Annotated in this window: 102 protein-coding genes and 2 pseudogenes (2 of these 104 cut by a window edge); 66 read left to right on the plus strand and 38 right to left on the minus strand. The window is 60.7% G+C overall.

Annotation, left to right across the window (positions count from 1 at the left end; genetic code table 11):
• The 6 genes from hisB to ABIE16_RS20405 all read left to right on the plus strand — a co-directional run.
• Positions 1-108, plus strand: partial view of an imidazoleglycerol-phosphate dehydratase HisB gene (gene hisB / locus ABIE16_RS20380; RefSeq protein WP_003218037.1) — the final stretch only. 486 nt of this gene lie to the left of the window's left edge; the window shows 108 of its 594 coding nt (coding positions 487-594); its start codon lies beyond the left edge, outside the window; the stop codon is at positions 106-108.
• Positions 108-746, plus strand: coding sequence for an imidazole glycerol phosphate synthase subunit HisH (gene hisH, locus ABIE16_RS20385; protein WP_057712412.1), 639 nt, complete (start codon positions 108-110; stop codon positions 744-746). The genes hisB and hisH overlap by 1 nt, the downstream gene beginning before the upstream one ends.
• Positions 747-1,004 (plus strand): DUF2164 domain-containing protein, encoded by a 258-nt coding sequence (locus ABIE16_RS20390; protein ID WP_007989200.1) that lies wholly within the window; start codon positions 747-749, stop codon positions 1,002-1,004.
• 42 nt (positions 1,005-1,046) lie between these two features.
• Positions 1,047-1,784 (plus strand): 1-(5-phosphoribosyl)-5-[(5-phosphoribosylamino)methylideneamino]imidazole-4-carboxamide isomerase, encoded by a 738-nt coding sequence (gene hisA, locus ABIE16_RS20395; RefSeq protein WP_027617356.1) that lies wholly within the window; start codon positions 1,047-1,049, stop codon positions 1,782-1,784.
• A gap of 9 nt (positions 1,785-1,793) precedes the next feature.
• On the plus strand, positions 1,794-2,564 hold the full coding sequence (gene hisF / locus ABIE16_RS20400) for an imidazole glycerol phosphate synthase subunit HisF (protein ID WP_007972752.1): 771 nt from the start codon (positions 1,794-1,796) through the stop codon (positions 2,562-2,564).
• 78 nt (positions 2,565-2,642) lie between these two features.
• Positions 2,643-3,398: a substrate-binding periplasmic protein gene (locus tag ABIE16_RS20405; RefSeq protein WP_090452595.1), complete on the plus strand. Its 756-nt coding sequence runs from the start codon at positions 2,643-2,645 to the stop codon at positions 3,396-3,398.
• A 148-nt stretch (positions 3,399-3,546) separates the two neighbouring features.
• On the opposite strand, the gene ABIE16_RS20410 is transcribed toward ABIE16_RS20405, so the two are convergent.
• The 4 genes from ABIE16_RS20410 to gpmI all read right to left on the minus strand — a co-directional run bounded on the left by ABIE16_RS20410 (position 3,547) and on the right by gpmI (position 8,757).
• Positions 3,547-4,323, minus strand: coding sequence for a divergent polysaccharide deacetylase family protein (locus ABIE16_RS20410; RefSeq protein WP_429521808.1), 777 nt, complete (start codon positions 4,321-4,323; stop codon positions 3,547-3,549).
• Between the two features lies 1 nt (position 4,324).
• Positions 4,325-5,644, minus strand: coding sequence for a S41 family peptidase (locus ABIE16_RS20415; protein WP_429521809.1), 1,320 nt, complete (start codon positions 5,642-5,644; stop codon positions 4,325-4,327).
• 34 nt (positions 5,645-5,678) lie between these two features.
• Positions 5,679-6,974, minus strand: coding sequence for a murein hydrolase activator EnvC family protein (locus ABIE16_RS20420; RefSeq protein ID WP_429521810.1), 1,296 nt, complete (start codon positions 6,972-6,974; stop codon positions 5,679-5,681).
• A 253-nt stretch (positions 6,975-7,227) separates the two neighbouring features.
• Positions 7,228-8,757, minus strand: coding sequence for a 2,3-bisphosphoglycerate-independent phosphoglycerate mutase (gpmI, locus tag ABIE16_RS20425; protein ID WP_429521811.1), 1,530 nt, complete (start codon positions 8,755-8,757; stop codon positions 7,228-7,230).
• Between the two features lie 153 nt (positions 8,758-8,910).
• Between gpmI and ABIE16_RS20430 the strand changes: the two genes are divergently transcribed.
• From ABIE16_RS20430 to secB, 3 genes are read left to right on the plus strand one after another with little or no spacing between them, the layout of a single operon-like run.
• Entirely contained in the window at positions 8,911-9,324 is a 414-nt protein-coding gene (locus ABIE16_RS20430; RefSeq protein ID WP_008047735.1) for a rhodanese-like domain-containing protein, read from the plus strand.
• A 1-nt stretch (position 9,325) separates the two neighbouring features.
• Complete coding sequence (grxC, locus tag ABIE16_RS20435; protein WP_008047737.1) at positions 9,326-9,580, plus strand: glutaredoxin 3; 255 nt, start codon at positions 9,326-9,328, stop codon at positions 9,578-9,580.
• Between the two features lie 56 nt (positions 9,581-9,636).
• Positions 9,637-10,122 (plus strand): protein-export chaperone SecB, encoded by a 486-nt coding sequence (secB, locus tag ABIE16_RS20440; RefSeq protein WP_057397192.1) that lies wholly within the window; start codon positions 9,637-9,639, stop codon positions 10,120-10,122.
• A 116-nt stretch (positions 10,123-10,238) separates the two neighbouring features.
• Here secB and trmL read toward each other — a convergent pair whose 3' ends face one another.
• Positions 10,239-10,694, minus strand: coding sequence for a tRNA (uridine(34)/cytosine(34)/5-carboxymethylaminomethyluridine(34)-2'-O)-methyltransferase TrmL (gene trmL / locus ABIE16_RS20445; protein WP_090452600.1), 456 nt, complete (start codon positions 10,692-10,694; stop codon positions 10,239-10,241).
• Between trmL and ABIE16_RS20450 the strand changes: the two genes are divergently transcribed.
• On the plus strand, positions 10,693-11,133 hold the full coding sequence (locus tag ABIE16_RS20450) for a hypothetical protein (protein WP_429521812.1): 441 nt from the start codon (positions 10,693-10,695) through the stop codon (positions 11,131-11,133). The genes trmL and ABIE16_RS20450 overlap by 2 nt on opposite strands.
• Positions 11,134-11,689: 556 nt before the next feature.
• On the opposite strand, the gene ntrC is transcribed toward ABIE16_RS20450, so the two are convergent.
• From ntrC to glnA, 6 genes are all read right to left on the minus strand, one after another.
• On the minus strand, positions 11,690-13,126 hold the full coding sequence (ntrC, locus tag ABIE16_RS20455) for a nitrogen regulation protein NR(I) (protein WP_046040882.1): 1,437 nt from the start codon (positions 13,124-13,126) through the stop codon (positions 11,690-11,692).
• A complete protein-coding gene (gene glnL, locus ABIE16_RS20460) occupies positions 13,123-14,208 on the minus strand; it encodes a nitrogen regulation protein NR(II) (protein WP_057712404.1) in 1,086 nt (361 codons plus the stop codon). Before glnL ends, ntrC begins: the two co-directional genes overlap by 4 nt.
• 227 nt (positions 14,209-14,435) lie before the next feature.
• Positions 14,436-15,038 carry a DUF4124 domain-containing protein gene (locus ABIE16_RS20465; protein WP_429521813.1) on the minus strand — a complete coding sequence of 201 codons (603 nt, stop codon included), beginning with the start codon at positions 15,036-15,038 and terminating at the stop codon, positions 14,436-14,438.
• The gene (locus tag ABIE16_RS20470; protein ID WP_429521814.1) at positions 15,035-15,550 is read right to left on the minus strand and encodes a DUF4124 domain-containing protein; all 516 of its coding nucleotides are present in this window, start codon (positions 15,548-15,550) and stop codon (positions 15,035-15,037) included. Before ABIE16_RS20470 ends, ABIE16_RS20465 begins: the two co-directional genes overlap by 4 nt.
• A 25-nt stretch (positions 15,551-15,575) precedes the next feature.
• The gene (locus tag ABIE16_RS20475) at positions 15,576-15,998 is read right to left on the minus strand and encodes a cupin domain-containing protein (protein ID WP_429521815.1); all 423 of its coding nucleotides are present in this window, start codon (positions 15,996-15,998) and stop codon (positions 15,576-15,578) included.
• A 178-nt stretch (positions 15,999-16,176) separates the two neighbouring features.
• Positions 16,177-17,583 (minus strand): type I glutamate--ammonia ligase, encoded by a 1,407-nt coding sequence (glnA, locus tag ABIE16_RS20480; protein WP_008002929.1) that lies wholly within the window; start codon positions 17,581-17,583, stop codon positions 16,177-16,179.
• A 328-nt stretch (positions 17,584-17,911) separates the two neighbouring features.
• Here glnA and thiI point away from each other — a divergent pair, with 328 nt between their 5' ends.
• Both thiI and typA read left to right on the plus strand, forming a co-directional pair.
• Positions 17,912-19,366 carry a tRNA uracil 4-sulfurtransferase ThiI gene (gene thiI / locus ABIE16_RS20485; RefSeq protein ID WP_057712400.1) on the plus strand — a complete coding sequence of 485 codons (1,455 nt, stop codon included), beginning with the start codon at positions 17,912-17,914 and terminating at the stop codon, positions 19,364-19,366.
• A gap of 139 nt (positions 19,367-19,505) precedes the next feature.
• Positions 19,506-21,326 carry a translational GTPase TypA gene (typA, locus tag ABIE16_RS20490; protein ID WP_057712399.1) on the plus strand — a complete coding sequence of 607 codons (1,821 nt, stop codon included), beginning with the start codon at positions 19,506-19,508 and terminating at the stop codon, positions 21,324-21,326.
• A gap of 219 nt (positions 21,327-21,545) precedes the next feature.
• Here the strand turns inward: typA and ABIE16_RS20495 are convergent, their stop codons facing one another.
• The gene (locus tag ABIE16_RS20495; protein WP_090452613.1) at positions 21,546-21,983 is read right to left on the minus strand and encodes a YkgJ family cysteine cluster protein; all 438 of its coding nucleotides are present in this window, start codon (positions 21,981-21,983) and stop codon (positions 21,546-21,548) included.
• A 255-nt stretch (positions 21,984-22,238) separates the two neighbouring features.
• Between ABIE16_RS20495 and ABIE16_RS20500 the strand changes: the two genes are divergently transcribed.
• The 5 genes from ABIE16_RS20500 to ABIE16_RS20520 all read left to right on the plus strand — a co-directional run bounded on the left by ABIE16_RS20500 (position 22,239) and on the right by ABIE16_RS20520 (position 31,479).
• On the plus strand, positions 22,239-24,689 hold the full coding sequence (locus tag ABIE16_RS20500) for a glycogen/starch/alpha-glucan phosphorylase (RefSeq protein WP_429521816.1): 2,451 nt from the start codon (positions 22,239-22,241) through the stop codon (positions 24,687-24,689).
• A gap of 290 nt (positions 24,690-24,979) precedes the next feature.
• Positions 24,980-28,186: a DUF2339 domain-containing protein gene (locus tag ABIE16_RS20505; protein ID WP_429521817.1), complete on the plus strand. Its 3,207-nt coding sequence runs from the start codon at positions 24,980-24,982 to the stop codon at positions 28,184-28,186.
• A complete protein-coding gene (locus ABIE16_RS20510) occupies positions 28,183-29,556 on the plus strand; it encodes a DUF3999 domain-containing protein (protein ID WP_429521818.1) in 1,374 nt (457 codons plus the stop codon). The genes ABIE16_RS20505 and ABIE16_RS20510 overlap by 4 nt, the downstream gene beginning before the upstream one ends.
• A 306-nt stretch (positions 29,557-29,862) precedes the next feature.
• The gene (locus ABIE16_RS20515; RefSeq protein ID WP_150811990.1) at positions 29,863-30,873 is read left to right on the plus strand and encodes a class 1 fructose-bisphosphatase; all 1,011 of its coding nucleotides are present in this window, start codon (positions 29,863-29,865) and stop codon (positions 30,871-30,873) included.
• 3 nt (positions 30,874-30,876) lie between these two features.
• Positions 30,877-31,479 (plus strand): DUF924 family protein, encoded by a 603-nt coding sequence (locus ABIE16_RS20520; RefSeq protein ID WP_429521819.1) that lies wholly within the window; start codon positions 30,877-30,879, stop codon positions 31,477-31,479.
• 117 nt (positions 31,480-31,596) lie between these two features.
• Here the strand turns inward: ABIE16_RS20520 and ABIE16_RS20525 are convergent, their stop codons facing one another.
• A complete protein-coding gene (locus tag ABIE16_RS20525) occupies positions 31,597-32,361 on the minus strand; it encodes a methyl-accepting chemotaxis protein (RefSeq protein WP_371318464.1) in 765 nt (254 codons plus the stop codon).
• A gap of 93 nt (positions 32,362-32,454) precedes the next feature.
• Positions 32,455-33,489: pseudogene (locus ABIE16_RS20530) on the minus strand (HAMP domain-containing protein); the annotation flags it as partial.
• A gap of 281 nt (positions 33,490-33,770) precedes the next feature.
• On the opposite strand from ABIE16_RS20530, the gene ABIE16_RS20535 reads away from it, so the two are divergent.
• Together ABIE16_RS20535 and ABIE16_RS20540 are read left to right on the plus strand one after the other, a co-directional pair.
• Positions 33,771-34,025 carry a hypothetical protein gene (locus ABIE16_RS20535; RefSeq protein ID WP_007975531.1) on the plus strand — a complete coding sequence of 85 codons (255 nt, stop codon included), beginning with the start codon at positions 33,771-33,773 and terminating at the stop codon, positions 34,023-34,025.
• A 30-nt stretch (positions 34,026-34,055) separates the two neighbouring features.
• Positions 34,056-34,625 (plus strand): lipocalin family protein, encoded by a 570-nt coding sequence (locus tag ABIE16_RS20540; RefSeq protein WP_057712393.1) that lies wholly within the window; start codon positions 34,056-34,058, stop codon positions 34,623-34,625.
• 114 nt (positions 34,626-34,739) lie between these two features.
• Here the strand turns inward: ABIE16_RS20540 and ABIE16_RS20545 are convergent, their stop codons facing one another.
• A complete protein-coding gene (locus ABIE16_RS20545) occupies positions 34,740-36,104 on the minus strand; it encodes a formimidoylglutamate deiminase (RefSeq protein ID WP_429521820.1) in 1,365 nt (454 codons plus the stop codon).
• Between the two features lie 146 nt (positions 36,105-36,250).
• Here ABIE16_RS20545 and hutC point away from each other — a divergent pair, with 146 nt between their 5' ends.
• From hutC to mdoH, 18 genes are all read left to right on the plus strand, one after another.
• Entirely contained in the window at positions 36,251-36,961 is a 711-nt protein-coding gene (gene hutC / locus ABIE16_RS20550; protein ID WP_173677901.1) for a histidine utilization repressor, read from the plus strand.
• The gene (locus tag ABIE16_RS20555) at positions 36,958-37,527 is read left to right on the plus strand and encodes a HutD/Ves family protein (protein ID WP_349734696.1); all 570 of its coding nucleotides are present in this window, start codon (positions 36,958-36,960) and stop codon (positions 37,525-37,527) included. The genes hutC and ABIE16_RS20555 overlap by 4 nt, the downstream gene beginning before the upstream one ends.
• 496 nt (positions 37,528-38,023) lie before the next feature.
• Positions 38,024-39,706 (plus strand): urocanate hydratase, encoded by a 1,683-nt coding sequence (gene hutU, locus ABIE16_RS20560; RefSeq protein ID WP_349734694.1) that lies wholly within the window; start codon positions 38,024-38,026, stop codon positions 39,704-39,706.
• A gap of 157 nt (positions 39,707-39,863) precedes the next feature.
• Complete coding sequence (locus ABIE16_RS20565) at positions 39,864-41,333, plus strand: purine-cytosine permease family protein (RefSeq protein ID WP_429521821.1); 1,470 nt, start codon at positions 39,864-39,866, stop codon at positions 41,331-41,333.
• A 69-nt stretch (positions 41,334-41,402) separates the two neighbouring features.
• Positions 41,403-42,371, plus strand: coding sequence for an ABC transporter substrate-binding protein (locus ABIE16_RS20570; RefSeq protein WP_218495268.1), 969 nt, complete (start codon positions 41,403-41,405; stop codon positions 42,369-42,371).
• 70 nt (positions 42,372-42,441) lie between these two features.
• Positions 42,442-43,293: an ABC transporter permease gene (locus ABIE16_RS20575; protein ID WP_057712387.1), complete on the plus strand. Its 852-nt coding sequence runs from the start codon at positions 42,442-42,444 to the stop codon at positions 43,291-43,293.
• Positions 43,290-44,120 (plus strand): quaternary amine ABC transporter ATP-binding protein, encoded by an 831-nt coding sequence (locus ABIE16_RS20580; protein ID WP_052961897.1) that lies wholly within the window; start codon positions 43,290-43,292, stop codon positions 44,118-44,120. The genes ABIE16_RS20575 and ABIE16_RS20580 overlap by 4 nt, the downstream gene beginning before the upstream one ends.
• Positions 44,121-44,270: 150 nt before the next feature.
• Complete coding sequence (hutH, locus tag ABIE16_RS20585) at positions 44,271-45,794, plus strand: histidine ammonia-lyase (RefSeq protein WP_090452628.1); 1,524 nt, start codon at positions 44,271-44,273, stop codon at positions 45,792-45,794.
• Between the two features lie 119 nt (positions 45,795-45,913).
• Positions 45,914-47,446 carry a histidine ammonia-lyase gene (gene hutH / locus ABIE16_RS20590; RefSeq protein ID WP_429521822.1) on the plus strand — a complete coding sequence of 511 codons (1,533 nt, stop codon included), beginning with the start codon at positions 45,914-45,916 and terminating at the stop codon, positions 47,444-47,446.
• Between the two features lie 109 nt (positions 47,447-47,555).
• Complete coding sequence (locus ABIE16_RS20595; protein WP_057712384.1) at positions 47,556-48,962, plus strand: amino acid permease; 1,407 nt, start codon at positions 47,556-47,558, stop codon at positions 48,960-48,962.
• 17 nt (positions 48,963-48,979) lie between these two features.
• Positions 48,980-50,185: an imidazolonepropionase gene (gene hutI, locus ABIE16_RS20600; RefSeq protein ID WP_218495264.1), complete on the plus strand. Its 1,206-nt coding sequence runs from the start codon at positions 48,980-48,982 to the stop codon at positions 50,183-50,185.
• A 10-nt stretch (positions 50,186-50,195) separates the two neighbouring features.
• Complete coding sequence (hutG, locus tag ABIE16_RS20605) at positions 50,196-50,999, plus strand: N-formylglutamate deformylase (protein WP_429521823.1); 804 nt, start codon at positions 50,196-50,198, stop codon at positions 50,997-50,999.
• Between the two features lie 264 nt (positions 51,000-51,263).
• Entirely contained in the window at positions 51,264-52,220 is a 957-nt protein-coding gene (locus ABIE16_RS20610; RefSeq protein ID WP_218495262.1) for a choline ABC transporter substrate-binding protein, read from the plus strand.
• 161 nt (positions 52,221-52,381) lie between these two features.
• On the plus strand, positions 52,382-53,299 hold the full coding sequence (locus ABIE16_RS20615) for an alpha/beta hydrolase (protein WP_429521824.1): 918 nt from the start codon (positions 52,382-52,384) through the stop codon (positions 53,297-53,299).
• A gap of 104 nt (positions 53,300-53,403) precedes the next feature.
• The gene (gene pip, locus ABIE16_RS20620; protein WP_429521825.1) at positions 53,404-54,375 is read left to right on the plus strand and encodes a prolyl aminopeptidase; all 972 of its coding nucleotides are present in this window, start codon (positions 53,404-53,406) and stop codon (positions 54,373-54,375) included.
• Positions 54,372-54,809: a D-aminoacyl-tRNA deacylase gene (gene dtd / locus ABIE16_RS20625; protein WP_057712378.1), complete on the plus strand. Its 438-nt coding sequence runs from the start codon at positions 54,372-54,374 to the stop codon at positions 54,807-54,809. The genes pip and dtd overlap by 4 nt, the downstream gene beginning before the upstream one ends.
• A 321-nt stretch (positions 54,810-55,130) precedes the next feature.
• Positions 55,131-56,945: a glucan biosynthesis protein G gene (locus tag ABIE16_RS20630; protein WP_090452641.1), complete on the plus strand. Its 1,815-nt coding sequence runs from the start codon at positions 55,131-55,133 to the stop codon at positions 56,943-56,945.
• Complete coding sequence (mdoH, locus tag ABIE16_RS20635; RefSeq protein ID WP_150811978.1) at positions 56,938-59,508, plus strand: glucans biosynthesis glucosyltransferase MdoH; 2,571 nt, start codon at positions 56,938-56,940, stop codon at positions 59,506-59,508. Before ABIE16_RS20630 ends, mdoH begins: the two co-directional genes overlap by 8 nt.
• On the opposite strand, the gene ABIE16_RS20640 is transcribed toward mdoH, so the two are convergent.
• The 12 genes and pseudogenes from ABIE16_RS20640 to ubiE form a co-directional block, all read right to left on the minus strand.
• Positions 59,496-59,618, minus strand: coding sequence for a hypothetical protein (locus ABIE16_RS20640; RefSeq protein ID WP_429521826.1), 123 nt, complete (start codon positions 59,616-59,618; stop codon positions 59,496-59,498). The two genes, mdoH and ABIE16_RS20640, sit on opposite strands and share 13 nt — an antisense overlap.
• 93 nt (positions 59,619-59,711) lie before the next feature.
• A complete protein-coding gene (locus tag ABIE16_RS20645) occupies positions 59,712-60,584 on the minus strand; it encodes a methyl-accepting chemotaxis protein (RefSeq protein ID WP_371918066.1) in 873 nt (290 codons plus the stop codon).
• Positions 60,567-61,628: pseudogene (locus tag ABIE16_RS20650) on the minus strand (methyl-accepting chemotaxis protein); the annotation flags it as partial. The gene ABIE16_RS20645 and the pseudogene ABIE16_RS20650, both read right to left, overlap by 18 nt.
• 222 nt (positions 61,629-61,850) lie before the next feature.
• Positions 61,851-62,558 (minus strand): 16S rRNA (uracil(1498)-N(3))-methyltransferase, encoded by a 708-nt coding sequence (locus ABIE16_RS20655; RefSeq protein WP_429521827.1) that lies wholly within the window; start codon positions 62,556-62,558, stop codon positions 61,851-61,853.
• Positions 62,555-63,349, minus strand: coding sequence for a twin-arginine translocase subunit TatC (gene tatC, locus ABIE16_RS20660; protein WP_429521828.1), 795 nt, complete (start codon positions 63,347-63,349; stop codon positions 62,555-62,557). The genes ABIE16_RS20655 and tatC overlap by 4 nt, the downstream gene beginning before the upstream one ends.
• The gene (tatB, locus tag ABIE16_RS20665; RefSeq protein ID WP_150811974.1) at positions 63,346-63,789 is read right to left on the minus strand and encodes a Sec-independent protein translocase protein TatB; all 444 of its coding nucleotides are present in this window, start codon (positions 63,787-63,789) and stop codon (positions 63,346-63,348) included. Before tatB ends, tatC begins: the two co-directional genes overlap by 4 nt.
• Positions 63,790-63,799: 10 nt before the next feature.
• Complete coding sequence (locus ABIE16_RS20670) at positions 63,800-64,072, minus strand: twin-arginine translocase TatA/TatE family subunit (RefSeq protein WP_057712370.1); 273 nt, start codon at positions 64,070-64,072, stop codon at positions 63,800-63,802.
• 25 nt (positions 64,073-64,097) lie between these two features.
• On the minus strand, positions 64,098-64,430 hold the full coding sequence (locus tag ABIE16_RS20675) for a phosphoribosyl-ATP diphosphatase (RefSeq protein WP_007975564.1): 333 nt from the start codon (positions 64,428-64,430) through the stop codon (positions 64,098-64,100).
• The gene (hisI, locus tag ABIE16_RS20680; RefSeq protein WP_007989281.1) at positions 64,423-64,824 is read right to left on the minus strand and encodes a phosphoribosyl-AMP cyclohydrolase; all 402 of its coding nucleotides are present in this window, start codon (positions 64,822-64,824) and stop codon (positions 64,423-64,425) included. Before hisI ends, ABIE16_RS20675 begins: the two co-directional genes overlap by 8 nt.
• Before the next feature lie 81 nt (positions 64,825-64,905).
• Positions 64,906-66,510, minus strand: a complete 1,605-nt coding sequence (ubiB, locus tag ABIE16_RS20685) for a ubiquinone biosynthesis regulatory protein kinase UbiB (protein WP_057712369.1) — start codon at positions 66,508-66,510, stop codon at positions 64,906-64,908.
• On the minus strand, positions 66,507-67,130 hold the full coding sequence (locus ABIE16_RS20690; protein ID WP_057712368.1) for a ubiquinone biosynthesis accessory factor UbiJ: 624 nt from the start codon (positions 67,128-67,130) through the stop codon (positions 66,507-66,509). Before ABIE16_RS20690 ends, ubiB begins: the two co-directional genes overlap by 4 nt.
• On the minus strand, positions 67,130-67,900 hold the full coding sequence (ubiE, locus tag ABIE16_RS20695) for a bifunctional demethylmenaquinone methyltransferase/2-methoxy-6-polyprenyl-1,4-benzoquinol methylase UbiE (protein WP_007975568.1): 771 nt from the start codon (positions 67,898-67,900) through the stop codon (positions 67,130-67,132). The genes ABIE16_RS20690 and ubiE overlap by 1 nt, the downstream gene beginning before the upstream one ends.
• Before the next feature lie 155 nt (positions 67,901-68,055).
• On the opposite strand from ubiE, the gene ABIE16_RS20700 reads away from it, so the two are divergent.
• The 3 genes from ABIE16_RS20700 (at position 68,056) to ABIE16_RS20710 (ending at position 69,844) form a co-directional block, all read left to right on the plus strand.
• Entirely contained in the window at positions 68,056-68,331 is a 276-nt protein-coding gene (locus ABIE16_RS20700) for a polyhydroxyalkanoic acid system family protein (RefSeq protein WP_150811973.1), read from the plus strand.
• Positions 68,332-68,574: 243 nt separating this feature from the next.
• On the plus strand, positions 68,575-68,997 hold the full coding sequence (locus ABIE16_RS20705) for a phasin family protein (protein WP_057712367.1): 423 nt from the start codon (positions 68,575-68,577) through the stop codon (positions 68,995-68,997).
• Positions 68,998-69,007: 10 nt separating this feature from the next.
• On the plus strand, positions 69,008-69,844 hold the full coding sequence (locus ABIE16_RS20710) for a phasin family protein (protein WP_090452655.1): 837 nt from the start codon (positions 69,008-69,010) through the stop codon (positions 69,842-69,844).
• A 192-nt stretch (positions 69,845-70,036) separates the two neighbouring features.
• Here ABIE16_RS20710 and ABIE16_RS20715 read toward each other — a convergent pair whose 3' ends face one another.
• The 10 genes from ABIE16_RS20715 to ABIE16_RS20760 all read right to left on the minus strand — a co-directional run bounded on the left by ABIE16_RS20715 (position 70,037) and on the right by ABIE16_RS20760 (position 83,074).
• On the minus strand, positions 70,037-70,657 hold the full coding sequence (locus tag ABIE16_RS20715) for a TetR/AcrR family transcriptional regulator (protein ID WP_057712365.1): 621 nt from the start codon (positions 70,655-70,657) through the stop codon (positions 70,037-70,039).
• A gap of 59 nt (positions 70,658-70,716) precedes the next feature.
• Positions 70,717-72,399 carry a class II poly(R)-hydroxyalkanoic acid synthase gene (gene phaC, locus ABIE16_RS20720; RefSeq protein WP_057712364.1) on the minus strand — a complete coding sequence of 561 codons (1,683 nt, stop codon included), beginning with the start codon at positions 72,397-72,399 and terminating at the stop codon, positions 70,717-70,719.
• 115 nt (positions 72,400-72,514) lie between these two features.
• On the minus strand, positions 72,515-73,369 hold the full coding sequence (gene phaZ / locus ABIE16_RS20725; protein WP_057712363.1) for a poly(3-hydroxyalkanoate) depolymerase: 855 nt from the start codon (positions 73,367-73,369) through the stop codon (positions 72,515-72,517).
• Positions 73,370-73,526: 157 nt separating this feature from the next.
• Positions 73,527-75,206, minus strand: a complete 1,680-nt coding sequence (gene phaC, locus ABIE16_RS20730; RefSeq protein WP_057712362.1) for a class II poly(R)-hydroxyalkanoic acid synthase — start codon at positions 75,204-75,206, stop codon at positions 73,527-73,529.
• Between the two features lie 259 nt (positions 75,207-75,465).
• On the minus strand, positions 75,466-75,843 hold the full coding sequence (locus tag ABIE16_RS20735; RefSeq protein WP_150811969.1) for a gamma-butyrobetaine hydroxylase-like domain-containing protein: 378 nt from the start codon (positions 75,841-75,843) through the stop codon (positions 75,466-75,468).
• A gap of 120 nt (positions 75,844-75,963) precedes the next feature.
• Complete coding sequence (gene hslU / locus ABIE16_RS20740; protein ID WP_340312431.1) at positions 75,964-77,301, minus strand: HslU--HslV peptidase ATPase subunit; 1,338 nt, start codon at positions 77,299-77,301, stop codon at positions 75,964-75,966.
• A gap of 54 nt (positions 77,302-77,355) precedes the next feature.
• Positions 77,356-77,886, minus strand: coding sequence for an ATP-dependent protease subunit HslV (gene hslV / locus ABIE16_RS20745; RefSeq protein ID WP_007975582.1), 531 nt, complete (start codon positions 77,884-77,886; stop codon positions 77,356-77,358).
• A 286-nt stretch (positions 77,887-78,172) separates the two neighbouring features.
• Positions 78,173-78,880: an SPOR domain-containing protein gene (locus tag ABIE16_RS20750; protein WP_150726570.1), complete on the minus strand. Its 708-nt coding sequence runs from the start codon at positions 78,878-78,880 to the stop codon at positions 78,173-78,175.
• A gap of 1 nt (position 78,881) precedes the next feature.
• Positions 78,882-80,618, minus strand: coding sequence for an arginine--tRNA ligase (gene argS, locus ABIE16_RS20755; RefSeq protein WP_429521829.1), 1,737 nt, complete (start codon positions 80,616-80,618; stop codon positions 78,882-78,884).
• A 236-nt stretch (positions 80,619-80,854) separates the two neighbouring features.
• Complete coding sequence (locus tag ABIE16_RS20760) at positions 80,855-83,074, minus strand: primosomal protein N' (RefSeq protein WP_429521830.1); 2,220 nt, start codon at positions 83,072-83,074, stop codon at positions 80,855-80,857.
• A gap of 289 nt (positions 83,075-83,363) precedes the next feature.
• Here ABIE16_RS20760 and rpmE point away from each other — a divergent pair, with 289 nt between their 5' ends.
• The 3 genes from rpmE (at position 83,364) to ABIE16_RS20775 (ending at position 85,858) form a co-directional block, all read left to right on the plus strand.
• Complete coding sequence (gene rpmE / locus ABIE16_RS20765; RefSeq protein ID WP_008047849.1) at positions 83,364-83,582, plus strand: 50S ribosomal protein L31; 219 nt, start codon at positions 83,364-83,366, stop codon at positions 83,580-83,582.
• Positions 83,583-83,617: 35 nt separating this feature from the next.
• The gene (locus ABIE16_RS20770) at positions 83,618-84,406 is read left to right on the plus strand and encodes a thermonuclease family protein (RefSeq protein ID WP_057712357.1); all 789 of its coding nucleotides are present in this window, start codon (positions 83,618-83,620) and stop codon (positions 84,404-84,406) included.
• 183 nt (positions 84,407-84,589) lie between these two features.
• Positions 84,590-85,858, plus strand: a complete 1,269-nt coding sequence (locus ABIE16_RS20775) for a malic enzyme-like NAD(P)-binding protein (RefSeq protein ID WP_008047852.1) — start codon at positions 84,590-84,592, stop codon at positions 85,856-85,858.
• A gap of 230 nt (positions 85,859-86,088) precedes the next feature.
• On the opposite strand, the gene ABIE16_RS20780 is transcribed toward ABIE16_RS20775, so the two are convergent.
• A complete protein-coding gene (locus ABIE16_RS20780; RefSeq protein WP_373423039.1) occupies positions 86,089-88,527 on the minus strand; it encodes a penicillin-binding protein 1A in 2,439 nt (812 codons plus the stop codon).
• Between the two features lie 218 nt (positions 88,528-88,745).
• Here ABIE16_RS20780 and ABIE16_RS20785 point away from each other — a divergent pair, with 218 nt between their 5' ends.
• From ABIE16_RS20785 to gspL, 23 genes are all read left to right on the plus strand, one after another.
• Entirely contained in the window at positions 88,746-89,810 is a 1,065-nt protein-coding gene (locus tag ABIE16_RS20785; protein WP_429521831.1) for a pilus assembly protein PilM, read from the plus strand.
• Positions 89,810-90,376: a PilN domain-containing protein gene (locus tag ABIE16_RS20790; protein ID WP_429521832.1), complete on the plus strand. Its 567-nt coding sequence runs from the start codon at positions 89,810-89,812 to the stop codon at positions 90,374-90,376. The genes ABIE16_RS20785 and ABIE16_RS20790 overlap by 1 nt, the downstream gene beginning before the upstream one ends.
• Complete coding sequence (locus ABIE16_RS20795; RefSeq protein WP_429521833.1) at positions 90,373-90,996, plus strand: type 4a pilus biogenesis protein PilO; 624 nt, start codon at positions 90,373-90,375, stop codon at positions 90,994-90,996. The genes ABIE16_RS20790 and ABIE16_RS20795 overlap by 4 nt, the downstream gene beginning before the upstream one ends.
• A complete protein-coding gene (locus ABIE16_RS20800; protein WP_150811961.1) occupies positions 90,993-91,520 on the plus strand; it encodes a pilus assembly protein PilP in 528 nt (175 codons plus the stop codon). Before ABIE16_RS20795 ends, ABIE16_RS20800 begins: the two co-directional genes overlap by 4 nt.
• Before the next feature lie 13 nt (positions 91,521-91,533).
• Complete coding sequence (pilQ, locus tag ABIE16_RS20805) at positions 91,534-93,603, plus strand: type IV pilus secretin PilQ (RefSeq protein WP_429521834.1); 2,070 nt, start codon at positions 91,534-91,536, stop codon at positions 93,601-93,603.
• Positions 93,604-93,607: 4 nt separating this feature from the next.
• Positions 93,608-94,126, plus strand: coding sequence for a shikimate kinase AroK (gene aroK, locus ABIE16_RS20810; RefSeq protein ID WP_057712350.1), 519 nt, complete (start codon positions 93,608-93,610; stop codon positions 94,124-94,126).
• A 151-nt stretch (positions 94,127-94,277) separates the two neighbouring features.
• Positions 94,278-95,378 (plus strand): 3-dehydroquinate synthase, encoded by a 1,101-nt coding sequence (gene aroB / locus ABIE16_RS20815; RefSeq protein ID WP_007989324.1) that lies wholly within the window; start codon positions 94,278-94,280, stop codon positions 95,376-95,378.
• Positions 95,379-95,388: 10 nt separating this feature from the next.
• Complete coding sequence (locus tag ABIE16_RS20820; protein WP_429521835.1) at positions 95,389-96,990, plus strand: AAA family ATPase; 1,602 nt, start codon at positions 95,389-95,391, stop codon at positions 96,988-96,990.
• A gap of 349 nt (positions 96,991-97,339) precedes the next feature.
• Positions 97,340-101,785 carry a glutamate synthase large subunit gene (gene gltB / locus ABIE16_RS20825; RefSeq protein ID WP_223501820.1) on the plus strand — a complete coding sequence of 1,482 codons (4,446 nt, stop codon included), beginning with the start codon at positions 97,340-97,342 and terminating at the stop codon, positions 101,783-101,785.
• A 32-nt stretch (positions 101,786-101,817) separates the two neighbouring features.
• Positions 101,818-103,236 (plus strand): FAD-dependent oxidoreductase, encoded by a 1,419-nt coding sequence (locus ABIE16_RS20830; RefSeq protein ID WP_007997363.1) that lies wholly within the window; start codon positions 101,818-101,820, stop codon positions 103,234-103,236.
• 253 nt (positions 103,237-103,489) lie between these two features.
• Complete coding sequence (gene hemE / locus ABIE16_RS20835) at positions 103,490-104,557, plus strand: uroporphyrinogen decarboxylase (protein ID WP_057712346.1); 1,068 nt, start codon at positions 103,490-103,492, stop codon at positions 104,555-104,557.
• Between the two features lie 290 nt (positions 104,558-104,847).
• The gene (gbpA, locus tag ABIE16_RS20840; RefSeq protein WP_090452685.1) at positions 104,848-106,314 is read left to right on the plus strand and encodes an N-acetylglucosamine-binding protein GbpA; all 1,467 of its coding nucleotides are present in this window, start codon (positions 104,848-104,850) and stop codon (positions 106,312-106,314) included.
• A gap of 77 nt (positions 106,315-106,391) precedes the next feature.
• Entirely contained in the window at positions 106,392-106,940 is a 549-nt protein-coding gene (locus ABIE16_RS20845) for a cytochrome b (RefSeq protein ID WP_090452687.1), read from the plus strand.
• 4 nt (positions 106,941-106,944) lie between these two features.
• A complete protein-coding gene (locus ABIE16_RS20850; protein WP_429521836.1) occupies positions 106,945-107,487 on the plus strand; it encodes a hypothetical protein in 543 nt (180 codons plus the stop codon).
• Between the two features lie 8 nt (positions 107,488-107,495).
• A complete protein-coding gene (gene gspD / locus ABIE16_RS20855) occupies positions 107,496-109,415 on the plus strand; it encodes a type II secretion system secretin GspD (RefSeq protein WP_429521837.1) in 1,920 nt (639 codons plus the stop codon).
• A gap of 4 nt (positions 109,416-109,419) precedes the next feature.
• Positions 109,420-110,892 (plus strand): type II secretion system ATPase GspE, encoded by a 1,473-nt coding sequence (gene gspE / locus ABIE16_RS20860; protein WP_429521838.1) that lies wholly within the window; start codon positions 109,420-109,422, stop codon positions 110,890-110,892.
• Positions 110,893-110,895: 3 nt separating this feature from the next.
• Positions 110,896-112,101 (plus strand): type II secretion system inner membrane protein GspF, encoded by a 1,206-nt coding sequence (gene gspF / locus ABIE16_RS20865; RefSeq protein WP_429521839.1) that lies wholly within the window; start codon positions 110,896-110,898, stop codon positions 112,099-112,101.
• A gap of 3 nt (positions 112,102-112,104) precedes the next feature.
• Entirely contained in the window at positions 112,105-112,560 is a 456-nt protein-coding gene (gspG, locus tag ABIE16_RS20870; RefSeq protein WP_429521840.1) for a type II secretion system major pseudopilin GspG, read from the plus strand.
• A gap of 3 nt (positions 112,561-112,563) precedes the next feature.
• On the plus strand, positions 112,564-113,031 hold the full coding sequence (gene gspH / locus ABIE16_RS20875) for a type II secretion system minor pseudopilin GspH (protein WP_429521841.1): 468 nt from the start codon (positions 112,564-112,566) through the stop codon (positions 113,029-113,031).
• Entirely contained in the window at positions 113,024-113,407 is a 384-nt protein-coding gene (gspI, locus tag ABIE16_RS20880) for a type II secretion system minor pseudopilin GspI (protein WP_429521842.1), read from the plus strand. The genes gspH and gspI overlap by 8 nt, the downstream gene beginning before the upstream one ends.
• Positions 113,400-113,942 carry a type II secretion system protein GspJ gene (locus tag ABIE16_RS20885; RefSeq protein WP_429521843.1) on the plus strand — a complete coding sequence of 181 codons (543 nt, stop codon included), beginning with the start codon at positions 113,400-113,402 and terminating at the stop codon, positions 113,940-113,942. The genes gspI and ABIE16_RS20885 overlap by 8 nt, the downstream gene beginning before the upstream one ends.
• Positions 113,939-114,790, plus strand: coding sequence for a type II secretion system protein GspK (locus tag ABIE16_RS20890; protein WP_429521844.1), 852 nt, complete (start codon positions 113,939-113,941; stop codon positions 114,788-114,790). Before ABIE16_RS20885 ends, ABIE16_RS20890 begins: the two co-directional genes overlap by 4 nt.
• A protein-coding gene (gspL, locus tag ABIE16_RS20895) for a type II secretion system protein GspL (RefSeq protein ID WP_429521845.1) crosses the window boundary here: on the plus strand, positions 114,787-115,343 show its 5' portion. The gene runs 550 nt beyond the window's last position; 557 of the gene's 1,107 nt are visible here — the first part of the coding sequence; it begins with the start codon at positions 114,787-114,789; its stop codon lies off the right edge, out of view. The genes ABIE16_RS20890 and gspL overlap by 4 nt, the downstream gene beginning before the upstream one ends.

Consider the following 115,343-nt stretch of genomic DNA (forward strand, 5'->3'; position numbering starts at 1 on the left):
CACCAGATCGAAACCGTGTTCAAGGCTTTCGGCCGCGCTCTGCGCATGGCCGTCGAGCTCGATGACCGCATGGCCGGGCAAATGCCATCGACCAAGGGCGTCCTGTAATGCAGACAGTCGCGGTTATCGATTACGGCATGGGCAACCTGCACTCGGTGGCCAAGGCCCTCGAGCACGTCGGTGCCGGCAAGGTGCTGATCACCAGTGATGCCAACGTGATTCGCGAAGCCGACCGGGTGGTTTTCCCCGGCGTCGGCGCGATTCGCGATTGCATGGCGGAGATCCGTCGCCTCGGCTTCGATTCGCTGGTGCGTGAAGTCAGCCAGGACCGGCCGTTCCTTGGCATCTGCGTGGGCATGCAAGCCTTGCTCGACACCAGCGAAGAGAACGATGGTGTCGACTGCATCGGCCTGTTCCCGGGCGCGGTCAAGTTCTTCGGCAAAGACCTGCATGAAGACGGCGAACACCTGAAAGTCCCGCACATGGGCTGGAACGAAGTGAAGCAGAAGGTCAGTCACCCGCTGTGGCACGACATTCCGGACCTGGCGCGGTTCTACTTCGTGCACAGCTACTACATCGCTGCCGCCAACGCGCGGCAGGTGGTGGGTGGCGGTCACTACGGTGTCGATTTCGCCGCGGCGCTGGCCGAAGGTTCGCGTTTCGCCGTGCAGTTCCACCCGGAGAAAAGCCATACCCATGGCCTGCAGTTGCTGCAGAACTTCGCCGCGTGGGACGGTCGCTGGTAAATGGCCGTCAAGAAGAAGCCGCCGATTCTGACCCTCACTCCCGAACAGGAGAGCGAGGCCAATCGCAAGATCAAGCGTTTCATGGAAGACCGCTTCGAACTCGACCTCGGCTCGTTCGAGGCGGCGGAGATTCTTGAGCTGTTTACCCGTGAAATTGCTCCGCACTATTACAACAGGGCGATTTTCGATGTGCAGGCGCACCTCAAAGAGAGGTTCGAAAGCATCGAAAGCGACCTGTGGGCGCTCGAGAAAAACTGATTTCCGAGCCAAGCTGAACATTCGAATTTGAAGGTTTGCCAGATGCTGATTATTCCCGCTATCGATCTTAAAGACGGTGCCTGTGTTCGTCTGCGCCAGGGCCGCATGGAAGATTCCACAGTGTTCTCCGATGACCCGGTGAGCATGGCTGCCAAGTGGGTGGAGGGCGGTTGCCGTCGTCTGCATCTGGTCGACCTGAACGGCGCCTTCGAAGGCCAGCCGGTCAACGGCGAAGTGGTCACTGCCATCGCCAAGCGTTATCCGAACCTGCCGATCCAGATCGGCGGCGGTATCCGCTCCCTGGAAACCATCGAACACTACGTGAAAGCGGGCGTGAGCTACGTGATCATCGGCACCAAGGCCGTGAAAGATCCGGCCTTTGTTGCAGAAGCCTGCCGCGCGTTCCCGGGCAAAATCATCGTGGGTCTGGATGCCAAAGACGGTTTTGTCGCCACTGACGGCTGGGCTGAAATCAGCACCATCCAGGTGATCGACCTGGCCAAGCAGTTCGAAGCCGACGGCGTGTCTTCGATCGTTTATACCGACATCGCCAAAGACGGCATGATGCAGGGCTGCAACGTACCGTTCACCGCGGCACTGGCTGCTGCAACAAAGATCCCGGTGATCGCTTCCGGCGGTATCCACAACCTGGGTGACATCAAGACCCTGCTCGACGCCAAGGCGCCAGGCATCATCGGTGCGATCACAGGCCGTGCGATCTACGAAGGCACCCTCGATGTCGCTGAAGCGCAAGCTTTCTGCGATTCGTACAAAGGCTGAGGACTGATCATGGCGCTGGCCAAACGCATCATCCCTTGCCTGGACGTGGACAACGGCCGGGTGGTCAAGGGTGTGAAATTCGAAAACATCCGCGACGCCGGTGACCCGGTGGAAATTGCTCGTCGCTACGACGAGCAGGGCGCCGACGAGATTACCTTTCTCGACATCACCGCCAGCGTCGATGGCCGCGACACCACGCTGCACACCGTCGAGCGCATGGCCAGCCAGGTGTTCATCCCGCTGACCGTGGGCGGCGGCGTGCGCACCGTGCAGGACATCCGCAACCTGCTCAATGCCGGCGCGGACAAGGTCTCGATAAACACCGCCGCAGTGTTCAATCCGGAATTTGTCGGCGAAGCCGCGCAGCATTTCGGTTCGCAATGCATCGTGGTGGCTATCGACGCGAAGAAGGTTTCCGGACCGGGCGAAACCCCGCGCTGGGAAATCTTCACCCATGGCGGTCGCAAACCAACCGGTCTCGACGCCGTTGAATGGGCGAAGAAAATGGAAGGCCTGGGCGCCGGCGAAATCCTGCTGACCAGCATGGATCAGGACGGCATGAAAAACGGCTTTGACCTGGGCGTCACCCGCGCCATCAGTGATGCACTGGGCATTCCGGTGATCGCCTCTGGCGGTGTCGGTAACCTGCAACACCTGGCCGACGGCATTATCGAAGGCCACGCCAGCGCGGTACTGGCGGCGAGTATTTTCCACTTCGGCGAATACACCGTGCAGGAAGCCAAGGCCTATATGGCCCATCGCGGAATCGTGATGCGTTAAACAAACCGGTACAGGCCAGTGGACACCATGGCGTACCCAAGGCACTCTTGGGTACGCCATGGATTTCGGTAGCCAGACATGCTTAAACGCTTTCTTCTCGTCCTTGCCAGCGCTTCTCTGTTGTTGATCAATGGAGCAAACGCTAAAGACAGTCCCGATACCGACCTGGTGTTGCTGACGGAAAACTTCCCGCCGTACAACATGGCGAAGAACGGCAAGAACTTCGCTCAGGACGAGAACATCGATGGCATCGCCACCGATATCGTCCGCGAGATATTCAAGCGCGCCGACATCACCTACAGCCTGACGCTGCGTTTCCCTTGGGAGCGAATCTACAAACTCACCCTGGAAAAACCCGGTTACGGCGTATTCGTCATGGCGCGCTTGCCCGATCGCGAAAAACTCTTCAAATGGGTCGGCCCGATTGGCCCGGACGACTGGATCATGCTGGCCAAGGCTGACAGCAAGATCACCCTCGAAACCTTGAATGATGCGCGCAAATACAAGATCGGCGCCTACAAGGGCGACGCCATTGCCGAGACGCTGGCCAAGCAGGGACTCAATCCGATTGTTGTACTGCGCGACCAGGACAACGCGAAAAAACTGGTCAACGGGCAGATCGACCTGTGGGCCACTGGTGACCCGGCCGGGCGCTATTTGGCGCGCCAGGAAGGGGTTAACGGGTTGAAAACCGTATTGCGTTTCAACAGTGCCGAACTGTACCTGGCACTGAACAAGGACGTGCCGGACGAGACGGTTGCCAAGCTCCAGGCGGCGCTGGATCAGATGCGCAAGGAAGGTCGGGTGGACGAGATAATGGCGCAGTATCTGTAGGATTCAATACCAACCCTTTAGCCATGCCCGGACCACTGTGGGAGCGAGCTTGCTCGCGATGACGGCCTGCCAGTCGATAGAGATGTTGAATTTGATGGCGCCATCGCGAGCAAGCTCGCTCCCACAGTAGTTTTGTGGTGCCGCAGACTCAGCGGTACACCCCATCCTTGCCATGCGCCTCCGTCGCCCGGTTTCCGCGCACACTGATCATCTGCCGGATATCAATCCACTCGATCCCCTGAGCCTTGAGCTTGGGCAGTTCGCGTTCCAGTACCGCCAGCGTCTGTGGATACGGATGCCCGATCATCACCGCCGAACCCTGCTTGTGCGCGAGGCTGATCGCGGTCTGCAACTGGGTCAAAATCGCTGCTTCGGTACGCTCATCGTCGAGAAATACATCCCGTGAAACGCTCGCCAAACCGATCTTCTGCGCTTGGGCAGCGGCTACGGTCTGGGCGCTGGTGCGGCTGTCGACGAAGAACTTGTGCCGTCGCTGCAAGGTCGCCATCAGCCAGGCCATGGCCGTTGGTTGTGCGGTCATGCGGCTGCCCATGTGGTTGTTGATGCCGCTGGTGTACGGGACCATTTTGAACGCGGCGTTCAGGCGTTTTTCCAGCTCATCGACGGGCAGTTCGGGATGCCAGGCGAACGGTCCGGTGGCCGGATCCATGGGCATGTGCAGAATGACGATCTTGCCGGCGCGATGGGCTTCGCGGGCGAACTCGGTGGCGTGGGGTGTATCGGGCATGATCGCCGCAGTCATCGGGCCGGGCAGGGCCAGCACGCGGCGATCCCGGGGCAGGTTCTGCCCCAGGTCATCGATGATCAGGCTCAGGTAGGCTTTGTGGGGCGTCGATCCGGTGGGTTCTGCATGAACAACACCCGCCAGACAACACAGCAGACCGATCAGTAACCGCAGAAACATCTCAACGGCCGGACGTGATGCTCAGCCCTTTGAGCAGGCTCAGGGCCTGGGCCAGTTGGTAATCATCGTCCTGCGGCATCGGCTTGGCTTTGCCGCTGGAACTGGTCGGTTTGTCGACACCGCCGTTGCCGTTGCCCAGGTGACCCTGCAAGTCCGCTTCCTTGAAGTAATCGCTGTCCTGCTCGCTGGTGATCTTGGCCTTGCGCACTTCGATGTCCGGGACGATGCCCTGGGCCTGGATGGAGCGGCCGTTCGGCGTGTAATACAACGCTGTGGTGATCTTCAATGCGCGTTCATTGTTCAGCGGCAGCACGGTTTGCACCGAGCCCTTGCCGAAACTGGTGGTGCCCATCAGCACGGCGCGTTTCTGGTCCTGCAGGGCGCCGGCGACAATTTCCGAAGCCGAGGCGCTGCCGCCGTTGATCAACACGACCATTGGCACGGCTTCGCTTTCGTCCTTGCCGGTGGCAGAGAAACGCAGCTCGGAGTTGGCGATACGGCCCTTGGTGTAAACGATCAGGCCCTTGGTGATGAAGTGGTCGACCACTTCCACCGCCGCCTGCAACACCCCGCCCGGGTTGTTGCGCAGGTCGAGAATGATGCCCTTGAGCTTCTTGCCGTTGTCTTTGCGCAGCTTGGCCAGGGCTTTGGAAACCTCTTCACCGGTCTTGACCTGGAACTGGGTGATGCGGATGTAGCCGTAGCCCGATTCCAGCAACTGGCTCTTCACGCTCTTGACCTGGATGACGGCGCGGGTCAGGGTCACGTCGAACGGCGTGCCGCCATCGCGCACCAGAGTCAGGGTGATTTTCTGGCCGATCTTGCCGCGCATCTTGTCCACGGCTTCGGTCATGCTCTGGCCGCGAGTCGGCTGGCCGTCGATCTTGACGATGAAGTCGCCGGCCTGAATGCCGGCCTTGGAGGCCGGAGTGTCGTCAATCGGCGACACCACCTTGATGAAGCCGTCTTCGGCGCCGACTTCAATGCCCAGGCCACCGAATTCACCGCTGGTGCTTTCCTGCAGCTCGGCGAAATCTTCAGGGCCCAGGTAGGCGGAATGCGGATCGAGGTTGCTGAGCATGCCCTTGATGGCGTTTTCCAGCAGGGTCTTGTCGTCCACCGGTTCGACATAAGCGGCCTTGATCCGGTCCATCACCTCGGCAAAGGTGCGCAACTCATCCAGCGGCAGCGGCGCCTTGGTGGTCGCGGCAGTGCCCGCAGGCGCAACCACCGGCGCTGGTTGAGCGGCAAACGCCAGAGGCGCGCCGATCACCAGGGCGATCGTCAGGGCCAGCGAGGTAAGGCGGGACAAATGCAGCATGTCGAACGAACTCCTAATGTAGGTGACTCTACGCCTATCCTTGCGCGTGGCACCATTGCGCAGGGTCACTCGGGTGACCCTGCTGACGAATTGCGAAATACAGCGCTGGTGTGTCCTGCCCGCCACTGCTACCGACAGTGGAAATAGGCTCACCGGCTTTTACAACGTCACCGGCAGACTTGAGCAGCGTCTGGTTGTGACCGTACAGACTCAAATAACCATTGCCGTGGTCGAGGATCACCAGCAGCCCGGCGCCGCGCAACCAGTCGGCGAACACCACGCGACCACCGTGTACGGCACGCACCGCACTGCCGGCAGACGCGCCGATCATCACGCCATCCCACTTGGTCCGGGCATCGTCGCCTCGGCTTTCACCGTAGCGCGCCAGCAGTCGACCATCGACAGGCCAGGGAAGTTTGCCGCGGGTTGACGCAAACGGACCGCCAAAGGTTTCGCCGGAACTGGAAACCAGTGCGCCAGGTGTCGATCTGACCGGTTTGCGTGGGGCATCGTCGCTGGCATCTGCCTGCGCCTGGGCCTCACGTAAACGCTTTTTTTCGGCTTCCTGCTGGGCAATCAGCGCTTTTTGTCGCGCTTCTTCTGCCTCACGGGCCTGGCGTGCCAGAGTTTCTTCAATGGTTTTAAGGACTTTAGACAGGTCTGCCTGATCCTGCTCGCGCGCCGCCAGTTTCTGATCGCGGGCCTTTACGTCGTCATTGAGCTTGGCCAGGACTTGCTGGCGCTCCTTGCGGACTTTCTCGAGCTCATCACGCTGGGTGTCGAGGCTGCTTTGCTGCACCAGCAGTTGCGCCTGCTGCATGGCGATGTCTTTCTCGACATTGGACAGTTGGCGCAGGGTTTCGTTGAAATTCTTCAACTGCTCCAGGCGAGCCTGGCTCAGGTAATCGTAATAGGTGAGGGTACGGGCAAATCTTTCAGGATTCTGCTGGTTGAGCAGCAGCTTGAGGTATTCCTGGCGACCGTTCTGGTAGGCCGCCCGGGCCTGAATGGCGATCAGTCGTTGCTGTTCAATGCGCGCGCTCTGGAGTTTTTTTTTCTCTGCATCGAGTCGCTGCAGCTCGGCTTCGCTTTTCTTCAGCTCTTTTTGCAGGGCTTCGACCTGCTTCTCGAGCTTGCCAATTTCGGTTTCGGTGCCCTTGAGCTCTTTCTGCACACCGGACTTTTCTTCCTGCAGCTTGCCCAGCAGCTTCTTCAGCTCGGCAATGTCCTGACGCGTGGCGTCCAACTGTTGTTGGGTATCTGCGCGCTCGTCAGCAAAGGCCGGTTGGAGCAGGCATGTCAGAGCTAGGGCTATCAGGACGCGAAGCATAGGGGCGGGCGGCACCAGGGAAAGGGACGGCCTAGTATGCCCGCCATGGGCAGCAAAAAAAATGCCCATTTCTGACTGTGTGATGACTGGAGCGAGCGACAGACTGAATTCCATTTCGAAAACTCCATAAACCATTGTGGGAGCGAGCTTGCTCGCGATGGCGTCCGATCATTCAACATAGATGTTGGCTGTCAGATTGCTATCGCGAGCAAGCTCGCTCCCACAGGGTTTTTCAGTGTTCGGGATATCCCGGTTACACCAGAATCGAAGTCCCGGTCATTTCCGCCGGTTGCTCAAGGCCCAGCAACTTCAGCATGGTCGGCGCCACGTCCGCCAGCACGCCGCCTTCGCGCACCTTCAGGTCGCGCTTGCCGACATAGATGAACGGTACCGGCTCGGTGGTGTGCGCAGTGTGCGCCTGGCCGGTGGTTTCATCGGACATTTGCTCGACGTTGCCATGGTCAGCGGTGATCAAGGCTTCGCCGCCGACTTTTTCCAAGGCATCGACGATGCGACCCACGCACAGGTCCAGGCATTCAACGGCCTTGACCGCCGCTTCGAACACGCCGCTGTGGCCAACCATGTCGCCGTTGGCGTAGTTGACCACGATCACGTCGTAACGCTGGTTTTCGATGGCGTCGACGATGCGGTCGGTGACTTCCGGTGCGCTCATTTCCGGCTGCAAGTCATAGGTGGCGACTTTTGGCGACGGAATCAGGATGCGTTCTTCGCCCGGGAACGGTTCTTCGCGGCCGCCGGAGAAGAAGAAGGTCACGTGGGCATATTTTTCGGTTTCGGCGATGCGCAGTTGGGTCTTGCCGTTTTTCGCCAGGTAATCGCCCAGTACGTTTTCCAGGCTGCCGGCCGCGAAAGCCGACGGCGCAGGAATGCTGGCGGCGTATTGGGTCAGCATGACGAAACCGGCCAGTTTCGGCTGGCGGGCGCGCTCGAACTCACTGAAGTTGTCTTCGACGAACACGCGGGTCAGCTCGCGGGCACGGTCGGCGCGGAAGTTCATGAACACCACGGCATCACCGTCTTCGACTTTTACCGGCTCACCGATGGAGGTGGCCTTGACGAATTCGTCGCTCTCGCCACGTTCGTATGCCGCCTGCAGGCCTTCCTGGGCGGTGGCGGCGTTGAATTCGCCCTGGCCATCGACAATCAGGTTGTAGGCCTGGGACACGCGGTCCCAACGGTTGTCGCGGTCCATGGCGTAGTAGCGGCCGATGATGCTGGCGATCCGGCCTTTGCCCAGGGCCTGGAAGGTCGCGTCGAGCAGTTCGATCGACGACTGCGCGCTTTTCGGCGGAGTATCGCGGCCATCGAGGAAAGCGTGCAGGTAGATGTTTTGAGCGCCGCGCTTGAAGGCCAGTTCGGCCATGGCAACCAGGTGATCCTGGTGGCTGTGTACGCCGCCATCGGACAGCAGGCCCATGAAGTGCACGGCTTTGCCGGCGGCGACCGCTTTGTCCACGGCAGCGCAGATGGTCGGATTCTCGAAGAACTCGCCGTCGCGGATCGATTTGGTGACGCGAGTGAAGTCCTGATACACCACGCGGCCTGCACCCAGGTTCATGTGGCCGACTTCGGAGTTGCCCATCTGGCCGTCCGGCAGGCCGACGTCCATGCCGCTGCCCGAGATCAGGCCGTTCGGCACGGTGGCCCACAGGCGGTCCAGTACGGGCTTCTTCGCGGCGAAGATAGCGTTGGATTCAGGGCTGTCACTGTGACCGAAGCCGTCGAGAATCATCAGGACCAAAGGTTTAGGCGTGGTAGTCATGGAATCCACTCGTGGCTGAGATAAAAAGGAGCAATGGAAAAGGGAGTGGCAGTTTAAAGCGAAGTTCCGGCCGCGTCACCGCCGGACGGGGTTTGGCCCACCATAGTGGCTGTGTATACTGGCCGACATTTTAACGCCCTGGAACCTCCTTCGATGGTTGCTAACCTGATTCAATTTGCCACTAATCACTACATTCTCGTCGGTATCTTCGTCGTACTGCTGGCGTTGCTGATTGCCTATCAAATGCAGGGCGGCGGCCGTAGCCTGAGCACCGGCGAACTGACCGGGCTGGTCAACAAGGACGCAGGCGTAGTGATCGACATTCGTCCGACCAAGGATTTCGCCGCCGGTCACATTGTCGGCGCGCTGAACATCCCTCAGGACAAACTGACCGCTCGTGTAGGTGAGCTGGAAAAGCACAAGGCCAAGACCATCATCCTGGTCGACGCCATGGGCCAGACCGCCGGCACCCACGCCCGCGAATTGATGAAATCCGGCTTCACCGCCGCCAAGCTGTCCGGCGGTATCTCCAGCTGGAAAGCCGACAATCTGCCGCTGGTGAAGTGATATGAGTAGCGTCGTCGTCTATTCCAGCGATTACTGCCCTTACTGCTCGCGAGCCAAGTATCTGCTCGAGAACAAAGGTGTGGCCTTCGAAGAGATCAAGGTCGATGGCAAGCCGCAGGTGCGCGCTGCGATGGCCCAGAAGGCCGGGCGTACGTCCGTGCCGCAAATCTGGATCGGCAGCACCCACGTGGGCGGTTGTGATGATCTGTTCGCCCTGGAGCGTGCCGGCAAGCTCGACGCGCTGCTCAGGGCCTGACGGCAATACCCCAAACAAGCAAACCTAAAAGAACCCTGGATCAAGAAGGATCTGCGATGACTGACCAACAGAACACTGCTGCGAACGAAGAAGAAACTGCACCGCAATTCTCCTTGCAGCGCATTTATGTGCGTGACCTGTCCTTCGAAGCTCCGAAAAGCCCGGCGATCTTCCGCCAGCAGTGGGAGCCGAGCGTCGCTCTGGATCTGAACACCCGTCAGAAGACGCTGGAAGCCGACTTCCACGAAGTCGTGCTGACCCTGTCGGTTACCGTGAAAAACGGTGACGAAGTGGCGTTCATCGCTGAAGTGCAACAGGCCGGGATCTTCCTGATCAAGAACCTGGATGACGCTTCGATGAGCCACACCCTGGGTGCGTTCTGCCCGAACATCCTGTTCCCGTACGCTCGCGAAACCCTGGATAGCCTGGTGACCCGCGGTTCGTTCCCGGCACTGATGCTGGCTCCGGTGAACTTCGATGCGCTGTATGCGCAAGAGCTGCAACGCATGCAGGCTGCTGGCGAGACTCCGACCGTTCAGTAAAAGCGTTTCAATACTGTGGGAGCGAGCTTGCTCGCGATGAGGTCACCAGCTTCAACATCAATGTTGACTGATGCACCGCCATCGCGAGCAAGCTCGCTCCCACATTTTTTTGGGGGTTACTTGAAGTCGTTCTGACGCCAGGCTTCGTAAACGGCCACCGCCACGGTATTGGACAGATTCAGGCTGCGGCAGCCCTCGCGCATCGGCAGGCGCAGGCGTTGCTCGCCGGGCAGGGCATCCAGCACTTCGGCGGGCAAGCCACGGCTTTCCGGGCCGAACAGGAATGCGTCGCCCGGGGCGAAGCTGGCATCGTGGAACGGCCGCGAACCCTTGGTGGTGAAGGCGAACAGTCGTGGATGGCCGAGGCTCTCCAGGCAGCTGGCAAGGTCCGCGTGGCGTTGCAGGGTGGCATACTCGTGGTAATCGAGGCCGGCCCGGCGCAGGCGCTTGTCGTCCATCTCGAAGCCCAGCGGTTCGATCAAATGCAGGTGGCAGCCACTGTTGGCGCACAGCCTGATAACGTTGCCGGTATTCGGCGGAATTTCTGGTTGGAAAAGGATGACGTGAAACATGCACGGCTCCGAAGGCAAAGATGACGCGCATTCTACGCCGCCAGAAGGCGTGCGTTCGAAACTATTCCTGCGGGTAATGGGCTCGCTGGCGATTGTCGGGGTGATGGTCGGGATGATGATCGGTCGCCTGACCACGCCAGACCCCAGTCAGCTGCAGCAGGTGGAAGTGACGAACGACGGGCTGGTGGTGTGGTTCAACAATGAACCCAAGACCCACGGCGAAATTGTGGACGGCAGTGTCGCGCTGCTGTTTGGCGCCGAGGGCAAGGCGCAGAAAGGTCAGCTCAAGCTCGGCGGCAAGGACGTGAACTGGCGGGTACGTTTGAGCGATGGGGGGTTGTTGCTGACACTGGTAGCGGCCCGGCCCCTGCGGGGCGAATGGGTCGGTAGCGAGGTTGATGACCGCTGGCGGCTGGAGATCCGTCTCCGGGAGCAATAAAAGAGGGAATCCCCGGCCTGCCTGTACCAAGGTCCCCGAAACGGGAGGCTCGTCGCGAGTGCGGTGTGAGCCTGGTGTAAAGAAGGAACCCCTGACCTGCCTGTATCAAGGGCCCCAAAACGGCTGGGCTCGTCGCGGGTGCGGTGTGAGCCCGATGTAAAGAGGGGAATCCCCGGCCTGCCTGTACCAAGGTCCCCGAAACCGGGTAGGTGAACTGATTCACTTGAAAGGGTTATTGCAGGGGGCATGCCAGGTTTTAACAGCTTGGAACAAAAAATCGCTTTGAAGCGCTGAAAGCCCCGAGATCCGGGGCTTTTGTGTTTTTGGGTGGCGGGTAGTATCGGGTTTTATGGCGAGGTTTCAGGACAGTGGTTGTGCGCGATTGCGGTTCACGGTGCATTGCGGCGGTGCACTGATAACCCAAAAAGCATCGCGAGCAAGCTCGCTCCCACAGGGTTCGATGGTGTCTGCACGATCGTGAAAACACCGAAAATCCACTGTAGGAGCGAGCTTGCTCGCGATTGGGCCTAAAGATCAGCGAAGTACTAAAGGCTGTTTAGCCCTCATCCCCCTCATCATCATCCCCGCCATCAACCTTCATCCCCAATTCCTTGATCTTGCGGGTCAGGGTGTTGCGTCCCCAACCCAGCAAGACGGCGGCATCACGGCGGCGACCGGCGGTGTGCTTGAGGGCGGTCTCGATCATGATCCGCTCGAAGGCCGGTACGGCGCTGTCGAGCAGGCTTGACTGACCACGGGCCAGCGCCTGGTCGGCCCACTGGCGCAGGGCCTGTTCCCAGTTGGTCACGGGCGCCGAGTCCTGAGGCAGGCTCAGCAGCTCCGGCGGCAGGTCGCCGATGTGCACTTCGCGACCCGAAGCCATCACCGTGATCCAGCGGCAGGTATTCTCCAACTGCCGCACGTTGCCGGGCCATGGCAAGTTCTTCAGGTATTCCTCGGTTTCGCTTTTCAGCAGCTTCGGTTCGACTGCCAGTTCCTGGGCAGCGCGGCCGAGGAAGTGCTTGGCCAGGGTCGGGATATCTTCGCGGCGATCCGACAGGCGCGGGATATGGATGCGGATCACGTTGAGGCGATGGAACAAGTCCTCACGGAATTTCCCGGCGTGCACCAGGGTTTCCAGATTCTGGTGAGTCGCGGCGATGATGCGCACATCGACCTTCACCGGCACGTGACCGCCGACGCGGTAGAACTCGCCGTCGGCCAGTACCCGTAGCAAGCGGGTCTGGGTGTCAGCGGGCATGTCACCGATTTCGTCGAGGAACAGCGTACCGCCGTCGGCTTGCTCGAAACGCCCGCGACGCAGGTTGGCCGCGCCTGTGAACGCGCCTTTCTCGTGGCCGAACAGTTCGGATTCCATCAGGTCTTTGGGGATCGCCGCCATGTTCAGCGCAATGAACGGCGAAGCGGCGCGCGGGCTGTGGCGATGCAGCGCGTGGGCCACCAGTTCTTTACCGGTACCCGATTCACCATTGATCAGCACGGTGATGTTGGAGTGGCTCAAGCGTCCGATGGCGCGAAACACTTCCTGCATCGCCGGCGCTTCGCCGATGATTTCCGGGGTGCGGGTCAGGGTCGGGGCAACTTCCAGCCCTTGTTGTTCCTGAGCGTGCTGGTTGGCGCGCTTGACCAGGGAAACCGCTTCATCAACGTCGAACGGCTTGGGCAGGTACTCGAACGCGCCGCCCTGATAGGACGCGACAGCGCTGTCCAGATCGGAGTGCGCGGTCATGATGATCACTGGCAGCCGCGGGTGCTGTTCGCGAATCCGCGCCAGAAGCTCCAGACCGCTGGCGCCGGGCATGCGGATGTCGGAAATGATCACATCCGGCTGCTGGCGCGCCAGACGGCTCATCACGCCATCGGCGCTGTCGAAGCTTTGCGTGGTCATGCCTTCCTGTTGCAAGGCTTTTTCCAGGACCCAACGGATAGAACGGTCGTCATCGACGATCCACACGGTTTCACTACGGCTCATGTCGATGTGGCTCCTTGTTCCAGTGGCAGAAAGATCGAGAAGGTGGTGTGGCCGGGGTGGCTGTCACATTCGATCAGGCCCTGGTGCTGGCTGATGATGTTCTGGGTAATGGCCAGGCCCAGCCCGGTACCGTCCGGGCGACCGCTGACCATGGGGAAAAAAATGGTTTCCTGAAGTTCTGCCGGGATGCCCGGACCGTTGTCGATGATTTCGATCTTGGTCACCAGACGATGGCGCACGTGGCCGATGGTGAACTGGCGCATGGCGCGGGTGCGCAGGCTGATTCGCCCCAGGCGCAGTTCGTTCTGGCTGCTGATGGCCTGCATCGCATTGCGCACGATGTTCAGCACGGCCTGAATCATTTGTTCGCGATCGATCAGGACGTCGGGGATGCTTGGATCGTAGTCGCGCACCAAGGTGATGCAACCCTGGCTTTCAGCCTCCACCAGATGGCAGACACGCTCAAGCACTTCATGGACATTGCACATGGCCAGCGACGGCAGCTTGTTGGAGCCGAGCATGCGATCCACCAGATTACGCAGGCGGTCGGCTTCTTCGATGATGACGTTGGTGTAGTCGCGCAGGCTTTCTTCCGGCAGTTCCCGGGCCAGCAATTGTGCCGCGCCGCGAATCCCGCCCAAGGGGTTCTTGATTTCATGGGCAAGGCCGCGCACCAGCATCTTGCTGGTTTCCTGTTTCGACAGTTGTGCTTCTTCTTTGGTGATCCGCAGCAGGCGGTCACGGGGGTGGACTTCGAGCAGCAGCATCGTGTCGCCGTTGCTCAGAATCGGTGTTACCGCGTAGTCGACGGTCAGGGTCTGGCCGGTGAGTGCGGTGAGCATGGCTTCGCGCTTGGTGAACGGGTGCGCCTGCTCGACGGCCTGGCGCAACGAGTTCAGCGCTTCGGTCGATTCGGTAAACAACTCACTGATGAACTGCCCATGGCTGCGCTGACCGCTGATGGCCAGCAGCATCTCTGCCGCCGGGTTCATGTACTCGAGGCGCAGTTCGGCGTCGAGAAGGATGGTGGCAGTGGTGAGGTTGTCGAGTAGCAAACGGTGGAGTGCGTCGCTAATGGTCATCGGGACCTCTTTTAGGGCAGAGCGTGCGTAAAAAAATGCTGATACGGGCAAAATGCAAAAACCAAACCAAGGCTCCGAAAAGAAGCGTTCAGCGCCTGAAACAGGCGTTTGACGCTCGTTTACGTGGCGTTCTGCCAGCTATCGCGGGTACTTTCGAACCAAAATGGGTTGGAGTGTGAGTACGGTGCAAACAATTGCACCAATATAGTGCGCAAGCCTGAACGAGGTTAAAAGAGTCTCAAGAAAGGATTTTTTTCTTCGCCTGGTCTGTCGCTGAGCGGGCATTCCGGCCGCTGGCCGTAGTCTTCGAGAGTGCAGGGTTTGATCCTGCGCTTCTGCATGTGGAAAGGTTGGTTGGCGGTGCGTTCGACGATGCGCCCCTGTTCGTCGAGGATTTCCACGGACAGGGTGTGGCTGCCGCGATCGATGTTGCTCAGCGGGAACACCGGGCTCAGGCCAGGTTCGGCGGTGGGCTGGCCGTCGAGCAGCAACCGGTAGTGGTGACCGGGTTGCAGGGCCGGTTCGTTGGTGGCGCTGACAATGACTTCGCCGGTGTTGCTGCGGATGGTTGCGTCGGGTTCCGGGATCAGGATACGCAGCACCTCATAGTGGAACAGCGCCTGTACTTCAGGACTGCTCTCGGCGATCAACGGTGCTGCGCTGGTGGGGTTGGCCGCTATTCGATTGCTCTTTGTCAGCGGTACACGCCGGGCGTCGCCGGGTTTTGGCTGGTCGGTGAAAACCCGGTTGCCCTGAGCATCGACATACATGAAGACCTCTGCCGAGGCGGGCTGGGCGATCAGGCAGGCGATCAGTAGCCAGACCTTCAAGGTTTGTGCACCCGCTGTACGGTGAATGTCACCGCAGGGCCCTGCTGCACAACGTTTTCGCCATCGATCACTTGCACGGCGAGGCGGTGTTCGCCGCGATCGATGTTCACCAGTTGCAGGATCGGCACATTGCCTGGCTGGCCGTAGGGCTGACCGTCCAGCAGCAGGCGTAACAGGTGGGTGGCTTGCAGGCGCGGTTTGATCAGTACGTTAATCGTGAAGGTGCCATTGTTGGCACGTAACGCTTCTGTGGTGGGCAGGCCGGTGAGTTCCAGTTTTTCGTAGGCTCGGTGGGTCGGCTCGGTGTTATTGCCTGCCAGAGGTTGTGCAGGATCGACGGGCGGTTGACGCTCGATGCTGTTGATCGGTGGCAAATCAACCGCCCGGGCGTCAACGCCATCGGGCGGTTGATTGCTGTAGGCGGTATTGCCGGCGGCATCGGTGTATTTGTAGATTTGAGCCATCACAGGAGAAATGAAGGACAGCAGTAGAAGTAATAAAAGTGGCCGCATTCGGACTCCCTGTGTGAAGCAAAGACTACTCCGCCAATGGAATACCTTCGCTGCCAGCATAGAACACAACCAGTTCTACCGGTCCATCGCCGGTGACTCCGCGATGAGTGATATTGACCATTTCGGCCAGTGCTTCGCCTTGTTTGACGCGTCTGGTCTGGCCGCTGTTCCTGTCCTCGATCGTTAGCTCGCCTGAGAGGATGTAGCCCGCGTTGGGAATGGGATGGGTGTGCCAGGGGAGTTTGGTATTGGCAGGTATCGTGAGTTTGAGCACTGTCAGCTCGGGCACGGCATCCGGGTAGCGAATGTAAGGTGTGCCGTCCCACGACTTGCTGCTTTGAAGCAGGATTTCCCGTTCGATGTCTGTCGATGGGGAAATTGTGGTGCAGCCTAGAAGGGCGAGGGCGGTGAGAGCGGCCAGTAGCGTCTTGAGTGGGAAAGTTTTCATCATTCCATCCGTTGATTGCAGGTAGAGAACAGCCTACGAGTCATTCAGATGGGTTGATGCCGGACGATGCTGTGTGTGCCCGAAGAGATGTCTAACTTTATTGTCGGAAGTTGCCTACAAAAAAGGCCTCCCGAAGGAGGCCTCTTTTTGTCACGCCGCGTGCCGCGGCGCTACCGGATCAGCAGCTGTAGTACAGCTCGTATTCCAGTGGGTGTACGAAGGTACGTACCTTGATTTCTTCTTCGCTTTTCAGGGCGATGTAAGCGTCGATGAAGTCGTCGCTGAAAACGCCGCCTTTGGTCAGGAACGCACGACCTTTGTCCAGCTCTTCCAGGGCTTCTTTCAGGCTGCCGCAAACCTGTGGGATCTCTTTGGCCTCTTCAGGCGGCAGGTCGTACAGGTTTTTGTCAGCGGCGTCGCCAGGGTGGATCTTGTTCTGGATGCCGTCCAGGCCAGCCATCAACAGTGCGGCGAAGCACAGGTACGGGTTGGCAGCCGGATCCGGGAAGCGTGCTTCGATACGACGGGCTTTCGGGCTCGACACGTAAGGAATACGGATCGAAGCGGAACGGTTGCGAGCCGAGTAGGCCAGCATCACTGGAGCTTCGAAGCCTGGAACCAGACGCTTGTAGGAGTTGGTCGCCGGGTTGGTGAAGCCGTTCAGGGCCTTACCGTGCTTGATGATGCCGCCGATGAAGTACAGGGCGGTGTCGGACAGGCCGGCATAGCCTTCGCCAGCGAAGGTGTTCTTGCCATCTTTCCAGATGGACATGTGTACGTGCATACCCGAGCCGTTGTCGCCGTACAGAGGCTTAGGCATGAAGGTCGCGGTGCGGCCGTAGGCATCGGCAACGTTGTGCACGACGTACTTCAGGGTTTGGGTTTCGTCGGCTTTCTTCACCAGGGTGTTGAACTTGACGCCGATTTCGTTCTGGCCGGCAGTCGCCACTTCGTGGTGGTGAACTTCGACGGTCAGGCCCATTTCTTCCAGTGCGTTGCACATGGAGGTACGGATTTCGTGGTCGTGGTCGAACGGCGGAACCGGGAAATAGCCGCCTTTGACGCCTGGACGGTGGCCTTTGTTGCCGCCTTCGATGTCCTGGTCGGACATCCACGAACCTTGTTCGGAGTAGATCTTGAACATGGAGCCGGAAATGTCGGACTTGAACTTCACCTGGTCAAAGATGAAGAACTCTGGCTCAGGACCTGCGTATACGGTGTCACCGATAGCGGTGGCTTTCAGGTGCTCTTCGGCGCGCTTGGCGATCGCACGTGGGTCGCGGTCGTAGCCTTGCATGCTCGAAGGCTCGATGATGTCGCAGACCAGGATCAGGGTCGGTTCTTCGGTGAACGGATCCAGAACAGCGGTGGAGTCGTCCGGCATCAGGATCATGTCGGAGGCTTCGATGCCTTTCCAGCCGGCGATGGAGGAGCCGTCGAACATTTTGCCGACTTCGAAGAAGTCGTCATCCAGCGCATCGCGAGCCGGCATGGTCACGTGGTGCTGAGTGCCTTTGGTGTCCGTGAAGCGCAGATCAATCCACTTGACGTCATGATCTTTGATGAGTTGAACCGACTTCGACATAGTGTCCTCCGGGTGTATTAGGGCTGGTAGTGGATGCCCTTAAATGTTTGTGATGCCGGCGCGAATACTCTGCCAAGGCAACCTGCCTCACAAGGGAGCAAATTGCATGCCAGTGCCCCAGCATGGATTTTTTGCCCCAAAATCACGCTTGAGAGGGCGTTTTTCCCTTTAAAGCAGAAAAGCTCGCCCTGTAATGTGGCGCCATATCCAATAAATGACCTGTTTTGGTGCATGCAAAACCTTCTGCACATTAACTGGTTAAACCTTGAGCAATTTCCGCTATAATCCGCGCCCCCCTTTTTCGGCAGGCCATGCGCGCGCTGTTTCCATGAAATTAATCGTAAAAGTCTTCCCCGAGATCACCATCAAGAGTCGACCTGTCCGGACGAAATTTATCCGCCAGTTGGCCAAAAACATCCGCGCCGTGCTCCGTGATCTGGATCCGGCCGTGGTGGTGAACGGCGTGTGGGACAATCTCGAGCTGGAAACCCGTGTTACCGACCCGAAAGCCTTGAAAGAGATGGGTGAACGCCTGACCTGCATGCCGGGCATCGCGCACTTTCTGCAGATCGACGAGTACCCGCTGGGCGACTTCGACGACATCACCGAAAAGTGCAGGCAGCACTACGGCGATGCGCTGGCCGGGAAAATTTTCTCGGTGCGCTGCAAGCGTGCGGGCAAGCACACGTTCAGCTCGATGGACGTCGAAAAATACGTCGGCAGCAAACTGCGTCGCGAGTGCGGCGCCGCCGGGATCGACCTGAAAGCGCCGGAAATCGAAGTCCGGATCGAAGTTCGCGACCAACGGTTGTTCGTGATCCACAGCCAGCACAACGGCATCGGCGGATATCCGCTGGGCGCGCTGGAGCAGACCCTGGTGCTGATGTCCGGTGGCTTCGACTCCACCGTGGCGGCCTACCAGATCATGCGCCGCGGCCTGATGGCGCATTTCTGCTTCTTCAATCTGGGCGGACGTGCCCACGAACTGGGCGTCATGGAAGTCGCGCATTTCATCTGGAAGAAGTACGGCAGCTCCCAACGCGTGCTATTTGTCAGTGTGCCGTTCGAAGAAGTGCTGGGCGAAATTCTCGGCAAAGTCGATAACAGTCATATGGGCGTAGTATTGAAGCGTATGATGTTGCGCGCTTCCTCCCAAATTGCCGATCGACTGCACATCGACGCACTGGTCACCGGTGAGGCGATCTCCCAGGTGTCGAGCCAGACGCTGCCGAACCTGTCAGTGATCGACTGCGTGACCGAAAAGCTGGTACTGCGCCCGCTGATCGCCAGTCACAAGCAGGACATTATCGACACGGCAATCGAAATCGGCACCGCCGATTTCGCCCGGCACATGCCGGAATACTGCGGCGTCATCTCGGTCAATCCGAAGACCGCGGCCAAGCGCTATCGCGTCGAGCATGAAGAGAAAGAATTCGATATGGCGGTACTCGAGCGTGCGCTCGAAAACGCCAAGCTGGTGCCGATCGATCGCGTGATCGATGAATTGGGCCAGGACTTGCAGATTGAAGAAGTCAGCGAAGCGCTGGCCGGTCAGATCGTCATCGACATCCGTCACCCGGATGCCGCTGAAGACGACCCGCTGGATCTCGCTGGCATCGAGGTACAAACGATGCCGTTTTATGCAGTGAACGCTCGTTTCAAGGAACTGGACCCTACTCGCCAGTACCTGCTGTATTGCGACAAAGGCGTGATGAGTCGCCTGCATGCCCACCATTTGCTCAGTGAGGGGCATGCCAATGTGCGCGTTTATCGACCGAGCTAAGTGCCCGGGGCTGTTTGCCTGTGGCCTGCGTCACCGGCCCCCCGATGCCACCGTCAAGCTGTAACGGCTTTCACGGACGCTACTGTTAATCGCTGCCAAGACTTGTCAGCACACCGAATCCTCTGATCGAGATACACAAGTGATCGAAAATCTACGCAACATCGCCATCATTGCCCACGTTGACCATGGTAAGACCACCCTGGTAGACAAACTCCTGCGTCAATCCGGCACCCTGGAGCGCAACGAGCTCAACGACGAGCGCGTGATGGACTCCAACGACCAGGAGAAAGAGCGCGGTATTACCATTCTGGCGAAAAACACCGCCATCAACTGGAACGGCTACCACATCAACATCGTGGACACCCCGGGCCACGCCGACTTCGGCGGCGAAGTTGAACGCGTAATGTCGATGGTCGACTCCGTTCTGCTGCTGGTTGACGCTCAAGACGGCCCTATGCCGCAAACCCGTTTCGTGACCAAGAAGGCTTTCGAAGCCGGCCTGCGTCCGATCGTGTGCATCAACAAGGTTGACCGTCCAGGCGCGCGTCCGGACTGGGTTCTGGACCAGATCTTCGACCTGTTCGACAACCTGGGTGCCACCGAAGAACAGCTGGACTTCAAAGTCGTCTACGCCTCGGCCCTGAACGGTATTGCCGGTCTGGACCACACCGAAATGGCTGAAGACATGACCCCGCTGTACCAGTCGATCGTCGACAACGTACCGGCGCCGGCTGTTGACCGTGAAGGTCCGTTCCAGATGCAGATCTCCGCACTGGACTACAACAGCTTCCTGGGTGTTATCGGTGTTGGCCGTATCGCTCGTGGTCGCGTCAAGCCGAACACCCCGGTTGTGGCTATCGGTGCCGACGGCAAGAAGCGTAACGGTCGTATCCTGAAGCTGATGGGTCACCACGGTCTGCACCGCATCGACGTTGAAGAAGCTGCAGCAGGCGATATCGTGTGCATCAGCGGTATGGACTCGCTGTTCATCTCCGACACCCTGTGCCACCCGGACACGGTCGAAGCGATGAAGCCGCTGACCGTCGACGAGCCAACCGTTTCCATGACCTTCCAGGTAAACGACTCGCCATTCTGCGGTAAAGAAGGCAAGTTCGTGACTTCCCGTAACATCAAGGAACGTCTGGACAAAGAGCTGCTGTACAACGTTGCACTGCGCGTTGAAGAAGGCGACTCGGCTGACAAGTTCAAGGTTTCCGGCCGTGGCGAACTGCACCTCTCGGTACTGATCGAAACCATGCGTCGCGAAGGCTTCGAAATGGCTGTAGGCCGTCCGGAAGTGATCATCCGTCTGGTTGACGGCGTGAAGCACGAACCGTTCGAAAACGTCACCATCGACCTGCCGGAAGAATCCCAGGGCAAGGTGATGGAAGAGATGGGCCTGCGTAAGGGCGACCTGACCAACATGGTGCCGGATGGCAAGGGCCGTGTACGTCTGGAATACAACATCCCTGCTCGCGGTCTGATCGGTTTCCGTAACCAGTTCCTGACTCTGACCAACGGTGCTGGCATCCTGACCTCGATCTTCGACCGTTACGACGTGATGAAGTCCGGCGACATGTCCGGCCGTCAGAACGGCGTTCTGGTTTCGGTTGAAACCGGCAAGGCACTGACCTACTCCCTGGAAACCCTGCAGGCGCGTGGCAAGCTGTTCGTAGAACACGGTCAGGAAATCTACAACGGTCAGATCGTTGGTCTGAACAGCCGTGACAACGACCTGGGCGTTAACCCTACCAAGGGCAAGAAGCTCGACAACATGCGTGCTTCGGGTAAAGACGAAACCATCGCTCTGGTTCCACCTGTTCGCTTCACCCTGGAACAGGCTCTGGAATTCATCCAGGACGACGAGCTGTGTGAAGTAACTCCTAAGTCCATCCGTCTTCGCAAGAAGATCCTGGACGAAAGCGAGCGTACCCGCGCTGCCAAGAAAGCCAAGGCATAAGATTTAGCCCTGGCTGAACGAAAACGCCCCCGGTCGAGAGACCGGGGGCGTTTTTGTTTGTCTGGGATTTATGCGGTGTTTGTTCGGGCCTCATCGCGAGCAAGCTCGCTCCCACAGGGGGTCTGTGGTGTTCACACAATTTGTGGTTCACCTCGAACACTGTGGGAGCGAGCTTGCTCGCGATGGCGGCCGATCAGCCGCCGCAAATTTCAGGAAGTATCAGAACCGCTCGATACTCCGCGAACTCCGCTCGCGCTCCACTTCTTTTGGCTTGTACGCGCAATACCCCGGCCGCGGGCCGATTTTCGGGTGATTGCGGCAAGTATCCGGGCGCTTATCATAAATAGTGCACAGACGGCTCTTACGATCCAGGTACAGGCAATCGTTGTTGCTCATGCGCTGGAGGGTAAAGATTCCTGACTTCTGATTGAAGCGTTCGACCAAGCCTTCCTTTTGCAGGCGCTTGGCGATGTTCTTCGGCGGATCACCCAGCTCGAACTCATCGACCACGCCGATGCGGATCAGATCCTTGATCTTGACCTCGACGGGCAGGGTGCAGCAGCTGGACATGCACGAGCCGCACATCGGGGCAGAGTACTTGGCCCAGGTATCGAGGCGGTCGATCTCTGCGGCAGCGATCAGGTTCGGCTTCATCATCGTTTGTTACCAGCGTGTGCATCAGGGCGCGCGATCATACCGGGACTGGTGGATTTTTGAACAACCTTTCGCCAGATTTTTTCACGGCCGGCCAATAAACCGCTAATCCGGCACGGCCCCTGCATTGAATCAGGTACACGACAATGTATTGCCGACCCGATTCGCCCTTACAGGAAAAACTGCCGAACCAGAGCCTCTACCGCCTGTCAGACCGTCTAGGCTCAGACAACTCCAAGCTCGCTCGAGGTCCTATCGATGACTCAAGAACCACTTGTTCGCGAAGCAGAGGTGGCCGCATTCCGCGACGCCGTCTTGACCAAACTCACTTATGCAGTGGGTAAAGACCCGGATCACGCCTTCGACCACGACTGGTTCGAAGCCATTGCCCTGGCCGCGCGGGATCACATGGTCGAGCACTGGATGGACCACACGCGGCAGATCTACCGCAAAGGTCAGAAGCGCGTCTATTACCTCTCCCTGGAATTTCTCATCGGTCGGCTGTTGTTCGACAGCCTGAGCAATCTCGGCCTGCTCGACGTGGCCCGCGAAGCCCTGACCGAACTCGGCGTCGACCTTGAGCGCATCCGCATGCTGGAGCCCGATGCGGCCCTGGGCAACGGCGGCCTCGGGCGTCTGGCGGCGTGTTTCCTGGAAAGCATGTCGACCCTCGGCATCGCCGGTCATGGCTACGGCATCCGCTATGAGCACGGGTTGTTCCGCCAGGCGATTGTCGATGGCTGGCAGCAGGAGCAGACCGAACACTGGCTGGATTTCGGCAACCCGTGGGAGTTCGAGCGGCCGGAAGTGGCTTACACCATCGGTTTCGGCGGCGGTGTCGAGACCCTGACCGACGACACCGGCAAATCCCGACAAGTCTGGTCCCCGGCGGAAACCGTGCGGGCGATTGCCTACGACACGCCGGTGGTCGGCTGGCGCGGGGCGAGCGTCAACACGCTGCGCCTGTGGCGTGCCCGGGCGATGGAAGATCTGCACCTGGAGCGTTTCAACGCCGGCGACCACCTGGGCGCCGTGGCCGAAGTGGCCCGGGCCGAAAGCATCTCCCGGGTGCTGTACCCGGCGGACAGCACCGAGGCCGGCCAGGAGTTGCGCCTGCGCCAGGAGTACTTCTTCGTCGCCGCCTCGTTGCAGGATCTGCTGCGCCGCCATCGCAACATGCACACCTCGGTGCTGACCCTGGGCGATCACGCCTCTATCCAGCTCAACGACACTCATCCCTCGATTGCCGTGGCTGAACTGATGCGGCAACTGGTCGACGTGTATGACGTGGCGTGGGATGCCGCGTGGCATGTCACCGTCGATACGCTGTCCTACACCAACCACACATTGCTGCCCGAAGCGCTGGAAACCTGGCCGGTCGGCTTGATGGAACGCATGTTGCCGCGGCACATGCAGATCATTTACCTGATCAACGCCCACCACATCGACTCCCTGCGGGCCAAAGGCATTCACGACTTCGACGTACTGCGCGCGGTGTCGCTGATCGAGGAAGACAACGGTCGCCGGGTGCGCATGGGCAACCTGGCGTTTCTCGGGTCCCACAGCATCAACGGTGTGTCCGGGCTGCATACGCAGCTGATGCGTCAAACGGTGTTCTCCGAACTGCACAAGCTCTACCCGGAGCGGATCAACAACAAAACCAACGGCATCACCTTCCGCCGCTGGTTGTATCAGGCCAACCCCGAGCTGACCTCGATGCTGGTCGATGCCCTTGGCCCCGAGGTGCTGGACAACCCGGAAGAGCGTTTGCTCGCCCTTGAACCGTTCGCCGAGAAAAGTGCATTCCGCAAGGCGTTTGCCGAGCAACGCCTGCACAGCAAGAAAGCCTTGGCGTACCTGATTCATGAGCGACTGGGCGTGGCGGTCAACCCGGCGGCGATGTTCGACGTGCAGGTCAAGCGAATCCACGAGTACAAACGGCAGTTGCTCAACCTGATGCACACCGTGGCGTTGTACCAGGCGATTCGCGCGGAGCCTGAAATCGACTGGGTGCCACGGGTGAAAATTTTCGCCGGCAAGGCAGCCGCGAGCTATCACCAGGCCAAACTGATCATCAAGCTGACCAACGACATCGCCCGGGTGGTGAACAACGACCCGACCGTGCGCGGCTTGCTCAAAGTGGTGTTCCTGCCCAACTACAACGTCAGCCTGGCGGAGAGCATCATTCCGGCGGCGGATTTGTCCGAGCAGATCTCCACCGCCGGGTTCGAAGCCTCTGGCACCAGCAACATGAAATTCGGCCTGAACGGCGCGCTGACTATCGGCACCCTGGATGGGGCCAACGTGGAAATGAGCGAGCGCATCGGCACCGAGCACATGTTTATCTTTGGTCTCAGCGCGCAGCAGGTGGAGGCGCGCAAACAGAATCATGAGTTCAGCGCGGTGCCGGATATCGCCGCGTCCCATCGTCTGAACGATGTGCTGCAAGCGATTCGTGGTGGGGTGTTCTCGCCGGACGATCCGTCCCGTTACACCGGATTGATCGATTCGCTGGTGGACTACGACCGCTTCCTGGTCTGCGCCGACTTCGATTCCTACTGGCACGCCCAGATGCGCGTCGAAGCCCATTGGCACGATTCGAAGGAGTGGTGGCGCTCGGCGGTGTTGAACACGGCGCGGATGGGCTGGTTCTCGTCGGACCGGACCATTCGCGAGTACGCCACGGAAATCTGGAAGGCACTGGAGTAGTTTTCAGCCAGAACTGCGAGCAAGGCCCGGTTGTTGACGGGCTGGGTCGATATACTAGGCGCTGGATTACCGGGCGGCAGGGTTGATCAGATTCTGAACACACCACAATCCCTTGTGGGAGCGAGCTTGCTCGCGATAGCGCACTGACATTCAACATTAATGCTGAATGTTATGGCCTCATCGCGAGCAAGCTCGCTCCTACAGGGGGTTGTGGTGTTTTCGCACTAGACTGATCAGACACTGTACCGCTTGGACTTGCCTCATGATGGGGCCGCTTAGGGATATCGACCATGCAATGGATGTTCATGCTGATAGGGCTGGTGCTCGGCTGGATACTCGACGAGTCATTCAGCGATGCGCTGCTGGGCGCGTTGTTCGGATTGGGTATCGGCCAGGCCCTTCGCATGGCTCGCATGGACTCGCAGGCAGTCGAGCAGCAGCGTTTGCTGGAACAGGCGCAGGTAGCGCTGCAGGCGGTCGAGCAACGGCTGTTGCTGCTCGAAGCATCGGGCGTCAAGGCGCCGGAAACCCGCGAGCCACTTGTCTCACCTGAAACCATCCTCGATGAAGCACCTGCCGCAGCCCCGGAGTTGGTCTGGGAGCTGCCGCCCGAACTCGAGCCGATCGCCGCAGCGGCCACCGAAACCAACCGTTCGCAGCCCGCCGATGCCTGGAAGCCCGAGCCGATCGCTCGCCAGGCACAACCACCTGTCCCTCCGCGCGGCCCGAACCTTATCGATCGCGCCATCAGCCGTGCCCGAGCCTGGTTGTTCGGCGGCAATACCGTGTTGCGGGTCGGCGTGGTGCTGTTGTTCCTCGGCCTGGCCTTTTTGCTGCGCTATGCCACCGAAGGCGTGGTGGTGCCGGTTGAGTTGCGGTACGCAGGCGTTGCGGCGGCGGCCTTGGGATTGCTCGGGCTGGGCTGGTGGTTGCGGGCGCGCAACAGCAGTTATGCGTTGATCCTGCAAGGGGCCGGGATCGCCGTGTTGTACCTGACGGTGTTTGCCGCGATGCGCCTGCATCCGCTGCTCGATCCCACATCGGGGTTTGGCCTGCTGGTGGCGGTGACAGTCTGTTCGGCGATTCTCGCCATTACCCAGGACTCCCCGGGGTTGGCCGCCGCTGCCGCACTGGGCGGATTCGCCGCGCCGCTGCTGGCCTCCACCGGCGCCGGCAGCCACGTCGCGCTGTTCAGCTACTTTGCCCTGCTCAACGCCGGCATCTTCGCCATCGCCTGGTTCAAGGCCTGGCGGCTGTTGAATGTCATCGGGTTCAGCGGCACCTTCGGCATCGGTTTCGCCTGGGGCCTGCGTTCCTACTCGCCGGAGCAGTTGTGGAGCACCGAGCCGTTTCTGATTTTGTTTTTCCTGATGTACCTGGCCATTGGTCTGCTGTTCGCCCGGCGCAGGCTGCTGGAAATGAGCGATGCACCGGCAGAGAGCAGTCGCGAATCGCTGCTGCAATGGTCGGCGCGCAAGGGCGACTACGTCGACGGCACGCTGCTGTTCGGTCCGCCGCTGGTGGGTTTCGGCTTGCAGTTCGCACTGGTGCAGCATTTGGAGTTCGCTGCGGCATTCAGTGCCTTGGCGCTGGGCATGATTTACATGGGACTTGCCCGTTGGCTGATGGCCGGGCGCACGCTGTTACTGGGGGAAACCTGCCTGGCCTTGGGCGTGATCTTCACCAGCCTGGCGATTCCGCTGGGGCTCGATGCACGCTGGACGACCGCGGCGTGGGCGGTGGAGGGCGCGGGGATCTTCTGGCTCGGCCTTCGCCAGCAAAGGCCCCTGGCCCGGGCGTTTGCCTTGCTCCTGCAACTGGGCTCGGCGCTGGTGTTTCTCAGCGAGTTGCACACCAGCGAGAGCAGCTTGCTTGGTGGTGTACCGCTAGGCGCGCTGTTATTGGGCGTTGCGTTGTTGTTCAGCTTCTACCAGTTGCGTAAAGCCTTGCCGGAGCAGATCAGGCCTTGGGAGTTAAAAGGTCTGCCAGTCCTGGCGTGCCTCGGGCTGGCGTTTCTCTATTTGCTGGCGCCGTTGTTTTTCTTCAGCCACGGCACGGTGATCAGTTGGGCCTTGGCCGGGGCGTTGACGTTGTTGGTTGGCTTGCGCCTGCCATCGCGCACATTCGTATTCACCGCGCTCGCTGTGCAACTGTTGGGTGGTGCACTGTTCCTGGTGACGGGGCCGCTGTTCAGTGAAGGGCTGAGTCCCTTGGCTCATGCTGGATTCTGGGCGCCGCTGGTGTTGGGGCTGGCAGCGATGGTCGGGGCATGGCGTTTGCAGATGGGGCATTCGCCCGAAGCATTCGAAGGGCTGAGCCTGTTGCGATTGTCCCAGGCGTTGCTGGTGTGGGGCGCGGGCTGGTGGGCATTGGCCTGGGTCATCGAAGTGCTGCATTTTGCGTCGCTGCCGATGCAGGCGACTTTGTTGTTGAGCATCGCAGCTGTGAGTGTTGCGCTGTGGACGGAGTTGGCGCTGCGCCTGAAATGGCCGTCACTGGGGGTGCTCGGTACGGTGTTGATTCCCGCGGCGGCGCTGGTGCTGCTGGCGGCCTGGCACTCGCGTTACCACCCGGCGGCCGACGTCGGCTGGCTGGCGTGGGCCGCCGTGTTCGTGGTGCATTTCATGTCCCTGCGACGCCTGGCGCCCATGCTGCCAGCACGCGTGACGAGTGTCGCCCATGTGCTCGGCTGTTGGCTGTTGATGGGGGTGCTGGCGCTGGAGCTGCGTTATGGCTTGCTGGTGTTGTCCGAGCAATACAACGCTTGGCGCTGGTTGGGTTGGGCGATTCTGCCAAGTCTGTATCTGGTTCTGATGGCGGCGCCTCGCGCGTGGCCGTGGCCGGTGGCGGCGTACTCGAGGGAATACCGTGTATACGCCGCCGCGCCGCTGGCGTTGCTGATGCTCGGCTGGTTCTGGCTGGCGAATGTCGCCAGTGACGGTAACGCCGAGCCACTGCCCTACGTGCCATTGATCAACCCGCTGGAACTGGGCCTGTTGTTCGCGCTGTTCGGCATCTATGTCTGGTCCCGCAGCGCCATGACACAACTGGCGCTGCACAAGGATTACGCCGCCATCGCCACGCAAGGGGTCGCAGGTGCCTCGCTGTTAGTGTTCTTTACGGCATTGGTAATGCGTACGGCGCACCATTGGAGTGGGGTGCCGTTCGAGCTGGATCTGTTGCTGGCGTCGATGCGGGTGCAAGCCGGGTTGTCCATCGTCTGGACCTTGATGGCCCTGAGCCTGATGATCGGTGGCCATTTGCGTCGCCACCGCGAAGTCTGGTTGATCGGCGCCGCCTTGATAGGTGTGGTCGTGGCTAAGCTGTTCTTTGTCGAATTGAGTAATCGCGGCGGGCTGGCGCGGATCGTGTCGTTTATCGGTGTCGGCGTGTTGCTGCTGGTGGTGGGCTATTTCGCCCCGCTGCCGCCCAAGCGTGCCGAAGCAGTGCCGGATATCGAGAAACCGGTCCCGGAATCCGAAGGAGTGTCGTCTTGAGTCAGAAGCTGAACCTGGGTTGGTTGGGTGCTGTTGCCATGGGCGTGGTGTTGTCGTCGGTTGCCCAGGAAAAACCGGCGGACTTCACCACCCAAGTGCCTTTGTCGGTGACGGGCGAAGGGCCCTGGTATCGCCTTGAACTGCCCCTGAACGTACAACTGAATGCACGGCAGGCCGACCTGAGCGATGTGCGTGTGTTCAATGCGGCGGGCGAAGTTCAGGCTTATGCCCTGGCCCGGGAATCGGCGCGGAGCAATGAAGCGCGCACCTTGACCGAGGTGAAATGGTTTCCGTTGTACAACTCGGTGGACGCCACTGAAACCGCGCCGAGCGTGCGGGTGCAATCGAGCACCAACGGCACATTGGTCGAGGTGCAGCCCTCCAGTCAGCTGGAGGCGGGTGAGGAAGAGCTGCGTGGCTGGTTGCTCGACGCTTCGGCTATCAAGGCGCCGTTGCAGCAGTTGGTTCTGGACTGGAGCAGCGAGCGCGACGGCTTCCAGCGGTTCACCATCGAAGCCAGCAACGATTTGCAGCATTGGCAGTCCTGGGGCGAAGGGCAGGTGGCGCGACTGACCTTTTCCGACGAGCGGGTCGAACAGCATGAAGTCAACCTGCCGGGCCAGTCGGCACGCTACTTGCGGTTACTGTGGATCACGCCGCATTCGGCACCGACACTGACTTCGGCGCAACTACAGAGCGCCAGTACCCGCAGCCTGCCGCTGCCGTTGGTCTGGTCCCAAGGGTTGACCGGCAGCAGCGTGAAGGCGGGTGAATACACCTGGCAGTTGCCGATGGGGCTGAATGTCGAGCGGGTGCAGATCGAGTTGAGCCAGCCCAACAGCCTGGCGCCAGTGAACCTGGCCGGCCGTCGCGACAGCAGTCTGCCATGGCAGTCGTTGGGCGGCGGTTTGCTCTATCGCCTGGCCCAGAACGGTCAGGATGTGGTGCAAAACGAATTGCAGTTGTCCGGGCAGATCGTCCAGCAATTGAAGCTGACCGTGGACGAACGCGGTGGCGGCCTGGGTGATCGGGCGCCGACGCTGAAGTATGCCGTGCGTGCCACACAACTGGTGTTCCTGGCGCGCGGGCCTGGGCCTTACACGCTGGTCGTGGGGAATTCGACGGCGAAGGCGGCGAACTTGCCGCTGTCGACGCTGATTCCGGATTACAGCCCGGCGAAGCTCGCGACCTTGGGCAGGGCCATTGTGGATGTCGGGGCGGTGGTTTCGAATGCATCGACAGAGAAAACGCTGGCGACGACGGACATCCCCTGGAAGAGGTTCGGCTTGTGGGTGGTGTTGTTGCTCAGTGTCCTGTTCCTGGCGGCGATGGCGTTCAGTCTGCTGCGCAAACCCTCTGTCAAACCCTGAAGAAGGCTGGCGCTTCGCGCCATTCGCGAGCAAGCCCGCTCCCACACTGGATCTGCTTCGTGGCACAAATGGTGTGTGCACAGCTGGTCCAATGTGGGAGCGGGCTTGCTCGCGAATACGGTGTGCCGATCACCAAAGATATCGAAATCTGCTATCCATTCGAGCTCCACGCGCGGCCCATTTCCTACTACGCTCATCCCCGCACATGAACTCTCTTTGGCCGATCACGTCTGATAGGAGGAAATGCGCCCCGACTCGCGTTAAACTGCGCGGGTTTTTAGCCCCCCCATTCCACCGGAGCCTTCCATGTCCCGCGTTACCTTGAGTCGCTATTTGATTGAGCAGACCCGCAGCAACAACACTCCTGCCGATCTGCGCTTCCTGATCGAAGTGGTGGCGCGTGCCTGCAAGGAGATCAACCACGCCGTGTCCAAAGGCGCCCTGGGTGGCGTTCTGGGCAGCATGGGCACTGAAAACGTCCAGGGCGAAGTGCAGAAAAAGCTCGACGTGATCTCCAACGAGATCCTGCTCGAAGCCAACGAATGGGGCGGTCACCTGGCCGGCATGGCGTCCGAAGAAATGGACAACGCCTACCAGATTCCGGGCAAATACCCGAAAGGCGCGTACCTGCTGGTATTCGACCCGCTGGACGGTTCGTCGAACATCGACATCAACGCCCCGGTCGGCACCATTTTCTCGGTACTGCGTTGCCCGAACGAATACCTGAGCCAGAACGAGCCCTTGAATGAGAAGGCTTTCCTGCAGCCAGGCACCCAGCAAGTGGCCGCCGGTTACGCGATCTACGGCCCGCAGACCATGCTGATCCTGACCCTGGGCGACGGCGTGAAAGGTTTCACCCTGGACCGTGAGATGGGCAGTTTCGTACTGACCCACGAAAACATCACCATTCCTGAAACCACCCAGGAATTCGCCATCAACGCTTCCAACCAGCGTCACTGGGAAGCACCGGTACAGCGCTACGTCAGCGAATTGCTGGCCGGCGATGAAGGCCCGCTGAAAAAGAACTACAACATGCGCTGGGTTGCCGCGATGGTGGCTGACGTGCACCGCATCCTGACCCGTGGCGGTCTGTTCATGTACCCACGCGACAGCCGCGAGCCGTCGAAGCCGGGCAAACTGCGCCTGATGTACGAAGCCAACCCGATGTCGTTCCTGGTGGAACAGGCAGGCGGCGCGTCCACCGACGGCCACCAGCGCATCCTCGACATCCAGCCGGAAGGCCTGCACCAGCGTGTTGCGGTGTTCCTCGGTTCGAAGGAAGAAGTTGCCCGCGTCACGGCTTACCACAAGGAATAAACCATGACCGCGCCCTGGCAGCCGTTGCTTGATTGGTGGTTCGGAAGTTTCGGGTCAGCGAAGGAAGTGGCGGCGCAGAAGGGCAAGTTGTGGTTTGGCAAGCGCGACAGCCAGGACCTCGAAGCGCGTGAGCGTTTCGGGGGCCAGGCCGAGCAGGCACTGGCCGGCGGTTTGACCGAGTGGATGCAATGTCCCGAAGGTTGGCTGGCCCTGGTGCTGTTGCTCGATCAAATCCCGCGAATGATCTTTCGCGATACTCCCAAAGCATTCTCCGGCGATTCCCGCGCACAGAAATTGGTAGCCCAAGGTATTGCGGCGGATTTCGATCGCCAGTTGCAGCCGATTCAGCGGGTGTTCATCTATCTGGTGTTCGAGCACAGCGAAAACCTCGCGGTGCAGAACGAAGGTGTCTCGCGCTATATCGAACTGGTGGCGCAGCAGCCTGAAGGTGACCGAACGCTGTTTGCCGATTACCTCGATTATGCCGAGCGGCATCAGAGGGTGATTGCGCAGTTTGGGCGGTTTCCCCATCGCAATGCGGTGTTGGGGCGGGAGTCGACGGCTGAGGAGTTGGAGTTTCTGTCGAAGCCTGGATCAAGCTTCTAGCCCTTCTTTGCGGCTGATTCCGTCTTCGCGAGCAAGCCCGCTCCCACAAGGGATTCGTGAACGACACAGATCCACTGTGGGAGCGGGCTTGCTCGCGAAGAGGCCCGCTACATCACCTCAAATCCTGAAACTACCCACCAGCTGCTTCAACCGCGCCGCCTGCTGCTCAAGATCGGCACACGCACGCAAGGTTGACTGCAGGTTCTCCACGCCTTCCTGGTTCAGCGTGTTGATTTCGGTGATGTCGACGTTGATCGACTCCACCACGGCGGTCTGTTCCTCGGTCGCGGTGGCCACCGACTGGTTCATGCCATCGATCTCCCCGATGCGCTGGGTCACGCTGCCCAGACGTTCGCCCGCCTGGTTGGCGATGCCGACGCTGCTTTCGCTCTGGCGCTGGCTGTCGGTCATGATGCCCACCGCTGCCCGGGCACCGACTTGCAGCTCTTCGATCATCGTCTGCACTTGCTGCGCCGAGTCCTGGGTGCGGTGAGCGAGGTTGCGCACCTCATCGGCCACCACGGCAAAACCACGGCCGGCCTCGCCAGCGCGGGCCGCTTCAATGGCGGCGTTGAGTGCCAGCAAGTTGGTCTGCTGGGAGATGCTGGTGATCACTTCCAGGATCTGCCCGATGTTGACCGTGTTGCTGTTGAGGGTCTCGATGTTGCCGCACGAGTCGCTGATCTTGGCCGACAGTTGCTGCATCGCCGCGATGGTTTTATCCACCACCTGTTGGCCGTCTTCGGCCAGGCTGCGGGCATCGCTGGAATGTTGCGAGGCGAGGGCGGCGTTCTGGGCGATTTCCTGGGCGGCGGCACCGAGCTGGTTGATCGCCGCGGCCACGCTGCTGGTGCGCGAGGCTTGCTGGTCGGAGTTGAACATCGACGAGTTCGAGGCGGCGACTACCCGCAGCGCCACTTCGTTGACCTGGCCGGTGGCCGAGGATACTTCGATGATCGAGGTATGGATGCGCTCGACGAAACGGTTGAACGACAGCCCCAGCGCGCCGAATTCGTCGTGGCCGTGAATGGTCAGGCGCTTGGTCAAGTCACCTTCGCCTTCGGCGATGTCATGCATGGCGCGACCCATGGTCAGCAACGGTTGCATCAACAGGCTGATCAGCATGCCCAGCAGGGCGATGATGATCACCACCGCAATGACCATGGCGATGATCGCCGAGGTGCGGAATTCGCTGAGCATCGAGAACGCGGTTTCCTGGTCGAGCACCAGCGCTACGTACCAGTCCGCCGATGGCACGCCGTTGACGTGGGTGAAAGAGATGAACTGACGCTTGCCGTCGATCTCGACTTCCTTCATGCCCGGGCTGACTTTCGGCGCGCCGTTGGGGTAGGCCTCGGTCAGGTTCTTGAGCACCAGCTTGCTGTCCGGGTGAATCAGGATCTTGCCGTCGGCACCGACGATGAACGCATGGCCGTGACCGCCGAAGTTCAGCGAGTTGATGATCGCGCTGACGCTGGACAGGTCGATGTCGGCGCCGGCGACACCGATCATCTGGCCCAGGTGCTGCACCGGGGTGGCGACTGTGATCACCAGCTTGCCAGAGGAGGCGGCGATGTAGGGTTCGGTGACGATGGTCTGTTGCGCACTATTGGCCGCCTTGTACCAGCCACGGGCGCGCGGATCGTAGTCCGCCGCGCGGTTGCCCGCCGGGACCGAGAACATCACGCCGTCGGCGCCACCGAAGTAACTCAGCTGGAAGTTGCCGGTGTAGGCGGGCAGGTCGATGATTCGTTTCAGGCCAGCGGGAGCATTGCCGTCGGCGTTGATCTGTTGGGCCATCGACTGCAGCAATTGCATGCGGCTTTCCAGCCAGGTCTGGATGTTGCTGGTGGTCAGGCTGCCGAGCTCCTGCATCGAGGCTTCGGTACTGTTGCGCAAGGTTTCGCGTTGGCGATAGTCGTTGAACAGGATGAAACAAGCGAATGCGACGGCCACCACGAGGGCGGCAGCCAGCAATATCTTGTGGCTGAACTTCATGTTTCTGGTCATGGGTGAGCTACCGCAGAGGGGCTGTTCTACAAAATGGGGGAGCAAATGCCACTGACGTGGCTTTGCGTTGCATTTATGTCGACTGAGCGGCGCCAAAGATTAGGCGAATTCTCTGAAAAACGACGAAATGCCCGGTAAACAGGCAAAGTGGCTGATTTTCGGCAAAAGGTAGACGAGTGGCCCGATAAATAGCCTGCCGGGCAGGGAACCTGACAGGGGTTTTCTCTTCTAAGCTTCAGCTTGGCAGCCATGCCAATCCCCTACGCCCCCGGAGTTTCACCATGTCGTTGCGTTCCATCGCCCTGCTTTCATTCTGCGTATTGCTCGCTGCCTGCAGCAAGGTCAATCAGGAAAACTACTCGAAGCTCTCCGCCGGCATGGCCAAGGCCGATGTGGAGACCCTGTTGGGCAAACCCGCCGATTGTTCAGGCGCGCTCGGCATGTCCAGCTGCACCTGGGGCGACAAGAACAGCTTTATCAGCGTGCAGTTTGCCGGTGACAAAGTGCTGATGTTTTCCGGCCAAGGCCTGAAGTAAACCGGGGCGATCGCCCACGGGAGAAAAATAATGAAGCGGTTATTGATCATCCTTTTTGCCGGCCTGGTGTTGGCTGGCTGTGCCACGTCTGGCCAGGACCCATTGGCCCCCAAGACGGTCAATAGCGTCAACCTCAAGCGCTACCAGGGCACCTGGTACGAGCTGGCTCGTATGCCGATGTACTTCCAGCGCGACTGCGCGCAGTCCGAAGCCCATTACACGCTCAAGCCCGACGGCAACCTCGCAGTGCTGAACCGCTGCCTGACGGCACAGTGGCAATGGGAAGAGGTCAAGGGCACGGCTTATCCACAGGTGCCCGGCAAGAGCGACAAGCTGTGGGTCGAGTTCGATACCTGGTTTTCCAGGCTGATCCCGGGTTCGGCGAAGGGCGAATACTGGGTGCTGTACGTCAGCGATGACTACAAGACCGCCATCGTCGGTGACCCGAGCCGCAAGTATCTGTGGCTGTTGTCGCGCACGCCGACCGTGAACGGTGTGGTGCGTGAGGAGTTGCTGAGCAAGGCACGTCAGCAGGGGTACGACACCACGCGGCTGATCTGGCGGGCCTCGGAAAAGCAGATGGCCGAGACGTCCAACTGATTACAGATAACACTGTGGGAGCGAGCTTGCTCGCGATAGCGGACTGTCAGACAACATCAATGTTGAATCTGATGGCCCTATCGCGAGCAAGCTCGCTCCCACAGTTGTTTTGTGTCAGCCCAGGAGTTCGCGCAGGACTTGAGTGAAGGCGCGGCTGCTTTCTTCCTCGTCGGCATGCCGCCCGTCACGCACTACCCACTGGCCATTGACCAACACATCCCGCACCTGGCGATCGCCGCCGGCAAACAACCAGCGGTTGAGAATTCCGTCGCCGCTGGCCGTTGCCAGATACGGGTCGTTGCCATCGAGCACTAGCCAGTCGGCGCGCTTGCCGACTTCCAGGGCGCCAATCGGCTGACCCAGCGCCTGGGCACCGCCATCCAGCGCGGCATCAAACAGCGTGCGGCCGACCATTGGCTGATCCGCGCCGTACAAACGATTACGCCGCTGATCACGCAGACGCTGGCCGTATTCCAGCCAGCGCAATTCTTCCACCACGCTCAACGACACATGGCTGTCGGAACCGATGCCCATGCGCCCGCCTTGCGCGAGGAAATCCACCGCCGGGAAAATCCCGTCGCCCAGGTTGGCTTCGGTGGTCAGGCACAGGCCGGCGATGGCGCGGCTCCTGGCCATCGACGTGACTTCTTCCGGGTTGGCGTGGGTCGCGTGGACCAGGCACCAGCGCTGGTCGACTTCGACGTTTTCGTACAGCCATTGCAGCGGACGACGACCGCTCCAGGTCAGGCAGTCGTCGACTTCTTTCTGCTGCTCGGCAATGTGGATGTGCACCGGGCATTGTTTGTCGCTGGCGGCCAGCACTTCGCTGATCTGTTGCGGCGTGACCGCGCGCAGCGAGTGGAAACACAGGCCCAGGGCCTGCGCCGGCTGCTGCGCCAGGAGCGGTTGCAGGCGCGATTGCAGCTTGAGGTAATTTTCGGTGCTGTTGATGAAGCGACGCTGACCTTCGTTCGGAGTCTGGCCGCCGAAACCGGAGTGGCTGTAGAGCACCGGCAGCAGGGTCAGACCGATACCGGCGGAACCTGCGGCCTGGCTGATACGCAGGGCCAGTTCGGCCGGGTCCGCGTAAGGCTGGCCACTGATGTCATGGTGTACGTAATGAAATTCCGCCACCGATGTGTAACCGGCCTTGAGCATTTCGATGTACAGCTGACGGGCGATGACGCCGAGTTGTTCCGGGCTGATTTTTCCGACGAGGCGATACATCAGGTCGCGCCAGGTCCAGAAACTGTCGTTCGGATTTCCCGCCACTTCCGCCAGCCCGGCCATGGCCCGCTGGAAGGCGTGGGAGTGTAAATTCGGCATACCCGGCAGCAGCGGACCGCTTAGCCGTTCGGCGCCATCTGCGTTGGAATCGGCCTGGATATGGGTCAAAACGCCGTCGGCGCTGACCTCAAGACGTACATTGTTGGCCCATCCACTAGGCAGCAGCGCGCGTTCGGCAAAGAAGGCGGACATGGTTCAGCACCCCATCGTGTGTTATTTGTATATACATATACAGACGTTTGCCTGCCCGGTAAACTCCGGCAAGCTAGCAATCTCTTTTCAACGAACAAGGATTAACCGTGCCGACTCCGCCTCCAGTCTCTCCGTTGGCCGCGAACATGGGCGACAGTCCGGCGCCCTTGTACGCCCGCGTCAAACAAATGATCACCCAGCAAATCGACAGTGGAAACTGGCCGCCGCACTACCGCGTGCCGTCGGAAAGCGAGCTGGTCAGCCAGTTGGGCTTCAGCCGCATGACCATCAACCGCGCCCTGCGCGAGATGACCGCCGATGGCCTGCTGGTGCGCATGCAAGGCGTCGGCACGTTCGTCGCCGAGCCGAAAAGCCAGTCTGCCTTGTTCGAAGTGCACAACATCGCCGATGAAATCGCCTCTCGCGGTCATCGCCACACCTGCAAGGTCATCACCCTTGAAGAAGAGGCCGCCGGCTCCGAGCGCGCCCTGGCCCTGGACATGCGCGAAGGGCAGAAGGTGTTCCACTCGCTGATCGTGCATTTTGAAAACGATATTCCGGTGCAAATCGAAGATCGTTTCGTCAATGCGCTGGTGGCGCCGGACTACCTCAAGCAGGACTTCACCCTGCAAACGCCCTACGCCTACCTGAACCAGGTCGCGCCGCTGACCGAAGGCGAGCACGTGGTCGAGGCGATCCTGGCCGAGTCGTCCGAATGCAAATTGCTGCAGATTGAAAAAGGCGAGCCGTGCCTGCTGATCCGTCGCCGCACCTGGTCCGGCCGTCAGCCGGTGACCGCCGCTCGCTTGATCCACCCCGGTTCCCGTCATCGTCTGGAAGGTCGGTTCCATAAATGAATCAGTTAAAGGTTTTACGCGCCAAAGATTACCCGCGCATGCCGTGGAAGAACGGCGGCGGCAGCACCGAAGAAATCACCCGCGATGCCGGCACCGGTCTGGATGGCTTTGGCTGGCGCCTGTCGATTGCCGACATTGGCGAATCGGGCGGGTTTTCCACCTTCGCCGGTTACGAGCGAGTGATCACTGTTTTGCAGGGCGACGGCATGAGCCTGACGGTGGATGGCCAGGATACTCGGCCACTGTTACCGCTGGACCCATTTGCCTTCAGCGGTGAAAGCAAGGTTTCCTGCACATTGCTCGGCGGTGCGATTCGCGATTTCAACCTCATTTACGCACCGCTGCGTTACGCCGCGCGGTTGCAGTGGTTGTCGGGCGAGCAGCGGTTTTTCAGTGAGGCGGGGACTGTGCTGGTCTTCAGTATCAGCGATGCGCTTGAAGTGAAGGTCGGTACCAGCGCTTCGCAACTGGGTCGCCATGATTGCCTGCAACTGGTCGGTAACACCGGATTGCTGGAAGTCTCCAGCAATGGCGCCTGCTGCGTGATCGAACTCATCGCACGCTGATACACCATCCCTGTAGGAGCGAGCTCGCTCGCGAATAACCCAAATTCGCCGCTGGGCATCTGGTTCTACGCGTTATCCTTCACGACCATCGCGAGCAAGCTCGGCTCCTGCAGGGGCCATGTTTGCCCGCGATGTTGTGCTACCCCTCAGACCGTTTCCGTCCGCGCACCAACTTGTTACCGAACGCCCCAGTGTGGCGCAAGACCACGCTCAAGTAACAACCCGCCTATCCTCCAAAAAATCCCCTCGAAAAATTTCATCTACGCCAAAACCCTTGTTCCAAGGGCTCTCCAGCTGTTTCCGAACTTTTCTTGAATGCTCATCCAACAAGTTGGCCGCTTGATTGCATATGCTTGTATGTACAAGTAAAGACGTATGCGTATGAGTCACGAAGACTCAACCATCGTCCACTGATTCGCCGGTGTGCACTGATGCCCATTGGCTTGCTCGCCCACTGCCTGGGTTGGTTTGGATTGATTGCTGAGGAGTTCTTTTCGTGACCGAGAATAAACGTACCAAGTTTCGCGACGTCGAAATCCGTGCCGCACGCGGTAACAAGCTGACCGCCAAGAGCTGGCTGACTGAAGCGCCGCTGCGCATGCTGATGAACAACCTCGACCCGGAAGTCGCCGAGAACCCTAAAGAACTGGTGGTTTACGGTGGTATCGGTCGCGCTGCACGTAACTGGGAATGCTACGACAAGATCGTCGAAAGCCTGACCAACCTGAACGACGACGAGACCCTGCTGGTGCAATCCGGCAAGCCGGTCGGCGTGTTCAAGACCCACAGCAACGCCCCGCGCGTACTGATCGCCAACTCCAACCTGGTTCCTCACTGGGCGAGCTGGGAACACTTTAACGAACTGGACGCCAAAGGCCTGGCCATGTACGGCCAGATGACCGCCGGCAGCTGGATCTACATCGGCAGCCAGGGCATCGTCCAGGGCACCTACGAAACCTTCGTCGAAGCCGGTCGCCAACACTACAACGATGACCTCAAAGGCAAGTGGGTACTGACCGCCGGCCTGGGTGGCATGGGTGGCGCCCAGCCTCTGGCTGCAACCCTGGCCGGCGCTTGCTCGCTGAACATCGAATGCCAGCAAGTCAGCATCGATTTCCGCCTGAAAAGCCGCTACGTCGACGAGCAGGCCAAAGACCTCGACGACGCACTGGCCCGCATCGCCAAATACACCGCCGAAGGCAAGGCGATTTCCATCGCGCTGCTGGGCAACGCGGCTGAAATCCTGCCTGAACTGGTCAAGCGCGGCGTGCGCCCGGACATGGTCACCGACCAGACCAGCGCCCACGACCCGCTCAATGGCTACCTGCCAGCCGGCTGGACCTGGGACGAATACCGCGCTCGCGCCAAGACCGAACCTGCTGCCGTGATCAAGGCCGCCAAGCAATCGATGGCCGTGCACGTTAAAGCGATGCTCGACTTCCAGAAGCAAGGCATCCCGACCTTTGACTACGGCAACAACATCCGTCAGATGGCGCAAGAAGAAGGCGTGGAAAACGCATTCGACTTCCCGGGCTTCGTACCGGCCTACATCCGTCCGCTGTTCTGCCGTGGCATCGGCCCGTTCCGTTGGGCTGCACTGTCGGGCAACGCTGAAGACATCTACAAGACCGACGCCAAGGTCAAGGAACTGATCCCGGACGACGCCCACCTGCACAACTGGCTGGACATGGCCCGCGAGCGCATCAGCTTCCAGGGTCTGCCGGCACGTATCTGCTGGGTTGGCCTGGGCCTGCGCGCCAAGCTGGGTCTGGCGTTCAACGAAATGGTCCGTAGCGGCGAGTTGTCCGCGCCAATCGTGATCGGCCGCGACCACCTGGACTCCGGTTCGGTATCGAGCCCGAACCGCGAAACCGAATCGATGCAGGACGGTTCCGACGCCGTTTCCGACTGGCCACTGCTCAACGCTCTGCTCAACACCGCGAGCGGTGCGACCTGGGTGTCCCTGCACCACGGCGGCGGCGTCGGCATGGGCTTCTCCCAGCATTCGGGCATGGTGATTGTCTGCGACGGTACTGACGAAGCGGCCGAGCGTATCGCTCGCGTGCTGCACAACGACCCGGCCACTGGCGTCATGCGTCACGCCGATGCCGGTTACCAGATCGCCATCGACTGCGCCAAGGAACAAGGGCTGAACCTGCCGATGATTACCGGCAAATAACGCTGTACGGCTTTATGTGGGAGCGAGCTTGCTCGCGATGAGGGCGACACATTCAACCTCTTCGTTGACTGAAAAACCGCTATCGCGAGCAAGCTCGCTCCCACAGAAGCCAACACCGACAACCGATATACCTATAACAATCCACAGAGGTTGAATCATGGCTGTTAACAGCGAACGTGCAGGCAACAAACCGTTGATCGAGAAGCGTTCGATCGACTACATCCCGGAAGCGGAAAGACACGGTCGTCTGTTTAGCCAGTTCACCCTGTGGATGGGTGCCAACCTGCAAATCACCGCGATTGTCACCGGCGCATTGGCCGTGGTGCTTGGCGGTGATGTGTTCTGGTCGTTGATCGGTCTGTTGATCGGCCAACTGCTCGGCGGTGGCGTAATGGCGCTGCATGCCGCGCAAGGCCCCAAGCTTGGCCTGCCGCAGATGATTTCCAGCCGGGTACAGTTCGGCGTGTACGGCGCGGCCATCCCGATCGTGCTGGTGTGCCTGATGTACCTGGGCTTCACCGCAACGGGAACCGTGTTATCCGGCCAGGCGCTGGGCCAGTTGTTTGGCGTCAGCGACAGCGTCGGTATCCTCATTTTTGCCAGTGTCATCGTGCTGGTCACGGTGCTCGGTTATCGGGTGATCCATTGGATCGGCCGAGTTGCCAGCGTCATCGGTGTGATTGCCTTCGTTTATCTGTTCTGGCGCCTGATGAGCCAGACCGACGTCGGCGCTCTCCTGCAAATCCGTCACTTCAGCTGGAGCAGCTTCCTGCTGGCGGTGTCGCTTGCGGCGTCCTGGCAGATTGCGTTCGGCCCTTACGTGGCTGACTACTCACGCTACCTGCCGAGCAATATTTCCTCGGTGAAAACCTTTTTCGCCGCAGGTGCGGGTTCGGTCATTGGCGCGCAGGTGGCGATGGTCCTCGGCGTGTTCGCGGCCGCTTCGGCCAACGGGCAATTCGCCGGTCACGAAGTGGCCTACATCGTTGGTCTGGGTGGTACCGGTGCCACCGCTGCGCTGCTGTACTTCAGCATCGCGTTCGGCAAGGTCACCATCTCCACGCTGAACTCCTACGGCAGCTTCATGTGCATTGCGACCATCATCAGCGGTTTCCGTGGTGACCTGAAGGTAACGCACTTGCAGCGTCTGGTCTTCGTGCTGGTCATCGTCGGTGCTGCGACCCTGATGGCGTTGCTCGGTCAGCACTCGTTCCTCGGCGCGTTCAAGTCTTTCATCCTGTTCTTGCTAGCGTTCTTTACCCCTTGGAGCGCGATCAATCTGGTGGACTACTACTGCATCACTTGCGAGCGCTATGACGTACCGGCTCTGGCCGATCCGAATGGTCGCTACGGTCGTTGGAACCTCCTCGGTATCAGCGTCTATGTGTTCGGTGTACTGGTGCAGCTGCCGTTCATCTCCACTAAGTTCTATACCGGTCCGCTGGTGGCGGCCCTGGGTGATGTGGATATTTCCTGGGTCATCGGCCTGGTGCTTCCCGCCGCCCTGTATTACCTGTGTGCAAAAAAATGGCACGGCACAGTGCCTGATCGTTTGATCCTGCCGGTCGAGCAGGGCGCGATCACCGAACAAAAGCTGAATGTCGGTCGCGCTGCGGCGCAGGCCTGATTGGACGTGGACAGGGCTGGATGCCTCTTGACTGCCGTAAGCCAATTCATGATTAGGAGCGTCACTACAATGAAATCGAACAAGACCCTGCTGACCACATTGCTTTCCATGGGCCTGCTGGCCAGTGCCGGCGCCACTCAGGCGGCGGGTTGGTGCGAGTCGGGCAAACCGGTGAAATTCGCCGGTTTGAACTGGGAAAGCGCCATGCTGCTGACCGACGTGATGCAAGTCGTGTTGGAGAAAGGCTACGACTGCAAGACCGACAGCCTGCCGGGCAACTCCATCACCATGGAAAACGCCCTGAGCAGCAACGACATTCAAGTGTTTGCCGAAGAGTGGGTCGGCCGCAGCGAAGTCTGGAACAAGGCCGAGAAGGCCGGCAAAGTCGTCGGTGTCGGCGCCCCGGTTGTTGGCGCGATCGAAGGCTGGTACGTGCCGCGCTACGTGATCGAAGGCGACGCCAAGCGTAAGCTGGAAGCCAAGGCTCCGGATCTGAAAAACATTGCTGACCTGGGCAAATACTCGGCGGTGTTCAAGGACGCCGAAGAGCCTTCCAAGGGCCGTTTCTACAACTGCCCGGCCGGCTGGACCTGTGAGCTGGACAACAGCGAAATGCTGAAAAGCTACGGCCTGGAAAGCACCTACACCAACTTCCGCCCAGGCACCGGCCCGGCGCTGGATGCCGCTGTGCTGTCGAGCTACAAGCGTGGCGAGCCGATCCTGTTCTACTACTGGTCGCCAACGCCTTTGATGGGCCAGATCGACGCGGTGAAACTCGAAGAGAAGCCAGGCGTGAACAAGACAGTGACCATCAAGGTCGGCTTGTCCAAGACGTTCCACGACGAAGCGCCTGAACTGGTGGCCGTGCTGGAAAAGGTCAACGTGCCAATCGACCTGCTGAACCAGAACCTTGGGCGCATGACCAAAGAGCGGATCGAATCACCAAAACTGGCCAAGATCTTCCTGAAGGAACATCCTGAAGTCTGGCACGCATGGGTGAGCGAAGACGCAGCCAAGAAAATCGACGCGGCCTTGTAGGTTGGGCTTCTCCGGCTGTCGGCAGCGGCAGTCGGACGCTTGATCGCAACCCCTTGATTGAGAGTCTCTTATGTTTCCCGAAAGCTTTACCTTTTCCATCGCCGACTGGGTCAACGGTTGGGTCGATTCGCTGGTTACCAACTACGGCGACGTTTTCCGCAGCATCTCCGACACCCTGCTGTGGGCCATCGTCAATCTTGAAGGCCTGCTGCGTGCTGCACCCTGGTGGCTGATGCTGGCCATCGTGGCCGGTGTAGCCTGGCACGCGACCCGCAAGGTCGTGACCACTGCCGTCATCGTTGGTTTGCTGTTCCTGGTGGGTGCGGTCGGCCTCTGGGACAAGCTGATGCAGACCCTGGCGCTGATGATGGTGGCGACGATCATTTCGGTGTTGATCGGCATTCCGCTGGGCATTCTCTCGGCACGCAGCAACCGCCTGCGTTCGGTGCTGATGCCGTTGCTGGACATCATGCAGACCATGCCGAGCTTCGTGTACCTGATCCCGGTTCTGATGCTGTTTGGCCTGGGCAAGGTCCCGGCGATTTTCGCCACGGTGATCTACGCCGCACCACCGCTGATCCGTCTGACCGATCTGGGCATTCGCCAGGTCGACGGCGAAGTGATGGAAGCGATCAACGCCTTCGGTGCCAACCGCTGGCAGCAACTGTTCGGCGTGCAACTGCCACTGGCCCTGCCGAGCATCATGGCCGGGATCAACCAGACCACCATGATGGCCCTGTCGATGGTGGTGATCGCCTCGATGATCGGTGCCCGTGGCCTGGGTGAAGACGTGCTGGTGGGGATTCAGACCCTCAACGTCGGGCGTGGCCTTGAAGCCGGTCTGGCGATCGTGATTCTGGCTGTGGTGATCGACCGCATTACACAGGCGTATGGTCGCGCACGGCATGAGGTGAGCAAATGAACAACGCAACCGTGAGCAAGATCGAAGTCAAGAACGTCTTCAAGATTTTCGGCAACCGTTCCAAGGATGCGCTGGCCATGATCGGCCAGGGCAAGACCAAGGACCAGGTCCTGGCCGAAACCGGCTGCGTGGTCGGCGTGAATGACCTGTCGCTGAGCATCGGCAGCGGCGAGATCTTCGTGATCATGGGCCTGTCGGGCTCAGGCAAGTCGACCCTGGTGCGCCACTTCAACCGCCTGATCGACCCGACCAGCGGCGCGATCCTGGTGGACGGCGTGGACATCCTGCAATACGACATGGAAGCCCTGCGCGAATTTCGTCGGCGCAAGATCAGTATGGTGTTCCAGAGCTTTGGCCTGTTGCCGCACAAGAGCGTGCTGGACAACGTCGCCTACGGCCTGAAAATCCGTGGCGAAAGCAAAGCCATGTGCGCTGAGCGTGCGCTGCACTGGATCAACACCGTGGGCCTCAAGGGCTACGAAAACAAATACCCGCACCAGCTATCCGGCGGCATGCGTCAGCGTGTGGGCCTGGCCCGCGCCCTGGCGGCGGACACTGACATCATCCTGATGGACGAAGCGTTCAGCGCCCTCGACCCGCTGATCCGCGCGGAGATGCAGGACCAGTTGCTGGAACTGCAAAAGACCCTGCACAAGACCATCGTCTTCATCACCCACGACCTCGACGAGGCCGTGCGCATCGGCAACCGCATCGCGATTCTCAAGGATGGCCGCCTGATCCAGGTCGGCACGCCAAGAGAGATCCTGCATTCGCCGGCGGATGAGTATGTCGACCGCTTTGTGCAGCGTCGGGCGGCGGTGGTTTAAAAGGTTTGTGCCGGCTGTGCTGGCCCCATCGCGAGCAAGCTCGCTCCCACAGTGGATCCCCGGTGTTCACAAAACCTGTGGGAGCGAGCTTGCTCGCGATGAGGCCGGTAAAGATGCATCAATATTCAGGTTTGTACGCAGAGGTTGAAGATGTCCCAGGCTGAAAAAATCGTTATCACCGAGTCGCAGGTCAGTTGGCAGGATGTGGTCGCCGTTGCTCGTCATGGCGCACAGCTTGAACTGTCGGCACCGATCTGGGCGCGCATCGAAAACGCACAGGCCATCGTCCAGCGCATTGTCACCAGCGGCGAACGTGCCTACGGCATCAACACCGGCCTGGGCGCGCTGTGCAACGTTTCGCTGCAGGACGAACAACTCAGCCAGTTGTCGCGCAACACCTTGCTCAGCCACGCTTGCGGCGTGGGTGCACCGCTGACCGACGAGCAGACCCGCTCGATCATGTGCGCGGCCATCGTCAACTACAGCCACGGCAAATCCGGCCTGCACCGTCAGGTCGTCGAAGCGCTGCTGGCGCTACTCAACCGGGGCATCACCCCGCAGGTGCCGTCCCAGGGTTCCGTGGGTTACCTGACTCACATGGCGCACATCGGCATCGCGCTGCTGGGCGTGGGTAATGTCAGCTATCGCGGGCAGATCGTTTCCGCGCAGCAAGCGCTGGCCGAAGAAGGTCTGCAACCAGTCAAGCTCGGTGCCAAGGACGGTTTGTGCCTGGTCAACGGTACGCCGTGCATGAGCGGCCTGAGCTGCCTGGCGATTGCCGATGCCACGCGCCTGCTGGAATGGGCCGACGTGATCGGCGCCATGAGCTTCGAAGCCCAGCGCGGGCAGATCGATGCGTTCGACGCGGAGATCATCGCGCTCAAGCCGCACCCGGGCATGCAACAGGTCGGGATCAACCTTCGGGCCTTGCTCGACGGCAGCGAAGTGATCGCCCAGAGCAAAGGCATTCGCACCCAGGATGCCCTGAGCATTCGCTCGATCCCGCAGGTGCACGGTGCTGCGCGCGATCAACTGGTGCACGCGATCAAACAGATCGAAACCGAGCTCAACGGCGCCACCGACAACCCGCTGGTGCTGGGCACCGCGGACAATTACCGCGTGGTGTCCCAGGCCAACCCTCATGGCCAGTCCGTGGCAATGGCGGCGGACCTGCTGGCGATCGCCATGGCGGAAATCGGCTCCATCGCCGAGCGTCGTCTGGACCGTTTGATCAACCCGCACGTCAGCGGCCTGCCGGCTTTCCTGGTGGCCAACCCGGGCGTGAACTCCGGGATGATGATCGTGCAATACGTGGCCGCTTCGCTGTGCGCGGAGAACCGTCAACTGGCGCAACCGGCAGTCCTCGACAATTACGTCACTTCCGGTCTTCAGGAAGATCACCTGAGCCTGGGCACCAACGCTGCGCTGAAGCTGCATCGCGCGCTGGAAAACTGCACGCAGATCCTCGCCATCGAGTATTTGCTGGCGGCCCAGGCGTTTGAATTCTTGAAGGAACAACGCTTTGGTGCGGGCACCGATACCGCTTGGCGTCTGCTGCGTGAGCGAGTTCCTGCCTACGACCAGGACCGCTGGCTGGCACCAGACATTGCCGCCGCTGCCAGTGTTCTGAAAGACCCTGTTTTGCTGCAAAAAACCTTACCGAATTTGAATTGATTTCCCTATAAAACCAGCGTGCCAAGGCGCCACCCTCTCAAAAAGGGGGAAGCGACGGACAACGGACATCTCCGGAGCGTCTGGTTAGTTAATAGCTAACTCTCAAAAGGAGCACAAAAATGACTGCGCTAAATCTGATTCCCGGCCAACTGACCCTCACCCAACTGCGTGACGTCTATCAGCAGCCGGTGAAACTGACCCTCGACAACAGCGCCTCGGCCCAGATCGAAGCCAGCGTTGCCTGCGTGGAACAGATCCTCGCCGAGAACCGCACCGCCTACGGAATCAACACCGGTTTCGGTCTGCTGGCCTCGACCCGCATTGCCAGCGAAGACCTGGAAAACCTGCAGCGCTCGCTGGTGCTGTCCCACGCCGCTGGTGTCGGCCAGCCGATCAGCGATGAGCTGGTGCGTCTGATCATGGTGCTCAAGGTCAACAGCCTGAGCCGTGGTTTCTCTGGCATCCGCCGTGTGGTGATCGACGCGCTGATCGCCCTGATCAATGCCGAGGTTTACCCGCACATTCCATTGAAAGGCTCGGTCGGTGCTTCCGGTGACCTGGCGCCTCTGGCCCATATGTCGCTGGTGCTGCTGGGTGAAGGTAAGGCTCGCTACAAGGGCGAGTGGATGGAAGCCACTGAAGCGCTGAAAGTTGCTGGTCTGACCCCGCTGACTCTGGCTGCGAAAGAAGGTCTGGCGCTGCTCAACGGCACTCAGGTGTCCACCGCATTTGCCCTGCGTGGCCTGTTCGAAGGTGAAGACCTGTTTGCTGGTGCCTTGGCACTGGGCGGCCTGACCGTTGAAGCGGTCCTGGGCTCGCGTTCGCCGTTCGACGCCCGTATCCATGCTGCCCGTGGCCAGAAAGGCCAGATCGACGCCGCCGCCGCTTATCGCGATCTGCTGGGCGAGCGCAGCGAAGTCTCCGACTCCCATGAAAACTGCGAGAAGGTACAAGACCCGTACTCCCTGCGTTGCCAGCCACAAGTCATGGGTGCCTGCCTGACCCAGTTCCGTCAAGCGGCCGAAGTACTGGCGATCGAATCCAACGCCGTTTCCGACAACCCGTTGGTTTTCGCCGCTGAAGGTGACGTGATCTCCGGTGGCAACTTCCACGCCGAGCCGGTGGCCATGGCCGCTGACAACATGGCATTGGCCATCGCTGAAATCGGTTCCCTGAGCGAGCGCCGTATCTCGCTGATGATGGACAAGCACATGTCGCAACTGCCGCCGTTCCTGGTGGCCAACGGCGGTGTGAACTCCGGCTTCATGATCGCCCAGGTGACTGCAGCGGCATTGGCCAGCGAGAACAAGGCGTTGTCCCATCCGCATTCGGTGGACAGCCTGCCGACTTCCGCCAACCAGGAAGACCACGTATCGATGGCTCCGGCGGCTGGCAAGCGCCTGTGGGAAATGGCCGAGAACACCCGTGGGATTCTCGCGGTGGAATGGCTGGCGGCAGCCCAGGGCCTGGACCTGCGCAATGGTCTGAAGACTTCGCCAAAACTGGAAAAAGCCCGTGCCATTCTGCGTAACGAAGTGCCGTTCTATGAGAAGGACCGCTTCTTTGCACCGGATATCAACGCTGCGAGCGAGTTGCTGGCTTCCCGTTGCCTGAACGAGCTGGTGTCGGCGAAGTTGCTGCCTAGCCTGTAATTGCCCCTTCGCGAGCAGGCTCGCTCCCACAGGTGCATGCCACCCAATGTGGGAGCGAACTCGCTCGCGATTCGATTTTGCGTCGGATAACAATAATTAGGGACGAGAAATGCAACAGCCAGAAAAAGGTTTGAAACGCGGGCTCTCTGCCCGACATATTCGCTTCATGGCGCTGGGGTCGGCAATCGGCACCGGGCTGTTTTATGGATCTGCCTCGGCCATTCAAATGGCCGGTCCTGCGGTACTGCTCGCTTACCTGATCGGTGGCGCGGCGGTGTTCATGGTCATGCGCGCCCTCGGTGAGATGGCGGTGCACAACCCGGTGGCCGGCTCTTTCGGCCAGTACGCCAGCACCTATCTGGGGCCGATGGCGGGCTTCATCCTCGGTTGGACCTACGCATTCGAAATGGTCATCGTCGGCATGGCCGATGTCACTGCATTCGGTATCTACATGGGCTTCTGGTTTCCGGAGGTTTCCCGCTGGATCTGGGTGCTGGGTGTCGTTTCCATCGTTGGCGGCCTGAACCTGTGCAACGTCAAAGTCTTCGGTGAAATGGAGTTCTGGCTGTCGCTGCTCAAGGTTGCCGCCATCGTCGCGATGATCCTGGGTGGTTTCGGCATCATGTGGTTCGGCATCAGCTCGGCCCCCGGCCAGGCGACCGACATCAGCAACCTCTGGAGCCACGGCGGTTTCATGCCCAATGGCATGGGCGGTCTGATCGCTTCGTTCGCGGTGGTGATGTTTGCGTTTGGCGGTATTGAGATCATCGGCGTAACGGCAGGTGAAGCCAAAGACCCGCAGCACGTGCTGCCCCGGGCGATCAATGCTGTACCGTTGCGGATCCTGCTGTTCTATGTGCTGACGATGCTGGTGCTGATGTCGATCTTTCCATGGCAGCAGATCGGCAGCCAGGGCAGCCCGTTCGTGCAGATTTTCGACAAGCTGGGGATCAGCTCGGCGGCCACCATCCTCAACATCGTGGTGATCACGGCGGCGATTTCGGCGATCAACAGTGACATCTTCGGCGCTGGCCGCATGATGTTCGGTCTGGCCCAGCAAGGGCATGCACCCAAAGGCTTCGCCCGCCTGTCGCGCAATGGCGTGCCATGGATGACGGTAGTGGTGATGAGTGCCGCGCTGTTGCTGGGCGTGTTGCTGAACTACCTGATCCCGGAAAACGTGTTCCTGCTGATCGCTTCCGTCGCGACCTTTGCCACGGTGTGGGTCTGGCTGATGATTCTGGTGACCCAAGTGGCCATGCGCCGGTCCATGAGCGCCGAGCAGGTTGCACAACTGAAGTTCCCGGTACCGCTCTGGCCTTATGCGCCGGCGGCGGCGATAGCCTTCATGCTGTTCATTTTCGGCGTGCTGGGCTATTTCCCGGACACCCAGGCAGCGCTGATCGTCGGCGTGGTCTGGATCGTGTTGCTGGTGCTGGCTTACCTGACGTGGGTGAAACCGGCGGCGGGCCAGGCAGCCCTGGTGACGCAGGATCCTAATTTTTCCCATCGATAACCTAATGGAGGCCAAGGATGAAAACTCTCTGGCAACACTGTCACGTCGCAACCATGGCACAAGGCGTCTACTCGATCATCGAGGATGCGGCCATCGTGACGTCAGGAGCGCACATTGAGTGGATCGGCCCGCGCGGTGAGTTGCCGGCGGGCGAGTATCCGGCCGTCAATGATTTGAACGGGGCCTGGGTCACGCCGGGCCTGATCGACTGCCACACTCACACGGTGTTCGGCGGTAACCGCAGCGGTGAATTCGAACAGCGCCTGCAAGGCGTCAGCTACGCGGAAATCGCCGCCAGTGGCGGCGGTATCGCCAGCACCGTACGCGCCACCCGCGCAGCCAGCGAAGATGAACTGTTCGCCAGTGCCGCCAAGCGCCTGAAAAGCCTGATGCGTGATGGCGTTACCAGCATCGAAATCAAGTCCGGCTACGGCCTGGACCTGGCCAACGAGCGCAAGATGCTGCGTGTGGCCCGTCGCCTCGGCGCCGAACTGCCGGTCAGCGTGCGCAGCACCTGCCTGGCGGCTCACGCCTTGCCGCCGGAGTACAAGGATCGCGCTGACGACTATATCGATCACATCTGCGCCGACATGCTCCCGGCCCTGGCTGCCGAAGGGCTGGTCGACGCCGTGGATGCGTTTTGCGAGTACCTGGCGTTTTCCCCGGCGCAGGTCGAGCGGGTGTTCATTACCGCCCAGGCACTGGGCCTGCCAGTGAAGCTGCACGCCGAGCAGTTGTCGTCGCTGCATGGCTCGAGCCTGGCGGCGCGTTACCACGCGTTGTCCGCCGATCACCTGGAGTTCATGACCGAGGACGACGCCATCGCCATGGCCAAGTCCGGTACGGTCGCGGTGCTGTTGCCCGGCGCCTTTTACTTCCTGCGTGAAACCCAATTGCCGCCGATGGAAGCCCTGCGCAAGCACGGCGTGAAAATCGCCATCGCCAGCGACCTCAACCCGGGCACCTCGCCGGCGCTGTCGTTGCGCCTGATGCTGAACATGGCTTGCACCTGCTTCCGCATGACCCCGGAAGAAGCTCTGGCCGGCGCGACGATTCATGCCGCCACCGCGTTGGGCATGGCCGATACTCATGGTTCGCTGGAGGTCGGCAAGGTCGCGGATTTTGTCGCCTGGCAAATCGATCGTCCGGCCGACCTGTGTTACTGGCTGGGCGGCGACCTGGAAAAACGCGTCGTGCGCCACGGCGTCGAATCAAGTCTGTAGGAGATCTGTTGTGGATAAGGTTCTGAACTTCAAACAAGGCCGCGTACCGCTGCTGATCAGCATGCCCCACGCTGGCGTGCGCCTGACGCCTGCGGTCGAAGCCGGGTTGATCCCTGACGCGAAAAGCCTGCCGGACACCGACTGGCACATCCCGCAGCTATACGACTTCGCCGCGGAACTGGGTGCAAGCACCCTGGCGGCCGAGTACTCGCGGTTCGTTATCGACCTTAACCGACCGTCCGACGACAAGCCTTTGTACGTGGGTGCGACCACCGGTCTGTACCCGGCGACGCTGTTCGACGGCATTCCGTTGTTCCGCGAAGGGCTGGAGCCTTCGAAAGAAGAGCGCGCGACTTATCTGGAGCAGATCTGGACGCCGTACCACAGCATCTTGCAGCAGGAACTGGCGCGACTGAAGGCCGAGTTCGGCTATGCGCTGCTGTTCGATGCGCACTCGATCCGCTCGATCATCCCGCACCTGTTCGACGGCAAGTTGCCGGACTTCAATCTCGGCACCTTCAACGGCGCCAGTTGCGATCCACAGCTTGCGACCCGACTGGAAGCGATCTGCGCGCTTCACGACAACTACACCCACGTACTCAACGGGCGCTTCAAGGGCGGGCACATCACTCGCCATTACGGGAATCCGGCCGAGAACATCCACGCGGTGCAACTGGAGTTGGGGCAGTGCACCTACATGGAAGAGTTCGAGCCGTTCCGCTATCGCCCGGATCTGGCGGAACCGACGCGGTTGGTGCTCAAGGAGTTGCTGCAAGGCTTGCTGGCCTGGGGTGAAAAACACTACAAGCGCTAAAGCCTGACGCGTAACCCTGTGGGAGCGAGCTTGCTCGCGATAGCGGTCTGTCTGTTACATCTATGTCGACTGATCCACCGCCATCGCGAGCAAGCTCGCTCCCACAGGTAAGTGTTCATTTTGAAAGTGCGACGTAACAGTCGCCACCGTGCAAAACACGGTCGCCACAGGTCGCTTTTACCGCTCGTCTGCTGCGTAATGTTCTGGCCACGGTGCACAAAGACACCGACCTCACAATAATCGCTGCCGCACGAGATGCTCTCTATGACAAGCACCAAAGGTTTGTTCGCCCGCTGTCTCTCAATCCTCTGCGGCACGGCTCTCCTGAGCACCGGCGCCCTGGCCGCTGACGACGCCTCCTGCAAAACAGTGCGCATGGGCGTGGTCAACTGGACCGATGTGATCGCCACCAGCGGCATGGCCGACGTGTTGCTCAATGGCCTCGGCTACGAAAGCAAACAGACCAGCGCCGTTCAGCAAATCATCTTCGCCGGGATCCGCGACAAGCGCCTGGACATTTTCCTTGGTTACTGGAAACCGGCGATGGACAAAAACATCGCGCCGTTCCTGGCCGCCAATCAAGTCAAAGTCATGGACAAGCCGAGCCTGGCTGACGCCCAGGCCACCCTTGCAGTCCCTGACTATGTAGCAGCGGCGGGCCTGAAGACCTTCTCCGACATCGCCAGATTCAAGGATCAGCTTGGCGGCAAGATCTACGGGATCGAGCCGGGCAGCGGCGCCAACACCACGATCAAGACCATGATCGAAACCAATCACTTCGGCCTGAAGGATTTCAAACTGATCGAGTCCGGTGAAGCCGGCATGCTCGCCGCCGTACAGCGCGCCGTGAATCGCAAGGAGTTCGTGGTGTTCGTCGGTTGGACTCCACACCCGATGAACATCAACATGAAGATCGCCTACCTGACCGGCAGCGAAGACGTGTACGGCCCGAATGAAGGTGCTGCGACCGTTTCCACCGTAACCGCGCCGGATTACGCCCAGCGCTGCCCGAACGTCAATCGACTGCTGGAAAACCTGACCTTCACCGCCGCCCAGGAAAGCCAGTTGATGGTGCCGATCATGGAGCGCCAAACGGCTCAGGATGTCGCGAAAAAATGGCTGCGCGAGCATCCGGAAGATCTCCAGCGCTGGCTGGCGGGTGTCAGCAGTTTTGATGGCAAGGATGGCGTGGCCACGGTTCAGGCCAGTCTGAAGAACTGACACCTTTCCAGATGTTTGCAAAACCTGTGGGAGCGAGCTTGCTCGCGATGGCGCCCTCACATTCAACATCTATGTTGCCTGTCAGTTCGCAATCGCGAGCAAGCTCGCTCCCACAGGTCATAAGTACGTCTTAAAAACCTGAACAGGCTTGCACCAGTCTTATGGCTCCTTATCCGCTCTCTGAACAAATGACGGCATTCGTCGACAAAACCCTGAGTTTCAATAGCACCGACAGCAGTATCACCGGATTGCGCCAGGCCTACAGCGAGATGTGCCGGGCATTCACGCCGCCGCGTCCCGCCGGGTTGTATGTGGTCGATTTCGAGTTGGCGGGGGTTGCCGTTCGTTCGTATCAGCCGCCGGTTTCACCTTCTGCTGGTGGCGTGCCGTGCATCGTTTATCTACATGGCGGTGGCTGGGTGGTGGGGGATCTGGATTCCCACGACTTCATTTGCGCGGAACTGGCCTCGACGCTTGGCGTATTGGTGATCGCCGTCGATTACCGTCTGGCGCCGGAACATCCGTTTCCGGCGGCCTTCGACGATTGCCTCAAAGTCTGGCGAGCACTGCGCACCGGGCCGTTTAAACTTGACCCTGCGCGTACGCTGGTGGCCGGCGACAGTGCCGGTGGCAACCTCGCGGCAGCGTTGTGCCTGGCGCTGCGCGATGCCGGCGAGCCGGTGCCGTGCGCGCAGGTCCTGATCTATCCGGGGTTGGGCGGCGATCACCGGCTGCCGTCGCGCAGTGAGTGCATCGACGCGCCGTTACTCAGCAGCAGTGACGTCGATTGCTATCACTCGCTTTACCTGCAGGGCGCCCGCCATCCGAACGCCTACGCCATGCCATTGCTTGCCACGGATTTCAGCAGACTGCCACCGGCATGGATCGCCGTGGCGCAATTGGACCCGTTGCGTGATGACGGCGTGCTGTATGCCGAGCGACTGAATACTGCCGGCGTTGCTGCCACATTGTACGTCGGCGAGGGTTTGGTCCATGGCTGTTTACGGGCCCGCGGGCAGGTGGCCGAGGTCGATGCGCTGTACGAAACCCTGTTTGGTTATCTTGCGGAAAAACTCTGACTTCGCACGGGCATGCTCATTGACGTAATTCGGGTTTATGATGCCCAACGGCAGAATAATAGAAGTCCCCCCAGGGATGACCTCGACCCCTTACGGAGCGCGCAATGCAGACTTTGTACCCGCAGATCAAACCCCACGCCCGGCACGATCTGGCCGTCGACGAGACCCACACGCTGTATGTCGACGAAAGCGGTTCACCGGAAGGTTTGCCGGTGGTGTTCATCCACGGCGGCCCCGGTGCCGGATGTGATGCCCAGAGTCGGTGCTACTTCGATCCAAATCTTTATCGCATCGTCACCTTCGACCAGCGCGGTTGTGGTCGCTCGACCCCCCACGCCAGCCTGGAAAACAACACCACCTGGGACCTGGTCGCCGACCTCGAGCGGATTCGCCAGCATCTGGGCATCGAAAAATGGGTGCTGTTTGGTGGCTCCTGGGGTTCGACCCTGGCGCTGGCCTACGCGCAAACCCATCCTGAGCGTGTGCATGGCCTGATCCTGCGGGGGATCTTTCTCTGCCGTCCGCAAGAAATCGAATGGTTCTACCAGGCCGGCGCCAGCCGCCTGTTCCCCGATTACTGGCAGGACTACATCGCGCCGATCCCGCTGGACGAGCGCGACGACTTGCTCACCGCGTTCCACAAGCGCCTGGTCGGCAATGACCAGATCGCCCAGATGCACGCAGCCAAGGCCTGGTCCACCTGGGAGGGCCGCACCGCGACCCTGCGCCCTAACCCTCTGGTAGTCGACCGTTTCTCCGAGCCTCAACGTGCGTTGTCGATTGCCCGCATCGAATGCCACTACTTCAGCAACCACGCCTTCCTGGAGCAGAATCAGCTGATCCGCGACATGGGCAAGATCGCCCATTTGCCCGGCGTGATCATTCATGGTCGCTACGACGTGATCTGCCCGCTGGATAACGCCTGGGAATTGCATCAAGCCTGGCCGAACAGCGAACTGCAGGTCATCCGTGATGCCGGTCATGCCGCTTCCGAGCCTGGCATCACCGACGCACTGGTACGCGCCGCCAATCAGATGGCCCGGCGTCTGCTCGACCTGCCGCCTGAAGAAGCATGAAGGGCCTGTTGCAGCGGGTGCGCGGCGCGCGGGTCGAGGTCGCGGGCGAGATCGTGGGTGCCGTCGATCAGGGATTGCTGGTCCTGGTAGCCGTCGAGCCCGACGATACGCGGGCCAGCGCTGACAAACTCCTTAATAAGCTGCTTAACTATCGGGTATTCAGTGACGCTGAGGGCAAGATGAATCTGTCCTTGGCGGATGTGGGCGGTGGGCTGCTGCTGGTCTCTCAGTTCACCCTGGCTGCCGATACAAAAAACGGGCTGCGTCCGAGTTTCTCGACCGCGGCCCCTCCGGCGTTGGGCGAGGAGCTGTTCGACTATCTATTAAGCAAAGCGAAACAGGTGCATGGCACTGTGGCATCAGGTAGATTCGGCGCGGATATGCAGGTGCACCTGGTCAATGATGGCCCGGTAACCTTCCTGTTACAGACCTGAAAGCGCTTGAAACAAGTTTTTACGTTCATTTCGGCTGAAAACAGGGCTTTTTCGCGATAAATACTTTGTTACCCCTGATGCGTTGTAACGCGGCCTACTAGATAATCCCGCGCTACGGGGATCAGCGTTCGTTGGTCCATTTTGACTTAGGTAGAGACTTGTCCGGATCCGATTGGGGAATCATTTCGCCACAGCGGAGTCGGAACAATGCTCGCCAACTTGGCAAGAGTGGTTTGCAAGGGCGGTTTTTTCATACCGTACACCGTGCAGGCCCTTTAACTGGCCGTTGGTTTTTTGATCTGTTTTCGGCGAGGGTTGCTCGTGATTGTTAGTCCCTGTAACGCACCAAAATTGTCTGCCAAACGGTTACGCAGCGCCCTGGTAGCGGGCTCTGCACTGCTCTGCCTGCTCAGCGCCGGTCAGCTTTGGGCATTCAGTCTGGATGATGTATCGGTCAAGGCAAAAGAACTGGCCGCGCAGAAATTCGAAGCGCCGCGCAGTAACCTGCCGAACGAGTTCCGCGACATGAAATTCGCGGACTATCAGAAAATTCGTTTTCTGACGGAAAAAGCCGAGTGGGCTGACCAGAAGACGCCGTTCAAGCTGTCCTTCTATCACCAGGGCATGCATTTCGATACGCCGGTGAAAATCAACGAAATCACCGCGAACACCGTCGAAGAGATCAAATACGATCCGAGTCGTTTCGACTTCGGCGATATGAAGTTCGATCCAAAGGCCACCGAACAACTGGGTTATGCCGGTTTCCGTGTGCTGTACCCGATCAACAAGGCCGACAAGCAAGACGAAATCATGACCATGCTTGGCGCGAGCTACTTCCGCGTCGTCGGCAAGGGTCATGTCTATGGTTTGTCCGCTCGCGGCATGGCGCTTGATACCGCATTGCCGTCCGGCGAAGAATTCCCGCGTTTCCGCGAGTTCTGGATTCAGCAGCCCAAGCCAGGCGACAAGCACCTGGTGATCTTCGCCCTGCTGGATTCTCCTCGTGCCACCGGCGCCTACCGCCTGACCCTGCGTCCGGGCAGCGACACCATCGTCGACGTCAAGGCGCAGATGTTCCTGCGTGACAAGGTCGGCAAACTGGGCATCGCCCCGTTGACCAGCATGTTCCTGTTCGGCGCCAACCAACCGTCGAAAGTACTGAACTACCGTCGCGAGCTGCACGATTCCAGCGGCCTGGCGATCCATGCCGGCAACGGCGAGTGGATCTGGCGTCCGCTGAACAATCCGAAGCACCTGGCCGTGAGCAACTTCAGCGTTGAAAACCCGCGTGGCTTCGGTCTGCTGCAACGTGGCCGCGACTTCAGCCACTACGAAGACCTCGACGACCGCTACGACAAGCGCCCAAGTGCCTGGATCGAGCCGAAGGGTGACTGGGGCAAGGGCACGGTCGACCTGGTCGAGATTCCGACCGCCGATGAAACCAACGACAACATCGTTGCTTTCTGGAATCCGGAAAAATTGCCGGAACCTGGCCAGCCGCTCGATGTCGCTTATCGTATGCACTGGACCATGGATGAAGCCTCGATTCACGCGCCGGACAGCGCCTGGGTCAAACAAACCCTGCGCTCCACTGGTGACGTCAAACAGTCCAACCTGATTCGTCAGCCGGACGGCAGCGTTGCCTACCTGGTGGACTTTGAAGGCCCGTCCCTGGCGGCTTTGCCGGCCGAAGCGGACGTTCGCAGCCAGGTCAGCGTCGGCGACAACGCCGAGCTGGTGGAAAACAGCGTTCGCTATAATCCTGAAACCAAAGGCTGGCGCCTGACCCTGCGGATGAAGATCAAGGATCCGAGCAAGTCCACCGAGATGCGTGCCGCGCTGGTGCAGAACATCGTGCCGGCGGACCTGGCCAAGACTTCGATTCCGTCGTCGAACTCGTCGGTTGCCAAGGCCGACAAGGTTGCCGCCAAGCAACAAGAGAAAGCTGACAAGGAAGCCAGGCAAGCGGAGGCCAAGCAGGCCGAAGCCAAGCCTGTTGCAGATGCCAAGGACAAGGCCAATAAAGACGCCAAGCAGCCTGTCGCTGCCGACGCGGCCCCAGCCACACCGGAATCGGCCCCGACTGAAGAAGTCCTGACCGAGACCTGGAGCTATCAGTTGCCTGCCGATGAGTAACTCTCAAGTACGGCCAGAAACTCTTTCCGAGTATCTGGCGCATCTGCCGATGACCGACCAGCAGCGCGCGGAACTCGCGGGCTGCAGGTCTTTCAGTGAACTGCATGAGCGTCTGTCGTCCTCGACTTTCGACGCGCCAGCCGAGGCCGCCCAGGCTTCGGTCGGCAAGCGCTTGACCCTGAGCACTGCCGAAGAATTGCAGGACGCCGAAATGCTGGTGCTCGACGCCAGCGGTCGCGTCTGCCTTAAGGCGACCCCACCGATTCGTCGGACCAAAGTCGTGCCGGAGCCGTGGCGCACCAATATTCTGGTGCGCGGCTGGCGGCGTCTGACCGGTCGCACCAATCCGCCGAAGCCGCCGAAAGACGAGAACGTGTTGCCGGCCGCGCGCTGGCGCACCGTCGGTTCGATCCGCCGCTACATTCTGCTGGTACTGATGCTCGGTCAGACCATCGTCGCCGGCTGGTTCATGAAAGGCCTCATGCCTTACCAGGGCTGGTCATTCGTCGACCTCGACGAAGTGTTGCACCAACCGTTACTGCAAACCGCCACCCAAGTGCTGCCATATGCATTGCAGACCAGCATCCTGATCCTGTTCGGGATTCTGTTCTGCTGGGTTTCGGCCGGTTTCTGGACCGCGTTGATGGGCTTTCTCGAGTTGCTAACCGGGCACGATAAATACCGCATCTCCGGTAAAAGTGCTGGTAACGAGCCGATTCCAAAGGATGCGCGCACCGCGCTGGTGATGCCAATCTGCAACGAAGACGTGCCTCGGGTATTCGCCGGTCTGCGTGCAACGTTCGAATCGGTCGCGGCCACGGGTGACCTGGACCGCTTCGACTTCTTCGTCCTCAGCGACAGTAACGACGCCGATATCTGCGTCGCCGAGCAACAGGCCTGGCTGGATGTCTGCCGCGAAGCCGGGGGCTTCGGCAAGATTTTCTATCGCCGCCGTCGTCGTCGCGTAAAACGTAAAAGCGGCAACCTCGACGACTTCTGCCGTCGTTGGGGCGGTGACTACAAGTACATGGTCGTACTCGACGCCGACTCCGTGATGAGCGGTGAGTGCCTGACCAGTCTGGTACGCCTGATGGAAGCCACGCCGGACGCCGGGATCATCCAGACCGCGCCGCGTGCGTCGGGCATGGACACCCTTTATGCTCGCATGCAGCAGTTCGCCACCCGCGTGTACGGTCCGCTGTTCACCGCCGGCCTGCACTTCTGGCAGTTGGGCGAATCGCACTACTGGGGCCACAACGCGATCATCCGCATGAAGCCGTTCATCGAGCACTGCGCCCTGGCGCCATTGCCCGGTAAAGGCGCATTCGCCGGTGCGATCCTGTCCCACGACTTCGTCGAAGCCGCGCTCATGCGTCGTGCCGGTTGGGGCGTGTGGATTGCCTACGATTTGCCGGGCAGCTATGAAGAACTGCCGCCGAACCTGCTGGACGAACTCAAGCGCGACCGTCGCTGGTGCCACGGCAACCTGATGAACTTCCGCCTTTTCCTGGTCAAGGGCATGCACCCGGTGCACCGCGCGGTGTTCCTGACCGGCGTGATGTCCTACCTGTCGGCGCCGTTGTGGTTCTTCTTCCTGGTGCTGTCGACCGCGCTGCTGGCGGTCAACACGCTGATGGAACCGCAATACTTCCTCGAACCGCGTCAGCTCTATCCGCTGTGGCCACAATGGCATCCGGACAAGGCGATCGCGCTGTTCTCGACCACCATCGTGCTGCTGTTCCTGCCGAAGCTGTTGAGCATCATCCTGATCTGGGCCAAGGGTGCGAAAGAGTTCGGCGGCAAGTTCAAGGTGACCCTGTCGATGCTCCTGGAGATGCTGTTCTCCATGCTGCTGGCGCCGGTACGGATGATTTTCCACACCCGTTTCGTACTGGCCGCGTTCCTCGGCTGGGCCGCAACGTGGAATTCCCCGCAGCGTGACGACGACTCCACACCATGGAGCGAGGCGGTCAAGCGCCACGGTCCGCAAACCTTGCTGGGCTTCTTCTGGGCCTTGCTGGTGATCTGGTTGAACCCGAGCTTCCTGTGGTGGCTGGTGCCGATCGTCGGTTCGTTGATGCTGTCGATCCCGGTGTCGGTGATCTCCAGTCGTGTCGGCCTGGGCCTGAAGTCCCGTGACGAGAACCTGTTCCTGATCCCTGAGGAATACAATCCGCCGCAGGCACTGCTGGCGACCGACCAGTACACCCACGAAAACCGCTGGCACGCGCTGAACGACGGCTTCGTCCGCTCGGTGGTCGATCCACAGCAAAACGCCCTGGCGTGCTCGTTGGCGACTTCCCGGCACAATCAGTCCGAGCCGATCGAATGGCTGCGGATCGAACGGGTACGGCATGCAATGAAAGTCGGGCCCGAAGGCCTGACCAACAACGAGCGTGTGCAGTTGTTGAGCGATCCGGTAGCTCTGGCCCGCCTGCATGAGCAGGTTTGGAGCGAGGGCCATCCAGAGTGGCTGGGCGCGTGGCGCAAGTCGGTGAAGGCCGATCCTCACGCGCCGCTGCTGCCGCTCAAGCCGTTGAGTGTGCAGCCTCAGATGGCGTAATAAAAAACCCCGCGAAAGCGGGGTTTTTTATGGTTTGAAGTTTGTTCTTGAGCTTGCACCAGATTCTGTAACGGCAGCGTCTGGTCGATCGCTTTTACTTTGGCGTTCATGCGATTAGCGCAACACTGTCGAGCCCTGTGGGAGCGGGCTTGCCCGCGAAGGCATCACCTCGGTCTTTAGTAGGCCGAGGCATACGGATCACCTCAAACCCTGAACTTGCCCACCAACATCTGCAAATGCGTCCCCAACCGCGCCAGCTCAACACTGGACGCTGCCGTCTCTTCACTCGCCGCCGACGTCTGATCCGACACATCCCGCACATTCAGCACGCTGCGGTTGATCTCCTCCGCCACGGCGCTTTGCTGTTCGGCAGCCGCGGCGATCTGCTGGTTCATCGCCTGGATCGCCGACACCGTGCGGGTGATGCTTTCCAGTGAACCGCCGGCACGGCGGGTCAGTTCGACGCTGCTGTCGGTCAGGGTGCGGCTGTTGTCCATGATGGTCGCCACCTGCTGAGTGCCGTTTTGCAGGCCGACGATCAGCTCTTCGATCTCTTCGGTGGACTTCTGTGTGCGCTGGGCCAGGCTGCGGACTTCGTCGGCGACCACGGCAAAACCGCGCCCGGCCTCACCGGCACGGGCGGCTTCAATCGCGGCGTTGAGGGCCAGCAGGTTGGTTTGCTGGGCCACGGACTTGATCACGTCGAGCACGCTGCCGATCTTGTCGCTTTCGCGCTTGAGTTCGCCCATGGCCTCGGTGGAGTGACCGACTTCCGCGGCCAGGCGTTCGATCTGGGCGATGGCTTCGCCGACGACTTTGTCGCCCTCCCGGGCCTGCTGATCGGCGGCGACGGCGGCTTCGGAGGCTTCTTCGGCGTTGCGCGCAACTTCCTGCACGGTGGCGGCCATTTCGTTCATGGCGGTTGCGACCTGATCGGTTTCGACCTTCTGACTGTTGACCCCGGCGCTGGTCTGTTCGGTGACGGCAGACAGCTCTTCAGCGGCGCTGGCGATCTGCGTGACGCCATCGCTGATGCCGCCGATCAGTTCGCGCAGACCTTGGGTCATGCTTTGCATGGCCCGCTGCAACTGGCCGAGTTCGTCGCGGCGCTGCGATGTCAGGTTGTGCGTCAGGTCGCCACTGGCGACGCGCTGGGCCACGATCAGGGTCTGGTTCAATGGAATGATGATCTGTCGGGTGATCGCCCAGGCGGCCAGCAGGCCGAAGGCGATGGCCAGCACGGTGGCGAGGGTCAGCATGTTCTTGGCATGGGCGGCGTCGGTGTCACGCACGACGGTTTGCGAGACGGTGAGTTTCTGGCTCATGTCCAACAGGATGTCGCCTTGGGTGGACATGCGTACCAGGGCCTTGGCGCTGGCCACCTGGGAGTCGCGGAACTGGCTGACGGCGGCGCGATAGGCCTTCAGCGAGTCAGTTGCCTGTTGCAGGTTGGCGATGTGTTCTTCGGGCAGTTTGGTCGGCAAACTCTCGAGGTTCTTCAGGGCGTTGTCGATCGCGTCGAGGGCTGGCTGTTCGGCTTCGCTCTTGCCGCTGTAGGTGTAGCCGCGAACCTGGAAGCGCGCCTGCTGGATCAGTTTGCTCAGGTCGATCACGCTGTTGAACGCCGCTACGCTGTCACCTTGCAGCATGGATTTTTCCACTTCGGCGACGCGGGCCACGGCATTGTCGGCAGTGGCGCCGAGTTTGCTGCGGGCGTCTTCACGCTGGGCGCCGGCCTGGGTCATGTCGTTGAAGGCGCGGCGGTATTCGGCGACAGCGGCCAGTTGTTGATCGACCATGGCCGTATCGGCCGGTTGCTCGATCAGGCCACGGGCGGTCTGCAGGCCGCTTTCGAGCTTGCCCAACAGATCGTTGACGGCGCCGGGACCTTGTTCGCCGCGACGCATCTCGTAACCCAGGCGTGCAATGCGCAGGTCCTTGGTCAGGTCGTTGAGACTGGCGATGAACCCCAGTTTATCGCCGCGGCTGGTCACGCCGCTCAGGCCGCTCCAGCCGGTGAAGGTGATCAGCAGGGTCAGCAGCAGCACCAAACCGAAGCCGATCCCCAGCTTGCGTTTGACGCTGACGTTACCCAGATTCTCGGCTAGCCATTGATACATGCTGAAACTCCCCGGACCACAAATTGGTTTTATGGGGGGTGTATCGGCAGGAGGGCTGGATTCTGTAGGTGACTCCCGATGTACGGGTAAGTGAACATCTGTGGCAAATGTTGACCTGTGGGAGCGAGCTTGCTCGCGATGGCGTTGTTTCAGGCAACACGGATGTCGACTGTTACTCCGCTATCGCGAGCAAGCTCGCTCCGACAGGGACAGTGTCTGGATTTAAAAGAGGTGTGCCAGCAGCGCGGTCACGGCGGTTTCGACGCGAAGGATGCGCTCGCCCAGTTGCACCGGTTGCAGACCGGATTTGCCCAGCAGGTCGATCTCGTAGGGAATCCAGCCACCCTCGGGGCCGATGGCCAGGGTCACCGGTTCGCTGAGTGCGCGAGGGCAGGGCGGGTAATTGCCCGGATGCCCCACCAGGCCGAGGGTGCCTTCGGTCATCGCGGGCAGACGGTCTTCGACGAAGGGCTTGAAGCGCTTCTCGATCACGACTTCCGGCAACACGCTATCCCGCGCCTGTTCCAGGCCGAGGATTAACTGCTCGCGAATCGCCTCTGGCTCCAGGAACGGGGTCTGCCAGAAGCTCTTCTCGACGCGATAGCTGTTGACCAGCACGACCCGTGGCACACCCATGGCCGCCACGGTCTGGAACACCCTGCGCAGCATCTTGGGCCGTGGCAGGGCCAATACCAGGGTCAATGGCAGCTTGGCCGGTGGTGGCTGGTCGAGGGTGACGCGCAATTCCGCTTCGTCGGCGTCCAGGCGCAGCACTTCGGCCGAACCCATCAAACCGCCGATTCGCCCGACGCGCATGCTGTCACCGACTTCGCAGCGGTGGACTTCCTGCATGTGGGTCAACCGGCGATCACGCAGGATCGCGCGGTCGGCCGCAATGAAATCGGCCTCTTCGAGGAGCAGCAGGTTCACGCTTGGGTCGCTGGCGGCTGGTCGTTGTGATCGTCAGCCGGTTGGTCTTCCGGATGGTCGCCGCGCTTGCTGATCAGGCTGCCGAACAGGATGCCGACCTCGAACAACAGCCACATCGGAACGGCCAGCAGGGTCTGCGAGAAGATGTCCGGCGGCGTCAGGATCATGCCGACCACGAAGCAGCCGATGATCACGTACGGACGGATTTTCTTCAGGTATTTGACATCGACCACGCCGATCCACACCAGCAGCACCACGGCCACCGGAATCTCGAACGCTACGCCAAAGGCGAAGAACAACGTCATGACGAAATCGAGGTAACTGGTGATGTCGGTCATCATTTCCACGCCGGCCGGGGTGGCGGCAGCGAAGAACTTGAAGATCAGCGGGAACACCAGGAAATAGGCGAAGGCCATGCCGGCGTAGAACAGAAAGATGCTGGAGACCAGCAAGGGCACGGCGATGCGCTTTTCATGCTTGTACAGGCCGGGGGCGATGAAACCCCAGATCTGGTGCAGGATCACCGGAATGGCCAGGAACAGCGAGACCATCATCGTCAGCTTCAGTGGCGTCAGGAACGGCGACGACACGTCAGTGGCAATCATCGTCGCGCCAGCGGGCAGGTACGCGCGCAGCGGTGTGGAGACGAAGGTGTAGATCTGCTGGGTGAAGGCGAACAGCCCGGCAAAGATGATGAAGATCGCCGCTACGCAGCGCAGCAGGCGGGTACGCAACTCGGTGAGGTGCGAAACCAGCGGCATGTGCTGGTCGTTTTCAGGGAGATCGCTCATGGGGCTCGCGGCGGCAAAGTGGTGTCATTGGGCGCTGGCGTTGTCGGCGCGGCGGCTGGAGCAACGGGTTCAACCGGCATCGCTGCCACAACAGGCGCAGGTTCCGCCGTCGGAGCAGGTGTCGGGTCGACAGCCGCGGCAGGCGCAAGAATCGTCTGCGTACCCACATGTTCCACCGGCGTCGGCTCCTGCTGGGTCGGCGTGAAGATTTTCCGCGCCTCCTGCTCAAGCGAAAGGATGTGCTCGTTGTGCAGTTGCCGACGAATCTCGTCGGCACCGATTTCACGTTCAACTTCCTGTTTGATTGCGTTGAAGCTGCGCTTCAGGCGCCCGACCCACAGGCCGGCGGTGCGCGCAGCGCCCGGCAAGCGCTCGGGACCCAGCACCAGCAGGGCGACGAGGCCGACGAGCAGCAGTTCAGAGAAGCTGATACCAAACATTAGTCAGTGCTCACACGTCTTTGCGGATCGGCTCTTCGACTTTCTGTGCCTGCACGTCGATGGTGTGCGGCTGGTTCACGGATGCCTGTGGCTGAACCGGAGGAACCGGTTGGGCCGGGGTCGCGTTCGGGTCGGCCGGTTTTTCATCGTCGTTCATGGCTTTGCGGAAGCCCTTGATCGACTCGCCGACGTCAGTGCCGAGGTTTTTCAGTTTCTTGGTGCCGAACACCAGTACCACGACAACCAGGATGACGACCCAGTGTTTCCAGTCAAAAATGCCCATGCTGCTGCTCCTCTCTAATAGTTATTCAGGCGGACGGGCGCGAGGCTTTCTCGGCGTGTCCGGAGAGACCGAAACGACGGTCCAGTTCATCGAGTACAGCCTGTGGATGCTGCCCCAATTGGGCGAGCATGACCATGCTGTGGAACCACAGGTCGGCGGTTTCGTAGATCACATCGCTGCAGTCGCCGCTGACGGCGGCGTCCTTGGCGGCGATGATGGTTTCGACCGACTCTTCGCCGACTTTTTCCAGAATCTTGTTCAAGCCCTTGTGGTACAGGCTGGCGACATACGAGCTGTCGGCGGCGGCGCCTTTGCGCTCCTCCAGTACCTCGGCGAGGCGGGTGAGAGTGTCACTCATGTTTGTGCCCTGCGGAATAGATGGCGTGCGGATCTTTCAGGACCGGGTCGACGGTTGTCCAGTCGCCGTTCTCATAGACGCGGTAGAAGCAGCTCTGGCGGCCGGTATGACAGGCGATGTCGCCGATCTGCTCGACCATCAGGATGATGACGTCGGCGTCGCAGTCCAGGCGCATCTCGTGCAGGGTTTGCACATGGCCGGACTCTTCGCCCTTGCGCCACAGCTTGCCACGGGAACGTGACCAGTAAATGGCACGGTTCTCGGCAGCGGTCAGTTCCAGTGCTTCGCGGTTCATCCAGGCCATCATCAGGACGCGCCCGGTCTTGTGATCCTGGGCAATGGCCGGCACCAGGCCGTCAGCGTCCCACTTGATCTCGTCCAGCCAGTTTTTCATCTTCGACTCCGACAGCGGGCTCGACACTTCAATAGCCGAGCTCAGGCGTTCAAACAGTGTGCCAGTCGTTCACACAACTGGCTATCGGCGCACGACCAGATACAAACCGACCGCCATCATGATTCCCGCCGGCCAATAGGCCAACTGGTTCAGCGGTCCGCCAGCGGCAAGGACGGCGCCACCGGCCAGATGGGCCGTACCGAGCAGGCGCAGGAACCAGTCGTCACGGCGTCGACGCCACGGTGGCGGCGGGTCGTAGGCGTGGGGTTGGGACATGCGTTCGAGCAGGTCGCGGGCCATGTTGGCCAGGTGCGGGATCTGTTCGAATTGGCTGTGCACGTTGCCGAGCAGGGCTTTGGGGCTGACCCGCTCGCGCATCCAGCGTTCGAGGAATGGCTGAGCGGTGTTCCACAGATCGAGGTCCGGGTACAGCTGGCGGCCCAGGCCTTCGATGTTCAACAGGGTTTTTTGCAGCAGGACCAACTGTGGCTGCACTTCCATGTTGAAGCGGCGCGCAGTCTGGAACAGGCGCATCAGCACCTGACCGAAGGAAATATCTTTTAACGGTTTTTCGAAGATCGGCTCGCACACGGTACGGATCGCCGCTTCGAATTCGTTGAGCTTGGTTTCCGCCGGCACCCAGCCCGAATCGATGTGCAACTGCGCCACGCGACGGTAATCGCGCTTGAAGAAGGCGAACAGGTTGCGTGCCAGGTAGTCCTGGTCTTCCGGGGTCAGGCTGCCGACGATGCCGCAGTCGATCGCAATGTACTGCGGGCTCCACGGATTCACGGTGCTGACGAAAATGTTGCCGGGGTGCATGTCGGCGTGGAAGAAACTGTCGCGGAACACCTGGGTGAAGAAAATCTCCACGCCACGCTCGGCGAGCATTTTCATGTCCGTGCGCTGGTCGGCCAGAGTCGCCAGATCGGTAACCTGAATACCGTAGATGCGTTCCATCACCAGCACTTTCGGCCGGCACCAGTCCCAATAGACTTGCGGGACGTACAGCAGCGGCGAGCCGTCGAAGTTGCGCTTCAACTGGCTGGCGTTGGCCGCCTCGCGCAGCAGGTCGAGTTCGTCGTAGATGGTTTTTTCATAATCGCTGACCACGTCCACCGGGTGCAGCAGGCGTGCATCGGCCGAGAGTTTTTCGGCGGCGCGGGCGAGGATGAACAGCCACGCCAGGTCTTGGGCAATCACCGGTTTGAGGCCCGGGCGGATCACCTTGACCACCACTTCTTCACCGGTTTTCAGTTGCGCGGCGTGCACCTGCGCCACTGAGGCCGAGGCCAGCGGTTCGACGTCGAAACGGCTGAAGACTTCGCTGATTTTCTTGCCCAGCTGTTCTTCGATCAGCTTGACCGACACCTGCGAGTCGAATGGCGGTACGCGGTCCTGCAGCTTCATCAGTTCGTCGGCGATGTCCTCGGGCAACAGGTCGCGGCGAGTGGACAGGATCTGCCCGAACTTGATGAAGATCGGCCCCAGGTCCTGCAACGCCAGGCGCAAACGCGCGCCACGGCTCAGGTCCAGGGTCTTGCGCGGGAACCAGCGCCACGGCAAGGCGTAACGCAGCGCCCGCAAGAACCAGGGCAGCGGCAGGGCGAACAGCAGGTCATCGAGGCGGTAGCGGATCACGACGCGCTGGATGCGCAACAGACGGCGGACGGCAAGCAGCTTCATGCGTTATCGCTTGGGTCGAGGGATCGGGAAAGGCGCTCGAAACGCGCCTCGAGACGTTCAAGATCGAGCTTGATCTGGTCCAGCTCACTGAATCGGGCTTCGGCTTCGCGCTGGCCGACGAGGGTGCGCGATTCTTCGGCCAGGTATTCGCCCAGGTTCTGGTTGAGGCTGGCGAACCCTTGCTGATACCAGCGGGCGCGGCTGCGCAGGTGACCGCCGACCAGTTGCGTGGCCACCGGGCCGAGCCAGCGCGAGAGTTCGTACTCCCAATCCAGCTCCAGGTCCTGGAGGATCGCCGCCAGTTCCAGCAGCACGCCGCTGTCGCCGTCGAGTTCGACTTCAGGGGCGTGCAGGACCGAGGTCTTGTCCTTGCTCATCGCCAGTTTCAACAGGCTCGAGGCAGGTGCGCGCAAGGTGCAGTCGGCGCCGGTTTCCCACTGGGAGGCGAGCATCAGGCCTTCGTCGCTGGGCAGGATGAACAGTTGCAGCACCGGGCTGCGGCAATCGACGGCAATCACCTTGCCGGTCAAATGCGCCAGCCGCGGCAGCGCCGTGCTGTCGAGACGCAGCACCCGGTTCAGGCCGAGTTCAACGCTGGCGAGCAGGCCGGCGAGCAACATCAGGGCTTGATGCCGCGGTGCAGGGCAACGATGCCTGCGGTCATGTTGTGATAGGTCACGCGGTCGAAACCGGCCTCGACCATCATCGACTTCAGGGTTTCCTGGTTCGGGTGCATGCGGATCGATTCGGCCAGGTAGCGATAGCTTTCCGAGTCGTTGGTGATCAGCTTGCCCATCAGCGGCATGAAGGCGAACGAGTAAGCATCGTAGGCCTTGGACATCAGTGCGTTGGTCGGCTTAGAGAACTCCAGTACCAACAAGCGGCCACCCGGCTTGAGCACGCGCAGCATCGAGCGCAGGGCATCTTCCTTGTGGGTCACGTTGCGCAGGCCGAAGGCGATGGTCACGCAGTCGAAATGGTTGTCCGGGAACGGCAGTTTTTCCGCATCGGCCTGGACGAATTCGACGTTGCCGGCCACACCGAGGTCCAGGAGGCGGTCACGACCGACCTTGAGCATGGATTCGTTGATGTCGGCCAACACGACCTGGCCGGTAGGGCCTACCAGGTGCGAGAATTTTCTGGTCAGGTCGCCAGTGCCGCCGGCGATGTCGAGCACGCGGTTACCGGCACGAACGCCCGACAGTTCGATCGCGAAACGCTTCCACAGACGGTGCATGCCGCCCGACAGAAGGTCGTTCATCAGGTCGTACTTGGCGGCTACCGAGTGGAAAACCTCAGCGACTTTTTCCGCTTTCTGGCTTTCCGGAACGTTTTTGAAGCCGAAGTGAGTGGTGGGTTCGGCATCGCTGCCTTTGCGCTGATCAGTCATATCGCTGTCACCAAAAGAGAATGCGCGACATTCTAATCCCCAAGGCATGCTTTGTCTTGGCAAGGCTGAAGGTAAGATGGGCAACCATCGGGACGTTTTGACGCAGCAGAGGTCAAGATGCCTCGGGAAAGCATCCATAAAGCAGGAGTCATTTGATGGCCCGTATTAGTGTTGAACGTGCCCATGGCCTGGGTAAGGAAGCGGCTCGCGAGAAGGCCGACAAGCTGGCGCAGAAACTTTCCGACCAGTATGGCCTGGAGCCGCAGTGGTCCGGCGACACCCTCAACCTCAAGCGCTCGGGTGTGAAGGGTGCGGTGCATGTCAGTGAAGATTCGATCAAGGTCGACGTGGAACTGGGCCTGATGATGTCGGCCATGAGCGGCATGATCAAAGCGGAAATCGAAAAGGCGCTCGACAAGGCCCTGGCCTGATTTCCGAATGAAATCACATCCCCTGTGGGAGCGGGCTTGCTCGCGAAAGCGGTATGTCATTGAGCATCTATGTCGACTGACACACTGCCTTCGCGAGCAAGCCCGCTCCCACATTTGTTTTGTGGTGCCTCTACTGTTTATGTCAGTTGTTAGGGTGCCGTTTCTAATTTTTCTCCCTACTTTGTGCCAGAGCCCGACACTTTCCCGGGCAGTTCCTCAAACCTTCTGCGCGTGAGGTGCACCATGGCCAAAGTTATTTTGAAGAAAAAAATCGACCCGTCTACCGGCACGCTGGGCGACGTCAAATCCTATGCCCGCAAGATCTGGCTGGCAGGCCTGGGTGCCTACGCCAAGGTCGGCCAAGAGGGCAGCGAGTACTTTCAAGAGCTGATCAAGGCTGGTCAGGTTGTTGAAAAGAAAGGCAAAAAGGTAGTCGCTGAGAAGCTTGAAGCGGCCAATGCCGAGATCGATGAAGCCAAGAGTGAAGTCAGCACTTTCAAAGGCAAGGTCGAGGTTCAACTCGACAAGGTCGAGAAGGCGTTCGACACGCGTGTCGCAAGTACCTTGAATCGTATCGGTATTCCGTCTAAACATGACGTTGAGACACTCTCTGCTAAGCTCGATGAGCTGACGGCATTGCTCGAACGTGTCGCGCGTAAATCTTAAGGAGAACGGGATGGCTGTTAAAAAGAAAACCGAAAAAGAAGGCAGCTCGTGGATCGGGAAGGTTGAAGATTACTCCCGAAAAATCTGGCTGGCTGGTTTAGGCGTGTACTCGAAGATCGACACTGACGGCAGCAAACTCTTCGATGCATTGGTTAAGGACGGCGAGAAAGCCGAGAAGCTCACCAAGAGCGCTGTTGGCAAGACTGTCGACGCCGCCAAGGACTCCGCTTCTTCGGCCAAGTCGCGCATCAGCGGCGTGAAAGATCGCGCACTGGGCAAGTGGGATGAGCTGGAAGGTGCTTTCGACAAGCGTCTGAACAGCGCCATTTCGCGTCTGGGCGTACCGAGCCGCAACGAGGTCAAGGCACTGCACAGCAAGGTCGAAACCCTGACCAAGCAAATCGAAAAACTGACCGGTGCCAAGGTTGCGCCTGTTGCGGCGAAAACCGCGGCAGCCAAACCTGCTGCCAAAACCGCAGCCAAGCCACTGGCAAAAGCAGCGGCTAAACCTGCTGCCAAGCCTGCGGCTAAAACTGCAGCCGCCAAACCGGCCGCAGCCAAACCTGCAGCCAAGCCGGTGGCTGCAAAAGCCGCCGCCAAACCAGCGGCTAAACCGGCCGCCAAGCCTGCAGCGAAAACTGCAGCGGCCAAACCCGCTGCGGCGAAAAAACCAGCGGTGAAAAAGCCTGCAGTTCCAAAGGCCGTCGCGCCAAAACCAGCAGTGGCAGCTGCCAAACCGGCAACGCCGGCAGCTCCGGTCAGCGCTTCGAACTCCGCTACCGCACCGACCCCTGCGGTCACCCCGACTGTCGCGCCAGCTCCATCGACGCCAACCAGTCAGTCCTGATTTTCAGGGCTCAAGAAAACGCCCGGCCTGTGAAGGTCGGGCGTTTTTGTTTGTGTGCGAATCTCTGACCGACACAAGCCCAATGTGGGAGCGAGCTTGCTCGCGATGAGGCCATCACATTCAACATTGATGTTGGCTGATCCGCCGCCATCGCGAGCAAGCTCGCTCCCACAGGGTTGGTGGGTGTCAGGGTTATTCGTGGTCTTCCAGGTACTCCATCGCCATCTGTTCGGTCGCGGCCTTCATCGATGGCAGCAGGTGCGGCGCCACCAGCATCATGATCTGGTAAACCACCAATCGCACTTCGCCCTGACGATCAAGAATCCGCTGATAGTCCAGTGAGAAAAGCAACGTCATGGTGATCTGCTCCACCAGTTGCCCCAGTGCCTGGGTATCGCTGACCAGCAGCCCTTGCGCCTTCAATCGTGCCAGCAGCGACGCCAGTGTGCGCTTGAGTGCATTGAGCAGGTTGCGAATGCCCTTGGCCAGTTTTGGCAGGCGCCCGGCGAGGTTCGACAGATCCTGGAACAGGAACCGGTAGTGGGACAGGCGTTCGACGATCAGGTGCAGGAACAGCCAGTATTCTTCGGGTGCCAGTTCGGCATCGGCCGGTGGATCGAGCAAGGGGGCCAGTTCGCCCTGGAAACGCTCGAACAGCCCGAGAATCAGAGGCTCCTTGCCGTGGAAGTGGTAGTAGAGGTTGCCCGGGCTGATGCCCATCTCATTGGCAACTTCCATGGTGGAGACATTCGGTTCGCCCTTCTGATTGAACAACTGCAGGGCACATTCGAGGATCCGGTCGCGGGTTTTCATCCAGTCTTCTTAATGATCGGGTCTTGCCACGGCCGACAGTGGCCGTGGCTCGTTGAACGTCAGCGCACGCGCACGTAAGTACCGGGTGCTGCCTCCATCGGTGGATAGTTCTGGTTGCCGAGCGCCATGTGGGTTTCCTTCTGCGCGCCGGAGCGTTCCTGAATCCAGCCAAGCCATTGGGTCCACCAACTGCCATCGACACGCTTGGCGTCGTAGTACCAGGCCCGTGGGTCGCTGCTGAATTTGCCGTTCTCGACGTAGTTGGCTTTCGGGTTGCTCGGCGGGTTGAGGATGCTCTGCACATGGCCGCTGTTGGACAGCACGAAGCGCCGCTCGCCACCGAGCAACAGCGTCGAGCGATACACCGCGTCCCACGGCGTGATGTGATCGTTGATGCCGGCGACGCTGAAGCTGTCGACGGTGACCTTCTGCAAGTCGATCGGCGTGCCACACACTTCCAGGCCGCCGGGGTGAGTCAGCGGGTTGTGCTTGAAGAAGTCCAGCAGGTCGCCATGCAGGGCGGCCGGCAGGCGTGTGTTGTCGTTGTTCCAGTAGAGAATGTCGAACGCCGGTGGCTCCTTGCCCAACAGGTAGTTGTTGACGAAGTAGCTCCAGATCAAATCGTTCGGGCGCATCCAGGCGAAGACCTTGGCCATGTCACGGCCGTCCAATACACCTTTCTGATAGGAGCGGCGTTTGGCGGCTTCCAGGGTCTGTTCGTCGGCGAACAGCGTCGCGGGGCTATCCATCTGGCTGTCGAGCAGGCTCACCAGGTAAGTTGCGCTGGACACCCTGCGCAGCTGCCGTTTGGCCTGCAGGTGTCCTTGCAGCGCGGCAATGGTCAGACCGCCGGCGCAAGCGCCCATCAGGTTGACCTCCCGTGCGCCGGTGATCGCCCGGCAGACATTCATGGCCTCTTCTACCGCTTCCACGTAGGTCGAGAGCCCCCATTCGCGGTGACGCACATCCGGGTTGCGCCAACTGATCATGAAGGTTTGCAGGCCGTTTTTCAGCGCGTACTGGACGAAGCTGTTGTGGGGGCTCAGGTCGAAAATGTAGTACTTGTTGATTTGCGGCGGCACCACCAGCAGGGGCTTGGAATACTGCTTTTCGCTCATCGGTTTGTACTGGATCAACTCCAGCAGTTCGTTGCGAAACACCACGGCTCCGGTGGAGGTGGCGACCGTCTTGCCAACCTCGAATGCTTGCTTGGTGACTTGCCGGGGCAGGCCGTCGTTGTGCAGCAGATCGTCCACCAAATGGCTGATGCCACGCACCAGGCTGTTACCGCCGGAATTGAAGAGCTCCTTGACCGCCAGTGGATTGAGCAGGGTGTTGGAGGGTGATACGGCGTCGTTGAGCAAGGTGAACGCAAAGTGGGCACGGGCGCGGTCGTCCGGGCTCATGTCGCTCTCGTCGATCCAGCTCTTGACCTGTTTCTGCCAGCTAAGATAGGCCTGCAGGCTGCGCCGATAAAACGGGTTGAGGCTCCATGCCGGATCGGTGAAGCGAGCGTCCTGCGGGTTGGTCGGGTGCAGGGTTTCGCCCAGCAGCACACGACCAAGCTGGCCGCCGAGTTTGAGGGCATGTCGGGCACTGTGCACCGGATTGCGCAAGCCATGGGCGGCCACACTACGCAGGGTCGATAACAGATCCCGACCGCGCAGGCCGGTAATCGCACTCTGTGCATTGATGAACGCGGCGGGAGTCGGTAAGGAATCCCTCGCTGGTTTCTCGCGCATGAGTCAACACTCCTTCGTCTTCAGGCTAAAAACAAACACACCGAACCAGAACACCATAGACGCTGTAACGGGTTGTTGCGCGGCGTGGCGTCCTGCCGGCCGCTGATGCAGCGGTTTAGCTGCCCAATGGCGCCGGACGCGGATGCATCACCGCGCGCTGGCGCTCCTCTTCCAGGAATTTCATGATGATCGGGGCCACCGCTTCGGCCCGGGTAATCAGGAACAAATGCCCGTCATCGATGATGTGCAACTGGGCGTTGGGGATCCGCCAGGCCAGCAAGCGCATGTTGACCAACGGGATCAGCGGGTCATCGTCGCCGGCCAGTACCAGGGTCGGCTGGCGGATCTTGTGCAACCAGTGGATGCTGGTCCAGCCGAGGCCGGCGAACAGCTGCCAGTAGTATCCGAGCTTGCCCGCTGAACGCACCTTGGCCGCATGGCTCGCGGCCAGCGTCGGGTCGCGACGGAAAGCGCCGCCGTAGATCATCGGCGCAATGCGGATCACGTGGGACGGTTGGATGTAGCGTCGCGGGCTGGCCATCATCCACAGCACTTTCGGCTTGCCCGGTACCATCACCGCACCCGCCGCCGTTGCCGCCAGCACGAGTTTCTTGCAGCGCTCCGGATAGTCGTAGGCGAACTGTTGAGCCAGGGCGCCCCCCCAGGACACGCCGATGACGTTGACCTGCCCGTAGTCGAGATAGTCGAGCATCCGCGCTGTGAGCTTCGCAAGGCTCGGAAAACGATACGGCCGGTTTGGTGTCGACGAACCGCCGACGCCGGGTACGTCGAAGGCGATGACTTCCAGGTCCGGGTCCAGTGCCGCGATGAACGGGAACACCAGCTCCAGGTTGGCGCCGATGCCGTTGAAAATCAGCAGGGGCGTCAAGTGAGGCTTGCCGGGGCGTACCGCCGTGCGGAGCGTCTGGCCATCCAGATCGACGGTACGGAATATGAAGGGTTGCGGCATGCTTCTGGCCCTGTGGGTCGCTTTCTCAAATTCTTCCTCGACCCCTTTGTGGGAGCGAGCTTGCTCGCGATAGCGGAGTGTCAGTCAGCGCATATGCCAAACCTGCCACCGTCATCGCGAGCAAGCTCGCTCCCACAGGGAAGTCGAGGTGTGTCAGTTACCGCTCATGCACATAGGTGCCTGGCGCGGCTTCACCCGCGGGATAGGCCTTGTTGCCCAATTTCAGCGGAGCTTTTTTCAGGTTGCCCGAACGCTGTGCCTGCCACGCCTGCCAGTGCAGCCACCAGGAGTCGGCGTGCTTGGTCGACTCTTCCTGCCAGTCATCGGCATTGGCGGGCATTTCAGTGCTGGTCATGTAGCGCGATTTCGGATTGCCCGGCGGGTTCAGAATGCTCTGGATGTGTCCGCTGCTGGACAGTACGAATTCAACGTTGCCGCCGAACAGTTGCGCCGACTTGTAGCAGGAGCGCCACGGGGTAATGTGGTCGCTGGTGCCGGCCAGCGAGAAGATGTCGGCGGTGACCTTCTTCAGATCGATCGGCGTACCGCACACTTCCAGTGCATCGGCACGGGTCAACGGGTTACTTTTGAACATCTCGATCAGGTCGCCATGGAACGCGGCGGGCAACCGGGTGGTGTCGTTGTTCCAGAACAGAATGTCGAATACCGGAGGTTCGTTGCCCAACAGGTAGTTGTTGACCCAGTAGTTCCAGATCAGGTCGTTGGGGCGCATCCAGGCGAAGACTTTCGCCATGTCGCGGCCTTCGAGTACACCGGCCTGGTACGACTGGCGCTTGGCGGCTTCCAGGGTTTGCTCGTCGACGAACAGGGCCACGTCGCTGTCCAGGGTGGTGTCGAGCACGCTGACCAGCAGGGTCAGGGCGTTGACCTTGTTCTCGCCGATTGCCGCGTAGTGGCCCAGCAGCGCGGTGCAGGTGATGCCGCCGGAGCAGGCACCGAGCATGTTCACGTCTTTGCTGCCGGTGATGGCGGTGACCACATCAACCGCTTCCTTGAGCGCTTCGATGTAGGTCGACAGGCCCCACTCGCGCTGCTCCTTGGTCGGGTTGCGCCAGCTGACGATGAAGGTCTGCATGTTGTTGCGCAGGCAGAATCGCGCCAGGCTCTTTTCCGGGCTCAGGTCGAAAACGTAGAACTTGTTGATCTGCGGCGGTACCACCAGCAGTGGGCGTTCATGCACCTGCTCGGTGATCGGCTTGTACTGGATCAGCTCCAGCACGTCGTTGCGAAAGACCACCGCGCCCTCGGTCACACCAAGGGTCTTGCCGACCTCGAATGCACCCATGTTGACCTGGCTCGGCATGCCGCCGTTATGCACCAGGTCCTTGGCCAGGTGCGAGAGGCCGTCGAGCAGGCTCTTGCCACCGGTTTCGAAGAAGCGCTTGACCGCCGCCGGGTTGGCCGCCGTGTTGGTCGGGGCGAAGGCCTCGGTCATGAGGTTGATCACGAAGTGCCCGCGGCTGACGTCCTTGGCCGGCAGGTTACTGTCGTCGATCCAGTCGTGGAGTTCCTTGCGCCACGCCAGGTAGGTTTGCAGATAACGTTTGTAGAGCGGGTTCTGGCTCCAGGCCGGATCCGCGAAGCGACGGTCATCGCTGGTCGGCAGCAGCTCGGATTTGCCGAGCAGCACGTTCTTGAGTTCAAGGCCGAAATGAGCGACATGCCTGGCGCTGTGTATCGGTTGCTTGATGGCCTGCCTGAGCACCATTCGAGCAGAAGCCAGTAGATCCTTTCCACGCAGTCCAACGACAGGATTCAGCCCCAAGGTGTTTTCCGAGGCTTGACTCTTCAAGTCATCGTTATTCTTGTTACTCATCTACGACGCTCCATTGTCCTGAGACGAGTACCGGGTCCTGCTGTGTAGTCACACAGCCAATGCCAGGTACTACTGCTCGGGGTGACCGTTAATACTGCATCGCTGCTTTTTTAATGCAGAGAGCACTGCAGGGAACTTGCCAGTTCCATTGGTTACCCGAGTTTAATTTTTTTCGCAAGCAGGCCAATCGGCGGCCCTGGAGCGGAGCATTCAAACAGATGAAATTAGAAAATGCCCTCTAATGAGCAAGAGGCTCGGATTAGAGCATCAGCCTGACGACGGATTCGTTCGGATCGCGGGTTTTTCCGGCGGCTTTTAGCTCGGCCAGATAATCTTCCCAGAGTGCGTCATAACGTCGCCCCAGCTCGTACAGATATTCCCAGGTGAACAAGCCGCTGTCGTGGCCGTCATCGAAGGTCAATTTCAGTGCGTACTGACCGGCGGGTTCTACCTTGGTCAGTCCTACGTTGATCTTGCCAAATTGCAGGATGGGTTTGCCGTGGCCCTGGACCTCGGCGGAAGGAGAGTGCACGCGCAAGAACTCGGCGGGCAGGGTGTACTCCTCGCCGGACGCGTATTTGAGCGTCAGGGTTTTCGAGGCTTTGTGCAGCTTGATGTCGGTGGGGAGTTGGGTCATGAGCGCCGTTCCGTTTTTGGATGGAACCCTGTAGGAGCGAGCTTGCTCGCGATGGTCGATCAGTTGCATCAATGTTGACTGACACACCATCGCGAGCAGGCTCGCTCCTACAAGTATGGCTTACAGGATATAACGGGACAGGTCTTCGTTCTGCGCCAATTCGCCCAGGTGGCTGTTGACGTAGTCGGCGTCGATCTGGATCACCTTGTCGTCATGGGCGCTGGCCAGGTCGCCGGCGCTGAACGACACCTCTTCGAGCAGGCGCTCGAGCAGGGTGTGCAGGCGACGGGCACCGATGTTTTCGGTTTTCTCGTTGACCTGCCAGGCGATCTCCGCGATGCGCTTGATGCCGCTCGGCTGGAACTCGATGCCCAGGCCTTCGGTTTTCAGCAGAGCGCAGTATTGCTCGGTGAGCGAGGCGTGAGGCTCGCTGAGGATGCGTTCGAAATCCTCAGGGGTCAGGGCCTTGAGTTCGACACGGATCGGCAGACGGCCTTGCAGCTCGGGCACCAGGTCGCTCGGCTTGCTCAGGTGGAACGCACCCGAAGCAATGAACAGGATGTGGTCGGTCTTGACCATACCCAGCTTGGTGTTGACGGTGCAGCCTTCGATCAGCGGCAGCAGGTCGCGCTGCACGCCTTCGCGGGACACATCGACGCCACCGGAATTGCCACGCTTGGCGACCTTGTCGATTTCGTCGATGAACACGATGCCGTGCTGCTCGACCGCTTCCAGGGCCTTGGCCTTCAACTCTTCATCGTTGACCAGGCGACCGGCTTCTTCGTCGCGCACCAGCTTGAGCGCTTCCTTGACCTTGAGCTTGCGGGCTTTCTTCTTGCCCTTGCCCATGTTGGCAAACAGGCTTTGCAACTGGTTGGTCATTTCTTCCATGCCCGGTGGCGCGGAGATATCGACGCCGGCCATTTCGGCGACTTCGATTTCGATCTCCTTGTCATCCAGCTGACCTTCACGCAGGCGCTTGCGGAACAGCTGGCGGGTGTTGGAATCGGCAGTCGGGGCATCGTCGTTGCTGAAACCCATGCGCGCCGGTGGCAGCAATGCATCGAGGATGCGCTCTTCGGCGGCGTCTTCGGCGCGGTGGCGAACCTTGACGATTTCCTGTTCGCGCAGCAGCTTGATCGCTGCATCGGCCAGGTCACGAATGATCGATTCGACGTCGCGGCCGACATAGCCGACTTCAGTGAACTTGGTCGCTTCGACCTTGATGAACGGCGCATTGGCCAGTTTGGCCAGGCGACGGGCGATCTCGGTTTTACCGACACCGGTCGGGCCAATCATCAGGATGTTCTTTGGCGTTACTTCAACGCGCAGCTCTTCAGGCAGTTGCATGCGGCGCCAGCGGTTGCGCAGGGCAATGGCGACGGCGCGCTTGGCATCGTCCTGGCCGATGATGTGGCGGTTGAGTTCGTGGACGATTTCACGGGGAGTCATGGACATAATATTCAGTGGACCTCAAGCAAGAATGAGCCGTGGTGCGATGGCTGCACGGGCTTACTCGGCGCAGTCCTGCTCCTCAATGGTCTGGGTGTGGTTGGTGAATACACAGATGTCGCCGGCGATACCGAGGGCGGTTTCGACGATTTCCCGGGCTGACAGGTCGGTCTTTTTCAGCAGCGCGCTGGCCGCGGCCTGGGCGTAGGCGCCACCGGAACCCATGGCGATCAGGCCGTCTTCGGGCTCAACCACATCGCCGTTGCCGGTGATGATCAGGGAGGCGTCCTTGTTGGCGACCGCGAGCATGGCTTCAAGGCGGCTCAGGGAACGGTCGGTGCGCCATTCTTTGGCGAGTTCGACGGCGGCGCGCACCAGGTGACCCTGGTGTTTTTCAAGCTGGCCTTCGAAGCGTTCGAAGAGGGTAAAGGCGTCAGCGGTGGCACCGGCAAAACCGGCGATGACCTGACCGTGGTACAGGCGGCGAACTTTTTTCGCGTTGCCTTTCATCACGGTATTACCAAGGGAAACCTGGCCGTCGCCGCCCATGACGACTTTGCCGTGGCGGCGAACTGAAACGATGGTGGTCAAGGGAAGAGTCTCCACGCAGCGGGGCGAAAATGCCTTATGCCCATTCATATGGGGGTGGTGGAGAGGATTTCAACTGAAGGAAGCGGCGGGGGACGAATGGCGTGCAATAACTGTGGCGAGGGGGCTCGCCCCCGTTCGGTCGCGCAGCGGCCGCCAAACCGGAATTCGGGATTTGTCTGAAGCAACGTGGTGTCCGGGTTTGGGGGCGCTTCGCACCCCAGCGGGGGCAAGCCCCCTCGCCACAGGGTTTGTGGGCAACCTCAAGCAAGGTGCCCACAGGGAGGGATCAGCGGCTCTGGCGTTGTTGTAACAACAAATTGCTGAAGCCTGCGCCCGCCAATTGTTTCTGCGCGGTGGTCAGTTGCTCGCGGTTGCTGAACGGCCCGACCAGAACCCGATACCAGGTTTCGTCCTTCACCGTCCCGGACTCAACCGCCACGGCCTGGCCCAGCAGGATGATCTGCGCCCGCACCTTGTCCGCATCGGTCTCTTTGCGGAACGAGCCAGCCTGCAGGAAAAACTTCGTCACAGGCGCAGCCTTGACCGGTGGTGCAGGAGGCGGAGTAATCCCGGCCAAGGCAGCCTGGGCCCGTGCGGTGTCGATCTTCGCCGCTTCGGCCGGGGTGACCGGCGTGGTCGGGATGGCCGGCACTTGCGGCGTCGGCAGGGTTTTTTCCGGCACGGCATCCGGCGGCACGATGACTTCCGATTCCGGCAGCAAGGTGTAGAAGTCGTACTTCGGCTTCACCGGTTGCGTCGGGCTCGGCGGGGTCTTGTTGGCCTCGGCGATCTTGCTGGCTTTCTGCTGTTGCTCGACCTTTTCACGCTTGACCGTGTCGCTGCCCTTGCCCGGCTCCAGTTTCATCAAGAACACAAGGAACGCACCGACCGTGAGGCCGATGACCATCCACAACCAACCCGGAATCGGTTGCTTTGCAGGAGCTTGGTAACGGCTGGCGCCACGCTTGGGTGCAGGTTTTTTCTTGGCAGCCAACTTACATACGCTCCAGAGTGTCCAGGCCCAAGAGTTCCAGGCCTTGCTTGAGGGTGCGTCCGGTCAGCGCGGCGAGGCGCAGGCGGCTCTGCATTTGTGCCGGGGTATCGGCGGCGAGGATCGGGCAGTTCTCGTAGAAGCTGGAGAACAGGCCGGCGACGTCGTACAGGTAAGTGCAAAGGATGTGCGGGGTGCCTTTTTCGGACACGTTGTTCAGGATTTCGCCAAACTGCGCGAGCTTCGCCGCCAGTTCATGTTCGTGCGCCGCTTCGAGGACGATCTGGCCGTCGACTTCACTGAAGTCCTTGCCGAGCTTGCGGAACACGCCGGCCACGCGGGTGTAGGCGTACAGCAGGTACGGCGCGGTGTTGCCTTCGAAGTTGAGCATCAGGTCGAAGTTGAAGCTGTAGTCGCTGGTGCGGTGCTTGGACAGGTCGGCGTACTTCACTGCGCCGATGCCCACCACCTTGGCGATGTTGCGCAACTCGGCTTCGGCAAGTTCCGGGTTCTTGTCCTTGACCAGGGTGTAGGCGCGCTCCTGGGCTTCGGTCAGCAGGTCGATCAGCTTCACGGTGCCGCCATCACGGGTTTTGAACGGACGACCGTCCGCGCCGTTCATGGTGCCGAAGCCCATGTGTTCCATTTCCATCGGATGGGTCACGAAACCGGCCTTGCGCGCCACGGCGAACACTTGCTGGAAGTGCAGGGCCTGACGCTGGTCGACGAAGTACAGCGCACGATCGGCCTTGAGCTTGCCGCTGCGGTAGCGCACGGCCGCCAGGTCGGTGGTGGCGTAGAGGTAGCCGCCGTCAGCCTTGACGATGATCACCGGCAGCGGGTCGCCGTCGGCGTTCTTGAACTCGTCGAGGAACACGCATTGGGCGCCGTTGCTCTCGACCAGCATGCCTGCGGCCTTCAAGTCGTTGACCACGTTGATCAGGTCGTCGTTGTAGGCGCTTTCGCCCATCACGTCGGCCATGGTCAGTTTAACGTTGAGCAGTTCGTAGATCTTCTGGCAGTGGGACAGCGAGATGTCCTTGAACTTGGTCCACAGGGCCAGGCAATCGGCGTCGCCGGCCTGCAACTTGACCACCAGGCCACGGGCGCGGTCGGCGAACTCTTCGGATTCGTCGAAGCGTTGCTTGGCGGCGCGGTAGAAGTTCTCCAGGTCCGACAGCTCGTCGCTGGTGATCGGGTTTTCCTGCAGGTAAGCCATCAGCATGCCGAACTGGGTGCCCCAGTCGCCGACGTGGTTCTGACGGATCACGGTGTCGCCGAGGAACTCCAGCACGCGGGCCACGCCGTCGCCGATGATGGTCGAGCGCAGGTGACCTACGTGCATCTCCTTGGCCAGGTTCGGCGCCGACAGGTCGACCACGGTGCGCTGCACCGGGCCGGCCTTGCGCACGCCGATGTGGGTGTCGGCCAGGGCCGCGTCCAGGCGTGCGGCCAGGGCGTCGGTGTTCTGGAAGAAGTTCAGGAAGCCCGGGCCGGCGATTTCGGTCTTGGCGACATTTTCGTCAGCCGGCAGGGCGGCGATGATTTTTTCCGCCAGGTCGCGGGGCTTCATGCCAGCGGGCTTGGCCAGCATCATGGCGATGTTGCTGGCGAAATCGCCGTTCTTCTTGTCGCGGGAGTTTTCCACCTGGATCGCCGGCGACAGGCCTTCAGGCAACACACCTTCGTTGACGAGTTGGGTGATGGCTTGTTGGATCAGCTGGCGAATGGTGTCTTTCATGGTCTTCTCTTTCGACCGCAGGTGCGGCGGCGCATCATGCGCTGGTGGAAAAACTGGGCATTATCCGTTGCGAAGACGGGCTTGCCAACCTTAGCAGGCAGGATGTGGATGTGTGGTGACAATTAGGGCCCCATCGCGAGCAAGCTCGCTCCCACAGGTTTTGAGGTGGATACAAAATTTAGTTCCACCCGAGAACCACTGTGGGAGCGGGCTTGCTCGCGAAAGCGATCTCAAAATCAATATAGATCTACGGGGTCGACATCCAGGGACCAACGCACCGCCCGCCCGCTCGGCATCTGCTCCAGCACCAGCAACCAACTGGCCAGCAATCGATGCAAGGGTGCTCGCGCCGCAGCCTGTACCAACAGTTGCGCACGGTAACGCCCGGCCCGGCGCTCCATCGGTGCCGGGACCGGTCCCAATAACTCGATCCCGGTCAGACTCTGCTCGGCCAGCAAACGCTCCGCCTCGCTGCAAGCCTCATCCAGGAAGCCTTCGGCCTGACCCGGTTTATGCGCCTCGGCCCGCAGCAGCGCCAGGTGCGCAAAAGGCGGCAGACCGGCCGCGCGGCGTTCGCTCAAGGCCTGTTCGGCAAAGGCGAAATAGCCTTGCTCGGTCAATTGCACCAGCAGCGGGTGGTCGGCCAGGTGCGTCTGGATAATCACCTTGCCCGGCTCTTCGGCGCGACCTGCGCGGCCGGCGACCTGCACGATCAATTGAGCCATGCGCTCGCTGGCGCGGAAGTCGCCGGAGAACAGGCCGCCGTCGGCGTCGAGGATCGACACCAGCGTCACCCGTGGAAAGTGGTGACCTTTGGCAAGCATCTGCGTGCCGATCAGGATGCACGGCTGGCCTTTTTGAATGGTCGCGAACAACTGGTTCATCGCATCCTTGCGCGATGTGCTGTCGCGGTCGACCCGCAGCACCGGATAGTCCGGGAACAGAATCGCCAGGCGCTCCTCGGCCCGTTCGGTGCCGGCGCCAACGGGGCGCAGATCGACCTTGTTGCACTTCGGGCACTGGCGCGGCACACGTTCGACGTAGCCGCAATGGTGGCAGCGCAACTCGCCGTAACGCTGGTGCACGGTCATTCTCGCGTCACAGCGCTGGCACTCGGACATCCAGCCACAGTCATGACACAGCAGGGTCGGGGCGAAGCCGCGGCGGTTGAGGAACACCAGGACTTGCTGTCCGGCGGCCAGAGTCTGGCCGATGGCTTGTTGCATCGGCCCGGAAATGCCGCTGTCCAGCGGGCGGCTTTTCACGTCCAGACGCAGGAAGCGCGGCTGTTTGGCGCCGCCGGCTCGCTCGTTCAAGCGCAGCAGCCCGTAGCGGCCGGTGTAGGCGTTGTGCAGGCTTTCCAGCGAAGGGGTGGCGGAACCGAGGACAATCGGGATGTTTTCCTGTCGCGCCCGCACCAATGCCAGATCACGGGCGTGGTAGCGCAAACCTTCCTGCTGTTTATAGGAGCCGTCGTGCTCTTCGTCGATGATGATCAGGCCGGGGTTCTTCATCGGTGTGAACAGGGCCGAGCGGGTGCCGATAATGATGTCGGCCTCACCGTCCCGCGCGGCCAGCCAGGCCTCGAGGCGTTCGCGGTCATTGACCGCCGAATGGATCAGCGCGATACGGGCATTGAAACGCTGTTCGAAGCGCGCCAGGGTCTGCGGGCCGAGGTTGATTTCCGGGATCAGCACCAGCGCCTGCTTGCCGGCCTCGAGGGTTTCGCGGATCAACTGCAGATAGACTTCGGTCTTGCCGCTGCCGGTGACGCCGGCCAGCAGGAACGCGTGATAACTGTCGAAGCCAGCGCGAATCGCCTCATAGGCGGCGCGCTGCTCCGGGTTTAGGGGGAGTTCCGGTTGCGCCAGCCAGTGTTCGTGGCGTGCGCCCGGGGCGTGCCGGCGGATCTCGACCTGCACCAGGTCCTTGGCCAGCAGCAAATCCAGGCTGTCCTTGCTCAGCATCAGTTTGCTCAGCAATTGATGGGCGACGCCATGGGGATGTTGGGCCAGCGTGGCCAGGGCTTCACGCTGGCGCGGGGCGCGGGCGATGCGCGGATCGTCGAGGCTGGCCCCCGGCGCGGCGGACCAGAAGCGCTCCTGGCGTGCTTCGGCTAATTCACCCTGGCGCAGCAAAACCGGCAGCGCCCAGCTCAAGGTGTCGCCGAGGCTGTGCTGGTAATACTGGGATGTCCACAGGCACAGCTTGAACAGCGCGGGCGGCAGCGGTGGCGTAGCGTCGAGCAGGGCCAGGGCCGGCTTGAGTTTCTCGACCGGCACTTCGCTGGTGTCGGTGACTTCTACCAGAATACCGATCATCTCCCGTCGGCCGAACGGTACCCGCAGGCGCATGCCGGGGTGCAACTGGGCGCGCAGGACGCCAGCCGGAGCGCGGTAGTCGAACAGGCGGCGCAGCGGCGAAGGCAGGGCGAGGCGCAAAATGGCGTCGGGCACGCGGGGGATCTCGATCAGCGGAAGATAAAAGCGGGGTTGCATGTCCCCCTGTGGGAGCGAGCTTGCTCGCGATAGCGCCGTGTCAGGCAACGCATATGCCGAATGACACACCCTCATCGCGAGCAAGCTCGCTCCCACAGGGATCGCGTATTGGGCCGGGAGCCTAGCAGACGGTCGGTCTCAGGGACAGCTTGCGTGATTGGCATTGTCTGGTAGAATCCGCGGCCTAATTACGTGCGGTATTCAACAATAGTGTTGGGTGGCGGCACGCTAGCCTGAGGAAGACACCATGAAAGCTGATATCCATCCAGAATACCCAGCAGTTGCTGTTACCTGCAGCTGCGGCAACAAGTTCGAAACCCGTTCGACCTTCGGCAAAGCCCTGGCGATCGACGTTTGCAACGAATGCCACCCGTTCTACACCGGTAAGCAGAAGACTCTGGACACTGGCGGCCGCGTACAGCGCTTCGCCGACCGTTTCGGTGCTTTCGGCGCGAAAAAGGCCTAAGGCCAATCAACTTGGGAAGCCGATCCGGTTTTTCCATGCTGATGAAAAAGGCGTCCCTCGCGGGCGCCTTTTTTATGTCCGCGATTTGGCTATCCGGCGCCCAGGCATTTTGCCCGGCACCCAGCGGCCTGGCGCCCGTCGCGGTGCAGCGGGTGGTGGACGGCGACACCCTGCGCCTGAGCGATGGCCGCAGTGTGCGCATGATCGGCTTGAATACGCCGGAGCTTGGCAAGAATGGCCGTTCCGACGAACCGTTCGCCGTGGTCGCGCGCAAGCGACTCGAAGCCCTGGTGGCGGCTAGCGACGGGCAGGTTGATTTGCTGCCTGGCAAAGAAGGCAAGGACCATTACGGCCGCACCCTGGCTCATGTCTACGGTGCCAATGGCGTCAACCTCGAAGCGCAAATGCTCGCCGAAGGCCTGGGTTTTCAGGTGGCCGTGGCGCCAAATGTCGATCTGGTCGCCTGTCAGCAAGCTGCAGAAACCAGCGCTCGACAGGCCGGGCTCGGTGTGTGGCGCCAGTCGCCTGTACTGAAGGCGGAGCAGATCAGCACTTCCGGTTTCGCCGTGCTCAGCGGTCGTGTGAGCAAGGTTCAACGCAATCGTGGCGGGGTTTGGATCGAGTTACAGGATTCGGTTGTATTGCGCGTTGCACCCAATCTGCTGGGGCGGTTTGATACGGCCTTGCTGGAAAGGCTCGAAGGCAAGCAGATCGAGGCGCGCGGTTGGGTGCTGGATCGTTCGCGACGTGGCGGACTGAAAGAAGGTCAGGCGCGCTGGATGTTGCCCTTGACCGACCCGGCGATGTTTCAAGTCGTGCAGTGATAAAAAATTGTAGACATTTTTTGCGCTGATTGTGAACAGTCTAACCCTTGTCTGCCGTGGCTCTTGGCCCAAAGTCGTAGGGCCGGGCGCTTGACAGGGGTGACCAGTCAGTCTTGTGGGGACTTTGCGAGGCGCGTATCCTCGCTGACCAGTCTGTCCAACAGTAAAAAGCGGAATGCCAAAATGTCTGATCTGAAAACTGCCGCTCTCGAATATCACGCCAATCCTCGTCCAGGGAAGCTGAGTGTCGAGCTCACCAAGGCCACTGCTACCGCTCGCGACCTGTCGCTGGCCTACAGCCCGGGCGTAGCCGAACCAGTACGCGAGATCGCCCGCGATCCTGAACTGGCCTACAAGTACACCGGCAAAGGCAACCTGGTTGCAGTCATTTCCGATGGCACCGCGATTCTCGGTCTGGGTAACCTCGGCCCATTGGCTTCCAAGCCAGTGATGGAAGGCAAGGGCGTACTGTTCAAGCGCTTCGCCGGCATCGACGTTTTCGACATCGAAGTCGACTCCGAAAGCCCGCAAGCCTTCATCGACACCGTCAAGCGCATCTCCATCACCTTCGGTGGCATCAACCTGGAAGACATCAAGGCACCAGAGTGCTTTGAAATCGAGCGCGCTCTGATCGAGCAGTGCGATATTCCGGTATTCCACGATGACCAGCACGGCACCGCTATCGTGACCGCCGCCGGCATGATCAACGCCCTGGAAATCGCTGGCAAAACCCTGCCGGAAGCCAAGATCGTCTGCCTGGGTGCCGGCGCTGCCGCCATCTCCTGCATGAAGTTGCTGGTGAGCATGGGCGCCAACATCGAAAACATCTACATGGTCGACCGCACCGGCGTGATCCACTCCGGCCGTGACGACCTGAACCAGTACAAGGCTGTGTTCGCTCACGCGACCGACAAGCGCACCCTGGCTGACGCCCTGCAAGGCGCCGATGTGTTCGTTGGTCTGTCCGGCCCGAACCTGCTGAGTGCTGAAGGCCTGCTGTCGATGGCGCCTAACCCGATCGTGTTCGCCTGCTCGAACCCTGATCCGGAAATCTCCCCGGAGCTGGCGCACGCTACCCGTAGCGACGTGATCATGGCCACCGGTCGTTCCGACTACCCGAACCAGGTCAACAACGTACTGGGCTTCCCGTTCATCTTCCGCGGTGCCCTGGACGTTCGCGCCAAGCGCATCAACGAAGAAATGAAAGTGGCTGCGGCCAACGCCCTGCGTGAACTGGCCAAGCTGCCGGTACCTCAGGAAGTGTGCGACGCCTACGGCGGCATCAAGCTGGAATTCGGTCGTGAGTACATCATTCCGAAGCCAATGGATGCCCGTCTGATCACCCTGATCTCCGATGCCGTGGCCAAAGCTGCCATCGAGACCGGCGTGGCGACCCTGCCGTATCCGAAGAACTACCCGCTCAAAAGCGTGGATGACGTGTTCAACGGCTAAGCCGTTGTAGCGCTTCAACGAAAAGCCCCGGCTTGTGAGAGTCGGGGCTTTTTTGTGCCTGAAGGTTTTGTGGGGTTTCTGATGGCCCCTTCGCGAGCAAGCCCGCTCCCACATTGGAATGCGTACCCCTGTGGGAGCGAGCTTGCTCGCGATGGCGATATGACAGGAAACCCGGATGCAAAAAAGCCCCGCCTTCTACAGAAGAGCGGGGCTTTATGTTGGTCCTGCAATCAGAACAAATCGATCGGCGCCGCTTCATCCGCCGGCAGCGGGCTGCCAGGTGCCAGACCGTTGCCCAGCTCGTTCCCGGACGGTGGCGTATCTTCGACCTTGAACAGTTCAAAGTAGGCCCCCGGGGTGCCCGGGCTGGCCGCGCGACCGCTGATCGGATCGACTCGCAGGCTGAGGATGCCTTCGGGCTCCGGTTGAGTATGTGGTGGTTTGCCTTTGAGCGCGGCGCCCATGTAGTTCATCCAGATCGGCAGCGCGACGGTGCCGCCGAATTCCTTGCGACCCAGGCTTTCCGGTTGATCGAAGCCGGTCCACACGGTCGTCACGTAATCGGCGTTGTAGCCGGAGAACCAGGCGTCCTTGGATTCGTTGGTCGTACCGGTCTTGCCGGCAATGTCGGGGCGGCCCAGGGCGAGCGCGCGGCGACCGGTGCCGAGCTTGATTACATCCTCAAGCATGCTGTTGAGGATGTACGTGGTGCGCCCATCAACGATGCGTTCGGCCACGGCGGGTGCTTGTGGTGTCGGCGTAGTGCCCGGTGCCTCGCCCGGCGTTGCGTTGACCGTGAAGGCTTGGGCGGTAGGCACGGCAATGCCATCGCTGGCAGCGCCGCCCTGAGGCACGCTCGGCGGGTTGGCGACGAACAGGGTGTCGCCGTTGCGGCTTTCGATCTTGTCGATGATGTACGGGGTGATCTTGTAGCCGCCGTTGGCGAAGGCGCTCCAGCCGGTGGCGATTTCCATTGGCGTCAGGGTCGCGGTGCCCAGCGCCAGGGACAGGTTGGGTGGCAGGTCCTGTTTGTTGAAGCCGAAGCGCGTGATGTAGTCGATGGTCTTGCCGACGCCCATCGCTTGCAGCAAGCGGATCGACACCAGGTTGCGCGACTTGTACAGCGCTTCACGCAGGCGAATCGGGCCGAGGAAGGTGTTGGTGTCGTTCTTCGGGCGCCAGACCTTGTCCAGGTACTCGTCGACGAACACGATCGGTGCGTCGTTCACCAGGCTGGAGGCGGTGTAGCCGCTATCCAGTGCTGCGGCGTAGACGAACGGTTTGAAGCTCGAGCCCGGCTGGCGCTTGGCCTGCAATGCGCGGTTGTAGTTGCTCTGCTCGAAGGCGAAGCCGCCCACCAGCGAACGAATGGCGCCGTTCTGCGGGTCCAGGGACACCAGAGCGCCCTGGGCCTGCGGGATCTGGCTGAACTTCAGCGAATTGTCCGGCTGACGCTGCACGCGAATCAGATCGCCGACCTGGGCCACGTCCGACGGTTGTTTCGGGTTGGCGCCCATGCTGTTGGTGTTCAGGAACGGCCGGGCCCACTTCATGGTGTCCCAGTTCACGTGTTCCTGGCCGGTGCGGGTCAGCACCTGCAGGCCGGTCTTGTCGACCTGGGTCACGATGGCCGGTTCCAGGCCGCTGATGATGCGTTGTTTGGTCAGCTCGGTTGCCCAGGCCTCGCGGGTCTTGCCCGGCAGCCGCGACTCTGGCCCGCGATAGCCGTGACGCTGATCGTAGGTCATCAGGCCTTCGTGGACCGCGGTGTTGGCCAGCTCCTGAAGGTCGCTCGGTACCGTGGTCGTGACGCGGAAGCCTTCGGTATACGCGTCGCTACCGTAGCGCCCGACCATTTCGGCACGGGCCATTTCGGCGATGTACGGGGCGTTCACTTCCGGGGTCGGCACGTGATAGCTGGCGTTCAGTGGCTCGTTGACTGCAGCGGTGTAGTCGGCTTCGCTGATTTTTCCGAGCTTGTACATGCGCCCCAGAATCCAGTCGCGACGCTCCTTGCTGCGCGCCGGGTTGGCCAGCGGGTTGAAGCGCGACGGCGCCTTGGGCAGGCCGGCGATCATCGCCATCTGCGCCAGGCTGACATCGCGGATCGATTTGCCGTAATAGACCTGCGCCGCCGCCTCGATGCCGTAGGCGCGGTTACCCAGATAGATCTTGTTGACGTACAGCTCGAGGATCTCGTCCTTGGTCAGCTGCTGTTCGATCTGCAGGGCCAGCAGGATCTCGGTGGTCTTGCGTGAAAAGCTGCGTTCGCTGGTCAGGAAGAAGTTCTTCGCCACCTGCATGGTGATCGTGCTGCCGCCGGACTGGATGTGCCCGCTTTTGACCAGTTGGGTCGCGGCACGCATCAGGCTGCTCGGATCAACGCCATAGTGGTTGGCGAAATTGTCGTCTTCAGCACTTAGTAACGCATTGATGAAATTGGGGGGAATGTCGGCGAAACGGATCGGTGTACGGCGCATTTCGCCAAACTCTGCGATCAACTTGTTATCGCTGCTGTAGACCCGCAAAGGGATCTGCAACTGGATGCTTCTCAGCGCCTCCACGGACGGTAGTCCGGGACTAAGGTAAAGGTACGCCCCGCTCAGACCCAGAAGGAGTCCGCAGAAAACCGCGACGATGGACCAACCGAAAAACTTCAGCAGACGAATCAAGGCTTTTGGATATCCAGGGTAAAAAATGAATTGGGCAACAGGGTTCAGGCTAAACGAGAACGACCCGCGCTTGAGCAAAAAGCGGAAAAAAACGCTGGGCATTATAAGCATTTTTCTGATCGGGAGCGTGGCTGGCGCTGCTGTCAAGACGGGTGGATTGAACGCAATGGACATTGCAGAGTCCGTAACTCACGGAAAGTCATAGGGAATTGGTAGTGCCAGGACTCTTCAAGAAAAAATCCAATACGCTGCTGGGAATCGACATCAGTTCCACCTCGGTGAAACTTCTTGAGTTGAGCCGTCAGGGTGAGCGCTACCGGGTCGAGGCCTATGCGGTCGAGCCATTGCCGGTCGGCGCGGTGATCGAAAAGAATATCGCCGAGCTCGAAGGTGTGGGGCTGGCCCTCACTCGCGCGCTGGCCAAGGCCAGAACCGCCCTCAAGAACGTGGCCGTGGCCGTGGCGGGCTCAGCGGTGATCACCAAGACCATCGAGATGGATGCCGGTCTTTGCGAAGACGAAATGGAAAGCCAGCTGAAAATCGAGGCTGACCAGTACATTCCTTATCCCCTGGACGAAGTCGCGATCGACTTTGAAGTCCAGGGCACCTCCGGGCGTAATCCCGAGCGCGTCAACGTGCTGCTCGCCGCTTGTCGCAAGGAAAACGTCGAAGTCCGCGAGGCCGCCCTGGCCCTGGCGGGGCTGACCGCCCGCGTGGTCGATGTCGAGGCCTACGCGCTGGAGCGTTCATTCGAACTTCTGGCCAGTCGATTCGCGGTTTCCGAGAAACCTTTGACGGTCGCAGTGGTGGACATCGGCGCCACCATGACCACCCTGAGCGTGCTGCACAACGGGCGGATTATCTACACCCGCGAACAGCTGTTCGGCGGTCGGCAACTGACCGAGGAAATCCAGCGTCGCTACGGCCTGACGCTGGAGCAGGCGGGGCTGGCGCAAAAGAAGGGCGGGTTGCCGGATGACTATGCCGCTGAGGTCTTGCAGCCATTTCGAGAGGCGCTGGTGCAGCAGGTGTCGCGCTCGTTGCACTTCTTCCTTGCTTCCGGCCAGTACAGCGCCGTCGATCATGTCCTGCTGGCCGGCGGTACGGCGTCGATCCCGGGGCTGGACCGTTTGATCGAGCAGCAATTGGGCACGCCGACCCAGGTCGCGAACCCGTTTTGCGAAATGACTCTGGGCAGCAAGGTCAATGGCGCTGCCCTGGCGAGTGATGCCCCGGCGTTGATGATCGCCTGCGGTCTGGCCCTCAGGAGCTTCGACTGATGGCACGGATCAACCTTTTACCCTGGCGCGAGGAGCGACGTGAAGTCCGCCGCAAGCGCTTCCTGCTGGTCCTGGTGGCGGCAATGGTGGGCGCGATGGGGGCGGTGCTGGTTGCGAACCAGGTCATTAGCGGTGCCATCGACCAGCAAGTCGCCCGTAACGATTACATCGGCAAGCAAGTCGCCGTGGTCGATGAGCGAATCAGCCAGATCAATGATCTCAAGGCGCGCCGTCAGCAATTGGTCGAGCGCATGGGTGTCATCCAGGGCCTGCAAGGCAATCGCCAAATCAGCGGGCGAATATTTGACCAGTTGGCGCGAGCCCTGCCCAACGGCGTGTATTTCACCGAAGTGAGAATGACCGCAAAGACTTTGTCCATCACCGGTGCCGCGCAATCCAACAACCGCGTTTCAGAATTGATGCGCAACCTCGAGGCATCAGACTGGTTCGAGGCGCCGAGCCTGAGCGAAGTCAAGGCCACGGCTGCCGGCCAGTTGGAACAGGCAAACGTCTTCCAGTTGACCGTCCGCCAGACTCAACCCGCAACACCGGAGGGGGGCAAATGAGTCTGTCCGAATGGTTCGAAGGGCTGCGCAAGATCGACATCAATGATCTGGATACCAGCAACATGGGCGCCTGGCCGCCGGCGATCAAGTGTCTGGTGACTGCTTTGCTCGTGCTTCTGGTGCTGGCCTTTAGCTATAACTTTTCCACCCGCGACCTTGTGAGCCAGCTCGATCTCAAGCGCGAGGAAGAGTCGACACTCAAGGAGCAGTTCGCCAGCAAGGCCCGCATGGCGGCGAACCTGGATCTCTATACCCGGCAGTTGAAAGAGATGGAGAACACCTTCGTCGTGCTGTTGCGGCAACTGCCCAGCGATACCGAAGTGCCCGGCTTGCTCGAAGACATCACGCGTACGGGCCTCGGCAGTGGCCTGGAGTTCGAAGAGATCAAGTTGCTGCCGGAGGTGGCCCAGCCGTTCTACATCGAACTGCCGATCCAGATCACGGTCACCGGGGAATACCACGACCTGGCCACCTTCGTCAGTGGTGTGGCCGGGTTGCCGCGAATCGTTACCTTGCACGATTTCGATCTGGCTCCTGTCAGCCCTGAGGGTGGTCCGAAACTGCGCTTGACCATCCTCGCCAAGACCTACCGCTACAACGACAAGGGACAGCATCAATGAGCCCGGCACGTAGTTTTTCGGTGGTGGTATTGCTGTCTGCCCTGTCCGGTTGTGGCGGGGGGGATGACTACACCGATCTGGACGCGTACATGAACGAAATGCGCCTGCACGGGCCGGGGAAGATTGAACCAACGCCAGTATTCCAGTCTTACCCTGCATTCACTTACAACGCGGCGAATCTGCGCAGCCCGTTTTCGCCGCAGATCAGCACCGATCTGGCGGCCCGGCGGCGGGGTTCGGGTAACGTCAAGCCCGACCCGGGTCGGGTCAAACAATACCTCGAAGGCTTCAACATCGAGCAGTTTGAAATGGTCGGCACCCTTTCCAATGCAACGGGCTCCTATGCCCTGCTGCGCGGGGCGGGTGGGGTGCACCGGCTGAAAGTCGGCGATTACCTGGGGCGTAACCACGGACGGATCGTTGCGATCAGTGGCTCTCAAGTCGATATGGTTGAAATTGTCCCCGATGGTCAGGGTGCGTGGCTGGAGCGTCCCCGGACCATCCCTTTGAAAGAGCACTCATAGTGGAACTCCAATAATGAACAGGATTCTTTCCACCGTCGGCCTTTCGCTATGGATAGCGTTGTTGTCGCCGATGGTACAAGCGGCCAATCTCAAGGCGCTGGATGTCGCAGCGCTGCCGGGTGACCGTGTCGAGTTGAAGTTGTCGTTCGATGCGCCGCCCCCGGTGCCCCACGGCTACACGACGGATTCGCCAGCCCGGATTGCCCTGGATTTGCCGGGTGTCACCAGTCAGCTGGCGAGCAAGACTCACGATCTGGGCAGTGGAAATGCCCGAAGTGCGACGGTGGTGGAAGCCCGGGACCGTACGCGATTGATCATCAACCTGACCCAGCCGGCCCCGTACGACTCGCGAATAGAAGGTAACAATCTGCTGGTTGTTGTCGGGCAGGGAGTCAAACCGTCGACATCCAAGCCCGCAGCCGCTGCAACGCCGGTTCCGGCACGAGCCGTCGCGACGGCAGGCAAGGCCATTCGGGGTGTGGATTTCCAGCGGGGAGCCCAGGGCGAAGGCAACGTGGTGATCGACTTGTCGGATCCATCGATTGCGCCCGACATACAAGAGCGCGAAGGCAGGATCATCGTCGGATTTGCCAAGACCTTATTGCCCGAGCGATTGCGCGTGCGCCTGGACGTGAAGGATTTCGCCACGCCCGTGCAGTTCGTCAACGCCAGCGCGAACGGCGATCGAGCCACCATCAGCATTGAACCCGGCGGCACGTTCGATTACTCGACCTATCAGACTGACAATAAGCTCACGGTCAGCGTTCGCCCGGCGACGGTCGACGAACTGCAAAAACGCAATGCCGGGCAACAGGCCTACAGCGGCGAGAAGCTATCGCTGAACTTCCAGGACATCGATGTGCGCTCGGTGCTGCAACTGATCGCCGATTTCACCAACCTCAATCTGGTGGCCAGCGACACGGCCCAGGGGGGAATTACCCTGCGCTTGCAGAACGTGCCGTGGGATCAGGCGCTGGATCTGGTGCTGAAAACCAAGGGTCTGGACAAGCGCAAGGTCGGCAATGTCCTGCTGGTTGCGCCGGCCGATGAAATTGCTGCCCGTGAGCGTCAGGAGCTCGAATCGCAGAAGCAGATTGCCGATCTGGCGCCGTTGCGTCGGGAGCTGTTGCAGGTCAATTACGCCAAGGCGGCGGATATCGCCAAGCTCTTCCAGTCGGTGACCAGTGCCGAAGCGAAACCCGACGAACGGGGATCAATCACCGTCGATGAACGCACCAACAACATCATTGCCTACCAGACCCAGGACCGGCTGGATGAGCTGCGCAGGATCGTCACGCAGCTGGATATCCCTGTGCGTCAGGTGATGATCGAGGCGCGCATTGTCGAAGCCAACGTCGACTATGACAAAAGCCTCGGGGTGCGCTGGGGTGGTTCGATACAGAACAAGGGCAACTGGAACACCTCCGGCGTCAGCAATGGACTCAATGGGTCATCGACCATTGGCACGCCCGGCAGTACCAGCACCAACTCACCGTTCGTCGACATGGGCGTAGCCAACAACACCTCGGGAATCGGCATCGCCTTCATCACCGATAACGTCTTGCTGGACCTGGAGCTGACGGCCATGGAGAAAACCGGCAACGGGGAAATCGTCTCCCAGCCCAAGGTGGTCACGTCCGACAAGGAGACCGCCAAAATCCTCAAGGGCACGGAGATTCCCTATCAGGAAGCCAGTTCCAGCGGCGCGACTTCGGTGTCGTTCAAGGAGGCTTCGCTGTCGCTGGAAGTGACACCGCAGATCACGCCCGACAACCGGATCATCATGGAAGTCAAAGTGACCAAGGACGAACCGGACTACCTGAACAAGGTTCAGGATGTACCCCCCATCAAGAAAAACGAAGTCAACGCCAAGGTCCTGGTCAACGATGGCGAGACCATCGTCATTGGTGGTGTTTTCTCAAATACTCAAAGCAAGGTTGTAGATAAGGTGCCATTTCTTGGCGATGTGCCGTATCTTGGCCGCCTTTTCCGGCGTGATGTGGTTTCGGAGAAAAAATCCGAGCTGTTGGTATTCCTCACTCCGCGTATCATGAATAATCGGGCGATTGCTGTGAGTCATTGATTCTGTGCGAAATTTGATTCTTGTTGGACCGATGGGTGCTGGAAAAAGCACCATCGGCCGGTTGCTGGCCAAAGAGCTGCGCCTGCCATTCAAAGATTCCGATAAGGAAATTGAATTGCGCACGGGCGCCAATATCCCTTGGATCTTCGATAAGGAAGGCGAACCGGGTTTTCGTGATCGCGAGCAGGCAATGATTGCCGAGCTGTGCGATTGCGACGGTGTGGTGCTGGCGACAGGCGGGGGCGCGGTCATGCGCGAAGCCAATCGTCGGGCACTGCATGCCGGTGGGCGGGTGGTTTATCTGCATGCGTCAGTCGAGCAGCAGGTCGGCCGCACGTCCCGCGACCGCAATCGGCCATTGCTGCGCACCGCCGATCCGGCCAAGACCCTGCGGGATCTGCTGGCGATCCGCGATCCGCTTTATCGGGAAATTGCCGACCTGGTGGTCGAAACCGATGAGCGGCCGCCACGAATGGTCGTACTCGACATTCTAGAGCGTCTGCAGCAGTTGCCACCCCGTTAAAGCGCCGCGCGAAATGCGCTATCCTCGGCGTCCCGCCATGACCGTTCGAGGTTGTGGCGGATGGCTACCGAACGGCGTCACACCAGCAGAGGCCGTGGATATTCGTTAACTCAAGGCAGTACGCCTGATTCCATCTTCACTGTGGGGACACATGCAGACACTCAAGGTCGATCTAGGCGAGCGCAGCTACCCGATTCATATTGGCGAAGGTTTGTTGGATCAGCCCGAGCTGCTGGCCCCGCACATTCGCGGACGGCAAGTAGCGATCATCTCCAACGAGACTGTTGCGCCGCTCTATCTCGAGCGTCTGACCCGCAGCCTGGCGCAGTTCTCGGTGATTTCCGTGGTACTGCCCGACGGCGAAGCCTTCAAGACCTGGGAAACCCTGCAACTGATTTTCGACGGTCTGCTGACCGCCCGGCATGACCGCCGCACCACGGTGATCGCCCTTGGCGGCGGTGTGATCGGTGACATGGCCGGTTTTGCAGCCGCCTGCTACCAGCGCGGCGTCGATTTCATCCAGGTTCCGACCACGCTGCTGTCGCAGGTCGACTCCTCGGTGGGCGGCAAGACCGGGATCAACCATCCGCTGGGCAAGAACATGGTCGGCGCCTTCTATCAGCCGAACGTGGTGCTGATCGATACCGCCAGCCTCAATACCCTGCCGGCGCGCGAGTTGTCCGCCGGGCTGGCCGAAGTCATCAAGTACGGGCTGATCTGTGATGAGCCGTTCCTGACCTGGCTCGAAGACAACGTCGATCGCCTGCGCAATCTGGACCAGCAAGCCCTGACCTATGCCATCGAGCGTTCCTGTGCGGCCAAGGCGGCAGTGGTCGGTGCCGATGAGAAAGAGACAGGCGTTCGTGCCACCCTGAACCTGGGCCACACTTTTGGCCACGCCATTGAAACCCACATGGGCTATGGTGTGTGGCTTCATGGTGAGGCAGTGGCTGCTGGCACCGTAATGGCGCTGGAAATGTCCACGCGGCTGGGCTGGATCAGCGAGCAGGAACGCGATCGCGGCATTCGTCTGTTCCAGCGTGCGGGGCTGCCGGTCGTTCCGCCAGAAGAAATGACAGAAGCCGATTTCCTCGAACATATGTCCATTGACAAAAAAGTGATCGACGGTCGTTTACGCCTGGTGCTGCTGCGCCACATGGGTGAAGCGGTGGTGACCGACGATTATCCGAAAGAGGTTCTACAGGCCACGCTGGGGGCAGACTACCGCGCCCTGGCTCAGCTTAAAGGTTAATAAGAACACAATGACTAGTTTGCATGCCGACGAGGCCTTCCTCGGCCATTACCAGTTGAGTCATGACCCTTTTGCTCCACGGGTGCCTGGCTTCAAATTTTTCCCGGCCCAGCGCAAACCTGTGCTGGGACAACTGCATCACCTGGCCCGTTACAGTCAGTTGCTGCTGGTGGTCACTGGCCCAGAAGGCAGTGGCAAGACCCTGTTGCGTCAGGCTCTGGTCGCCAGCACCAACAAGCAATCGGTACAAAGCGTGGTGGTTTCTGCCCGCGGCGCCGGCGATGCGGCCGGGGTACTGCGTCTGGTGGCCCAGGCGTTGAACGTCGGCCAGGCTGATGCCGACGCTATTCTGGCCCAGGTGGTGCAGCTTGCACTGACCGGGCAGGAAGTCTATCTGCTGGTCGATGACGCCGAACAACTCGACGAGTCCGCCCTTGAGGCTCTGATGGTCCTGGCTGCCGGTGCGCCGGAAGGCCGCCCGCATGTGTTCCTGTTCGGTGAGACCTCGCTGATTGCTCAGCTTGAGGCTTTGCATCTCGAGGAAGAGCGTTTCCACGTCATCGAGCTGCAGCCCTACACCGAAGAGGAAACCCGCGAATATCTGGAGCAGCGGCTCGAAGGCGCTGGTCGCGGTATCGAACTTTTCACCGCGGATCAGATCTCTGATATTCACGAAAGCTCCGAAGGTTGGCCTGGCAGCATCAATCAGGTCGCCCGCGATGCAATGATCGAAGCCATGATCGCCAGCCGCTCAGCGGTCAAGCGTCCAAAAATGGGGTTCAATATGCCGAAGAAACACGTGTTGGCGATTTCCGCCGTGGTCGTGGTCGCGGTAGCTGCCGCCTGGTTGATTCCAGGTCGCAACAAGGCACCGACCGCCGGTGCTCCGGCCAATGAACAGGCGCAACTGCCGCTTGGCCAGGGTCAGCCAACAGCGAATGGCGGCGCTCCGGCCGTAGAATTCGCTGGCAACACGCAGCCGATGCCATTGCCGTTGGTCGGTAACTCGCAACCGGTAATGCGCGGTCCGCTGGCTGAAGCGGCAGGTGGCATTACCGAAGGTGACGACGGCGTGCCGGTTGAAGGCTCCAGCGCCACTCCGCCGACCGTAACCACCACTGCGCCGCCTGTGGGCGTTCCTGCCGGCCCAGCGCCGACACCAGCGGCCAAGCCGACGCCTGCGCCGACTCAGGTCGCCACCGCCAAGCCAGCGCCTGTACCAGCGCCTGCTCCAGTGGCCAAGCCTGCACCAGCGCCAGCCAAGCCAGCCGTTGCCGCGGCGGCCAAGCCTGCCGAGAAACCGGCTCCGGCGGCCAAGGCCGCTGGCGGCACCTGGTACGCCGGTCAGGCACCGGGTAACTACGTGGTGCAAATCCTCGGCACCAGCTCCGAAACTGCCGCACAAAGCTTCGTCAAGGAGCAGGGCGGCGAGTACCGTTATTTCAAGAAAGTCCTCAATGGCAAGCCGCTCTACGTGATCACCTACGGCAACTTCGCCAATCGTGATGCAGCCGTTTCCGCCATCAAGGCCTTGCCAGCGAAGGTTCAGGCTGGTAAACCTTGGCCTCGCACTGTCGCCAGCGTCCAACAGGAACTGGCAACAACTCGCTGAAGATTCGGCGGCCTTACCCAGGCCGCCTCTCCAAGCACCTCAAAATTTCTACAAGTGCGCGCAACCTTCCGGGCTGCGTGCCTTGTGGTGTCTGCGTCACAGTAGTCTTTGAGTCGTTGCGGTCAGAATTAAAAAAAGTTTTGACTAGCACAGCAGATCGCTTTAAACCTTTCACAAATGCGACATAGATTTGCGACATTTCGTCGTCAAATTTGTGAGCCTCTGTGTCGGTGTGTACAATGACCTCCCTTTTGCCCCCGCAAAGCTGGCGTACGTTCGGCGCGGTTGGTAAGTGGTTGAATTGAAAAGAAATTTGCTTCGCGAGAAGCAGCCTGGTGAGAAAGTGTCTATGAAAGCAGGTCTGTACCAACCAGATGAATTCAAGGATAACTGCGGTTTCGGCCTGATAGCCCATATGCAGGGCGAGCCCAGTCATACCCTTTTGCAAACGGCCATTGAGGCCCTGACCTGCATGACCCACCGCGGTGGGATTAATGCCGACGGCAAGACCGGTGACGGTTGCGGTCTGCTGATTCAAAAGCCGGACGTGTTCCTGCGAGCCATCGCCCAGGAAACCTTCGGCGTCGAAATGCCCAAGCAATACGCTGTGGGCATGGTTTTCTTCAACCAGGACCCGGTGAAGGCCGAAGCTGCTCGCGAGAACATGAACCGCGAGATCCTGGCCGCCGGTCTGCAACTGGTCGGCTGGCGCAAAGTGCCGATCGACACCAGCGTCCTCGGCCGTCTGGCCCTTGAGCGCCTGCCGCAAATCGAGCAAGTGTTCATCGGTGGTGAAGGCCTGAGCGATCAGGACATGGCCGTCAAGCTGTTCACCTCCCGTCGTCGCTCGTCCGTGGCCAACGCCGCCGACACCGACCACTACGTGTGCAGCTTTTCCCACAAGACCATCATTTACAAGGGCCTGATGATGCCGGCGGATTTGACCGCCTTCTATCCGGACCTGAGCGATGAGCGCCTGCAAACCTCGATTTGCGTGTTCCACCAGCGCTTCTCCACCAACACCCTGCCGAAATGGCCGCTGGCCCAACCGTTCCGCTTCCTGGCGCACAACGGCGAGATCAACACCATCACCGGCAACCGCAACTGGGCCGTGGCCCGTCGCACCAAGTTCACCAACGACTTGATGGACCTGGAAGAACTCGGCCCGCTGGTCAACCGCGTCGGTTCCGACTCCTCGAGCATGGACAACATGCTGGAGCTGATGGTCACCGGTGGCATCGACCTGTTCCGTGGCGTGCGGATGATCATTCCGCCTGCGTGGCAGAACGTCGAAACCATGGACCCGGATCTGCGTGCGTTCTACGAATACAACTCGATGCACATGGAACCGTGGGACGGCCCGGCCGGCGTGGTAATGACCGACGGTCGCTACGCGGTGTGCCTGCTCGACCGTAACGGTCTGCGTCCGGCGCGTTGGGTCACCACCAAGAACGGTTTCATCACCCTGGCCTCGGAAATCGGCGTCTGGAACTACCAGCCTGAAGACGTGATCGCCAAGGGTCGCGTTGGCCCGGGCCAGATCTTTGCCGTGGACACCGAAACCGGTCAGATCCTCGACACCGATGCGATCGACAACCGCCTGAAGTCCCGTCACCCGTACAAGCAATGGCTGCGCAAGAATGCCCTGCGCATCCAGGCGACCATGGAAGACAACGACCACGGTTCGGCGTTCTACGACGTCGATCAGCTCAAGCAATACATGAAGATGTACCAGGTCACGTTCGAAGAGCGCGACCAGGTGCTGCGTCCGCTCGGCGAGCAAGGTTACGAAGCCGTAGGCTCGATGGGCGACGATACGCCGATGGCCGTGCTGTCCCAGCGCGTGCGCACGCCGTACGACTATTTCCGCCAGCAGTTCGCGCAGGTCACCAACCCGCCGATCGACCCGCTGCGTGAAGCCATCGTCATGTCGCTGGAAATCTGCCTCGGTGCCGAGCGCAACATCTTCCAGGAGTCGCCGGAACACGCTTCGCGCGTGATCCTCAGCTCGCCGGTCATTTCCCCGGCCAAGTGGCGTTCGCTGATGAACCTCGATCGTCCGGGCTTCGAGCGCGCGATCATCGACCTCAACTACGACGAAAGCGTCGGCCTCGAAGCGGCGATCCGCAACGTGGCCGATCAGGCTGAAGAAGCCGTGCGCGCCGGTCGTACCCAGGTTGTGCTGAGTGACCGTCACATCGCCCCGGGCAAGTTGCCGATCCACGCCTCTCTGGCTACCGGCGCGGTGCACCACCGTCTGACCGAAAAAGGCCTGCGTTGCGATTCCAACATCCTGGTGGAAACCGCGACCGCTCGCGATCCGCACCACTTCGCCGTGTTGATCGGTTTCGGCGCCTCTGCCGTTTACCCGTTCCTGGCCTACGAAGTGCTGGGCGACCTGATCCGTACCGGTGAAGTGCTGGGCGACCTCTACGAGGTGTTCAAGAACTACCGTAAAGGCATCACCAAGGGCCTGCTCAAGATCCTGTCGAAGATGGGCATCTCGACCATCACCTCCTATCGCGGAGCACAACTGTTCGAAGCGATCGGCCTGTCCGAGGAAGTCTGCAACCTGAGCTTCAAGGGCGTGCCGAGCCGCATCAAGGGTGCGCGTTTCGTCGACATCGAAGCCGAGCAGAAAGCGCTGGCCACCGAAGCCTGGAGCCCGCGCAAGCCGATCCAGCAGGGTGGTTTGCTGAAGTTCGTCCACGGTGGCGAGTACCACGCCTACAACCCGGACGTGGTCAACACCCTGCAAGCCGCTGTGCAGCAGGGCGACTACAGCAAGTTCAAGGAATACACGTCGCTGGTGGACAACCGTCCGGTGTCGATGATCCGCGACCTGCTGAAAGTCAAAACCCTCGACACTCCACTGGATATGAGCGAAATCGAACCGCTGGAGTCGGTGCTCAAGCGCTTCGACTCCGCCGGTATCTCCCTGGGCGCCCTGTCGCCGGAAGCTCACGAAGCCCTGGCCGAAGCCATGAACCGCCTCGGTGCGCGTTCCAACTCCGGCGAAGGCGGCGAAGACCCGGCGCGCTACGGCACCATCAAGAGCTCGAAAATCAAGCAAGTGGCCACCGGCCGTTTCGGTGTAACCCCGGAGTACCTGGTCAACGCTGAAGTGCTGCAGATCAAGGTTGCCCAAGGCGCCAAGCCAGGCGAGGGCGGTCAACTGCCAGGCGGCAAGGTCAATGGCCTGATCGCCAAGCTGCGTTATGCAGTGCCGGGCGTGACCCTGATTTCGCCGCCGCCGCACCACGACATCTACTCGATCGAAGACTTGTCGCAGCTGATTTTCGACCTGAAACAAGTCAACCCGAAGGCACTGGTCTCGGTGAAACTGGTAGCAGAAGCCGGTGTTGGCACCATTGCCGCCGGTGTGGCCAAGGCCTACGCGGACTTGATCACCATCTCCGGCTACGACGGCGGCACCGGCGCGTCGCCGCTGACCTCGATCAAGTACGCGGGCGCTCCGTGGGAGCTCGGCCTGGCCGAAACCCACCAGACCCTGCGTGGCAACGACCTGCGCGGCAAAGTGCGGGTGCAGACCGACGGCGGCCTGAAAACCGGCCTCGACGTGATCAAGGCGGCAATCCTCGGCGCTGAAAGCTTCGGCTTCGGCACTGCGCCAATGATCGCCCTGGGCTGCAAATACCTGCGCATCTGCCACCTGAACAACTGCGCCACCGGCGTCGCGACCCAGAACGAGAAGCTGCGCAAGGATCACTACATCGGTACCGTCGACATGGTGGTGAATTTCTTCACCTACGTCGCCGAAGAAACCCGTGAGTGGCTGGCCAAGCTGGGTGTGCGCTCCCTCGAAGAGCTGATCGGCCGTACCGATCTGCTGGAAGTCCTCGAAGGCCAGACCGCCAAGCAGCATCACCTGGACCTGACCCCGTTGCTGGGCAGCGACCACGTGCCGGCGGACAAACCGCAGTTCTGTGGCGTTGAACGCAACCCGCCGTTCGACAAGGGCCTGCTGGCCGAGAAAATGGTCGACATGGCGACCTCGGCGATCAACGACCTGAGCGGCGCTGAATTCGCCCTGGATATCTGCAACTGCGACCGTTCCATCGGCGCACGGATCTCCGGCGAAATCGCGCGCAAGCACGGCAACCAGGGCATGGCCAACGCGCCGGTCACGTTCCGCTTCAAAGGCACGGCCGGGCAGAGCTTCGGCGTGTGGAACGCCGGCGGCCTGCACATGTACCTCGAAGGCGACGCCAACGACTACGTCGGCAAGGGCATGACCGGCGGCAAGCTGGTGATCGTTCCGCCGAAGGGCAGTGTCTACCGCACCCAGGACAGTGCCATCATCGGCAACACCTGCCTGTACGGTGCCACTGGCGGCAAGCTGTTTGCCGCCGGCACCGCGGGCGAGCGTTTCGCCGTGCGTAACTCCGGTGCCCACACCGTCGTGGAAGGCACTGGCGATCACTGCTGCGAGTACATGACCGGTGGTTTCGTCTGCGTATTGGGCAAGACCGGTTACAACTTCGGCTCTGGCATGACCGGCGGTTTCGCCTACGTGCTCGACCAGGACAACACCTTCGTTGACCGGGTCAACCACGAACTGGTGGAAATCCAGCGGATCAGCGGCGAGGCGATGGAAGCCTACCGTAGCCACCTGCAACGCGTGCTGAACGAGTACGTCGAGGAAACCGACAGCGAGTGGGGTCGTGAACTCGCCGAGAACCTCGATGACTACCTGCGCCGTTTCTGGTTGGTCAAGCCCAAGGCTGCCAGCTTGAAAACGTTGCTTTCCAGCACCCGTGCCAACCCGCAGTGATATGCGCCTGAAGAGTTTGATGAGGTTTTAAAATGGCTGAACGTCTGAATAATGACTTCCAGTTCATCGAGGTCGGGCGCAAGGATCCGAAGAAGAAACTGTTGCGTCAACGCAAGAAAGAGTTCGTGGAAATCTACGAACCCTTCAAACCCCAGCAGTCGGCCGACCAGGCCCACCGCTGCCTGGGTTGCGGTAACCCGTATTGCGAATGGAAGTGCCCGGTGCACAACTTCATTCCCAACTGGCTGAAACTGGTGGCCGAGGGCAACATCCTCCAGGCCGCCGAGCTGTCGCACCAGACCAACACCCTGCCGGAAGTCTGCGGCCGGGTGTGCCCGCAGGACCGTCTGTGCGAAGGTGCCTGCACCCTCAACGACGGCTTCGGCGCGGTGACCATCGGTTCGGTGGAGAAGTACATCACTGACACCGCATTCGCCATGGGCTGGCGCCCGGACATGTCCAAGGTCAAGCCGACCGGCAAGCGTGTCGCGATCATCGGTGCGGGCCCGGCGGGCCTGGGCTGTGCCGACGTGCTGGTGCGCGGTGGCGTGACCCCGGTGGTGTTCGACAAGAACCCGGAAATCGGCGGTCTGCTGACCTTCGGTATCCCCGAGTTCAAGCTGGAAAAGACCGTGCTGAGCAATCGTCGCGAAGTTTTCAGCGGCATGGGCATCGAGTTCCGCCTCAACACCGAGGTGGGCAAGGACGTGACCATGGAGCAACTGCTCGAAGAATACGATGCCGTATTCATGGGCATGGGCACCTACACCTACATGAAGGGCGGTTTTGCCGGTGAAGACCTGCCGGGCGTGTACGACGCACTGGACTTCCTGATCGCCAACGTCAACCGCAACCTTGGCTTTGAAAAGTCGCCGGAAGATTTCGTCGACATGAAAGGCAAGAAGGTCGTGGTCCTCGGCGGCGGCGACACGGCGATGGACTGCAACCGTACGTCGATTCGTCAGGGCGCCAAGTCGGTGACCTGCGCCTATCGTCGTGACGAAGCGAACATGCCGGGCTCGCGCAAAGAGGTGAAGAACGCCAAGGAAGAAGGCGTGAAGTTCCTCTACAACCGCCAGCCGATCGCCATTGTCGGTGAAGACAAGGTCGAAGGCGTGAAGGTGGTCGAGACCCGTCTCGGCGAGCCGGATGCCCGTGGCCGTCGCAGCCCCGAGCCGATCCCGGGCTCCGAAGAGATCATCCCGGCCGACGCCGTGGTCATCGCCTTCGGTTTCCGTCCGAGCCCGGCACCGTGGTTCGAACAGTTCGAAATCCAGACCGACAGCCAGGGCCGCGTGGTGGCGCCTGAGCAAGGTCAGTACAAGCACCAGACCAGCAATCCGAAAATCTTCGCCGGTGGCGACATGGTTCGCGGTTCTGACCTGGTAGTGACGGCGATCTTCGAAGGCCGCAATGCGGCTGAAGGGATCCTGGATTACCTGGGCGTCTGACCCCGACCCAGAACCCAATGTAATACCCCCTGTGGGAGCGAGCTTGCTCGCGATAGCGGTGGATCAGTCAGCAGAGATGTTGAATGTGAAGTCCTCATCGCGAGCAAGCTCGCTCCCACAGTTGTTTCGTGGTGTAACGAATACCGCGTTTACATTGCGACAAATTGACCCGATAGACAAAAGGCTGACCTGCAACCGTGCCTTTTGCGCCCGGCTCTGAGAAAATGCCCTCACTTTTTTTCCGGATGCCGACATGACTGCCCTGAAGAACGACCGTTTCCTGCGCGCCCTGCTCAAGCAACCCGTAGACGTCACCCCCGTGTGGATGATGCGTCAGGCCGGTCGCTACCTGCCTGAATACCGCGCCAGCCGTGCCAAGGCCGGTGATTTCATGAGCCTGTGCATGAACCCGGCGTTCGCTTGCGAAGTCACGATGCAGCCGCTCGACCGCTATCCACAACTGGACGCGGCGATCCTCTTCTCCGATATCCTGACCATCCCCGATGCCATGGGCCAGGGCCTGTACTTCGAAACCGGCGAAGGTCCGCGCTTCAAGAAAGTCGTCAGCACCCTGGCCGACATCGAAGCCTTGCCGATTCCTGATCCGCACAAAGACCTGGGCTATGTGATGGACGCGGTCAGCACCATCCGCCGCGAACTGAACGGCCGTGTGCCGCTGATCGGCTTCTCCGGCAGCCCATGGACACTGGCCACCTACATGGTCGAAGGCGGTTCGTCGAAAGACTACCGCAAGACTAAAACCATGCTCTACGACAATCCGCAAGCCCTGCACCTGCTGCTGGACAAGCTCGCGCAGACGGTTACCAGCTACCTCAACGGCCAGATCATGGCCGGTGCGCAAGCGGTGCAGATCTTCGACAGCTGGGGCGGCGCCCTCTCGGCGGCGGCGTACCAGGAGTTCTCCCTGGCCTACATGAAGAAAATCGTCAGCGGCCTGATCCGCGAGCACGAAGGCCGCAAGGTGCCGGTGATCCTGTTCACCAAGAGCGGCGGTCTGTGGCTGGAAAGCATCGCCGACGCTGGTGCTGATGCACTGGGCCTGGACTGGACCTGCGACATCGGCAGCGCCCGCGCCCGTGTCGGCGACAAGGTCGCCCTGCAAGGCAACATGGACCCGACCGTGCTCTACGCCAAGCCGGAAGCGATTCGTGCGGAAGTCGGGCGCATCCTGGCCAGCTACGGCAAAGGCAGCGGCCATGTGTTCAACCTCGGCCATGGCATCACGCCGGAAGTCGATCCGGAACACGCTGGCGCCTTCCTGCGCGCGGTGCATGAGTTGTCGGCGCAGTATCACGAATAGCGATTGCCCGTTTCGACAAAGCCTGTCCCGCCTCGTGCCGGACAGGTTTTTTTGTGCCGTTCAAAAGCTCAATCGATAAAGCATCACTTGTTGTAAGAATGTTTTCTTTCTTTGTCGGATCGAGGAATGGAGAGACTGTTCCTGCCTCGTGCGGCGATTACTCCTACATAGAATTTTCTTCCACCCCCGTAAGGTTCCAGGCCCTTGTCCGGCGTATCGCCGAACAATCACGAAGCGAACAGGGGCGCCCACAAGGCGCCCTGTTTTCGATAAGCAGTCTGGAATACATCATGAAAATCAAGTTTGAAAAGAGAAGTGCCTTAACCGCCTGCACTTCATCGATGATCCTGTTATCGGCAATGCTGGCCTCTCAAACCGTTTCCGCCCATGGCTATCTGGAAGTGCCGCCTTCGCGCGCGCTGGCTTGCCAGAAAGGCTTGAACACTAACTGCGGTGGCGCCCAGTACGAGCCGCAGAGTGTTGGTGAAACCTTCAAAGGCTTTCCGGCCGGCGTCGGCGGTGCTCCCTTGCAGGGACCGGTCGATGGCAAGATCGCCAGCGGTGGTCACTCGCTGTTCTCTGCCATGGATGCGCAGTCCGCCACCCGTTGGCACCTGACGGAAATCAAGGACCGCAACATCGATTTCCAATGGCATTACAAGGCAGTTCATCCGGCCACCAAACACGAGTACTTCATCAGCCGAAACGGCTGGAATCCGAACGAATCGCTCAAGCGCGCCACCTTCGAAAGTACCCCGTTCTGCACCGTCGATGGCGGCAATAAAATGCCGTCTAACAGCGACAAGCACAACTGCACTATCCCGGCAGATAAATCCGGCCAGCATGTCATCCTGGCGATCTGGACCGTCGGTGATACCGATGCAGCGTTTTATAACGCCGCCGACGTGAACATTCTCGCTGAACCGGCGCTACCGGGTGGCTGGTCTTCCGTAGGCAGTATTTCCGCCGCGACCGAGCTGCTGGTCGGCGACAAGGTCAAGGCCCGCGCATTCTCCGCCAATGGCGAGAACCCGGATTACAGCGTCGAAATCAGCATCGACAACGCTGAGGAAGGCTCGCCGCAAGACTGGTCCTTCAAGCTGGCGGAAAAAATCAACGCGACCCACAAGCTCATCCGCGCCGGTATTCGTGATGAAAACGGCAACATCGAGCCGATCCGGGGCAACAACACGCTGTACGCACAAAAAGAAAGCGGTGTAACCCGCTACGAAGTGCAACTGGACATGAAGGAAGACACCGCAGCGCGCATGTCGGTGGCCTCGCAGCAAGCCGAATACGTTCTGGATAAAGGCCGGGCCAAGGTCGAGTTCAGCATGATTGCGAACCGCCCGATGAACGTCGAAGCGACCTTGCTCGACCAGAACAACAAACCGGTAGGCACCACGTCGGCACAAGTGGCCAGCGGCTCCACCTGGCTGTCCATGGATGTACGCAGCAACCCGGGTGCGCACACCCTGACCCTGGTCGGCACCACCCTGGATGGCCGCACCACCCGTCAGGACACTCAGACCACCCAACTGACTGGCGAAGGTGCCGGCGTCGAATACGATTTCGTGTTTCCTGAAGGCCTCGGCGACTACACCGCCGGTACCAAGGTTCTGCAACCGAAGACCAACGAAGTCTTTGAGTGCAAGCCATTCCCCGAGTCGGGTTACTGCAAGCAGTACAGCCCCACAGCCAACGGTTTTGAACCAGGTGTCGGTGCTCACTGGCACATGGCATGGAACAAGTTGTAAGTCCCCCTTGTAGCACTTCAGGCGATCGGTAGCCGATCGCCTGAAGCTTTATTCTTCTGACGTTGATCGAGTTGAAAATGACTGTTTCGGGTTATTCCAGACAGCGCGTGCTGCTGCATTGGTTGTCTGCCGCGGTGATCCTGTGGACCTTGCTGTCTGGTTTTCTTGTGGCCGGTTTCGAGGTGTCAGCGCACATCAAGGAGTCGGTTGCGTTCTTCAATGTTTCGCTGACGACAGTGTTCATACCGTTTTACCTGTGGCGCCTGTTTCTGTTTTTCACTCATACCCGTTTTTCGGGCATGAAGTCGTTGTCGCTTGTCGAAGTGCTCGCATTGTTTGCCCACGCATTGATTTACCTCTTCGTCGGTGCCGTTCTGGTGACCGGCGTGTTGATGATGGATCGCCCGATCGATGTATTCGGGGTGATCGAGATCGATCAGCCGTTAAGCGATCCACAACTGATCGTTCTGTTCGTCACGGTTCACACGTGGGTATGTGTGGTGCTGTCGCTGCTGCTGGTCGCGCACATCGGCGCCGTCATCGTGCATGAGGCCTGCAACCACCGGGTGCTGCAACGGATGTCTTTGCGCCTGTGTGGCAAGCCTGGGTCCGGGCGACTTGAGTGAGGCCATGGTGATGTTTTCGCGCGAACGCTTGACCGGACTTGCCTTGCTTTTGAGCAAGGCGAGCCTGCTGGTTGTGCCGCTGGCCTATGGGGCGTTCCTGGGCTGGCAGGAGTGGCGCTATCGCGAACAGTTGGTGCTGCCGGCACCGGTCGAAACCTCGCGAACCGCTCCCGCACCCCGTCAAGCGCTCGACGCAACGGCGGTTGCAACGGTGCTCGGTCTGACGACGGGTGCCGAATTGCTGCCGAGCGCGGAACCGCTGACCTTGAAGGCAAGCTTCGTCGTCACTCACGGCTTGTCCCGGGTGTTGCTGGCAGACTCGCAAGGCGCGCGCATCTACCAGGTCGGCGAGCGCCTGCCCGGTGGCAGCATCTTGCGTCGCGTTGAGCCCGATCACGCGGTGTTGTGGAGCAAGGGCCGAGAGGCATTGTTGACGCTCCAGCCTCCCGTCACGGGTTTCCTGCAACGGCTCGCCCCCCACGGCAAGCCGCAAGTGCCGAACGTTTCTCCGCGTTTTTTTAGCCCGCTTGCCGGGCCGACAGAGTGATCAACTTCATGAATAGCTTTCTCGGTGCACAAGCACTGCGGCCGGTGCTTTTTTTCGTCGCCATGGCGCTAACGCTTTCCCAAGGCACACTTCAGGCCGAGGAAGAAAAATGGCAACTGGCGATGAACAACGCAGAGCTGCGCGACATCGTCGAAGAGATCTCCAACATTCTCGGGACCACCGTGGTACTGGACCCCAAAGTCTCCGGTCGAATCACCGTCATGTCCCGGCAGGCCCTCGATCGTGAAGGGGTGCGCCGGTTGTTCTATTCGGTGCTCGATGCCCATAACTTCACAGTGATCGATGAGGGCGACCGGATTCTCATCACCCCGGTTGCCGAGGCCAGGACACGGGCCGGCCAGGGCACGGTAAAAACCACCACGGCGTCGCAGTTCGTGACCGAGGTCATCGCGTTGAACACCGGTAGCGCCACCGATATTGCCGGGTTGGTGCGGCCATTGGTCTCTGCCAATGGTTATGTCGGCCCCTCGGTGTCGGCCAACGCGTTGGTGCTGACCGATACGGCCGCAAATGTGAAGCGCATCGCCCGGGTGATCCGTGAACTGGATTCCGGTCAGAACAACCTGCACGCGGTGGTCCAGCTCAAGCATGCCCAGGCGGGCGATGTCGCGCCGGTGATCGAGGCCTCCATGGGCAAGCGCAATGCCGAGTCAGCCATACAGGTGCTGGCCGACACCAGGACCAACCGCCTGATTTTCATTGGCCCGCCGGTCGTCCGCCAGCGGCTGATCGAGCTGGCCCGAGGTCTCGATACGCCGGCCACCACGACCCTCGACAATGCCCGGGTGATTCGCCTGCGTCACAGCGATGCCAAGCAGTTGGCCGAGATTCTGGAGTCGATGGGGCAGGGCAGAAAGCAGACTTCCGTCGTCGGCAGCGCCAAGGACACGTCTGGCGGTGCAAGCTTCATGATCAAGGCCGACGAAAGCCAGAACGCGCTGGTGCTGATCGCCGAACCCGCGCAGGTGCGGACCATCGAAAACATCGTGCGTCAGCTGGACCAGCCACGGGCCCAGGTGTTGATCCATGCCGCCATCGTCGAAATCTCCGGCGACATCGCCGAGGCCGTCGGCGTGCAGTGGAACCTCAACACGGGTGACGCCAAGGGCTTCATCAACTTTCCCGGCACCGACATTCCGATCATCGGCGGGCTGAAGTTCGACGAGAAAAGATCGGCGCCGGAAGGGGCGATCCTGCAACTGGGCGGCGACCGCTTCGGTGCGCTGGTTTCGGCCCTGGCCAGCAACACCCACAGCAACCTGCTGTCCACGCCAAGCCTGTTGACCCTGGACAATCAGGAAGCCGAAATCATCGTCGGCCAGAACGTGCCGTTCAAGACCGGCTCCTATGCCACCAACAGCAACGGCGCGGAGAATCCGTTCACCACCGTCGAGCGCAAGGACGTCGGCATCAGCCTGAAGATCAAGCCTTACATCAACGAAGGCTCGACGTTACGCCTGGAGGTCGAGCAGGAGGTGTCGGACATCGCGCCTTCGGTGTCGGGCATTGATTCCTCGGACCTGATCACCAACAAGCGAGCGCTCAAGAGCACCATCCTCGCCGACGATGGCGAAATCATCGTGATCGGCGGCCTGATCAGGGACAGCGTGCGTACCCAGAAAAGCGGCGTGCCGCTGTTGCGGGACATTCCCTACCTCGGCGCTATCTTCCGCTGGAATCGTGACACCCAGACCAAAAGCAACCTGATGGTGTTCTTGCGCCCGACCATCGTGCGCAGCAAGGAAGACCTGTCCCAGGTCAGCCAGCAGCGTTACAACGCGCTGCGTGACTTGAGCAAATCAGGGGCGGGGGAAAACAACTCGTTGTTGCTGCCATCCGAGGCGCGCGGGTTGTTCGAACCGGCCACCGACGCGCCAGTGTTCGATTTGCGCGGCAAGGCGCAGTGAATCCATGAGCGAACTCTGCGAGCAATTGCCCTTCGGCTTCGCCCGGCGTTTTGGTGTGTTGCTGGAGCATGACGGCGACGACCTGCGCCTTGCCCTGCGTAGTGATGCGCCGCTCACCGCATTGGCGGAAGCGCGCCGGGTGTGCGGACGGGCGTTGCCGTTTCAAATCGTCGGGGCCGATGAGTACGCCTCGCGCCTGGCGGCGGCCTATCGCGAGGGGCGCAGTGCGGTGGAGCAAGTTGCCCAAGGGCTGGACGAAGAACTGGACTTGCTCAGCCTGGTCGATCAGGTCCCGCAAACCGCCGACCTGCTGGAGCAACAGGGCGACGCGCCGATCATTCGCCTGATCAACGCGTTGCTCGGTGAAGCGGTGCGTGAGCATGCCTCGGATGTGCACCTGGAAACCTTCGAACAGTACCTGTCGGTGCGTATGCGGGTGGATGGCCAACTGCGTGAAATGCTCAGGCCCAAGCGCGAACTGGCGACACTGCTGGTGTCGCGGATCAAGGTCATGGCGCGCCTGGACATCGCGGAAAAACGCGTACCCCAGGATGGGCGAATGGCGTTGCGCCTGGCCGGGCATGAAGTCGATGTGCGGGTCTCGACGCTGCCTTCGGCCCACGGCGAACGGGTGGTGCTGCGTTTGCTCGACAAGCAGGCCGGGCGCCTGGACCTGCACCGGCTGGGCATGCCGGACGATATCCTCGCGGCCCTGCGCCATCTGTTGGGCAAGCCCCACGGTATTGTGCTGGTGACCGGGCCGACCGGTTCCGGCAAGACCACCAGCCTGTACGCCGCCCTGAGCAGCCTGAACGACCAGACCCGCAACATCCTCACGGTCGAAGACCCGATCGAATACCACCTGCCGGGTGTCGGCCAGATGCCGGTCAATCCGAAGGTCGACATGACCTTCGCCCGGGGCCTGCGGGCGATCTTGCGCCAGGACCCGGACGTGGTGATGGTTGGCGAAATCCGTGACCGCGAAACCGCCGAAATCGCTGTCCAGGCGTCCTTGACCGGGCATCTGGTGCTCTCGACCTTGCACACCAACAGCGCGGCCGGCGCGGTCACGCGGCTGGTAGACATGGGCGTCGATGCCTATCTGCTGGCGTCCTCGCTGGTGGGCGTTCTGGCCCAGCGTCTGTTGCGCACCTTGTGCCCCCATTGCAAGGTTTCGTACCTCGCCGATGCGGCGGCCTGCCAGCGTCTTGGGCTCGACACGAGCACGCCGCACACCCTGTTCAAGGCCTCGGGCTGCGAACGGTGCCAGCACGGCTATCGCGGCCGCATTGGCATTTACGAGCTGATCAGCGTCACACCCGCCGTCTCGGCGCTGATCCATCAGGGCGCCAGCGAGCAAATCCTCGTCGACGAAACGCGCAAGGTCTCGCGCAGCCTGTTCCAGGACGGGCGCCAGCGGGTGCTGGAAGGATTGACCAGTCTCGATGAGTTGCTGCGTGTGACCCAGGAGAACTGACCGGTGCCGACCTTCGACTACCGCGCCCGCGATGCCCAGGGACGATCCTGCAAGGGACGGCTGGAGGCCGATGGGCCCCGCCATGGGCGACAGTTGTTACGTGAACGTGGTTTGTGGCCGCGTGTCTTGACCGAGGTCAGGGGCGGCGGTGCGGGTCAGCAGTCGCGAGGTGGACGCCTGAGTGCTGCTGATCTGGCGTTGTTGACGTTGCAACTGTCAACGCTGGTTCAGGCCGGACTACCCCTGGAGGAAGCGCTCGATGCGGTGGCGAAGCAGAGCTCGAAGCGCAAGGTTGCGAGCTTGCTCTGGGCGGTCAGAGGCCGGGTGATGGAAGGCCACGCACTGGCCTCGGCATTGGGGCAGTTTTCCAGGGCCTTCCCCGAGTTGTTCCGCGCCACCGTGGCCGCCGGGGAACGCTCGGGGCATCTGGGCCATGTGCTGGAGCAACTGGCGGCCTACACCCAGGCCCGCCAGGCCTCGCGGCAAAAGATCCAGATGGCCCTGGTGTACCCGTTGATCCTGATGTTGGCCAGCTTGGCAATCGTCGGTTTTCTGCTTGGTTATGTGGTACCGGATGTGGTGAAGATCTTCGTCGACAGCGGCCAGACGCTGCCCTGGTTGACCCAGGCACTGATCGGCGTGAGCAACGGCCTGCGCAACCATTTCCTGTTGTTGATGGGCTTGCTGGCGACGCTGTTCGGCCTGTGGCGCTGGAGCTGGCAGCAGCCGCAGTGGCGCCTGCGCTGGCATCGTTGGGTGCTGAATGCGCCAGTCCTCGGTGAAGTGCTGCGTGCCATGGAAGCCGCACGGTTTGCCAGCACCCTGGCAATCCTCGGCAAAAGTGCCGTGCCGTTGGTGGATGCCCTGGAAATTGCTGCTGCGGTCATCGGCAACTTGACCATCCGCGCGCGGATGGTCGATGTCGCCCGCTCGGTCCGCGAAGGCGCAACGCTGACCCGTGGCCTGGAGCTGAGCGGTGACATCCCGCCGATGATGCTGCACATGATCGCCAGCGGCGAACGTGCCGGCGAACTCGACCGCATGCTGGCCCGGGCCGCCGAACAACAGGAAAACAGCCTCGCCGCGCGCATTGCGCTGGTGGTGGGCCTCTTCGAGCCGGCCATGCTGGTGTTGATGGGCGGCGTCGTGCTGCTGATCGTCATGGCCATCCTGCTCCCGATTCTCAGCCTCAACCAATTGGTGAATTGATCCATGCAACCTGTCCGCAAAAGCCTTTCCCGTGTGCAACGCGGTTTTACCCTGATCGAAATCATGGTGGTGGTAGTCATCATCGGCGTGCTGGGGGCTATCGTGGTGCCACAGTTCATGAGTCGCCCCGATCAAGCCAAGGTCACTGCCGCCAGAATCGATATCCAGGCCATCGCCACAGCCCTGGAAATGTATCGCCTCGACAACGCCCATTACCCATCGACCCAGCAAGGCCTGGAAGCGTTGGTCAAGCGCCCCTCCGGACTGCCCGTGGCGCGTGGCTGGAACCCTCAGGGCTACCTTAAGAGCATGCCGGTCGACCCGTGGAACACGCCTTATCAGTACCTCAACCCGGGTGTGCGGTCGGTAGACGGAACTTACGACCTGTATTCCCTGGGCGCTGATGGCGTAGCGGGCGGCGAAGGGTTTGCCGCCGAAATCGGCAATTGGGGCCATTGATCCGTGGGTTACCGCTGTCGGGGGTTTACGTTATTGGAACTGATGATCGTGATTGTCGTGGTTGGCGTCTTGCTGGGCATGGTGAGCTTTGTCGGTGGGGGCAGTCCCGCGCGCGAGGTCAGGCAGGAAGCCGAAGCGATGGTTCAGGTGATTTATCAGTTGCGTGAGCGTGCGGTGTTCGAAGGCCAGGAATATGGCCTGCGGCTGAGTGCCCGTGGCTACCGGCTGATGCATCTGGGAGTTCGTGGGTGGGAGCCGGTGAAGGAACTGACTGACTGGCCCCTGAGCGTGCGAGTACGTTTGCAGCAGGACGGCTATGCGGTAGGGCTGGACGCCGAAGAAGGACCGCCGCAGTTGCTGTTGCTCAGCAACGATGAAACCAGTGCCTTCACGCTGACATTCGAGTCCGGCAACAGGACCTGGTTGAGCCTGTCCGGCGATGGCATCGGCGAGGTGGCGATCGATGGCTAGCCGGTCATCCTTGTCGTCCATGGGCGGCTTCACGCTGCTGGAAATCATGGTGGCCCTGGCGGTCTTCGCGACACTGGCGGCAGCCGTGCTGTCGGCCAGTCAATATGCGGTGAAGCAGCGCAACGCCGTCGAGACACGGCTGTTCGCGGCGTGGCTGGCGGACAACCGATTGAACGAGCTACGCCTGCAATCCGGCCTGATGGCCGGCCAGCAACAACAGGTCGTGTCCATGGATCAGCGCGACTGGGTGCTGCAACAGCACATCAGCGTCACCCGCGATCTGCGTTTACTCCAGGTCGACATTCAGGTCAGCCCGGCGAACAGTGCGCACGCGTTGTATCGTGCCAGCGGTTGGATACCCGCGAGCCATGAGTAGGCAGCGTGGGTTCACCTTGCTGGAGCTGGTCATCGCCATGGCCATCTTCGCCGTGCTGGGGCTGGCCAGTTGGGGCTTGTTCGATAGCGTGCTGCGAGTGCAACAGGGCACGGCGGCCCACGAGCGAGAGCTGAGGAACCTGCAACGCGCGATGGCGGTGATCGAGCGGGATCTGCTGCACGTCGCTGCGCAGCCGATGGTGCTCGCACCGCCGCTTTTTCAGTTCCAGCGCAGTCACTGGCGCAATCCTCTGGACCAACCGCGCAGTGAGCGCCAGATGCTGACCTATCGACTCGAAGGCAGCGTGCTGTGGCGCGAAAGCCAGGGCGAAGGTACGGAGTTCGTGCAACGGCAAAGACTGCTCGAAGGCGTTCGTGAGTTGCGCTGGCGTTTGTTCGACAGCCAGTCCGGCTGGGTCGCTCAATGGTCGGCCGGGCAGGATACGAAGGCGCTCATGGCGCTGGAGGTGCAAATCTCGGCCGGGCGCTTCAAATCGATTCGTCGGGTGTTGCCGATGCCGGGTGCATTGCCATGAGCGGGCGCCAACGCGGCATTGCGTTGATCAGTGTATTGCTGGTCATGAGCCTGGCGCTGCTGATCACCGGCGGCTTGTTGCGCAGCCATCACCTTTCGCTGCAAAGCAGTGGGCAACAGTTGCTGCAGATACAGCTGCGGCAGCTCGCATCGGACGGGGAAACCTGGGCGTTGTTGCTGTTGCGCGACGCGTTACAGGACGCGGAAAAACCCGTCGAGCGGTTTCAAGGCTGGACGGCCATGGCGCCGGGTTTCGACGTTGAAGATGCGCAGATCCGAATTGATATCGATGACCTCGCCGGGCGTTTCAATCTCAATGCGTTGTTACGCCAGGGGCAGGTGGATCAGGTCACCCTCAACCGTTGGGCGCGCCTGCTCGAACTGCTCGAACTGCCTCCTCTGCAACTGAGCCAGGTGGGACCGCTGGAGGAACTGAGCCAGCTGCGCTTGCTGCCTGGCATTGACGCTCGCCTGCTGCAGCGGCTGGAGCCCTGGGTGGCACTGCTGCCCACCGACACCGCCTTGAACATCAACACCGCGCCGGCGCTGCTGTTGAGAACACTCGGCGAGGTGGACGCCGCGACCGCCGATGCGCTGGCGCATCAGGCGGCAACCACGCCCTGGGCGAGCGTCCAGGCGTTTACCCAGGACCCGTTGCTCTCCGGGCAGGGCCTGAGCAATCACGGACTTGGTACCCAAAGCCGCTGGTATCGGATAAGGGTGCAGGTGACCCGGGACGGGCGCGAACAGCACCTGGCCACGGATGTCGGGCACGACCCCAAGGCTCGACAGCTGACGGTGCTGCAACGACGTTTTCTTCCCATGAGTAGCCACGAGAGACCGCGATGAACACTTGGCTTTACCTGACCGCCGAGGGGCAGGACGCGCCATCCGGCCTTTGGCCCTGCGTCCTGTGGTCGCCAACCTGTCAACGTCAGCCGATGCCACTGAATCAGGCGGCCTCGGCATTGCAGGGGCAGGCGGTCGATGTGCTGCTGCCCATGGAACTGTGCAGTTGGGTTCGCAGCGAGCCATGGCCTTCGCGACGCAGGCCCGAAGCCCAGGCCATGGCCTACGCCGTGGAAGATCAACTGAGTGAAGCGCTGGAAGTTGTGCATCTGAGCGTTGGCGCTCGTGATCGTGAAGGCTGCTACCCGGTCATGGTCATTGGCCGCGAGCGGTTGGCCGCTGTGCTCGACTTGCTGCGCGAGGCGGGTATTGAGGTGCGCGGGGTGTTCGTCGATGCCGATCTGTTGTCCGGCGATCAGCCGTGCGGCGCCTGGTGGTTCGGGCGCTGGTTGTTGGGTGCAGGCCTGTCGGCGCGCCTGGCGATGTCGCAAGACGACCTGAAGTTGCTCACTCAGTCATTACCCAAGGACATGCAATGGCTGGATGAGCGAGA

It is taken from the genome of Pseudomonas sp. 2725 (assembly GCF_050434585.1).
Classification (GTDB): Bacteria; Pseudomonadota; Gammaproteobacteria; order Pseudomonadales; family Pseudomonadaceae; genus Aquipseudomonas; species Aquipseudomonas jessenii.

Excerpts from the sequence above, each read along its gene's own strand:
- ABIE16_RS20850 (WP_429521836.1), top strand. The coding sequence starts at position 106,945 with ATGGTGATGTTTTCGCGCGAACGCTTGACCGGACTTGCCTTGCTTTTG.
- gspD (WP_429521837.1), top strand. The coding sequence starts at position 107,496 with ATGAATAGCTTTCTCGGTGCACAAGCACTGCGGCCGGTGCTTTTTTTC.
- mdoH (WP_150811978.1), top strand. The coding sequence starts at position 56,938 with ATGAGTAACTCTCAAGTACGGCCAGAAACTCTTTCCGAGTATCTGGCG.
- ABIE16_RS20420 (WP_429521810.1), bottom strand. The coding sequence starts at position 6,974 with ATGCTTCGCGTCCTGATAGCCCTAGCTCTGACATGCCTGCTCCAACCG.
- ABIE16_RS20410 (WP_429521808.1), bottom strand. The coding sequence starts at position 4,323 with ATGTTTCTGCGGTTACTGATCGGTCTGCTGTGTTGTCTGGCGGGTGTT.
- gltB (WP_223501820.1), top strand. The coding sequence starts at position 97,340 with ATGAAAGCAGGTCTGTACCAACCAGATGAATTCAAGGATAACTGCGGT.
- ABIE16_RS20570 (WP_218495268.1), top strand. The coding sequence starts at position 41,403 with ATGAAATCGAACAAGACCCTGCTGACCACATTGCTTTCCATGGGCCTG.
- ABIE16_RS20820 (WP_429521835.1), top strand. The coding sequence starts at position 95,389 with ATGACTAGTTTGCATGCCGACGAGGCCTTCCTCGGCCATTACCAGTTG.
- hutH (WP_090452628.1), top strand. The coding sequence starts at position 44,271 with ATGTCCCAGGCTGAAAAAATCGTTATCACCGAGTCGCAGGTCAGTTGG.
- phaC (WP_057712362.1), bottom strand. The coding sequence starts at position 75,206 with ATGAGTAACAAGAATAACGATGACTTGAAGAGTCAAGCCTCGGAAAAC.
- phaC (WP_057712364.1), bottom strand. The coding sequence starts at position 72,399 with ATGCGCGAGAAACCAGCGAGGGATTCCTTACCGACTCCCGCCGCGTTC.
- ABIE16_RS20830 (WP_007997363.1), top strand. The coding sequence starts at position 101,818 with ATGGCTGAACGTCTGAATAATGACTTCCAGTTCATCGAGGTCGGGCGC.
- hisA (WP_027617356.1), top strand. The coding sequence starts at position 1,047 with ATGCTGATTATTCCCGCTATCGATCTTAAAGACGGTGCCTGTGTTCGT.
- ABIE16_RS20390 (WP_007989200.1), top strand. The coding sequence starts at position 747 with ATGGCCGTCAAGAAGAAGCCGCCGATTCTGACCCTCACTCCCGAACAG.
- ABIE16_RS20670 (WP_057712370.1), bottom strand. The coding sequence starts at position 64,072 with ATGGGCATTTTTGACTGGAAACACTGGGTCGTCATCCTGGTTGTCGTG.
- ABIE16_RS20735 (WP_150811969.1), bottom strand. The coding sequence starts at position 75,843 with ATGACCCAACTCCCCACCGACATCAAGCTGCACAAAGCCTCGAAAACC.
- hisI (WP_007989281.1), bottom strand. The coding sequence starts at position 64,824 with ATGAAAAACTGGCTGGACGAGATCAAGTGGGACGCTGACGGCCTGGTG.
- hutH (WP_429521822.1), top strand. The coding sequence starts at position 45,914 with ATGACTGCGCTAAATCTGATTCCCGGCCAACTGACCCTCACCCAACTG.
- gspE (WP_429521838.1), top strand. The coding sequence starts at position 109,420 with ATGAGCGAACTCTGCGAGCAATTGCCCTTCGGCTTCGCCCGGCGTTTT.
- ABIE16_RS20500 (WP_429521816.1), top strand. The coding sequence starts at position 22,239 with ATGACTCAAGAACCACTTGTTCGCGAAGCAGAGGTGGCCGCATTCCGC.
- grxC (WP_008047737.1), top strand. The coding sequence starts at position 9,326 with ATGAGTAGCGTCGTCGTCTATTCCAGCGATTACTGCCCTTACTGCTCG.
- hslU (WP_340312431.1), bottom strand. The coding sequence starts at position 77,301 with ATGTCCATGACTCCCCGTGAAATCGTCCACGAACTCAACCGCCACATC.
- ABIE16_RS20675 (WP_007975564.1), bottom strand. The coding sequence starts at position 64,430 with ATGAGTGACACTCTCACCCGCCTCGCCGAGGTACTGGAGGAGCGCAAA.
- ABIE16_RS20845 (WP_090452687.1), top strand. The coding sequence starts at position 106,392 with ATGACTGTTTCGGGTTATTCCAGACAGCGCGTGCTGCTGCATTGGTTG.
- ABIE16_RS20795 (WP_429521833.1), top strand. The coding sequence starts at position 90,373 with ATGAGTCTGTCCGAATGGTTCGAAGGGCTGCGCAAGATCGACATCAAT.
- pilQ (WP_429521834.1), top strand. The coding sequence starts at position 91,534 with ATGAACAGGATTCTTTCCACCGTCGGCCTTTCGCTATGGATAGCGTTG.
- gbpA (WP_090452685.1), top strand. The coding sequence starts at position 104,848 with ATGAAAATCAAGTTTGAAAAGAGAAGTGCCTTAACCGCCTGCACTTCA.
- tatB (WP_150811974.1), bottom strand. The coding sequence starts at position 63,789 with ATGTTTGGTATCAGCTTCTCTGAACTGCTGCTCGTCGGCCTCGTCGCC.
- ABIE16_RS20580 (WP_052961897.1), top strand. The coding sequence starts at position 43,290 with ATGAACAACGCAACCGTGAGCAAGATCGAAGTCAAGAACGTCTTCAAG.
- ABIE16_RS20430 (WP_008047735.1), top strand. The coding sequence starts at position 8,911 with ATGGTTGCTAACCTGATTCAATTTGCCACTAATCACTACATTCTCGTC.
- ABIE16_RS20555 (WP_349734696.1), top strand. The coding sequence starts at position 36,958 with ATGAATCAGTTAAAGGTTTTACGCGCCAAAGATTACCCGCGCATGCCG.
- ABIE16_RS20475 (WP_429521815.1), bottom strand. The coding sequence starts at position 15,998 with ATGAAAACTTTCCCACTCAAGACGCTACTGGCCGCTCTCACCGCCCTC.
- aroB (WP_007989324.1), top strand. The coding sequence starts at position 94,278 with ATGCAGACACTCAAGGTCGATCTAGGCGAGCGCAGCTACCCGATTCAT.
- ABIE16_RS20610 (WP_218495262.1), top strand. The coding sequence starts at position 51,264 with ATGACAAGCACCAAAGGTTTGTTCGCCCGCTGTCTCTCAATCCTCTGC.
- trmL (WP_090452600.1), bottom strand. The coding sequence starts at position 10,694 with ATGTTTCACGTCATCCTTTTCCAACCAGAAATTCCGCCGAATACCGGC.
- ABIE16_RS20495 (WP_090452613.1), bottom strand. The coding sequence starts at position 21,983 with ATGATGAAGCCGAACCTGATCGCTGCCGCAGAGATCGACCGCCTCGAT.
- hisF (WP_007972752.1), top strand. The coding sequence starts at position 1,794 with ATGGCGCTGGCCAAACGCATCATCCCTTGCCTGGACGTGGACAACGGC.
- dtd (WP_057712378.1), top strand. The coding sequence starts at position 54,372 with ATGAAGGGCCTGTTGCAGCGGGTGCGCGGCGCGCGGGTCGAGGTCGCG.
- ubiB (WP_057712369.1), bottom strand. The coding sequence starts at position 66,510 with ATGAAGCTGCTTGCCGTCCGCCGTCTGTTGCGCATCCAGCGCGTCGTG.
- ABIE16_RS20715 (WP_057712365.1), bottom strand. The coding sequence starts at position 70,657 with ATGAAAACCCGCGACCGGATCCTCGAATGTGCCCTGCAGTTGTTCAAT.
- ubiE (WP_007975568.1), bottom strand. The coding sequence starts at position 67,900 with ATGACTGATCAGCGCAAAGGCAGCGATGCCGAACCCACCACTCACTTC.
- hutC (WP_173677901.1), top strand. The coding sequence starts at position 36,251 with ATGGGCGACAGTCCGGCGCCCTTGTACGCCCGCGTCAAACAAATGATC.
- ABIE16_RS20540 (WP_057712393.1), top strand. The coding sequence starts at position 34,056 with ATGAAGCGGTTATTGATCATCCTTTTTGCCGGCCTGGTGTTGGCTGGC.
- thiI (WP_057712400.1), top strand. The coding sequence starts at position 17,912 with ATGAAATTAATCGTAAAAGTCTTCCCCGAGATCACCATCAAGAGTCGA.
- ABIE16_RS20520 (WP_429521819.1), top strand. The coding sequence starts at position 30,877 with ATGACCGCGCCCTGGCAGCCGTTGCTTGATTGGTGGTTCGGAAGTTTC.
- ABIE16_RS20565 (WP_429521821.1), top strand. The coding sequence starts at position 39,864 with ATGGCTGTTAACAGCGAACGTGCAGGCAACAAACCGTTGATCGAGAAG.
- ABIE16_RS20615 (WP_429521824.1), top strand. The coding sequence starts at position 52,382 with ATGGCTCCTTATCCGCTCTCTGAACAAATGACGGCATTCGTCGACAAA.
- ABIE16_RS20705 (WP_057712367.1), top strand. The coding sequence starts at position 68,575 with ATGGCCAAAGTTATTTTGAAGAAAAAAATCGACCCGTCTACCGGCACG.
- gspG (WP_429521840.1), top strand. The coding sequence starts at position 112,105 with ATGCAACCTGTCCGCAAAAGCCTTTCCCGTGTGCAACGCGGTTTTACC.
- ABIE16_RS20890 (WP_429521844.1), top strand. The coding sequence starts at position 113,939 with ATGAGCGGGCGCCAACGCGGCATTGCGTTGATCAGTGTATTGCTGGTC.
- ABIE16_RS20545 (WP_429521820.1), bottom strand. The coding sequence starts at position 36,104 with ATGTCCGCCTTCTTTGCCGAACGCGCGCTGCTGCCTAGTGGATGGGCC.
- ABIE16_RS20700 (WP_150811973.1), top strand. The coding sequence starts at position 68,056 with ATGGCCCGTATTAGTGTTGAACGTGCCCATGGCCTGGGTAAGGAAGCG.
- glnA (WP_008002929.1), bottom strand. The coding sequence starts at position 17,583 with ATGTCGAAGTCGGTTCAACTCATCAAAGATCATGACGTCAAGTGGATT.
- hisH (WP_057712412.1), top strand. The coding sequence starts at position 108 with ATGCAGACAGTCGCGGTTATCGATTACGGCATGGGCAACCTGCACTCG.
- ABIE16_RS20535 (WP_007975531.1), top strand. The coding sequence starts at position 33,771 with ATGTCGTTGCGTTCCATCGCCCTGCTTTCATTCTGCGTATTGCTCGCT.
- pip (WP_429521825.1), top strand. The coding sequence starts at position 53,404 with ATGCAGACTTTGTACCCGCAGATCAAACCCCACGCCCGGCACGATCTG.
- ABIE16_RS20575 (WP_057712387.1), top strand. The coding sequence starts at position 42,442 with ATGTTTCCCGAAAGCTTTACCTTTTCCATCGCCGACTGGGTCAACGGT.
- ABIE16_RS20470 (WP_429521814.1), bottom strand. The coding sequence starts at position 15,550 with ATGCGGCCACTTTTATTACTTCTACTGCTGTCCTTCATTTCTCCTGTG.
- ABIE16_RS20450 (WP_429521812.1), top strand. The coding sequence starts at position 10,693 with ATGCACGGCTCCGAAGGCAAAGATGACGCGCATTCTACGCCGCCAGAA.
- ABIE16_RS20525 (WP_371318464.1), bottom strand. The coding sequence starts at position 32,361 with ATGTTCAACTCCGACCAGCAAGCCTCGCGCACCAGCAGCGTGGCCGCG.
- ABIE16_RS20595 (WP_057712384.1), top strand. The coding sequence starts at position 47,556 with ATGCAACAGCCAGAAAAAGGTTTGAAACGCGGGCTCTCTGCCCGACAT.
- ABIE16_RS20885 (WP_429521843.1), top strand. The coding sequence starts at position 113,400 with ATGAGTAGGCAGCGTGGGTTCACCTTGCTGGAGCTGGTCATCGCCATG.
- ABIE16_RS20515 (WP_150811990.1), top strand. The coding sequence starts at position 29,863 with ATGTCCCGCGTTACCTTGAGTCGCTATTTGATTGAGCAGACCCGCAGC.
- phaZ (WP_057712363.1), bottom strand. The coding sequence starts at position 73,369 with ATGCCGCAACCCTTCATATTCCGTACCGTCGATCTGGATGGCCAGACG.
- rpmE (WP_008047849.1), top strand. The coding sequence starts at position 83,364 with ATGAAAGCTGATATCCATCCAGAATACCCAGCAGTTGCTGTTACCTGC.
- hutI (WP_218495264.1), top strand. The coding sequence starts at position 48,980 with ATGAAAACTCTCTGGCAACACTGTCACGTCGCAACCATGGCACAAGGC.
- ABIE16_RS20640 (WP_429521826.1), bottom strand. The coding sequence starts at position 59,618 with ATGAACGCCAAAGTAAAAGCGATCGACCAGACGCTGCCGTTACAGAAT.
- ABIE16_RS20505 (WP_429521817.1), top strand. The coding sequence starts at position 24,980 with ATGCAATGGATGTTCATGCTGATAGGGCTGGTGCTCGGCTGGATACTC.
- hemE (WP_057712346.1), top strand. The coding sequence starts at position 103,490 with ATGACTGCCCTGAAGAACGACCGTTTCCTGCGCGCCCTGCTCAAGCAA.
- ntrC (WP_046040882.1), bottom strand. The coding sequence starts at position 13,126 with ATGAGCCGTAGTGAAACCGTGTGGATCGTCGATGACGACCGTTCTATC.
- ABIE16_RS20800 (WP_150811961.1), top strand. The coding sequence starts at position 90,993 with ATGAGCCCGGCACGTAGTTTTTCGGTGGTGGTATTGCTGTCTGCCCTG.
- ABIE16_RS20710 (WP_090452655.1), top strand. The coding sequence starts at position 69,008 with ATGGCTGTTAAAAAGAAAACCGAAAAAGAAGGCAGCTCGTGGATCGGG.
- glnL (WP_057712404.1), bottom strand. The coding sequence starts at position 14,208 with ATGACCATTAGCGACGCACTCCACCGTTTGCTACTCGACAACCTCACC.
- secB (WP_057397192.1), top strand. The coding sequence starts at position 9,637 with ATGACTGACCAACAGAACACTGCTGCGAACGAAGAAGAAACTGCACCG.
- ABIE16_RS20405 (WP_090452595.1), top strand. The coding sequence starts at position 2,643 with ATGCTTAAACGCTTTCTTCTCGTCCTTGCCAGCGCTTCTCTGTTGTTG.
- gpmI (WP_429521811.1), bottom strand. The coding sequence starts at position 8,757 with ATGACTACCACGCCTAAACCTTTGGTCCTGATGATTCTCGACGGCTTC.
- ABIE16_RS20770 (WP_057712357.1), top strand. The coding sequence starts at position 83,618 with ATGCTGATGAAAAAGGCGTCCCTCGCGGGCGCCTTTTTTATGTCCGCG.
- gspI (WP_429521842.1), top strand. The coding sequence starts at position 113,024 with ATGGCTAGCCGGTCATCCTTGTCGTCCATGGGCGGCTTCACGCTGCTG.
- ABIE16_RS20775 (WP_008047852.1), top strand. The coding sequence starts at position 84,590 with ATGTCTGATCTGAAAACTGCCGCTCTCGAATATCACGCCAATCCTCGT.
- ABIE16_RS20690 (WP_057712368.1), bottom strand. The coding sequence starts at position 67,130 with ATGTTGCTCGCCGGCCTGCTCGCCAGCGTTGAACTCGGCCTGAACCGG.
- tatC (WP_429521828.1), bottom strand. The coding sequence starts at position 63,349 with ATGAGCGATCTCCCTGAAAACGACCAGCACATGCCGCTGGTTTCGCAC.
- ABIE16_RS20790 (WP_429521832.1), top strand. The coding sequence starts at position 89,810 with ATGGCACGGATCAACCTTTTACCCTGGCGCGAGGAGCGACGTGAAGTC.
- argS (WP_429521829.1), bottom strand. The coding sequence starts at position 80,618 with ATGAAAGACACCATTCGCCAGCTGATCCAACAAGCCATCACCCAACTC.
- ABIE16_RS20645 (WP_371918066.1), bottom strand. The coding sequence starts at position 60,584 with ATGCAAAGCATGACCCAAGGTCTGCGCGAACTGATCGGCGGCATCAGC.
- ABIE16_RS20415 (WP_429521809.1), bottom strand. The coding sequence starts at position 5,644 with ATGCTGCATTTGTCCCGCCTTACCTCGCTGGCCCTGACGATCGCCCTG.